100 protein-coding genes, 8 tRNA genes and 2 pseudogenes are annotated in these 111,455 nt (G+C 60.9%); 58 read left to right on the top strand and 52 right to left on the bottom strand.

The window, feature by feature from the left end; genetic code table 11:
• The first annotated feature begins 171 nt into the window (after positions 1–171).
• The 4 genes from rhtA to HX783_RS22625 all read left to right on the top strand — a co-directional run bounded on the left by rhtA (position 172) and on the right by HX783_RS22625 (position 2,982).
• Positions 172–1,059, top strand: coding sequence for a threonine/homoserine exporter RhtA (rhtA, locus tag HX783_RS22610; RefSeq protein WP_159955206.1), 888 nt, complete (start codon positions 172–174; stop codon positions 1,057–1,059).
• Between the two features lie 165 nt (positions 1,060–1,224).
• A complete protein-coding gene (locus HX783_RS22615; RefSeq protein ID WP_094953514.1) occupies positions 1,225–1,506 on the top strand; it encodes a hypothetical protein in 282 nt (93 codons plus the stop codon).
• A 114-nt stretch (positions 1,507–1,620) separates the two neighbouring features.
• A complete protein-coding gene (locus HX783_RS22620) occupies positions 1,621–2,352 on the top strand; it encodes an SDR family oxidoreductase (RefSeq protein ID WP_177018304.1) in 732 nt (243 codons plus the stop codon).
• A gap of 39 nt (positions 2,353–2,391) precedes the next feature.
• Positions 2,392–2,982 carry a 2-hydroxychromene-2-carboxylate isomerase gene (locus HX783_RS22625; protein WP_177018305.1) on the top strand — a complete coding sequence of 197 codons (591 nt, stop codon included), beginning with the start codon at positions 2,392–2,394 and terminating at the stop codon, positions 2,980–2,982.
• A gap of 98 nt (positions 2,983–3,080) precedes the next feature.
• On the opposite strand, the gene HX783_RS22630 is transcribed toward HX783_RS22625, so the two are convergent.
• The 3 genes from HX783_RS22630 to HX783_RS22640 form a co-directional block, all read right to left on the bottom strand.
• Positions 3,081–4,889 (bottom strand): aminopeptidase P family protein, encoded by a 1,809-nt coding sequence (locus HX783_RS22630; RefSeq protein WP_177018306.1) that lies wholly within the window; start codon positions 4,887–4,889, stop codon positions 3,081–3,083.
• Between the two features lie 49 nt (positions 4,890–4,938).
• A complete protein-coding gene (locus tag HX783_RS22635) occupies positions 4,939–6,099 on the bottom strand; it encodes a cysteine desulfurase family protein (protein WP_159955202.1) in 1,161 nt (386 codons plus the stop codon).
• A 233-nt stretch (positions 6,100–6,332) separates the two neighbouring features.
• The gene (locus tag HX783_RS22640; protein WP_177018307.1) at positions 6,333–6,602 is read right to left on the bottom strand and encodes a hypothetical protein; all 270 of its coding nucleotides are present in this window, start codon (positions 6,600–6,602) and stop codon (positions 6,333–6,335) included.
• 401 nt (positions 6,603–7,003) lie between these two features.
• On the opposite strand from HX783_RS22640, the gene msuE reads away from it, so the two are divergent.
• The 4 genes from msuE to HX783_RS22660 all read left to right on the top strand — a co-directional run bounded on the left by msuE (position 7,004) and on the right by HX783_RS22660 (position 11,204).
• Positions 7,004–7,567: an FMN reductase gene (msuE, locus tag HX783_RS22645; RefSeq protein WP_106580598.1), complete on the top strand. Its 564-nt coding sequence runs from the start codon at positions 7,004–7,006 to the stop codon at positions 7,565–7,567.
• Positions 7,568–7,576: 9 nt separating this feature from the next.
• Positions 7,577–8,719: an FMNH2-dependent alkanesulfonate monooxygenase gene (gene ssuD, locus HX783_RS22650; RefSeq protein WP_177018308.1), complete on the top strand. Its 1,143-nt coding sequence runs from the start codon at positions 7,577–7,579 to the stop codon at positions 8,717–8,719.
• Between the two features lie 182 nt (positions 8,720–8,901).
• Positions 8,902–10,089: an acyl-CoA dehydrogenase family protein gene (locus tag HX783_RS22655; RefSeq protein ID WP_159955199.1), complete on the top strand. Its 1,188-nt coding sequence runs from the start codon at positions 8,902–8,904 to the stop codon at positions 10,087–10,089.
• Positions 10,090–10,100: 11 nt separating this feature from the next.
• Positions 10,101–11,204 carry a sigma-54-dependent Fis family transcriptional regulator gene (locus HX783_RS22660; protein WP_106580595.1) on the top strand — a complete coding sequence of 368 codons (1,104 nt, stop codon included), beginning with the start codon at positions 10,101–10,103 and terminating at the stop codon, positions 11,202–11,204.
• Here the strand turns inward: HX783_RS22660 and HX783_RS22665 are convergent.
• Positions 11,193–11,558: an antibiotic biosynthesis monooxygenase gene (locus HX783_RS22665; RefSeq protein ID WP_177018309.1), complete on the bottom strand. Its 366-nt coding sequence runs from the start codon at positions 11,556–11,558 to the stop codon at positions 11,193–11,195. The two genes, HX783_RS22660 and HX783_RS22665, sit on opposite strands and share 12 nt — an antisense overlap.
• A gap of 99 nt (positions 11,559–11,657) precedes the next feature.
• Between HX783_RS22665 and soxR the strand changes: the two genes are divergently transcribed.
• On the top strand, positions 11,658–12,107 hold the full coding sequence (gene soxR, locus HX783_RS22670; protein WP_177018310.1) for a redox-sensitive transcriptional activator SoxR: 450 nt from the start codon (positions 11,658–11,660) through the stop codon (positions 12,105–12,107).
• A 124-nt stretch (positions 12,108–12,231) separates the two neighbouring features.
• On the opposite strand, the gene HX783_RS22675 is transcribed toward soxR, so the two are convergent.
• Genes HX783_RS22675 through HX783_RS22685 form a run of 3 tightly spaced genes read right to left on the bottom strand, consistent with a single transcriptional unit; the run spans position 12,232 to position 14,923 of the window.
• Positions 12,232–13,002, bottom strand: a complete 771-nt coding sequence (locus tag HX783_RS22675; RefSeq protein WP_177018311.1) for a MetQ/NlpA family ABC transporter substrate-binding protein — start codon at positions 13,000–13,002, stop codon at positions 12,232–12,234.
• 28 nt (positions 13,003–13,030) lie between these two features.
• Entirely contained in the window at positions 13,031–13,696 is a 666-nt protein-coding gene (locus HX783_RS22680; protein WP_159955194.1) for a methionine ABC transporter permease, read from the bottom strand.
• Positions 13,697–13,699: 3 nt separating this feature from the next.
• Positions 13,700–14,923, bottom strand: a complete 1,224-nt coding sequence (locus HX783_RS22685) for an SfnB family sulfur acquisition oxidoreductase (protein WP_177018312.1) — start codon at positions 14,921–14,923, stop codon at positions 13,700–13,702.
• Between the two features lie 225 nt (positions 14,924–15,148).
• On the opposite strand from HX783_RS22685, the gene HX783_RS22690 reads away from it, so the two are divergent.
• The 4 genes from HX783_RS22690 (at position 15,149) to HX783_RS22705 (ending at position 19,136) form a co-directional block, all read left to right on the top strand.
• The gene (locus tag HX783_RS22690; RefSeq protein ID WP_177018313.1) at positions 15,149–15,607 is read left to right on the top strand and encodes a VOC family protein; all 459 of its coding nucleotides are present in this window, start codon (positions 15,149–15,151) and stop codon (positions 15,605–15,607) included.
• Between the two features lie 254 nt (positions 15,608–15,861).
• Positions 15,862–16,737 (top strand): alpha/beta fold hydrolase, encoded by an 876-nt coding sequence (locus tag HX783_RS22695; RefSeq protein WP_177018314.1) that lies wholly within the window; start codon positions 15,862–15,864, stop codon positions 16,735–16,737.
• Between the two features lie 95 nt (positions 16,738–16,832).
• Positions 16,833–18,143: a dicarboxylate/amino acid:cation symporter gene (locus tag HX783_RS22700; protein WP_159955190.1), complete on the top strand. Its 1,311-nt coding sequence runs from the start codon at positions 16,833–16,835 to the stop codon at positions 18,141–18,143.
• Positions 18,144–18,221: 78 nt separating this feature from the next.
• Positions 18,222–19,136, top strand: coding sequence for a LysR substrate-binding domain-containing protein (locus tag HX783_RS22705; protein ID WP_218175337.1), 915 nt, complete (start codon positions 18,222–18,224; stop codon positions 19,134–19,136).
• On the opposite strand, the gene HX783_RS22710 is transcribed toward HX783_RS22705, so the two are convergent.
• From HX783_RS22710 to leuC, 3 genes are all read right to left on the bottom strand, one after another.
• Positions 19,117–20,358 carry an MFS transporter gene (locus tag HX783_RS22710; protein WP_177018316.1) on the bottom strand — a complete coding sequence of 414 codons (1,242 nt, stop codon included), beginning with the start codon at positions 20,356–20,358 and terminating at the stop codon, positions 19,117–19,119. The genes HX783_RS22705 and HX783_RS22710 overlap by 20 nt on opposite strands.
• A gap of 73 nt (positions 20,359–20,431) precedes the next feature.
• The gene (leuD, locus tag HX783_RS22715; RefSeq protein ID WP_177018317.1) at positions 20,432–21,046 is read right to left on the bottom strand and encodes a 3-isopropylmalate dehydratase small subunit; all 615 of its coding nucleotides are present in this window, start codon (positions 21,044–21,046) and stop codon (positions 20,432–20,434) included.
• The gene (leuC, locus tag HX783_RS22720; RefSeq protein ID WP_177018318.1) at positions 21,043–22,461 is read right to left on the bottom strand and encodes a 3-isopropylmalate dehydratase large subunit; all 1,419 of its coding nucleotides are present in this window, start codon (positions 22,459–22,461) and stop codon (positions 21,043–21,045) included. The genes leuD and leuC overlap by 4 nt, the downstream gene beginning before the upstream one ends.
• 287 nt (positions 22,462–22,748) lie before the next feature.
• On the opposite strand from leuC, the gene HX783_RS22725 reads away from it, so the two are divergent.
• From HX783_RS22725 to HX783_RS22760, 8 genes are read left to right on the top strand one after another with little or no spacing between them, the layout of a single operon-like run.
• Positions 22,749–23,948: a PepSY domain-containing protein gene (locus tag HX783_RS22725; protein ID WP_177018319.1), complete on the top strand. Its 1,200-nt coding sequence runs from the start codon at positions 22,749–22,751 to the stop codon at positions 23,946–23,948.
• Positions 23,948–24,487: a thiamine pyrophosphate-binding protein gene (locus HX783_RS22730; protein ID WP_177018320.1), complete on the top strand. Its 540-nt coding sequence runs from the start codon at positions 23,948–23,950 to the stop codon at positions 24,485–24,487. Before HX783_RS22725 ends, HX783_RS22730 begins: the two co-directional genes overlap by 1 nt.
• A complete protein-coding gene (locus HX783_RS22735; protein WP_159955183.1) occupies positions 24,484–24,813 on the top strand; it encodes a hypothetical protein in 330 nt (109 codons plus the stop codon). Before HX783_RS22730 ends, HX783_RS22735 begins: the two co-directional genes overlap by 4 nt.
• Entirely contained in the window at positions 24,810–25,370 is a 561-nt protein-coding gene (locus HX783_RS22740) for a DUF6162 family protein (protein ID WP_177018321.1), read from the top strand. The genes HX783_RS22735 and HX783_RS22740 overlap by 4 nt, the downstream gene beginning before the upstream one ends.
• 19 nt (positions 25,371–25,389) lie before the next feature.
• Positions 25,390–26,310 carry a metal ABC transporter substrate-binding protein gene (locus HX783_RS22745; RefSeq protein ID WP_177018322.1) on the top strand — a complete coding sequence of 307 codons (921 nt, stop codon included), beginning with the start codon at positions 25,390–25,392 and terminating at the stop codon, positions 26,308–26,310.
• Positions 26,307–27,053, top strand: coding sequence for a metal ABC transporter ATP-binding protein (locus tag HX783_RS22750; protein WP_177018323.1), 747 nt, complete (start codon positions 26,307–26,309; stop codon positions 27,051–27,053). Before HX783_RS22745 ends, HX783_RS22750 begins: the two co-directional genes overlap by 4 nt.
• Positions 27,050–27,949 (top strand): metal ABC transporter permease, encoded by a 900-nt coding sequence (locus HX783_RS22755; protein ID WP_106580574.1) that lies wholly within the window; start codon positions 27,050–27,052, stop codon positions 27,947–27,949. Before HX783_RS22750 ends, HX783_RS22755 begins: the two co-directional genes overlap by 4 nt.
• The gene (locus tag HX783_RS22760) at positions 27,949–28,902 is read left to right on the top strand and encodes a metal ABC transporter solute-binding protein, Zn/Mn family (protein WP_177018324.1); all 954 of its coding nucleotides are present in this window, start codon (positions 27,949–27,951) and stop codon (positions 28,900–28,902) included. The genes HX783_RS22755 and HX783_RS22760 overlap by 1 nt, the downstream gene beginning before the upstream one ends.
• A gap of 166 nt (positions 28,903–29,068) precedes the next feature.
• Here HX783_RS22760 and HX783_RS22765 read toward each other — a convergent pair whose 3' ends face one another.
• Positions 29,069–29,782, bottom strand: coding sequence for a UTRA domain-containing protein (locus HX783_RS22765; RefSeq protein ID WP_010211607.1), 714 nt, complete (start codon positions 29,780–29,782; stop codon positions 29,069–29,071).
• Between the two features lie 350 nt (positions 29,783–30,132).
• Between HX783_RS22765 and HX783_RS22770 the strand changes: the two genes are divergently transcribed.
• From HX783_RS22770 to HX783_RS22795, 6 genes are all read left to right on the top strand, one after another.
• The gene (locus HX783_RS22770) at positions 30,133–31,200 is read left to right on the top strand and encodes an ABC transporter substrate-binding protein (protein ID WP_159955178.1); all 1,068 of its coding nucleotides are present in this window, start codon (positions 30,133–30,135) and stop codon (positions 31,198–31,200) included.
• 205 nt (positions 31,201–31,405) lie between these two features.
• Complete coding sequence (locus HX783_RS22775) at positions 31,406–32,212, top strand: alkaline phosphatase family protein (RefSeq protein ID WP_177018325.1); 807 nt, start codon at positions 31,406–31,408, stop codon at positions 32,210–32,212.
• Entirely contained in the window at positions 32,191–33,054 is an 864-nt protein-coding gene (locus HX783_RS22780; RefSeq protein WP_174245613.1) for an ABC transporter permease subunit, read from the top strand. Before HX783_RS22775 ends, HX783_RS22780 begins: the two co-directional genes overlap by 22 nt.
• Positions 33,041–33,841 carry an ABC transporter permease gene (locus HX783_RS22785; RefSeq protein ID WP_106580568.1) on the top strand — a complete coding sequence of 267 codons (801 nt, stop codon included), beginning with the start codon at positions 33,041–33,043 and terminating at the stop codon, positions 33,839–33,841. Before HX783_RS22780 ends, HX783_RS22785 begins: the two co-directional genes overlap by 14 nt.
• Positions 33,838–34,827 carry an ABC transporter ATP-binding protein gene (locus HX783_RS22790; protein WP_010565203.1) on the top strand — a complete coding sequence of 330 codons (990 nt, stop codon included), beginning with the start codon at positions 33,838–33,840 and terminating at the stop codon, positions 34,825–34,827. Before HX783_RS22785 ends, HX783_RS22790 begins: the two co-directional genes overlap by 4 nt.
• Before the next feature lie 29 nt (positions 34,828–34,856).
• A complete protein-coding gene (locus HX783_RS22795; protein WP_177018326.1) occupies positions 34,857–35,510 on the top strand; it encodes an HAD family phosphatase in 654 nt (217 codons plus the stop codon).
• 151 nt (positions 35,511–35,661) lie between these two features.
• Here the strand turns inward: HX783_RS22795 and HX783_RS22800 are convergent, their stop codons facing one another.
• Positions 35,662–36,624 (bottom strand): zinc-binding dehydrogenase, encoded by a 963-nt coding sequence (locus HX783_RS22800; protein WP_177018327.1) that lies wholly within the window; start codon positions 36,622–36,624, stop codon positions 35,662–35,664.
• A gap of 138 nt (positions 36,625–36,762) precedes the next feature.
• On the opposite strand from HX783_RS22800, the gene HX783_RS22805 reads away from it, so the two are divergent.
• Together HX783_RS22805 and HX783_RS22810 are read left to right on the top strand one after the other, a co-directional pair.
• Complete coding sequence (locus HX783_RS22805; RefSeq protein WP_232109272.1) at positions 36,763–38,841, top strand: carboxy terminal-processing peptidase; 2,079 nt, start codon at positions 36,763–36,765, stop codon at positions 38,839–38,841.
• A 118-nt stretch (positions 38,842–38,959) separates the two neighbouring features.
• Positions 38,960–40,726: a bifunctional diguanylate cyclase/phosphodiesterase gene (locus HX783_RS22810; protein ID WP_159955171.1), complete on the top strand. Its 1,767-nt coding sequence runs from the start codon at positions 38,960–38,962 to the stop codon at positions 40,724–40,726.
• Here the strand turns inward: HX783_RS22810 and HX783_RS22815 are convergent.
• The 4 genes from HX783_RS22815 to HX783_RS22830 all read right to left on the bottom strand — a co-directional run bounded on the left by HX783_RS22815 (position 40,723) and on the right by HX783_RS22830 (position 43,162).
• Positions 40,723–41,094, bottom strand: a complete 372-nt coding sequence (locus tag HX783_RS22815) for a hypothetical protein (RefSeq protein ID WP_005786715.1) — start codon at positions 41,092–41,094, stop codon at positions 40,723–40,725. The two genes, HX783_RS22810 and HX783_RS22815, sit on opposite strands and share 4 nt — an antisense overlap.
• A complete protein-coding gene (locus tag HX783_RS22820; RefSeq protein WP_177018329.1) occupies positions 41,091–41,429 on the bottom strand; it encodes a helix-turn-helix transcriptional regulator in 339 nt (112 codons plus the stop codon). The genes HX783_RS22815 and HX783_RS22820 overlap by 4 nt, the downstream gene beginning before the upstream one ends.
• A gap of 96 nt (positions 41,430–41,525) precedes the next feature.
• Complete coding sequence (locus tag HX783_RS22825; protein WP_177018330.1) at positions 41,526–41,981, bottom strand: YkvA family protein; 456 nt, start codon at positions 41,979–41,981, stop codon at positions 41,526–41,528.
• A 449-nt stretch (positions 41,982–42,430) separates the two neighbouring features.
• Entirely contained in the window at positions 42,431–43,162 is a 732-nt protein-coding gene (locus tag HX783_RS22830; RefSeq protein ID WP_177018331.1) for an FKBP-type peptidyl-prolyl cis-trans isomerase, read from the bottom strand.
• Positions 43,163–43,409: 247 nt separating this feature from the next.
• On the opposite strand from HX783_RS22830, the gene HX783_RS22835 reads away from it, so the two are divergent.
• A complete protein-coding gene (locus tag HX783_RS22835) occupies positions 43,410–45,221 on the top strand; it encodes a di-heme-cytochrome C peroxidase (RefSeq protein ID WP_177018332.1) in 1,812 nt (603 codons plus the stop codon).
• A complete protein-coding gene (locus tag HX783_RS22840) occupies positions 45,218–46,381 on the top strand; it encodes a catalase family protein (RefSeq protein WP_177018333.1) in 1,164 nt (387 codons plus the stop codon). Before HX783_RS22835 ends, HX783_RS22840 begins: the two co-directional genes overlap by 4 nt.
• 135 nt (positions 46,382–46,516) lie before the next feature.
• Here the strand turns inward: HX783_RS22840 and HX783_RS22845 are convergent, their stop codons facing one another.
• Positions 46,517–47,773: a M10 family metallopeptidase C-terminal domain-containing protein gene (locus HX783_RS22845; protein WP_177018334.1), complete on the bottom strand. Its 1,257-nt coding sequence runs from the start codon at positions 47,771–47,773 to the stop codon at positions 46,517–46,519.
• A 721-nt stretch (positions 47,774–48,494) separates the two neighbouring features.
• Between HX783_RS22845 and kdpF the strand changes: the two genes are divergently transcribed.
• The 6 genes from kdpF (at position 48,495) to HX783_RS22875 (ending at position 56,564) form a co-directional block, all read left to right on the top strand.
• Positions 48,495–48,593 (top strand): K(+)-transporting ATPase subunit F, encoded by a 99-nt coding sequence (gene kdpF, locus HX783_RS22850; protein WP_026013637.1) that lies wholly within the window; start codon positions 48,495–48,497, stop codon positions 48,591–48,593.
• Positions 48,594–48,700: 107 nt separating this feature from the next.
• Positions 48,701–50,407: a potassium-transporting ATPase subunit KdpA gene (gene kdpA, locus HX783_RS22855; RefSeq protein WP_177018335.1), complete on the top strand. Its 1,707-nt coding sequence runs from the start codon at positions 48,701–48,703 to the stop codon at positions 50,405–50,407.
• Positions 50,408–50,417: 10 nt separating this feature from the next.
• A complete protein-coding gene (kdpC, locus tag HX783_RS22860) occupies positions 50,418–51,065 on the top strand; it encodes a K(+)-transporting ATPase subunit C (protein WP_177018336.1) in 648 nt (215 codons plus the stop codon).
• 12 nt (positions 51,066–51,077) lie between these two features.
• A complete protein-coding gene (gene kdpB / locus HX783_RS22865; protein WP_177018337.1) occupies positions 51,078–53,147 on the top strand; it encodes a potassium-transporting ATPase subunit KdpB in 2,070 nt (689 codons plus the stop codon).
• Between the two features lie 76 nt (positions 53,148–53,223).
• Positions 53,224–55,875 (top strand): sensor histidine kinase KdpD, encoded by a 2,652-nt coding sequence (locus HX783_RS22870; RefSeq protein ID WP_177018338.1) that lies wholly within the window; start codon positions 53,224–53,226, stop codon positions 55,873–55,875.
• Positions 55,872–56,564, top strand: a complete 693-nt coding sequence (locus HX783_RS22875) for a response regulator (protein ID WP_177018339.1) — start codon at positions 55,872–55,874, stop codon at positions 56,562–56,564. Before HX783_RS22870 ends, HX783_RS22875 begins: the two co-directional genes overlap by 4 nt.
• A 157-nt stretch (positions 56,565–56,721) precedes the next feature.
• On the opposite strand, the gene HX783_RS22880 is transcribed toward HX783_RS22875, so the two are convergent.
• Together HX783_RS22880 and HX783_RS22885 are read right to left on the bottom strand one after the other, a co-directional pair.
• Positions 56,722–57,987, bottom strand: a complete 1,266-nt coding sequence (locus HX783_RS22880) for a M10 family metallopeptidase C-terminal domain-containing protein (protein ID WP_177018340.1) — start codon at positions 57,985–57,987, stop codon at positions 56,722–56,724.
• Positions 57,988–58,283: 296 nt separating this feature from the next.
• On the bottom strand, positions 58,284–59,180 hold the full coding sequence (locus tag HX783_RS22885; protein ID WP_177018341.1) for a LysR family transcriptional regulator: 897 nt from the start codon (positions 59,178–59,180) through the stop codon (positions 58,284–58,286).
• A 104-nt stretch (positions 59,181–59,284) separates the two neighbouring features.
• Here HX783_RS22885 and HX783_RS22890 point away from each other — a divergent pair, with 104 nt between their 5' ends.
• Complete coding sequence (locus HX783_RS22890; protein WP_177018342.1) at positions 59,285–60,799, top strand: MFS transporter; 1,515 nt, start codon at positions 59,285–59,287, stop codon at positions 60,797–60,799.
• A 79-nt stretch (positions 60,800–60,878) separates the two neighbouring features.
• On the opposite strand, the gene HX783_RS22895 is transcribed toward HX783_RS22890, so the two are convergent.
• The 4 genes from HX783_RS22895 to HX783_RS22910 form a co-directional block, all read right to left on the bottom strand.
• Positions 60,879–60,955: transfer RNA gene (locus tag HX783_RS22895), tRNA-Asp, on the bottom strand.
• 19 nt (positions 60,956–60,974) lie between these two features.
• Positions 60,975–61,050: transfer RNA gene (locus HX783_RS22900), tRNA-Val, on the bottom strand.
• 176 nt (positions 61,051–61,226) lie between these two features.
• Positions 61,227–61,303 (bottom strand) — tRNA-Asp (locus tag HX783_RS22905).
• Between the two features lie 19 nt (positions 61,304–61,322).
• Positions 61,323–61,398: transfer RNA gene (locus tag HX783_RS22910), tRNA-Val, on the bottom strand.
• A 159-nt stretch (positions 61,399–61,557) separates the two neighbouring features.
• Between HX783_RS22910 and rdgC the strand changes: the two genes are divergently transcribed.
• From rdgC to sugE, 3 genes are all read left to right on the top strand, one after another.
• Positions 61,558–62,478 (top strand): recombination-associated protein RdgC, encoded by a 921-nt coding sequence (rdgC, locus tag HX783_RS22915; RefSeq protein ID WP_177018343.1) that lies wholly within the window; start codon positions 61,558–61,560, stop codon positions 62,476–62,478.
• A gap of 173 nt (positions 62,479–62,651) precedes the next feature.
• On the top strand, positions 62,652–63,617 hold the full coding sequence (locus tag HX783_RS22920) for a bile acid:sodium symporter family protein (protein WP_159955155.1): 966 nt from the start codon (positions 62,652–62,654) through the stop codon (positions 63,615–63,617).
• A 106-nt stretch (positions 63,618–63,723) separates the two neighbouring features.
• Positions 63,724–64,038, top strand: a complete 315-nt coding sequence (gene sugE, locus HX783_RS22925; RefSeq protein ID WP_010166396.1) for a quaternary ammonium compound efflux SMR transporter SugE — start codon at positions 63,724–63,726, stop codon at positions 64,036–64,038.
• 121 nt (positions 64,039–64,159) lie between these two features.
• On the opposite strand, the gene HX783_RS22930 is transcribed toward sugE, so the two are convergent.
• The 3 genes from HX783_RS22930 to HX783_RS22940 all read right to left on the bottom strand — a co-directional run bounded on the left by HX783_RS22930 (position 64,160) and on the right by HX783_RS22940 (position 68,552).
• The gene (locus HX783_RS22930; RefSeq protein WP_177018344.1) at positions 64,160–66,034 is read right to left on the bottom strand and encodes an MFS transporter; all 1,875 of its coding nucleotides are present in this window, start codon (positions 66,032–66,034) and stop codon (positions 64,160–64,162) included.
• Between the two features lie 67 nt (positions 66,035–66,101).
• Entirely contained in the window at positions 66,102–67,250 is a 1,149-nt protein-coding gene (locus HX783_RS22935) for a TDT family transporter (RefSeq protein ID WP_177018345.1), read from the bottom strand.
• Positions 67,251–67,361: 111 nt separating this feature from the next.
• Positions 67,362–68,552 (bottom strand): MFS transporter, encoded by a 1,191-nt coding sequence (locus HX783_RS22940; protein WP_177018346.1) that lies wholly within the window; start codon positions 68,550–68,552, stop codon positions 67,362–67,364.
• 91 nt (positions 68,553–68,643) lie between these two features.
• On the opposite strand from HX783_RS22940, the gene HX783_RS22945 reads away from it, so the two are divergent.
• Positions 68,644–69,189 (top strand): TetR/AcrR family transcriptional regulator, encoded by a 546-nt coding sequence (locus HX783_RS22945; protein ID WP_159955151.1) that lies wholly within the window; start codon positions 68,644–68,646, stop codon positions 69,187–69,189.
• 149 nt (positions 69,190–69,338) lie between these two features.
• Here HX783_RS22945 and HX783_RS22950 read toward each other — a convergent pair whose 3' ends face one another.
• The 4 genes from HX783_RS22950 to HX783_RS22965 all read right to left on the bottom strand — a co-directional run bounded on the left by HX783_RS22950 (position 69,339) and on the right by HX783_RS22965 (position 72,515).
• Positions 69,339–70,118 carry an ABC transporter permease gene (locus HX783_RS22950; protein ID WP_053255281.1) on the bottom strand — a complete coding sequence of 260 codons (780 nt, stop codon included), beginning with the start codon at positions 70,116–70,118 and terminating at the stop codon, positions 69,339–69,341.
• A complete protein-coding gene (locus tag HX783_RS22955) occupies positions 70,115–71,047 on the bottom strand; it encodes an ABC transporter ATP-binding protein (protein WP_159955150.1) in 933 nt (310 codons plus the stop codon). The genes HX783_RS22950 and HX783_RS22955 overlap by 4 nt, the downstream gene beginning before the upstream one ends.
• Before the next feature lie 134 nt (positions 71,048–71,181).
• Positions 71,182–71,799 (bottom strand): glutathione S-transferase family protein, encoded by a 618-nt coding sequence (locus HX783_RS22960; protein WP_177018347.1) that lies wholly within the window; start codon positions 71,797–71,799, stop codon positions 71,182–71,184.
• 56 nt (positions 71,800–71,855) lie between these two features.
• Positions 71,856–72,515, bottom strand: a complete 660-nt coding sequence (locus HX783_RS22965) for a transglutaminase family protein (RefSeq protein WP_177018348.1) — start codon at positions 72,513–72,515, stop codon at positions 71,856–71,858.
• Between the two features lie 191 nt (positions 72,516–72,706).
• On the opposite strand from HX783_RS22965, the gene HX783_RS22970 reads away from it, so the two are divergent.
• Both HX783_RS22970 and HX783_RS22975 read left to right on the top strand, forming a co-directional pair.
• On the top strand, positions 72,707–75,154 hold the full coding sequence (locus HX783_RS22970) for an acyl-CoA dehydrogenase (RefSeq protein ID WP_177018349.1): 2,448 nt from the start codon (positions 72,707–72,709) through the stop codon (positions 75,152–75,154).
• 88 nt (positions 75,155–75,242) lie between these two features.
• The gene (locus tag HX783_RS22975; RefSeq protein ID WP_010567536.1) at positions 75,243–75,650 is read left to right on the top strand and encodes a PA2817 family protein; all 408 of its coding nucleotides are present in this window, start codon (positions 75,243–75,245) and stop codon (positions 75,648–75,650) included.
• A gap of 129 nt (positions 75,651–75,779) precedes the next feature.
• Here HX783_RS22975 and HX783_RS22980 read toward each other — a convergent pair whose 3' ends face one another.
• Positions 75,780–76,712 carry a LysR family transcriptional regulator gene (locus HX783_RS22980; RefSeq protein WP_177018350.1) on the bottom strand — a complete coding sequence of 311 codons (933 nt, stop codon included), beginning with the start codon at positions 76,710–76,712 and terminating at the stop codon, positions 75,780–75,782.
• Between the two features lie 89 nt (positions 76,713–76,801).
• Here HX783_RS22980 and HX783_RS22985 point away from each other — a divergent pair, with 89 nt between their 5' ends.
• On the top strand, positions 76,802–77,428 hold the full coding sequence (locus HX783_RS22985; protein WP_177018351.1) for an alanyl-tRNA editing protein: 627 nt from the start codon (positions 76,802–76,804) through the stop codon (positions 77,426–77,428).
• 94 nt (positions 77,429–77,522) lie between these two features.
• Here HX783_RS22985 and HX783_RS22990 read toward each other — a convergent pair whose 3' ends face one another.
• A complete protein-coding gene (locus HX783_RS22990) occupies positions 77,523–79,097 on the bottom strand; it encodes an alkaline phosphatase D family protein (RefSeq protein WP_177018352.1) in 1,575 nt (524 codons plus the stop codon).
• 20 nt (positions 79,098–79,117) lie between these two features.
• Positions 79,118–79,381, bottom strand: a pseudogene (locus HX783_RS22995) (GNAT family N-acetyltransferase); the annotation flags it as partial.
• Between the two features lie 190 nt (positions 79,382–79,571).
• Here HX783_RS22995 and HX783_RS23000 point away from each other — a divergent pair.
• From HX783_RS23000 to HX783_RS23025, 6 genes are all read left to right on the top strand, one after another.
• On the top strand, positions 79,572–79,979 hold the full coding sequence (locus HX783_RS23000; RefSeq protein WP_177018353.1) for a biopolymer transporter ExbD: 408 nt from the start codon (positions 79,572–79,574) through the stop codon (positions 79,977–79,979).
• A 2-nt stretch (positions 79,980–79,981) separates the two neighbouring features.
• Positions 79,982–80,716 (top strand): energy transducer TonB, encoded by a 735-nt coding sequence (locus tag HX783_RS23005; protein ID WP_159955141.1) that lies wholly within the window; start codon positions 79,982–79,984, stop codon positions 80,714–80,716.
• A gap of 24 nt (positions 80,717–80,740) precedes the next feature.
• Positions 80,741–83,023 carry a TonB-dependent receptor gene (locus HX783_RS23010; protein WP_177018354.1) on the top strand — a complete coding sequence of 761 codons (2,283 nt, stop codon included), beginning with the start codon at positions 80,741–80,743 and terminating at the stop codon, positions 83,021–83,023.
• 17 nt (positions 83,024–83,040) lie between these two features.
• A complete protein-coding gene (locus tag HX783_RS23015; protein WP_177018355.1) occupies positions 83,041–83,688 on the top strand; it encodes a MotA/TolQ/ExbB proton channel family protein in 648 nt (215 codons plus the stop codon).
• Positions 83,689–83,742: 54 nt separating this feature from the next.
• The gene (locus HX783_RS23020) at positions 83,743–84,960 is read left to right on the top strand and encodes a phospholipase D-like domain-containing protein (RefSeq protein ID WP_177018391.1); all 1,218 of its coding nucleotides are present in this window, start codon (positions 83,743–83,745) and stop codon (positions 84,958–84,960) included.
• 272 nt (positions 84,961–85,232) lie between these two features.
• Positions 85,233–86,972, top strand: a complete 1,740-nt coding sequence (locus HX783_RS23025) for a dipeptidase (protein ID WP_177018356.1) — start codon at positions 85,233–85,235, stop codon at positions 86,970–86,972.
• A gap of 29 nt (positions 86,973–87,001) precedes the next feature.
• Here HX783_RS23025 and HX783_RS23030 read toward each other — a convergent pair whose 3' ends face one another.
• Positions 87,002–88,657, bottom strand: a complete 1,656-nt coding sequence (locus HX783_RS23030) for a M24 family metallopeptidase (RefSeq protein WP_177018357.1) — start codon at positions 88,655–88,657, stop codon at positions 87,002–87,004.
• 78 nt (positions 88,658–88,735) lie between these two features.
• Here HX783_RS23030 and HX783_RS23035 point away from each other — a divergent pair, with 78 nt between their 5' ends.
• A complete protein-coding gene (locus HX783_RS23035) occupies positions 88,736–90,217 on the top strand; it encodes a PLP-dependent aminotransferase family protein (protein ID WP_177018358.1) in 1,482 nt (493 codons plus the stop codon).
• 58 nt (positions 90,218–90,275) lie between these two features.
• On the opposite strand, the gene HX783_RS23040 is transcribed toward HX783_RS23035, so the two are convergent.
• Positions 90,276–90,527 carry a hypothetical protein gene (locus HX783_RS23040; RefSeq protein ID WP_177018359.1) on the bottom strand — a complete coding sequence of 84 codons (252 nt, stop codon included), beginning with the start codon at positions 90,525–90,527 and terminating at the stop codon, positions 90,276–90,278.
• A 35-nt stretch (positions 90,528–90,562) separates the two neighbouring features.
• Positions 90,563–91,666: a polyamine ABC transporter substrate-binding protein gene (locus tag HX783_RS23045; protein ID WP_177018360.1), complete on the bottom strand. Its 1,104-nt coding sequence runs from the start codon at positions 91,664–91,666 to the stop codon at positions 90,563–90,565.
• Between the two features lie 139 nt (positions 91,667–91,805).
• Here HX783_RS23045 and HX783_RS23050 point away from each other — a divergent pair, with 139 nt between their 5' ends.
• Entirely contained in the window at positions 91,806–92,597 is a 792-nt protein-coding gene (locus HX783_RS23050; RefSeq protein WP_177018361.1) for a response regulator transcription factor, read from the top strand.
• 12 nt (positions 92,598–92,609) lie between these two features.
• Here the strand turns inward: HX783_RS23050 and gltS are convergent, their stop codons facing one another.
• The 5 genes from gltS to HX783_RS23075 all read right to left on the bottom strand — a co-directional run bounded on the left by gltS (position 92,610) and on the right by HX783_RS23075 (position 94,438).
• On the bottom strand, positions 92,610–93,821 hold the full coding sequence (gltS, locus tag HX783_RS23055; RefSeq protein ID WP_177018362.1) for a sodium/glutamate symporter: 1,212 nt from the start codon (positions 93,819–93,821) through the stop codon (positions 92,610–92,612).
• Between the two features lie 202 nt (positions 93,822–94,023).
• A tRNA-Gly gene (locus HX783_RS23060) sits at positions 94,024–94,099 on the bottom strand.
• 3 nt (positions 94,100–94,102) lie between these two features.
• Positions 94,103–94,178, bottom strand: a tRNA-Glu gene (locus tag HX783_RS23065).
• Between the two features lie 104 nt (positions 94,179–94,282).
• Positions 94,283–94,358, bottom strand: a tRNA-Gly gene (locus HX783_RS23070).
• A 4-nt stretch (positions 94,359–94,362) separates the two neighbouring features.
• Positions 94,363–94,438: transfer RNA gene (locus HX783_RS23075), tRNA-Glu, on the bottom strand.
• A 358-nt stretch (positions 94,439–94,796) separates the two neighbouring features.
• Here HX783_RS23075 and HX783_RS23080 point away from each other — a divergent pair.
• Both HX783_RS23080 and HX783_RS23085 read left to right on the top strand, forming a co-directional pair.
• Positions 94,797–95,567 carry a hypothetical protein gene (locus HX783_RS23080; protein WP_177018363.1) on the top strand — a complete coding sequence of 257 codons (771 nt, stop codon included), beginning with the start codon at positions 94,797–94,799 and terminating at the stop codon, positions 95,565–95,567.
• Positions 95,568–95,921: 354 nt separating this feature from the next.
• Positions 95,922–96,734: an alpha/beta fold hydrolase gene (locus HX783_RS23085; RefSeq protein WP_177018364.1), complete on the top strand. Its 813-nt coding sequence runs from the start codon at positions 95,922–95,924 to the stop codon at positions 96,732–96,734.
• A gap of 39 nt (positions 96,735–96,773) precedes the next feature.
• Here the strand turns inward: HX783_RS23085 and HX783_RS30350 are convergent, their stop codons facing one another.
• The 4 genes and pseudogenes from HX783_RS30350 to HX783_RS23100 form a co-directional block, all read right to left on the bottom strand.
• On the bottom strand, positions 96,774–97,655 hold the full coding sequence (locus HX783_RS30350) for a methyl-accepting chemotaxis protein (RefSeq protein WP_371317705.1): 882 nt from the start codon (positions 97,653–97,655) through the stop codon (positions 96,774–96,776).
• Positions 97,635–98,774: pseudogene (locus HX783_RS30355) on the bottom strand (HAMP domain-containing protein); the annotation flags it as partial. The pseudogene HX783_RS30355 and the gene HX783_RS30350, both read right to left, overlap by 21 nt.
• A gap of 80 nt (positions 98,775–98,854) precedes the next feature.
• Positions 98,855–100,267 (bottom strand): PLP-dependent aminotransferase family protein, encoded by a 1,413-nt coding sequence (locus tag HX783_RS23095; protein ID WP_177018366.1) that lies wholly within the window; start codon positions 100,265–100,267, stop codon positions 98,855–98,857.
• Positions 100,268–100,470: 203 nt separating this feature from the next.
• The gene (locus HX783_RS23100) at positions 100,471–101,232 is read right to left on the bottom strand and encodes an SDR family oxidoreductase (protein WP_159955129.1); all 762 of its coding nucleotides are present in this window, start codon (positions 101,230–101,232) and stop codon (positions 100,471–100,473) included.
• A gap of 228 nt (positions 101,233–101,460) precedes the next feature.
• Between HX783_RS23100 and HX783_RS23105 the strand changes: the two genes are divergently transcribed.
• Positions 101,461–102,468: an NADP-dependent oxidoreductase gene (locus HX783_RS23105; protein WP_159955128.1), complete on the top strand. Its 1,008-nt coding sequence runs from the start codon at positions 101,461–101,463 to the stop codon at positions 102,466–102,468.
• A gap of 115 nt (positions 102,469–102,583) precedes the next feature.
• On the opposite strand, the gene pyrF is transcribed toward HX783_RS23105, so the two are convergent.
• Positions 102,584–103,282, bottom strand: coding sequence for an orotidine-5'-phosphate decarboxylase (pyrF, locus tag HX783_RS23110; protein ID WP_159955126.1), 699 nt, complete (start codon positions 103,280–103,282; stop codon positions 102,584–102,586).
• A gap of 260 nt (positions 103,283–103,542) precedes the next feature.
• Between pyrF and HX783_RS23115 the strand changes: the two genes are divergently transcribed.
• Both HX783_RS23115 and HX783_RS23120 read left to right on the top strand, forming a co-directional pair.
• Positions 103,543–104,307 carry a response regulator gene (locus tag HX783_RS23115; RefSeq protein WP_177018367.1) on the top strand — a complete coding sequence of 255 codons (765 nt, stop codon included), beginning with the start codon at positions 103,543–103,545 and terminating at the stop codon, positions 104,305–104,307.
• Entirely contained in the window at positions 104,307–105,341 is a 1,035-nt protein-coding gene (locus HX783_RS23120; RefSeq protein ID WP_177018368.1) for a HAMP domain-containing sensor histidine kinase, read from the top strand. Before HX783_RS23115 ends, HX783_RS23120 begins: the two co-directional genes overlap by 1 nt.
• Here HX783_RS23120 and HX783_RS23125 read toward each other — a convergent pair.
• The 6 genes from HX783_RS23125 to HX783_RS23150 all read right to left on the bottom strand — a co-directional run bounded on the left by HX783_RS23125 (position 105,338) and on the right by HX783_RS23150 (position 111,268).
• The gene (locus tag HX783_RS23125; protein ID WP_145164944.1) at positions 105,338–106,399 is read right to left on the bottom strand and encodes an AI-2E family transporter; all 1,062 of its coding nucleotides are present in this window, start codon (positions 106,397–106,399) and stop codon (positions 105,338–105,340) included. The genes HX783_RS23120 and HX783_RS23125 overlap by 4 nt on opposite strands.
• Before the next feature lie 72 nt (positions 106,400–106,471).
• A complete protein-coding gene (locus HX783_RS23130; RefSeq protein WP_177018369.1) occupies positions 106,472–107,290 on the bottom strand; it encodes a DUF4892 domain-containing protein in 819 nt (272 codons plus the stop codon).
• A gap of 102 nt (positions 107,291–107,392) precedes the next feature.
• Positions 107,393–108,247 (bottom strand): alpha/beta fold hydrolase, encoded by an 855-nt coding sequence (locus HX783_RS23135; RefSeq protein ID WP_177018370.1) that lies wholly within the window; start codon positions 108,245–108,247, stop codon positions 107,393–107,395.
• Complete coding sequence (locus HX783_RS23140) at positions 108,244–109,047, bottom strand: alpha/beta fold hydrolase (protein ID WP_159955121.1); 804 nt, start codon at positions 109,045–109,047, stop codon at positions 108,244–108,246. Before HX783_RS23140 ends, HX783_RS23135 begins: the two co-directional genes overlap by 4 nt.
• Positions 109,048–109,144: 97 nt before the next feature.
• A complete protein-coding gene (locus tag HX783_RS23145; protein ID WP_177018371.1) occupies positions 109,145–109,588 on the bottom strand; it encodes a hotdog fold thioesterase in 444 nt (147 codons plus the stop codon).
• Between the two features lie 30 nt (positions 109,589–109,618).
• A complete protein-coding gene (locus tag HX783_RS23150; RefSeq protein WP_177018372.1) occupies positions 109,619–111,268 on the bottom strand; it encodes an AMP-binding protein in 1,650 nt (549 codons plus the stop codon).
• Between the last annotated feature and the right edge of the window lie 187 nt (positions 111,269–111,455).

The following is a 111,455-nucleotide window of genomic DNA, read 5'->3' on the forward strand; positions in this document are numbered from 1 at the left end:
TCTGCCGTCAACCCTTAATTTGGCTTTTCTATCAAACAAGCGAAAAACCTACAATTCCCTTCTATATAGAGAGCCAAACAGATCCAAGTGAGCAATATATTGCTCAAAGGCAAACTGTTAAGCATCATATGCCTTCTGCTTCTCTACTATGACTTCGGACGAACACCCTCAATGACCACCCCACCCCGCAGCCTGGCCTCGGCATTGTTTCCCGTCGGCCTGCTGTTAATAGCCATGGCTTCCATCCAGTCCGGCGCGTCGCTGGCCAAGAGCATGTTCCCGATTGTCGGCGCTCAGGGCACAACCACCCTGCGCCTGATATTCGCCAGTGTGATCATGCTGCTTCTCTTACGCCCCTGGCGCGCCAAGCTGACCGCCAAGTCCCTGCGCACAGTCGTCATCTATGGCATGGCACTGGGCGGCATGAACTTCCTCTTCTATATGTCCTTGCGCACAGTGCCCCTGGGCATCGCAGTAGCGTTGGAATTTACCGGCCCACTCGCCGTTGCCATCTACGCTTCGCGCCGAGCGGTGGACTTTCTCTGGATCGGCCTCGCCATCGCCGGCCTTCTATTGTTGATCCCGATGGGAGAAGCCAGCAGCGGTATCGACCTGACCGGTGCCGCCTACGCCCTGGGCGCCGGCGTCTGCTGGGCGCTCTACATTCTGTTTGGACAGAAGGCCGGCAATGACAATGGCGTCCAGACTGCCGCCCTCGGCGTGATGATCGCCGCACTGTTTGTTGCACCAATCGGCATCGTCCACGCCGGCACCGCACTGCTTACGCCTGCGTTGATCCCCGTGGCCATTGGTGTTGCGATTCTCTCCACAGCCTTGCCCTACACCTTGGAAATGGTCGCGCTCACCCGCCTTCCTGCCCGCACCTTCGGCACGCTGATGAGCATCGAACCTGCTTTCGGTGCACTCTCCGGCCTGTTCTTCCTGCAGGAGCATCTGTCCTTGGCGCAATGGCTGGCCATCACCTGCATCATTCTGGCTTCCGTAGGCGCCACACTCACGATGCGCAACGAATCCAAACCGTTGGTGCCAGCGGACTGATCATCTTTAAAGGTAGGTCTGGTATTTACCGTTCATTTAGGCCATGTTTAAGCCGTAAACGAAGGTCATTCATGGAGAATTTCGACAAGGACAGCTGAACGCTACAATCGAGAGCGAGTAGAGCCTGCTTCGAGCCTTTTTACGCAGCGGCTATTAAGGATAGGAATGAAACGAATTTTGATACTGTTACTGGTCGTGGGCATTGCGGGCTGTGCTGCGACCACCAAGACAGAAGTGAAACGGGGCAAAAAAGGGCTGCATATCAACTGTTCCGGCCTGTCCTCCTCCTGGGACCAGTGCTACACCAGCGCAACCAACTCATGTGGTGCCAAGGGCTACCGGGTTATCGCCAAATCCGGTGACAATTCCGAAGAGCCGGGCGACTACCCATTCGGCCTCAACCCTGCCGGCTATACCAGCCGCAGTATGATCGTCATCTGTAAATGACCGCCCGAGCAGTCCACGTCCGACTGCTCCCCCTTCTTGAATTCCTGACATCGACCCGGCCATTCGCGACGGGGCGGCTACACTCCTGCTCGACAATCGAGCAACGGAGTTCCCATGACGCACAACAAGAAAATCGTATTGGTAGTGGGGGCCGGTGATGCCACCGGCGGCGCCATTGCCAAACGCTTCGCCCGCGAGGGTTACGTGGCCTGTGTCACCCGGCGCAGCGCCGACAAGTTGCAGCCCCTGGTCGACAGCATCCAGTCAGCAGGTGGCGAAGCCCATGGCTTTGCCTGCGATGCGCGCAAAGAGGACGACGTCATCGCCCTGATCGAACAGATCGAAACCGAGCTGGGGCCCATTGAGGCGTTCGTCTTCAACATCGGCGCCAACGTGCCGTGCAGCATCCTCGAAGAAACCGCACGCAAGTACTTCAAGATTTGGGAGATGGCGTGTTTCTCCGGTTTCCTGAATGCGCGCGAGGTGGCCAAGCGCATGGTCACCCGCAACCGCGGCACCATCCTCTTCACCGGTGCGACTGCAGGTTTGCGTGGCGGCGCGGGGTTCGCGGCGTTCGCCGGGGCCAAGCATGGCATCCGCGCACTCGCGCAAAGCATGGCGCGAGAATTGGGGCCCAGGAACATTCACGTCGCCCATGTGGTGGTCGATGGCGCCATCGACACCGACTTCATTCGCGACAACTTCCCGCAAAAATACGCCCAGAAAGACCAGGACGGCATCCTCAACCCCGAGCACATCGCCGACAACTATTGGTACTTGCACAGCCAGCCACGCGACGCCTGGACCTTCGAACTGGACCTGCGCCCCTGGAATGAACCCTGGTAACCCCAGCCAAAAAACAACAATAAGCAGCGAGCATCGACCATGAGTAAAACCCTGGAATTCTTCTTCGACCTCGGCAGCCCCGCCACTTACCTGGCCTACACCCAACTCCCCGCCTTGTGCGCCGAAACCGGCACGCAACTGGTGTATCAACCCATGCTGCTCGGCGGTGTGTTCAAGGCCACCGGCAACGCCTCGCCGATCACCGTCCCCGCCAAGGGCCGCTACATGTTTAATGACTTGGCGCGCTACGCCCAGCGCTACAACGTGACGCTCAGGTTCAACCCGCACTTCCCCATCAACACCCTGGTGCTGATGCGCGCAGTCACCGGCATGCAAATACACCAGCCCGAACGCTTCCAAGCCTTCATCGACTGCCTGTTCCGTGCCCTCTGGGTCGAAGGCCGCCACTTGGGCGACCCCGCTGTCGTAGCCACGGTGTTGACCGAAGCCGGTTTTAACCCCGAGGACGTGCTGGCCCTGGCCAATGACGAAAGCGTGAAAGCCGCCCTCAAAGCCAAAACCGAGCAGGCCGTTCAGCGCGGCGTGTTCGGTGCGCCCAGTATGTTTGTAGGAGACCAGCTGTTCTTCGGTCAGGACCGTCTGGAATTTGTGCGCGAAGCCCTCAGCTAGAGATCGATCGCCAACCGCCCGCCGCCAGTCGGCCCGGGTCAAGGCGTTTGTCGACTATATGGCCGACGCCCTGGCCCAGGCCCCCGAACTGCAGCCGATCAAATAGCCGCTGTGCGCACCTGCAACCATTCCAGCGCCGCCCCGCTGAGCAACGGGCTGAGGCGCTCGCGCACTTCGGCGTGATAGGCGTTGAACCACTCGCGCTCATCCGCCGTCAGCAACGACGGCTCCAGGCAACGGGTATCGATCGGGCACAAGGTCAGGGTTTCGAACTTGAGGAACTCGCCAAACTCGGTCTTGCCCGCTTCACGGTTCAACACCAGGTTTTCAATGCGCACGCCCCAACGGCCTGGGCGGTAAGTGCCCGGCTCAATCGAAGTGATCATGCCTGGCTGCATCGCCGTTTGCGGTGCAGTGGCAGCCTGATAGGCAATCACCTGCGGGCCTTCATGCACATTCAGGAAATAGCCTACGCCGTGACCTGTGCCGTGGCCGTAGTCCACGCCTTCGGCCCAGATCGGCGCGCGTGCAATCGAATCCAGCAGCGGCGACAGAATGCCCTTGGGGAAATGCGCACGCGACAAGGCAATCACGCCCTTGAGCACGCGTGTGCAGTCGCGCTTCTGCTCTTCACTCGGCGTACCGATCGGCACCATCCGCGTGATGTCCGTGGTGCCGCCCAGGTACTGGCCGCCCGAGTCGATCAGCAGCAAACCGTCGCCTTCGATCAGCGCGTGCTCTTCCTCGGTGGCGTGGTAATGCGGCATCGCGCCGTTGGCGTTAAAGGCGGCGATGGTGTTGAAACTCAGCGACACATAACCGGGGCGACGGGTACGGGCGGCTGTCAGGTGTTCATCGATGGTCAGCTCGGTGATGCGTTCACGCCCCAGTGCACTGTCCAGCCAGGCGAAGAATTCGCACAGCGCCGCGCCGTCCTGCTCCATGGCTTGGCGGATATGCTCGGCGTCCGCCAGGCTCTTGCGCGATTTGGCCAGCGTGGTCGGGTTCAGCCCTTCGATGAGCTTGACGCCGGCATCGAGGTTTTCCAGCAGGCCGGCGGTCACCCGCGCCGGGTCGACTTGCAGGCTCGCGCCGGACGGCACCGCACGCAGCGCATTCGCCACTTCGCTGTAGTCGCGCAGGGTAACGCCATCCTGCTCCAGCACCGCACGCAGCTCGGCATCGACTTTACTCAACGCCACAAACAACGTGGCTTGCTGCTGATTGATCAAGGCAAACGACACAAACACCGGGTTGAACGACACGTCACCGCCACGCAGGTTAAACAACCAGGCGATGTCATCCAGAGTGGCGATGAAGTGCCAGTCGGCGCCCTTCTCTTTCAAGCTGGCGCGCAAGGCGGAGAGTTTTTCGCCACGGCTGACGGTGGCCTGGGGTGGCAGGTGTTGATAGATCGGCTGGTTCGGCAAGGTCGGGCGGTCTTGCCAGACTTCATTGAGCAGGTCGATATCCGTACGCAAACGCGCGCCGCGCTCCGCCAGCTTGCCGTCCAAGGTACGCGCCGAAGCCACGGCCATGACCGCGCCGTCCACCGCCACCACCGCGCCTTCCGGGGTTTGCTCGGCCAGCCATTCCAACGGGCCGGGTTGGCCGGGCTGCAACTTCACCAGCTCAATGCCGCTGCCCTTGAGTTCCTTGGTCGCCTGTTCCCAGTAACGGCTGTCCGCCCACACACCGGCGAAATCCGCGGTGACAATCAGCGTGCCCACCGAGCCATGAAACCCCGACAGCCATTGCCGCCCCTGCCAGTAACCCGGCAAGTACTCGGACAAGTGCGGGTCGGCCGACGGCACCAGCAGGGCGTGAATGCCCTCGCGGCTCATCAGTTCACGGGTATGCGCCAGGCGCTGGGGAACCGTTCCATGGGTCAAAGGCTGCGTACTCATTGTGTCTCCTGCTAACCACTAATAATTGTTATGTGCTGCGAATGAAAAATCAGACGGCCCAGAACGCCGGTGCACTGGCGAGTGCGGCCTTGATCAATTGCACAGCCTGGTCGATGTCCTGTTCGGTGGTAAACCGGCCCAGGCTCAAACGAATGGTGCGACCGGCGCTGCGCGCGTCATGGCCCAAGGCCAAAAGTACGTGGGACGGCGCATTGCTCGCCGAATTGCACGCCGAGGTCGCCGAAAACGCCATGCCTGCGCTGAGCGCGGCGGCATTGAACTCACCTTCGCTGAAGGTCAGGCTGAGGGTATGCGGAATACGCTGGGTGGCGCTGCCATTCAGACGCACACCCGGCACTGATTCCAACTGATCAAGCAGGCGCTGGCGCAAGGCAATGATACTGGCCTTTTCCTCAACAAAAGACTGCGCCGCCAAGGCAAACGCGGTGCCCATGCCTGCAATTTGATGCGTCGCCAGGGTGCCGGAGCGCAGGCCGCCTTCGTGGCCGCCGCCGTGAATCTGCGCCAAGACTTTCTGCTGCGCCCGCGGGCCGACATACAGCGCGCCGATGCCCTTGGGGCCATACAGCTTGTGCGCGGAAAACGACATTAGATCCACCGGCCATTCAGCCAGGTCGATTGCCACTTTGCCCGCACCTTGCGCCGCGTCCACATGCAGCAGCGCGCCGTGCTCACGCACCCGCGCGCCGATGGCGGGGATGTCGTTCACAGTGCCCAGCTCGTTATTCACCAGCATCAGCGAGACCAGAAACGTGTCTTCACGCAAGGCTTCACTGACCGCCGTGGCGCTGATCAACCCGTCGGCGTCCGGCACCAGATAGGTCACGGCCACGCCGGCTTCCTGCAACTGCCGCGCGGTGTCCAGCGTGGCCTTGTGTTCGATCTGGCTGGTGATGATGTGCCCGCCCGCCACGCCGCGCGCCTGGGCGACGCCCTTGATCGCAAGATTGTTGGATTCAGTCGCACCGGAGGTCCAGACGATTTGCTCAGGGCTGGCACCGACCAAGTCGGCGACCTGGCGCCGCGCCTGCTCAACCGTTTGCCGGGCCGCCTGGCCGAACGCATGGGAACTGGACGCAGGGTTACCGAAATTGGCATTGAAGCCCAGACACTCGACCATCACTTGGATGACCCGCTCATCCACCGGCGTGGTGGCGGCGTAGTCGAAATACAACGGACGTTTATTCATGACGTTTAAGACTCGCAGAGCGTATTCCCGAGAACAGCGTCTCAGGGGCATCAACCGGAACCGAGGTCGTCAGGTTTAACCGATCGAATGCCATTAAAAAAGGACCACTTTAGGCAATTGTGCGTAGGAACGCTCCTGAAACTCAGCTTAACAGGCTGAAGTCGCCCAATGGCAAACAAAAAGCCCGAGGTTCCTTAAGGGAATCCTCGGGCTTTTTGCCACTGAGCACCGGCTCAACTGGGACGACCGTGCAGCACCACACTGCGTTCGGCGTTCATTTCGCCCTGGTGATCGAAACCAAAAGGCTTCTGTGGCTGGCCGGTCAGTGCGGCACGCTGCTGTTGGTATTCATCAAACGACAGGCCGCGACGACTCAGGGCCTCCAGGGCCAACTGTTTGGTTTCTTCGGCGGTGTAGGGGCGCGATTCAGGCGATGGATGGGTCGCACAACCGGAGAGGACGGCGCTGACAACGATCAAGGAAACGGCGAGAAAGTGGTTCATGGTGAAGGCCCTGCAAAGGAGGTTTCGAGTCAATGAACACAGGCTACTCCCGCCCTTGCGCGGTGAAAAATCACCGCCCGTGATAGTCGCTATCAACCATTCAGTCACTTGCGATAGCGAGCCGAACATATTCTTTTAAGATCTATAAATATGGAAATACGTTCATTTACGGAATAAACCTAACCCTCTATAAATAGCCTCACACAGAAATCAACACTGTTCGCCACGCAACTGTTGCCCAGGCAACAGTCATTCAACAAAACCCCAGGCAGCCAACAGCTTCACTTTTCAGCAGTGAGCCTGCAGCCCACGCCAATCAAGGCTTCCAGCCGTTGGTACAGCTCTTGCTCAACACATTTCACTTCACTCGCTATGTACCTCTGTTGAAAAAGGAACTGTTCATGACCCGTCCCCTGAATGTCGTAGCCCTGTCCGGCGGCACCTGGCGTCCATCGCGCACCCTCGTGCTGACCCAAGCCGTGCTGGCCGAGCTGGCCACCTTGCTGCCGATCCAGACCACACTGATCGAACTGGGCGACATCGCCCGGCCGTTGGGCGGTGCGCTGTCGCGTGACGAGCTGCCGGCCGAAGTCGAATCGCAACTGTTGGCCATCGAACAGGCCGACTTGCTGATCGTCGCCGCGCCGGTGTATCGCGGCTCTTACCCTGGGCTGCTCAAGCACCTGTTCGACTTGGTCGGCCTCAATTCGCTGATCAACACACCGGTATTACTCGCCGCCACCGGCGGCAGCGAACGTCACGCGCTGGTGCTCGATCACCAGTTGCGCCCGCTGTTCAGCTTCTTCCAGGCCTTGACCCTGCCAATCGGCGTGTACGCCACCGAGGCTGACTTCACCGACTACCAAATAACCAGCGAGCCCTTGAAGGGCCGCATACGCCTTGCCGCAGAACGTGCAGCGCCTTTGTTTGCCGCGCACTCCCCTTCTCTGCTGAAAATCGCTTAAGGATTTGTCATGGATGTTTTCTGGTTTCTGCCCACGCATGGCGACGGCCATTACCTCGGCACCACCCAAGGTGCACGCCCGGTCACCCTTAATTACCTCAAGCAAGTTGCGCAAGCGGCTGACAGCCTGGGTTACTACGGCGTGCTGATTCCTACCGGGCGTTCGTGCGAAGACTCCTGGGTCATCGCCTCGGCGCTGGTGCCATTGACCGAACGCCTGCGTTACCTGGTGGCGATTCGCCCGGGCATCATTTCGCCCACCGTCTCCGCACGCATGGCGGCCACCTTGGATCGCTTGTCCAATGGCCGCTTGCTGATCAACGTGGTGACCGGCGGCGACCCCGACGAAAACCGTGGCGACGGCAGCTTCCTCGATCACAGCGAACGCTACGAAGTCTCCGACGAATTCCTACAGATCTGGCGACGCGTACTGCAGGGCGAATCGGTGGATTTCGAAGGCAAACACCTGCGCGTACAGAACGCCAAGGCCCTTTACCCGCCAGTGCAAAAGCCGTATCCGCCGCTGTACTTCGGCGGTTCTTCCGACGCCGCCCACGACCTGGCCGCCGAACAGGTCGACGTGTACCTGACCTGGGGCGAGCCGCCCGCCGCCGTCGCGGAAAAACTCGCGGATGTGCGTGAGCGCGCCGCCCGCCACGGCCGCAGTGTGAAGTTCGGCATTCGCCTGCACGTGATCGTGCGTGAAACCGAAGAAGAGGCGTGGAAAGCCGCCGACAAACTGATCGAACACATCAGCGACGAAACCATTGCTGCCGCGCAAAAATCCTTTTCGCGCTTTGACTCCGAAGGCCAGCGGCGCATGGCCGCCTTGCACGACGGGCGCCGCGACAACCTGGAAATCGCCCCCAACCTGTGGGCCGGCGTCGGCCTGGTACGTGGCGGCGCCGGCACGGCATTGGTCGGCAACCCGCAACAAGTGGCCGAGCGCATCAAGGAATACGCTGACCTTGGCATCGAGAGCTTCATCTTCTCCGGCTACCCGCACCTGGAAGAGGCGTATCGCTTTGCCGAGCTGGTGTTCCCGTTATTGCCGGAACCTTACGCCAGCCTCGCCGGGCGTGGCGTCACCAACCTCACCGGCCCGTTTGGCGAAATGATTGCCAATGATGTGCTGCCTAAAACCAAGGCCTGAGTGCTGTCAGCTCGGCTTATGTGAGAGCGGTTTTTTGTGGCGAGGGAGCTTGCTCCCGTTCGACTGCGCAGCAGTCGCCAGCTTTGGGGGCGCTGCGCACCCCAGCGGGAGCAAGCTCCCTCGCCACAAAAGCCAGCTCCCACATTTTGGCTTCATTGCCAAACAGACATTGAGGAAACCCCGTGACAGCCAAACCTCACAGCGTCCTGCCCTCGCCGCTGCAAACCGCCAAACTGCTGGCCGCCGAGTTCGCCCTCACCGCCGTCGAACGCGACGAGCGTGGTGGCACACCGAAAACCGAACGTGACGCCCTGCGCCACAGCGGCTTGCTGGCCCTGAGCATTCCCACTCAATACGGCGGCCTCGGCGCGCGCTGGAGTGAAACCCTGGGCATCGTGCGTGAATTCGCCAAGGTTGACAGCTCCATCGCCCACGTCTTCGGCTTCCACCACCTGATGCTCGCCACCGTGCGCCTGTTTGCGCGCCCGGACCAATGGCAACCCTGGTTCGAACAGACCGCGCGCAAAAACTGGTTCTGGGGCAACGCCCTCAACCCGCTGGACACGCGCACGGTGGTCAAGGATTTCGGCGGCTGGCGTGAGTTCTCCGGCAAAAAAAGCTTCTGCTCCGGCGCCAGCGACTCGGAAATGCTCATCGCCTCGGCGGTGGATGAAAGCGCCGGCGGCAAACTGCTGATCGCCGCGATCCCCAGCGGGCGCAGTGGCATCACCTTGCACAATGACTGGAACAACATCGGCCAGCGCCAGACCGACAGCGGCAGCGCCAGCTTCGAGCGGGTGCGCGTCGAAGAATCGGAATTGCTCCTCGACCCAGGCCCGCTGAGCACGCCTTTCGCCTGCCTGCGCCCGCTGATCGCGCAGTTGACGTTCACACATATGTTTCTCGGGATTGCCGAAGGCGCCTTCGAAGAAGCGCGCAATTACACCCTGACCGAAACCCGTTCGTGGCACAAATCCTCAGCCGACGACGTGCGCCAGGACCCTTACGTGCTGCACCACTACGGCGAATTCTGGGTCGCGCTGGAAGGCGTGCGCCTGCTGGTCGAACGTGCCGCCGACTTGCTCGACCAGGCCTGGGCCAAAGGCCCCAACCTCAGCGAACACGAACGCGGTCAATTGGCGATTGCCATCGCCACCGCCAAAGTCGCCGCCACCCGCCAAGGCCTGGACCTGTGCAGCCGCCTGTTTGAAGTCACCGGCGCACGTTCCACCCACGCCTCGCTGCGCCTGGACCGCCACTGGCGCAACCTGCGCACACAAACCTTGCACGACCCGGTGGACTACAAACTCCACGAACTGGGGGACTGGGCCTTGAACCAATCCCTGCCGATTCCCACGTTCTATTCCTAAGAGAGGTGCCCATGCAGCTTTTAACCTTACCGCCCTCGCCCGCCCTCGCGACGTCGATCCGCGCCACGGCCCAGGTCTTTGAAGACCCCAAATCACAGGCGCTGCTCGACCACATCCAGCAAGTGGCGCCCAGCGAAGCCAGCGTGCTGATCATCGGCGAGACCGGCACCGGTAAAGAGTTGGTGGCGCGCCATATTCATAACCTCAGCGCGCGGCGCAACCGGCCGTTTGTGGCGGTGAACTGCGGGGCGTTCTCTGAATCGCTGGTGGAAGCCGAATTGTTCGGGCATGAAAAAGGCGCGTTTACCGGCGCCCTCAGCGCCAAGGCCGGCTGGTTCGAAGAGGCCGACGGCGGCACCTTGTTCCTCGATGAGATTGGCGACTTGCCGATGGCGATCCAGGTCAAGCTGCTGCGCGTATTACAGGAGCGTGAAGTGGTGCGCCTGGGTTCGCGCAAGAGCATTCCGATTGATGTGCGGGTACTGGCGGCCACCAACGTGCAGTTGGAAAAAGCCATCAACGCCGGGCATTTTCGCGAAGACCTCTACTACCGCCTCGACGTGGTCAGCCTGGAACTCAGCCCATTGCGCGAGCGCCCCGGCGATATCCTGCCGCTGACCCGGCATTTCATCGAAGCCTACAGCCAGCGCCTCGGCTACGGCCCGATCACCATCAGCCGCGAGGCCGAGCACAAACTCAAAAGCTACAGCTGGCCGGGCAATATTCGCGAGCTGGAAAACGTGATTCACCACACCCTGTTGATCTGCCGTAACGGCGTGATCGAACGCGATGATTTGCGCCTGTCGAACATGCGCATCGAGCGTCAGGACGACAGCCAGCACGGCACCGACAACAGCGCCGAAGCGTTACTGGCGCGGGCCTTTCAAAAGCTCTTCGAGGAACAGGCCGGCGCCCTGCATGAAAAGGTCGAGGACGCGTTGTTGCGTGCTGCCTACCGCTTTAGCCATTACAACCAGGTGCACACCGCCAACCTGCTGGGCCTGAGCCGCAACGTCACGCGCACCCGGCTGATCAAGATCGGCGAGTTGGCGGTGAACAAGCGCCGGCCCGGCGAAAACGTACAAGGCGAGCGCATGTTGCACCTATCCATTTAGGCGGCAGTGCAACGCGTTGTCATGGCTGCGCTCAAAACTGCGCAGCACCTGGAACGAACCGAAGGTCACCGCCTTGGCCTGGTGGGCGCGGATCAGCGTCCAGAAATCTTCCTCGCCGTGCTCAAAGCATTTAAACGCGGCCTCGCCCTCCTCGCGCGTGCGCCACTGCAGGTAATTGAGCACCCGCCGGCCGTCATCGCTGACTTGCACACTCGCATTGATAAAGCCGCCATGGCCCTGGGCCAGGCGTTCGCTCTGGGTGGACAAGGCCGCCGCCAGCGCGAGTTGCTGCCGGGGCTCGACCTGAAACTCGATCAGTTGAGTGAAGCTGCGATTCTTCTCTGATACCTGCATGAACACTCCCCTCTCTCTGTAGGCAGAATCTTGCGATTCGATGCCACGCAGGGTAAAACCTCTAGTTAAGTCAAGGTCAAGCGTTTATCTGGAGTTTTTATGCTTACCAAGCAACTCACCGTCGGCCAACTCGCCGCTCGCAGCGGTGTCGCGGTCACGGCCCTGCATTTTTACGAAGCCAAGGGGCTGATCAAGAGCAACCGCAATGCCGGTAACCAGCGTCGCTATCCACGGGATGTGTTGCGGCGGGTGGTGGTGATCAAGATCGCCCAGCGCTTGGGCATTCCACTGGCGACGATTGGCGAGGCGTTGCAGACCTTGCCGGATGGGCGCACACCGACGACTGAAGACTGGGAACGCCTGTCGGCGCTGTGGCGAGAAGATTTGGATGATCGCATCAACAAATTGTTGCTGCTGCGTGACAAGTTGAGTGGCTGTATTGGTTGCGGGTGTTTGTCGTTGGAGGCCTGCCCGTTGCGCAATCAGGATGACCAACTCGGTGAACGCGGGCCGGGCGCCCATTTGCTGGAGCCCACCACCGCCTCCTGACTTGGGAATGCGATCAATGTGGGAGCGGGCTTGCTCGCGAATGCGGTGTATCAGTAACAAAATTGTTGGCTGACACTCCGCATTCGCGAGCAAGCCCGCTCCCACATTTAGTTATTTGTCAGGCTCAGAACCCAGGCGCGATCTGGCCCTTGTAACGCGTCAAAATAAACTGGCGCACTTCATCGGAGTTCAACGCCTTGGCCAGCTTCTGAATACGCGGGTCGTTGATGTTGTCCGGCCGCGCCACAAGGTACTCGACGTACAGCGATTTGCCCTTCTCCACAATCAACGCACTGTTGGTATCAATCCCCGCTTCCAGCGCGTAATTGGCAAACACAAAGGCCAAATCCACTTGGCTCACCGAACGGGCCAGCAAAGCGCCTTCCAGCTCACGGATTTTCAGGTGCTTGGGGTTCTCGGCGATATCGCGTGGGGTGCTGAGGGTGTTGCTCGGGTCCTTGAGCTTGATCAGCCCGGCTTCATCCAGCAGCACCAGCGCGCGGCCGGTATTCACCGGGTCGTTGGGGATCGACACGGTGGCGCCGTCCTTCAACTCGGCGATATTTTTGATCCGCGTCGAATAAGCGCCAAACGGCTCGATGTGCACGCCCACCACTGGCACCAGGTCGGTGTGACGAGTCTTGTTGTAATCGTCCAGAAACGGCCGGTACTGGTAGTAGTTGGCGTCGATGTTCTTCAGCGCCAGCTGCTGGTTGGGCTGGATAAAGTCGGTGAAGACTTTGATCTGCAAATCCACGCCCTCCTTGGCCAGCACCGGTTTGACGAACTCGAGGATTTCCGCGTGGGGCACGGGGGTCGCGCCCACCACCAATGTCTCGTTGGCGAACGCATTGAACGACAGGACAGCAGCCAAAATGGCCAGGGACTTTTTCATGAATGCTCCAAAGACAGCTTTATAAGAATTAACGGCGGCTGTAACGCGCCACCAAACGGTCACCGGTCATCTGCAGGGCCTGTACCAGCACCAGCAAAAGCACCACCGTGACCACCATCACGTCGGTCTGGAACCGCTGGTAGCCGTAGCGAATCGCCAGGTCACCCAGGCCACCGCCGCCGATCACCCCGGCCATGGCGGTGTAGTCCACCAGCACAATCGCGGTGACGGTCACCGCTGCCAGCAACCCGCCGCGGGCCTCCGGCAGCAGCGTGTGGCGGATCACCTGCCAGGTACTCGCGCCCATGGCTTGGGTCGCCTCGACCACACCGCGGTCGACTTCGCGCAACGCGGTTTCCACCAGCCGCGCAAAAAACGGCGTGCAGCCCACCACCAGCGGCGGGATGGTGCCTGGCACGCCTAGGGAGGTGCCGACCAGCAAGGTGGTCAGCGGGATCAGCACAATCAGCAAGATGATGAACGGCAGCGAGCGCAGCACGTTGACCACCACCGACAGCAGCCGATACACCACCAGCGCTTCGTGCAGCTGGCGCTTGCCGGTCAGAAACAGCAGCACGCCCAGCGGCAGCCCCAGCAGCACGGTAAAACCCAGCGCGGCGCCGAGCATGCTCAGGGTTTCGAGGCAGGCTTGGCCGATGTCGGCCCAGTAGATGTGTTTAAACCACTCGGCCATGGCTTATGACCAATCGTGACGTGGCGGCTTGGTGCCATTGAGCAACCAGTTGCCCACCACGTGGTATTTCCAGCGCACCGGGTCGTGCAGCGTGTGCACCCGCGCGTTGCGCCAGTGGCGGTCGAAATTGTGTTTCTTCAAGGTCGAGCGCGTGCCGCCGAGTTCGAACAGCTTGTTGCTGGCTTCGATGGCGATTTCAGTGGTCAGCACCTTGGCCCGCGCCACGGCCAGGGAGGCGTGGGCGACATTGTCTTCATTCGGCGCCGGGCGTGCCGCGTCCAGGGCCAAACCGGCACGCTCCAACAACGCTTCAGCGGCTTCGAGGCGAATATCCAGGGCGCCAACCTGGATGATGGTCAGCGGGTCTTCACTGGCTTTTTCCACCCCGGCGTCGATCCATGGCCGGGCAAATTGCTGCACGAACTGTACGGTGTCACGCAAGGCGGCGCGGGCAATCCCGGCGTCGATGGCGGCAGTGGTCAGCTGTGCGAAAGGGCCGGCCAGGGTCGGTGAATCATAGGATTTATGCGTAGGAAACACATTGAAGGCCGGCACCCGCAGGTTCTGCGCGAGCACCGTGCCACTTGAGGTGGTGCGCTGGCCCATGCTGTCCCAGTCATCCACCACCACCAGGCCTTCGGTGCCACGCGGCACAAAAGCCAACTGCGCATTTTGCTGCTCATCCAGCGCCAGCACCGCCAGCCAGTGGGCGTACAGCGAACCAGTGCAATAGCCTTTGCGGCCGTTGATCACATAGCCGTCGCCAACGCGTCGGACGCTGGCCTGAATGTCCTGCACGTTCTTGCCGCCGGTTTCCGACAGCGCATTGGCAAACCGATGGCCTTGCAGCGCCAGGCCGAAGAAATGCGCCTGCTGCTCGGGCGTGCCTTGCAGGCGAATATCCTCCAGCAGGCAGTAATGGTTCTGCGGGATTTGCCCCAGCGACGGGTCAGCCGCCGAGATAATCGCAATCACCTGGGCCAGCACCGCGTAGGACACCTGCGCGCCACCAAATTCGCGCGGCACACTGATGCCCCACAGGCCGCTGTTGGAATACAGGTCGACCACCTCGGCGGGCACCTGGCGGCTGCGGTCACGTTCGGCGTCCTGCTCGAGCAGCACGGCGGCGACTTGATGGGCCACGGCAATCGCCTGGGCTTCATCGCGGATCAGGTCAGCGTGGGGGGTGTGAATGGGGTAATCGGCAGATACAGGCAGTACAGACATACAACGCTCTCGGGCGAATGGTTTGTCTGGTGCATTGCAGCTTCTGTGCCGAGCCCGCAAACCGCTGGGTTGGCGGAAAAATCGCGATCCAAAAGCGCCTTTGACGCAGCAATCTGCCTGTTCACTGTTGCTTGGCCAACACCTCGTCGGCTACCCGCAGGCCGCATGATACGTGGCCTATAGTGAAAAGGCCTGCCTGCCCAACCACCACCTGTGGAGAACGATATGAGCGTTAAACCTATCCCCGAGGGTTATCACAGCGTCACGCCTTATATGGGCATCGACAACGCGAGCGATGCCATTGAGTTCTACAAGAAAGCCTTTGGCGCCACCCAGGTCATGCGCCTGGACATGCCCGACGGCAAGGTCGGCCACGCCGAACTGCGCATTGGCGACTCGGCGCTCATGCTCGGCTCGCCCTGCGCTGACATGGCCTTACGCAACCCGGCCGAACACACCAGTGTCGGCCTGCACCTGTACGTGAACGACGTGGATGCACAATTCAAACAAGCCGTTGCGGCCGGTGCCAGCGTGGTGTCCGAGCCCAAGGATCAGTTTTATGGCGACCGCTCGGCAAGCGTGAAGGATCCGTTTGGGCACCTCTGGTTTTTGGCTACGCGCAAGGAAGACCTGACCGAAGCGCAGATCCGGGAGCGAGCGATGGCGATGTTCAAGCAAGGCTGAGATCTCAACAGCAATACACATCCCATGTGGGAGCTGGCTTGTGTGGGAGCTGGCTTGCCTGCGATGCAGTCACCTCGGTACACCAGCACGACCTCGGCGATGCCATCGCAGGCAAGCCAGCTCTCACAGGAGTCCGCATCGATTGAGAGATCGAGGCTCCTACACACTTCATGAACAACCCCTCCACGCTTTCCCCCTTGCCCCGAACGCCGCGTGATTCCACGATGCAGGCAATCATCACAAGGAGTCATTCCATGTTCGCCGGATTCCAAAAAGACCAGTGCCACGTCAATGGCGTGGACATCAGCTACCGCAAAGGCGGTACAGGTCCCGGTCTGCTCCTGCTGCACGGGCACCCGCAAACCCACGTCATCTGGCACAAGGTCGCCGAACAACTGGCCGAACATTTTACCGTGGTGGCGGCCGACCTGCGCGGTTATGGCGACAGCAGCAAGCCGCTGGCCGACGACCACCATGCCAACTACTCGAAACGCGAAATGGCCCGCGACGGCGTCGAACTGATGCAAGCCCTGGGCTTCGAGCAGTTCTCGGTGCTGGCCCACGACCGTGGCGCGCGTGTTGCCCATCGCCTGGCGCTGGACCACCCAAACGCGTTGCAACGCATGGTGCTGCTGGATATCGCGCCGACCCTGTCGATGTATGCCCAGACCGACGAAGCCTTCGCCCGCGCCTACTGGCACTGGTTCTTCCTGATCCGCCCGGCGCCGTTGCCCGAAGCGCTGATCGAGAGTAACCCCGAGCTGTACCTGCGCAGCGTGATGGGCAGCCGCAGTGCCGGGCTCAAGCCATTTACCGATGAGGCCTTCGCCGAATACCTGCGCTGCCTGCAGCTGCCCGGCACCGCGCGCGGTATCTGCGAGGACTACCGTGCTGCCGCCGGTATCGACCTTGAACACGACCAGGCGGACATCGACGCCGGCAACCACCTGAACCTGCCGTTGCTGGTGATGTGGGGCGCCGAAGGCACCGTCGGCCGCTGTTTCGAGCCGCTCAAGGAATGGCAGAAAGTCGCCACCGACATACGTGGCAAGGCCCTGCCGGCCGGCCATTACATTGCCGAAGAAGTCCCTGAACTGTTGCTGGGCGAGGTCCTGACCTTCCTGCGCTGAATGCTGTAACCCCGTGACCTGAAAGACCCGCCTCGCAGGCTGCTGATGGCCTGCGACGGGTTCTGCTTGCCCAAAAAACGATTGAGATAATAACAATGACACTCAAAAAACTGCTGGGAACCCTGTACGTACAGGTGCTCATCGCCATCGCGCTGGGTGTGTTGATCGGCCACGTCTGGCCGCAAGTCGGCATCGACCTCAAGCCCTTGGGCGACGGGTTTATCAAGCTGATCAAGATGATCATCGGCCCGATCATCTTCTGCACGGTGGTCTCCGGCATCACCAGCATGCACGATGTGAAACAGGTGGGCCGGGTCGGCGGCAAGGCGCTGCTGTACTTCGAAATCGTCTCGACCATCGCCCTGCTGATCGGCATTCTCTCCGCGCACCTGCTGCACCCCGGCGTGGGCTTCAATATCGATGTGAAGACCCTGGACAGTTCGGCCATCGCCGGCTTCGTCGGCCAGGCGCAGCACAGTGAAGGCGTGACCGGCTTTCTGCTGAACGTTATCCCCGGCACCTTTTTCGATGCCTTCGCCAAGGGCGAAATCCTGCCGGTGCTGTTTATTTCCGTACTGTTCGGCCTGGGCCTGGTGATGGTCGGCGAAAAGGCTCGGCCACTGGTGGGTGTGATCAACCAGGCCAGCGAGGTGTTTTTCCGCATCGTCGGCATGATCAGCCGCGTCGCGCCAATCGGTGCCTTCGGCGCCATTGCCTTCACCATCGGCAAGTACGGCGTGGGTTCGTTGCTGCCGCTGCTGAAGCTGGTCGGCACCTTTTATGTCACCGCGTTTTTCTTTGTCGCGGTGGTGTTGGGCAGCATCGCGCGCTACGCCGGTTTCAGCATTTTCAAATTGATGGGCTATATCAAATCGGAACTGTTGATTGTGCTGGGCACCAGTTCGTCGGAATCGGCGCTGCCGCAGTTGATCCAGAAACTCGAAAGCCTCGGCGCGTCCAAAGGCGTGGTAGGCATCGTGGTGCCGACCGGCTACACCTTCAACCTCGACGGCACCAACATCTATATGACCCTGGCCGTGCTGTTCCTGGCCCAGGCGACCAACACGCACCTGCCGCTGGAACAGCAACTGACCTTGCTGGCGGTGGCCATGCTCACATCAAAAGGCGCCGGTGCGGTGGTGGGTGCTGGTTTTGTCGCACTGGCCGCCAGCCTGGCGGTGGTGCCCACCGTGCCGGTGGCGGCGATGGTGCTGATTTTGGGCGTCGACCGTTTCATGGCTGAATGCCGCTCGCTGACCAATATCATCGGCAACGCCGTCGCAGCCTTGGTGGTGGCCGCGTGGGAAGGCGAGCTGGACCGCGAAAAAATGGCGCCTATCGCCCTCAAGCGCGGCCGCCATGCGCGGGCTGCTCAGGCGGCACAGGCGAAGATCGCTGCCGAGTAAGCAATAACGGCCAGGCGCGCCGGAAGGCGCGCCGATCCAGTGCTATTCTGGCGGCTCATGCCGCCACGCTTGTTTCTGATGACCCATAAGAAAGATACCGTGCCCCTACCTGAAGACCTGCGGGTGTTCCTCACCGTGATCCGCAAGGCTGGTTTCGCCGCCGCCGCCGACGAGCTGGGGTTGTCGCCTGCGTATGTCAGCAAGCGCATCCAGATCCTCGAAACCACCCTGGCCACCCGCCTGCTGCACCGCACCAGCCGGCGTATCGCCCTGACCGAAGACGGTGAACGGGTGCAGCGCTGGGCCGTGCGCATCCTCGAAGATTTCCAGCAACTCTCCGATGAACTCTCCGACGCCCATGACAGCCCGCGTGGCCATTTGCATTTGTGCAGCAGCTTCGGCTTTGGCCGCAACCACGTGGCGCCGGCCCTGTCGTTGCTGGCGGAACAGTACCCGGAGCTGGAAATCCGCCTGGACCTGTTCGACCGCGTGGTGGATATCGTCAGCGAAGGCTTCGACCTGGAGATTCGCGTGGGCGACGACATCCCCGGCCAGCACATCGGCCGACGCCTGGTGAGCAATCGCCGGGTGCTGTGCGCCGCGCCGTCTTATCTGAAGCGACGCGGCACGCCACAGCACTTGGGTGAGCTGGAACAGCACGACTGCCTGGTGCTCAAGGAGCGCGACAACGCCTTCGGCATCTGGAACCTGGAGCGCGATGGCGCCCCCGAAAGCGTGCGTGTACGCGGGCCGCTGTCCTCCAACAATGGTGAGATCGTGTTGCAGTGGGCGCTGGACGGGCGCGGCGTATTGCTGCGCTCGATGTGGGATGTGAAGCCGCTGCTGGAACAAGGCAAGCTGGTGCAGGTGCTGCACGCCTACACCCAGAGCGCCAACGTGTGGGCGGTATACCCGACACGCTTGGCTTACTCCGGGAAATTAAGAGCCTGCGTGGAGTTTTTGCAGGAGCACTTCAAGGGCTTGTCGATTTGATGCCCCGGTTGGCGCAGTACCCCAGCCATGCAGTCATGACCAGCAAGGCCGTCAGCGGCAACCCATGAAACAAGACAATCACCTGGGCCGGTGTCCACGTCAGGTAAAACGGCCCGACCACCAACATGCCCACGCCGAAGCCGGCCATCTGGATCAGGGTCAATAAGCTGAACAGCGGCAGGCGCAGGCTATCCGGCTCGCTTTGCGCGCGGGACACCAACGCCACCTCGGACACACCATCACCCAGCCCCGCCCACACCACCAGCAGCAATGCCAGCCACAGTTCGGTTTGCTGGAAGGTCAGGATAAAGCCGCTGGACATCAGCGCCACGCCCAGCATGAACAAGCGCTCCATGGCTTGGGTGCCACGGCCTTTGAGCAGCGCACTGGCGATTCGCGCGCCAACGAACTTGCCACACGCCCACACCGCCAGCAAATAGCCCATGACGGTCTTGGCCGTGTCCGGCGAAATGTACTGCGACAGCACCGGCCAGCCGACGTTATGCGCCGCACTGCCAAGGGTGTCGAGCATGCTGATCAACAACATCGCCGCCAGCACCGGCGCCCCACGCAGCCCTTGGGTCAGCTCGCGCCACTGCGCCGAAAGCCCGCGATGCGCGGCGACGGCCACTGTGTACAACGCACGCAATGGCAAGATCAGGCAGGCCGCCAGCACATAGGTGCCGATATTCACGGCAAACACCGCCTCGAAGCCGCCCGTGGCAATCAGCAACCCCGACAGCAAACTGCCGAAAACCGCGCCGGTCGCCGCCGCCGACGTGATCCACGCATTGGTGCTCACCCGCTGCTCAAGCGCCACCCATGTCGGTAACTGGCTGTTCAGGCCAATGGCGAACAACGAATTGCACAGGCCAATGCCAAACGCAATAAAGGGCAGCACGCTGAGCTGATGCGCCGGTATCAGCACCAGCAGCGGCAATAGCAACAGCGCCCGGGCCAGGTCCAGCCCCGCCAGGGTGCTGCGCCCTGGAAAGCGCCGAAAAAACGGAATGCCGATCAGGCTGGCGACAATCCCGCCGGTGACGCGGCACGCCAGAAACACACTGACAAATACCACGCTTTGGCTAAGCCAAAAGACGTAGGTGGACAGCGCCACCATGTTAAGGAACGCACCAAAGTCCGAGACGCCACGGGCGAAGATGATCAAGCGGGCGTTGCGGGTCGACAGCGTTGATTCGGGATCAACGTTGAGCACATCCATGTCAGGCGCTTCCTTTTCTTATCATGAGCCGACTTCCTTGTCGGTCCCACTTAAGGCCAAGGCGCCGGGCGTGTCAACCAAGCCAAGGGTTGGCCGCCAGATGCTCGCGCTCAAATGCCTTGATCTGCTCGCGGCGTTGCAAGGTGCTGCCAATCGCATCCAGGCCCAATAGCAGCGCGGTCTTGCGCAGGGTGTCGATCTGGAACGGGATGACTTGACCATCGGCCAAGCGAATTTCCTGGTTTTCCAGGTCCACACTGATCTGCGCCTGGTCCGCCTGGCTCACGGTTTGCCCGAGTGTGTGCAACACCGCTTCGTCCAGGGTAATCAGCAACACCCCATTGCGCTGGCAGTTGTCATAGAAAATCCCGGCAAAGCTGCTGCCGATCAGCGCGCGGATGCCCATTTGCTTCAAGCCCCACACCGCGTGTTCACGGCTGGAACCACAGCCGAAGTTCGGCCCCACCACCATAAAGCTCGCGCCCTGCCAGGCCGGCTGGTTCAGCACGAAGTCCGGGTCAGGCTCGCCGGACGCCAGGAAGCGCAGGTCGAAGAACAGCCCGCGATCCAGGCCGCTGCGGTCGATACCTTTGAGAAACTGCTTGGGCATGATCACGTCAGTGTCGATATTCGCCGCCAACATCGGCGCGGCTTTGCCGGTGACCAGGGTGAAAGGTTGCAGGCTCATGCGCGGTCTCCAAAGTGGCGAATATCAGTGAGGCGGCCGGTGATGGCAGCCGCGGCGACCATTGCCGGGCTCATCAGGTGGGTGCGCGCGCCTGCGCCCTGGCGGCCTTCGAAATTACGGTTGGTGCTGGAGGCGCAGCGGTCGCCGGGGGCCAGCACGTCGTCGTTCATCGCCAGGCACATCGAGCAGCCGGACTGGCGCCATTCGAAACCGGCATCGATAAAGATCGCCGCCAGCCCTTCGGCCTCGGCCTGGTCGCGCACTTCGGTAGAACCGGGCACGATCATCGCCCGTACGTGGTCGGCCACGTGTTTGCCGCGCACCACGCTGGCGGCGTCGCGCAGGTCTTCGATACGTGCATTGGTGCAGGAGCCGATAAACGCGTGGCTGATGAAGATATCGCTCAGCGGCATGCCGGCTTCCAGGCCCATGTAGTTGAGGGCGCGGCGCATGTCCTGGCGCAGGATCAGGTCGCTGACGTCCTGCGGGTCGGGCACACGGGCGCCAATCGGCGCGGCCTGGTCGGGGCTGGTGCCCCAGGTGACCATCGGTTCAAGGGTGTTGGCGTCGAGGTGCACTTCCTGGTCGAACACCGCGTCGGCGTCCGAATGCAGTTGGCGCCAGCCCATCAGCGCCTGGTCCCACAACGCGCCTTTGGGCGCGCGGGGCTTGCCCTTGAGGTAGGCGAAGACTTTTTCATCCGGCGCCATGAACGCACCCCGCGCACCGGCTTCCACCGCCATGTTGCAAATGGTCATGCGCGCCTCGACGCTCAGCGCGTCGATGGTGGAGCCGCGAAACTCGATGGCATAGCCGGTGGCGCCCGATGCGCCGATCTTGCCGATCAACGCCATGATCACGTCTTTGGACGTGAGGCCTGGCGCCAACTCGCCTTCAACCGTGACACGCATGCTTTTCAGGCGCTTGTAGACTAGGGTCTGCGAGGCCAGCAGGTGCTCGATTTCCGAGGTGCCGATGCCAAAACCAAACGCGCCGAGGGCGCCGTAGGTGGTGGTGTGGCTGTCACCGGCGGCGATCACCATGCCCGGCAGGATAAAGCCCTGCTCCGGAGCAATCACGTGTTCGATGCCTTGGCGTTTGTCGAGGATGTCCAGCAGTTCGATGCCGAAGTCCCGGCAGTTCTCCGCCAGGTACGACACTTGCCGCGCGCCGCCCGCGTCGGGCATTGCCGCAATGCGCTTGGGCGTGGTGGGGTTCACATGGTCGACCACCGCCAGTGCCGTGCCGGGGCGCCAGACCTCACGCCCGGCCTCGCGCAGGCCGCTGAAGGCCTGGGGGCTGGTGTATTCGTTGATCACCTGGCGGTCTATATAAAGCAGCACATGGCCCTGGTCATCCAGGGGGCACACCGTGTGGGAATCGATGTGTTTGTCGTAGAGGGTTCTGGCAGTCATTTTTCTTCGGCTCACGTGTCTTGAGGCTGGCTCAACGGCTTACCCCATCCTACGCAGCCGCCCCGCTCCATCAATGGCGCCTGGGTGATGGCTTGGAACATGTTTCGTGTTCGATCAGCAGCTGAACGCGTTGTGAATGTGAACCAGAAACATTTTCTTTCATTTCCGCCTTAGGGATTTCTGTTTCTCATCCGTCTTAACTTAGATACAGCCCGTCGCGTCAGCAAAAGCTACGACCGGCCTTTTCCGGGCCTCTTTCGCCCCCTCCGATCAAGACCCTCATTCACATGTCGAAGAAGTCACGCTCAAAACTCTGGTTTCTCGTACACAGCTGGTTGGCATTGCCCATCTGGTTCTTTGTACTGATCGTCTGCGTTACCGGCACCCTGGCGGTGGTCAGCCAGGAAATCGTCTGGCTGGCCAACCCGGATATCCGCGCGAGCAAACCGTCGGATAACGCCGAGATGCTGAGCTTCGATCAGGTGATCGCGGCCATCAAGCGCGACGAGCCCAAGGCAATCGTGCAGTCGATCATCCGCCCGGACGAAACGCACTTTGCGCTGAGTGTCGACCTCAGCTACCCGGACGGGCGCTCCGTGGAGGTCTACGTCAACCCGTACACCGGCGCAATCCAGGGCATCAGCCCGTCGTTTGATTTCAAGCAATTTACCCGCGCCCTGCATGGCTGGTGGCTGGTGCCGTTCACCAACGGCTTCAGCTGGGGCTGGTACCTGGTCTCGGCGCTCGGCCTGCCGTTGCTGGCGTCGCTGGTGACCGGGCTGGTGGTCTACAAACGCTTCTGGAAAGGGTTTCTGCGCCCCACCCTGCGCATCCGCCACGGCGCGCGGATCTTCTGGGGTGACTTCCACCGCTTGAGCGGTATCTGGTCGATCTGGTTTATCGCAGTGATTTCCATCACCGGCACCTGGTTCCTGATCCAGGCGATTTTGGGCGATAACCAGATTTCCATTTCCAGCGAACCGATCGTCCCGGTGATTGCCCGCGAGAAAGTGCCGATGTCCGCGCCCGGCGTGCCGGCGCCGATGATCGCGCTGGACGAAGCCATCGACATTGCCACCCAACGCATTCCCGGGCTGGACGCCACGTTCGTGTTCCTGCCGCTCAATGCCTACAGCCACCTGCAAATCGGCGGCCGAGGCTGGTATCCGCTGATGTTCCAGACCGCTCAGCTCAACCCCTACAGCGGCGAAATTGCGGTGTCGCATTTGCTCTCCGACCGCTCGACGCTGGAGTTCGTCACCGAATCCATGCGCCCGCTGCACACCGGTGACTTTGGCGGGCTGTGGATCAAGCTGATCTGGGCGTTCTTCGGCCTGGTGCTGAGCATGATGGTGTTGAGCGGCCTGCTGATCTGGACCAAGCGCACCGCGCTGGCCACCCTCAACGCCCTCAAGCGCGAAGCCAAGGCGCAGCGCGCGCCTGCCGCCGCCCCCGCCCTGCAGGCTGAAACTTCGGAGGCCAAATAATGAGCAAGGTCACTGCTGCAACACCGCCTTCGCCGCTGCGCGCCTTTTGGCTGAAATGGCGGTTCCATATCAACATTCTGCTGGTGCTGGTGCCGCTGGGGTTCATGCCCAAGTACTTTGCCGATGCCGCGCTGTTTCGCGGCGACACCGGCATTGGCGAGCGGATCGTCGGTGATGTGCAGGTCGGGCCCTGGAGCCTGAAACTCGCGGAATTTCGCAATGAAGGCCCGCGCCCGGACCCGGCCGGCCCGATGAAATTCTTCAACGCCGCCCTGTGCGACACCTGCGCCGAGCAGGTCAAGGCCACCTACCTGCGTATCGGCAAGCCGCGCAGCCTGCGCGCCGCCGGGGTGATCTTCTTCGGCACGCCGTACCGCATGGGCGCCGCCCTGCCAGTGCCGGAGCGCACGCCGGCCGACGCCGAACTGTGGGTCACCATGGAAGGCTGGGACGGCACCATGCACCAGGGTTCCATCCCGCTGAGCCAGGCCTCGCCTGCCACCATTGCCTGGCTGAACAAGCAAGGAGTTAAACCATGACGTTAACGCGCCTGACCCGCGCCGGTGCTGCGCTATTGCTCTGCGCCGGTTTCAGTACCACCGCCCTTGCCCACAACCCGATGTGCGAATGCAAAGCGATCGACGGCGAGCAGATCCAGTGCACCGGCGGTTTCTCCGACGGCAGCGGCGCCCCCGGTGTAACCCTGGACGTGATCGGCTACGACGAAACCATCCTGCTGCCCGGCAAGCTGGGCCAGGACTCGACCCTGACCTTCAAGAAACCCTCGGCCGAGTTCTATGTGCTGTTTGATGCAGGCCCCGGCCACGTGGTGGAAATCGACCAAGCGGATATCCAGCCCCAATGAGCACCACACAGGTTGTACGCCCCGCCGGTGCCGGCCACGAAACCCTCTACGTGTTGTTGCTGTGCCTGATCATCCTGGCGGTGGCCGGTTCGGTGATCGCCCTGCACGGTGACACCCAGGAAGTCGCGGCACTGCCCAGCCACCAGTTGGATGCGCGCCGCGACCTGAGTGCCGCCGAGCAAGGCATCTACGCCGACCTGCGGGTGACCCTGGATGAAATCCAGTTGCTGCAACAGGAGCAAAGCGCCCTGCCGACGCCTGAGCAATTGGCCGAAGAAGGCTTCGCACCGTTTGCCCAGGACGCCAGTTCGGTCAGCCGTGGCGACCATCGCTGGCAGCTGTTGGAACCTTCGGCTTATGTGGGCTTGAGCCAGGCGCCGAGTGCCAGCGGCTCGTTACTGATGCGCGTGCACGGCGCCGAGCCGGATATCTGGCTCAATCGCCAAGCCAACCTCGCCGCCCCTTCCGACCTCACTGACCAGGCGCTGATCGCAGCCGGCTGGCAGCAGGTGGTCGCGCAATTCGATGCTGGCGTCACGCGCCAGCACCGTCACTGACCGAGAAGACCGAGTGCCCATGTCTATTTCATCTCCCCTGTTACGCCTGTTGCTGGTCAGCCTGTTCAGCCTGCTGCTGGCGCCGTTGGCAAATGCCGAGGCGGCTAAACGCCTGCGCATCGGCATTACGCTGCACCCTTATTACAGCTACGTCACCAACATCGTCGGCGACAAGGCCGAGGTGGTGCCGTTGATCCCGGCCGGTTTCAACCCCCACGCCTACGAGCCGCGCGCCGAAGACATCAAGCGCATCGGCACGCTGGACGTGATCGTGCTCAACGGCGTCGGTCATGACGATTTCGCCGACCGCATGATCGCCACCAGCGAGCGCCCGGACATCCCGGTGATCGAGGCCAACGCCAACGTGCCGCTGCTGGCCGCCACCGGCAATGCCGCGCGCGGCGCGGGCAAGGTGGTCAACCCGCACACCTTCCTGTCGATCAGCGCCTCGATTGCCCAGGTCAACAACATCGCCCGCGAACTGGGCAAACTCGACCCGGACAACGCCAAAACCTACACCCAGAACGCCCGTGCCTACGGCAAGCGCCTGCGCCAGATGCGCGCCGACGCCCTGGCCAAGCTGACCAGCGCGCCCAACCCCGATCTGCGCGTGGCCACGGTGCACGCGGCCTACGACTACCTGCTGCGCGAGTTCGGCCTGGAAGTCACCGCCGTGGTCGAGCCGGCCCACGGCATCGAACCCAGCCCCAGCCAGCTGAAAAAGACCATCGATGAACTGCGCGCCCTGGATGTGAAGGTGATCTTCTCGGAGATGGATTTCCCGTCCACCTACGTCGAGACCATCCAGCGTGAGTCCGGGGTCAAGCTGTACCCGCTGTCACATATTTCCTACGGCGAATACACGCCGGAGAAGTACGAAGTGGAAATGACCGGCAACCTCAACACCGTGGTGCGGGCGATTCAGGAGTCGGGGGCATGACAGCGGCGCAGCAGCTGAAAGTCGCCAGCATGGGGCCGACCCTCGACTTCGACAACGTGTCGCTGACCTTGGGCCGCACGGTGATCCTCGACGGCGTGAGCTTCCAGGTCCAGCCGGGCAGCATCCATGCGCTGGTCGGCCCGAACGGCGGCGGCAAGAGTTCGCTGATCAAGACCCTGCTGGGGCAAACGCCGCACCAGGGCCAATTGCGCCTGCACTGGCCGACCACGCCCGGCACCATCGGTTATGTGCCCCAGGCGCTGGAGTTCGACCGCGGCTTGCCGATGACCGTCGACGACTTCATGGCCGCCATGTGTCAGCGCCGGCCGGCGTTTCTGGGCCTGTCCAGGCACTACGCCGGGGCGATTGGCGAGGCGCTGGAGCGCGTCGGCATGCAGGACAAACGTAAACGCCGCATGGGCGCGTTGTCCGGGGGTGAGCGTCAGCGTGTGTTGCTGGCTCAGGGCCTGATTCCCGCGCCGCAGTTGCTGGTGTTGGATGAACCGATGTCGGCCCTCGATGAAGCTGGCATCCAGGTCTTCGAACGCCTGCTGAATGACTGGCGCCTGGCCGGAATTACCGTGCTGTGGATCGAGCACGACCTGGAAGCCGTGGGCCGCCTGGCCGACCGTGTCACCGGCCTCAACCGCCGCGTGCTGTTCGACGCCACACCGAAAGAAGCGCTGACCCCAGACCGCCTGCTGACCCTGTTCTCCACTCACCCTCGGAGCCCGGCGCAATGAGTTATGAAGCGTTTCGTTTGATGGTCCAGGGCTGGGCCTCTTCCGGGTATCTGCCGGAAGCGCTGGCCTATGGGTTTGTGGTCAATGCCTTGCTTGCCGGTTTGCTGATCGGCCCGGTACTCGGCGGCCTGGGCACGCTGGTGGTGGTCAAGCGCTTTGCGTTTTTCTCCGAAGCGGTCGGGCATGCCGCACTGACGGGCGTGGCCGTGGGCATTCTTTTAGGGGAACCCTACACCGGGCCGTATGGCGCGCTGTTCGGCTACTGCCTGCTGTTCGGCATCCTGCTCAATTACCTGCGCAACCGCACCGGTCTGGCGCCGGACACCTTGATCGGCGTGTTCCTGTCGGTGTCCCTGGCGTTGGGCGCGAGCCTGCTGCTGATTCTGGCGGGCAAGATCAACGTGCACATCCTCGAGAACGTATTGTTTGGTTCGGTGCTGACGGTCAATGGCAACGACTTGCTGGTGTTGGCCGTGGTCGGCTCGCTGGTGATGGCGCTGGCGTTGCCGTTGTACAACCGCATCATGCTCGCCAGTTTCAACCCGCAACTGGCGGCGGTACGCGGTGTGGCGGTGAAGACCCTGGATTATTTGTTCGTGATTCTGGTGACACTGATCACCGTAGCGGCGGTCAAGGTGATCGGCGCCATTCTGGTCGGCGCCCTGCTGGTGATTCCGGCGGCGGCGGCGCGCCTGCTGAGCCAATCGCTCAAGGGGTTCTTCTGGGTTTCGGTGGTGATCGCCACGGTGAGCACGCTGTGCGGCATTCTGCTGCCGATCATCTTCGACCTGCCTATCCCGTCCGGCGCCGCCATCATTCTGGTTGCCGGTATCGCCTTCGCCTTCGCCGCCATCGCGCGCGGCACAGTGCCCAGCCTCAAAGGGAATCTTGGATAATGCGCCCTGTCTTTCGCCCACTGGCCCTGGCCATCGCCTGCCTGCTCAGCACCTCGGCGCTGGCCATCGACGGTCTTGACCCCAAGGAATTCAAAATCAACCAAGGCCTCGGCCATGCCGCCCTGACCAAGGCCAAGAAGCCGGTCAAGGTGCTGGCCTCGCTGCCTATTACTTACGGCTTGGCCGAGGTATTGCTCAAGGGCACCGACGTGAAACTTGAACGCGCCGCCCCGGCCAACCTGCCCGGCTCGCGGCAGGTGTCCTACTTCACCGGGCGTGGTGCCCAGGCGTTGAATAGCCTGGCTATGGACGCCGACGCGACCATCGGCCTGCGTTCGTTGTGGGCCGATGACCCGCTCTACCCGGTAGCGCGGCGCAGCAATATCCGCATCGTCGAAGTGGATGCCGCACGCCCGGTGGACGGCGGTTTGCCGGGCATCGCCGTGCAGCCGGGCAGCACTGACGGCTTGAACAGCCAGCCGTGGCAGTCGAGCAACAACATGGGGCGCATGGCCGATGTGATGGCCGCCGACCTGAGCCGGCTGGCACCGAAGGCCAAGCCAAGGATCGACGCCAACCTCGCCGCCCTCAAGCAACGCCTGCTCAAGCTCAGCGCCGACAGCGAAGCGCGCATGGCCCAGGCAGACAACCTGAGCGTGGTCAGCCTGAGCGATCACTTTGCGTATCTGGTCAGCAGCTTGAACCTGGAAGTGGTCAGCACCGATGCACGGCCGGATGCCGAGTGGACGCCTGAGGCGCTGCAGCAGTTAACCGCCAGCTTGAAGGACAGCGACGTGGCCGTGGTGCTGCATCACCGTCAGCCGAGTGAGGCAGTGAAAGCCGCGGTGACGGAGGGCGGCGCACAGCTGTTGGTGTTGAACGTCGACGGCGCGGACCCGGTGGCGGAGTTGGAAGGCAATGTGGATCAGGTGCTCAAGGCGCTGATGCCCTAGTCTTTATATGAAATGCAGTTCAAAGGTGGGAGCGGGCTTGCTCGCGAAAGCGGTGTGTCAGGCGACAAATCAGTTAGCTGAACTGGCGCATTCGCGAGCAAGCCCGCTCCCACATTTGGCTCGCAGTGCAGCAGTTGAATATCGAGCATAGCCATTCAAGGTGCAGTCACACCACATCAACGCCCACATGAATCGCATCATGCCGCCAGAACTCCAGGTCACAGTCGATCAACCGCTGGTGCTGGTCATAATTGACCCGGGCAATGCGCAGGCCCGGGCTGCCTACCGACACGCGCAATGCGGCGGCAGCTTCCACCGGCAGTGATGTCGGCACTATTTCGAAACGCACGCGGCCGTAATGCAGGTCGTACTTGCGCGCGTAAAGCTCAGTCATCGACTGATTCAAATCACACGCCAGAATCCCCGGAAAATACTGCGGGTTCAGGTAGTGCTCCACATACAGCACCAGCCGCCCATCAATTCGTCGGCCCCGGCAAATCTGGATCACGCTGGACAGCGCCGGTAACTGCAACCACGCACACACCGCCGCCGACGCCGGTTGCAGCCGCGCCGAAATCACCTCAGTCGACGCCACCCGCCCCTGGTCGCTGACCATTGCGTGAAAGTGGCTGCGCTGCATCAGGTTATAGGCCAGCCGGGGCGGCGAAACGAACCAGCCCCGGCGCTCCTCGCGATAAATCTGCCCTTGGGCTTCCAGCTGTAACAACGCTTCCCGCACGGTAATACGCGTGGTTCCAAACAACTCACTGAGCTTGCGCTCGGCGGGCAACTTACTGGCAGGCGGCAACAGGCCGTGGTCGATCTGCTCTTGCAGCGCCAGGCCGATGGATGTCACCGCCTTGATTGCCTCATCACGCATCAACGTTACCTATCTGGACTAGACCAGCACCGTTCAGGTGCACAAACCGCTCCGTAAATGGGCTTTTGCTACTGCTTGCCAGCCTAGGCACTACAGATGACCGACAGATGACAGCCCCTGTCGCGGTCCTGCACCACACCCTGCAATACATCGGCCAAGTCCAGGGCCTGCGGGTACTTGGGCATGGTCTACGCTGAGTCTGCACTGAGCGACAAAAGTGATTTAAAAACGACATCGACATGAAACTGTCATCCATCGAGCCTAGATTGGCTCAGGTATTGCTCTGACCTAGACCAACACCACCCGTCGAAAAAAAAACGCCGCGTTGAAAACGCCCAAAGGAGCTTCGGATGAAAAAGCTTTTCCTGGCATCACTGTTAGGCTCGACCATTGCCATGTGCACCGCCGCCATGGCTGCTGATACCGATCTAAAGACTCTGGAAGCCGCCGCGAAAGCGGAAGGCGCCGTTAACAGCGTCGGCATGCCCGATGACTGGGCCAACTGGAAAGGCACCTGGGAAGACCTGGCCAAGACCTACGGCCTCAAGCACATCGACACCGACATGAGCTCGGCCCAGGAAATCGCCAAGTTCGCCGCCGAAAAAGACAACGCCAGCGCCGATATCGGTGACGTCGGCGCCGCCTTTGGCCCGATTGCGGTGAAACAGGGCGTGGCCCAACCGTACAAGCCGACCACCTGGGCACAAGTGCCGGACTGGGCGAAAGATAAAGACGGCAACTGGGCGCTGGCCTACACCGGCACCATCGCCTTTATCGTCAACAAAAAGCTGCTGCACGGTTCCGAAGCGCCAAAAAGCTGGGCTGACCTGAAAACCGGCAAATACAAAGTCTCCATCGGTGACGTGAGCACCGCCGCCCAAGCCGCCAACGGCGTGCTCGCGGCTGCCCTGGCCAACGGTGGCGACGAGAAGAACATCCAGCCTGCGCTGCTGATGTTTGCCGAGATCGCCAAGCAAGGTCGCCTGTCGCTGGCCAACCCGACCATCGCCACCATGGAAAAAGGCGAAGTGGAAGTGGGTGTGGTCTGGGACTTCAACGGCCTGAGCTACAAAGCCAAGATGGCCAACCCGGATGACTACGTGGTGCTGATCCCATCGGACGGCTCGGTGATTTCCGGCTACACCACCATCATCAACAAATACGCCAAGCACCCGAACGCCGCCAAGCTGACCCGTGAATACATCTTCAGCGACGCCGGCCAGACCAACCTGGCACGCGGCAACGCGCGTCCGATTCGTGCCGAGCACCTGACCCTGCCGGCCGACGTGCAGGCCAAGCTGCTGCCGAACGAGCAGTACAAGAAAGTCACGCCAATCAAGGATGCCGAGGCGTGGGAGAAGACGTCCAAGGCGCTGCCGCAGAAGTGGCAGGAAGAAGTCATTATCAATATGCAGTAAGGCTTCAACCCACCAGGGGTCTCCAGTGGAGATCCCATGTGGGAGCGGGCTTGTGTGGGAGCGGGCTTGCTCGCGAAAGCGGTGGTTCAGTGAACGAAGTGCTGCCTGACACACTGCTTTCGCGAGCAAGCCCGCTCCCACATTTTTACCCAGTTCCTCCAAGAAAACCGAGCCAAGATTAATCCGTTGCGGAGCCACAGCCCCTATGAAGCACAACGTCATCCTTGTGGTGCTCGACGGCCTGAACTACGAGGTTGCCCGACATGCCATGGGGCATCTCCAGGCCTATATCGGCGCAGGACGCGCAGCGCTTTACAAACTGGACTGTGAACTGCCGGCCCTGTCGCGGCCACTGTACGAATGCATCCTCACCGGCGTGCCACCGATTGACAGCGGCATCGTCCACAACAATGTCTCGCGCCTGTCCAACCAGCGCAGCATTTTCCATTACGCCACCGACGCCGGTCTCACCACAGCGGCGGCGGCTTATCACTGGGTCAGCGAGTTGTATAACCGCACGCCCTTTATTGCCGCGCGTGATCGTCATACCGACGACAAGGCGCTGGCAATCCAGCACGGGCATTTCTACTGGAATGACCACTACCCGGATTCGCACCTGTTCGCCGACGCCGAAAGCCTGCGCCGCAGACACGCGCCGAATTTCCTTGTGGTGCACCCGATGAACATTGATGACGCCGGCCACAAGCATGGCCTGGATACCGCGCAATACCGCAACAGCGCACGCTCGGCCGACATCATCCTCGCCGACTACCTGCAAGGCTGGCTCGACGCCGGCTACCAGGTGCTGGTGACCGCCGACCACGGCATGAACAACGATCGCTCGCACAACGGCCTGCTGCCGGAAGAACGCGAAGTGCCGCTGTTCGTGCTGGGTTCGGCCTTCAGCTTCGACCCTGCCGCTACCCCCAAGCAAACCGAACTGTGCGGCACCGTCTGCGAACTGCTCGGGGTGCCCCACGACAAACCTGTATGCCGGGAGCTGTTGAAGTGAACTCCATAACCCGTGGCAAATGGCTGGCGATCCTGTGCCTGGTGCCGTTTGCGCTGTTCTTTATCGTGTTCGAAATCGCCCCGTTGGTGTGGGTGCTGATCAACAGCCTGCAATCGGAAGAGTTCGGCTGGGGCCTGGCCAACTTCACCAAGATCTTCAGCTCGAAGTTCTACCTGCAGGCCATCCAGTACAGCCTGGAGATCAGCTTCTACTCCAGCGTGTTCGGCATCATCATCTCGGTGCTCGGCAGCTATTCGCTGCGCCGTGTGGACGGGCCGCTGCGCAATTTCGTGACCGCCTTCGCCAACATGACCAGCAACTTTGCCGGCGTGCCCCTGGCCTTCGCGTTCATCATCCTGCTGGGCTTCAACGGCAGCATCACCATCATGCTCAAGCAGGCCGGGATCATTCAGGACTTCAACCTGTACTCCAAGACCGGCCTGATCATTCTGTACACCTACTTCCAGATTCCGCTGGGCGTGCTGCTGCTCTACCCGGCCTTCGATGCGTTGCGTGAAGACTGGCGCGAATCGGCCTCACTGCTCGGCGCCAGTGGCTGGCAGTTCTGGCGCCACATCGGCTTGCCGGTGCTCACCCCGGCGCTGCTCGGTACTTTCGTCATTCTGCTGGCCAACGCCCTCGGCGCCTACGCCACGGTGTACGCGCTGACCACCGGCAACTTCAACGTGCTGCCGATTCGTATCGCGGCAATGGTCTCCGGCGACATTTCCCTGGACCCGAACATGGCCAGTGCCCTGGCCGTGGTGCTGGTGGCGCTGATGACCGTGGTCACCGTGGTCCATCAACTGCTGCTCAAGAGGAGCTACCATGTCTCGCGCTGAAGCCGGCTCGGCCTCCCTCTACCATCGGGTAGTGGTGTACCTGTTATTTGCGATTCTGGTGTTGCCGCTGGTGGGCACCTTTGTCTACTCCATTGCCAGCAGCTGGTCCGCGACTATTTTGCCGGCCGGCTTCACGGTGAAATGGTACGTGCAACTGTGGAGTGACCCGCGTTTTCTCGCCGCGTTTGGCCAGTCGCTGCTGGTGTGCGTGGGTGCACTGATACTGTCGGTGGTGCTGATTCTGCCGCTGCTGTTTGTGGTGCATTACCACTTCCCCCGGCTCGACGCGCTGATGAACATCCTTATCCTGCTGCCCTTCGCGGTGCCGCCGGTGGTGTCGTCGGTGGGCCTGCTGCAACTCTACGGTTCCGGGCCGCTGGCGATGGTGGGCACGCCGTGGATCCTGATCGGCTGCTACTTCACCGTGGCCCTGCCGTTCATGTACCGCGCGATCACCAACAACCTGCAAGCGATCAACCTGCGCGACCTGATGGACGCCTCGCAGCTGCTCGGCGCCAGCACCTGGCAGGCGGCGATCCTGGTGGTGCTGCCGAACCTGCGCAAAGGCCTGATGGTGGCGCTGCTGCTGTCGTTCTCGTTCCTGTTCGGTGAGTTCGTGTTCGCCAACATTCTGGTCGGCACCCGCTACGAAACCCTGCAGGTGTACCTCAACAACATGCGCAACAGCAGCGGCCACTTCACCAGTGCCGTCGTCATTTCCTATTTCTTCTTTGTGCTGGTGCTGACCTGGGCCGCCAATATCTTGAACAAGGACAAAAGCCAATGAGCTTCGTCAGCGTCCAACACCTGCAAAAAGGCTATGCCGGCACCCCGGTGTTCAGTGACATCAACTGCGAAATCGCCAAGGGCGAATTCGTCACCCTGCTCGGCCCGTCCGGTTGCGGCAAGTCGACCTTGCTGCGCTGCATCGCCGGCCTGACCTCGGTGGACAGTGGCAAAATCCTGCTGGATGGCCAGGACATCGTGCCGCTGAGCCCACAGAAACGACATATCGGCATGGTGTTCCAGAGCTATGCGCTGTTCCCCAACATGACCGTGGAGCAGAACGTCGCCTTTGGCCTGCGCATGCAAAAGGTCAACGCTGACGACAGTCACAAGCGCGTGCAGGAAGTGTTGCAACTGGTGGAACTCAAGGAGCTGGCGGGCCGCTACCCGCACCAGATGTCCGGTGGCCAGTGCCAGCGCGTGGCCCTCGCCCGCTCGCTGGTGACCCGACCGCGTCTGTTGTTGCTGGATGAGCCGCTGTCGGCGCTGGATGCGCGGATTCGCAAACACCTGCGCGAACAGATCCGCCAGATCCAGCGTGAACTGGGCCTGACCACGATTTTCGTGACCCATGACCAGGAAGAAGCGCTGACCATGTCAGACCGCATCTTCCTGATGAACCAGGGCAAGATCGTACAGAGCGGCGACGCCGAGACCCTCTACACCGCGCCGGTGGATGTGTTCGCCGCCGGTTTTATCGGCAACTACAACCTGCTCGACGCCGACAAGGCCAGCCAGTTACTGCAGCGGCCGATCAGCGGGCGCATCGCGATTCGCCCGGAAGCCATCGAACTGAGCCGCAGCGGCGAGCTGGACGCACTGGTGCGCAGCCACAGCCTGCTCGGCAACGTGATTCGCTACCGCATCGAGGCGCGTGGCGTGGAGTTGGTGGTGGATGTGCTCAACCGCTCCGCCGACGACCTGCACCCGGATGGCCAGCGTTTGGCACTTTCCATCGACCCGAGCGCCTTGTGTGAAGTAGCCTGACGCCACGATTTATTGAGAGAGCGAAACGGATGGCATTGGTAATTTTTGATCTGGACGACACCTTGATCCACGGCGACTGCGCCACCCTGTGGAGCGAGCAGATGGGCCGCCTGGGCTGGGTCGACCCTGAGTCGTTCATGCGCAAGAACAACGAGCTGATGGACGCCTACAGCCAAGGCAAGTTGCGCATGGAAGACTTCATGGCCTTCAGCCTGGAGCCGATGATTGGCCGCACACCGGAAGAGATCGAGCACCTGGTCGAGCCGTGGGTCGAGGACGTCATCGAGCCACTGATCTACAGCGAAGCCACCAAGACCATCGCCAATCACCGCAAGAGGGGTGACCGAATCCTGGTGATTTCCGCCTCGGGCACGCATTTGGTCAAGCCGATTGCGGCGCGCATTGGTATCGACGAAGTGTTGGGCATTGACCTGGACGTCAGCCACGGCCTGTACAGCGGCCATACCGTGGGTGTACTGACCTATCGTGAAGGCAAGATCACGCGGTTGCTGGCGTGGTTGGAGCAGGAAGGTGAAAGCCTGGAGGGCGCGTATTTTTACTCGGACTCGCGCAATGATTTGCCGTTGCTGCTGAAGGTGGACCATCCGCAGGTGGTGAACCCGGACCCGGTGTTGCGTGAACATGCGCAGAAGGCTGGGTGGCCGATCCATCACTGGGTGTGACACTGCGCTCCTTGAATTGAAACCCAATCCACTGTGGGAGCGGGCTTGCTCGCGAAAGCGGTTTGTCAGTGAAGAATGTTTCATCTGACACTCCGCATTCGCGAGCAAGCCCGCTCCCACATTTTGATCTCATTGCAGTTTGAGACAGGTGTCAGACCAAACTGTCGTCAATCACCAACACCAACTTCCCGGAAATCTGATTGCTCGCCAACTCGGCAAACGCCGCCTCGGCGTCCTTGATCGGGAAGGTCTTGGCCAGTTGCGGGCTCAAGCGGCCCTCTGCAAACAACGGCCACACATGCTGGCTTAGATCACTGAACAGGTCCGCCTTGAACTGATCGCTGCGGCTGCGCAGGGTCGAGCCGAGCAATTGAATGCGTTTGCCCAGCACTTGCGCCAGGTCGAGCTGCGCGTCACGCCCGCCCATCAAGCCGATCAACACCCAGCGTCCGTCCAGGGCCAGCAGCTTGAGGTCCATCGCCGCATAGTTGCCGCCGACCGGGTCGAGGATCACATCAAACGGCCCGAAATCGCGCAGCCCTTCAATGCCGTCGGTGCGTACTACGCCGCCCTGCGCGCCGAGTTCTTCGCAGTAGGCCAGGCGCTGCGCCGAGCCGACGCTGACCCAACACGGGCTGCCAAACGCCTTGCACAGCTGGATCGCCGCCGAGCCCACGCCACTGGCGCCGGCATGCAGCAGTACTTTTTCACCGGGCTTGAGGCCCGCCAACTGGAACAGATTCAGCCACGCCGTGCTGTACACCTCCGGCAGCGCCGCCGCTTCGGTCAGCGACAGGCCTTCCGGCACCGGCAACACGTGGCGCGCATCTACCACCACTTCTTCAGCCATGCCGCCACCGGCCAGCAGTGCGCAGACGCGGTCGCCGACCTGCCAGGACGACCCCGGGCCGACTTCGCTGATCACCCCGGAACACTCAAGACCCAGCACTTGGCTGGCGCCCGGCGGGGGCGGATAGAGCCCCGCGCGCTGTAATAAATCGGCGCGATTAAGGCCCGCAGCCGCTACACGAATGCGAACTTGGCCTACATCGCAGGTAGGACTGGGTTCTGTCAGCCACTCCACATGACCTTCAACGCCTTGCAATGCTTTCACAGTGCCTCCATAGTGAGTCTGGACTGAGCCCGTTGCTGTAGCGCCGGGCTTTTTGCATTATGCGACCGGATCATATGGAACCGGCTCCCTCAAAGACGGCCTAATATGCGTTATCAATTGCCCCCGCGTCGAATCAGCATGAAGCATCTGTTCCCCAGCACCGCCCTCGCTTTTTTCATTGGTCTCGGCTTCGCGTCGATGTCGACCAATACGTTCGCAGCCAACAGCTGGGACAACCTTCAGCCTGATCGCGATGAGGTGATTGCAAGCCTTAACGTCGTCGAGTTGCTCAAGCGTCATCACTACAGCAAGCCGCCGCTGGACGACGCTCGCTCGGTGATCATCTACGACAGCTACCTCAAGCTCCTGGATCCGTCGCGCAGCTACTTCCTGGCCAGCGATATCGCTGAGTTCGACAAGTGGAAGACCCAGTTCGACGACTTCCTCAAGAGCGGCGACCTGCAGCCCGGCTTCACCATCTACAAGCGTTACCTGGACCGCGTCAAAGCGCGTCTGGACTTCGCCTTGGGTGAGTTGGACAAGGGCGTCGACAAGCTCGACTTCACTCAGAAGGAAACCCTTCTGGTGGACCGCAAGGACGCGCCCTGGCTGACCAGCACCGCCGCGCTTGACGACCTGTGGCGCAAACGCGTCAAGGACGAAGTGCTGCGCTTGAAGATCGCCGGCAAAGAGCCGAAGGCCATTCAAGAGCTGTTGACCAAGCGCTACAAGAATCAGCTGGCACGTCTGGACCAGACCCGTGCCGAAGATATCTTCCAGGCCTACATCAACACCTTCGCGATGTCCTACGACCCGCACACCAATTATCTGTCGCCAGATAACGCGGAAAACTTTGATATCAACATGAGTCTGTCGCTGGAAGGCATCGGTGCCGTCCTGCAAAGCGACAACGACCAGGTCAAGATCGTGCGTCTGGTGCCGGCAGGTCCTGCCGACAAAACCAAGCAGGTCGCCCCGGCCGACAAGATCATCGGCGTGGCCCAGGCCGACAAAGAGATGGTCGACGTGGTCGGCTGGCGCCTCGACGAAGTGGTCAAGCTGATCCGTGGGCCGAAAGGCAGCGTGGTGCGCCTGGAAGTGATTCCGCACACCAACGCACCGAACGACCAGACCAGCAAAATCGTTTCGATTACTCGCGAAGCGGTGAAGCTCGAAGACCAGGCCGTGCAGAAGAAAGTCCTCAACCTCAAGCAGGATGGCAAGGACTACAAGCTGGGCGTGATTGAAATCCCGGCCTTCTACCTCGACTTCAAAGCCTTCCGCGCTGGCGATCCGGACTACAAGTCCACCACCCGCGACGTGAAGAAAATCCTGACTGAGCTGCAGAAGGAAAAAGTCGACGGCGTGGTCATCGACCTGCGCAACAATGGCGGTGGTTCCCTGCAGGAAGCCACCGAGTTGACCAGCCTGTTTATCGACAAAGGCCCGACCGTGCTGGTACGCAACGCTGACGGCCGTGTCGATGTGCTCGAAGACGAAAACCCAGGTGCCTTCTACAAAGGGCCGATGGCGTTGCTGGTCAACCGTCTCTCGGCATCGGCCTCGGAGATTTTCGCCGGCGCCATGCAGGACTACCACCGTGCGTTGATCATCGGCGGCCAGACCTTCGGCAAAGGCACCGTGCAGACCATCCAGCCGCTGAACCATGGCGAGCTGAAACTGACACTGGCCAAGTTCTACCGGGTTTCCGGGCAGAGCACCCAGCATCAGGGCGTACTGCCGGATATCGACTTCCCGTCGATCATCGACACCAAGGAAATCGGCGAGAGTGCCCTGCCTGAAGCCATGCCGTGGGACACCATCCGTCCTGCGATCAAGCCGGCGTCGGACCCGTTCAAACCGTTCCTGACGCAGCTGAAGGCTGACCATGACGCTCGCTCCGCCAAGGATGCCGAGTTCGTCTTCATCCGCGACAAACTGGCCCTGGCCAAGAAGTTGATGGAAGAAAAAACCGTCAGCCTCAACGAAGCGGATCGCCGTGCGCAGCACACCAGCATCGAGAATCAGCAGCTTGTGCTGGAGAACGCCCGCCGCAAGGCCAAAGGCGAAGACCCGCTCAAAGAGCTGAAGAAAGAAGATGAAGATGCGCTGCCGGAGCCGGAAAAAACCAAGCCGGAAGACGACGCCTACCTGTCTGAGACCGGTCGGATCCTGCTGGACTACCTGAAAATCAGCAAGCAGGTGGCCAAGCAGTAAATGATGGCAATTTAATGTGAACGCTCCTCGGAGTGTCATCATATAGACATCATTCTGTCGTGAAATGAAGGACCGCAGGCGTTGAGCCTGCGGTCCTTTTTTTTCGATCGAGATCGCCATGACCATGACCGAACAGCTGAATGCATTGGGCTCTATCCTGGCTCAAGGCAGTTTGCACAGCCTGTTCCAACCGATCATTTGCCTCTCTGAACGTCGCATTCTTGGCTACGAAGCCCTCAGCCGCGGCCCGTCCAACAGCCCGCTGCACTCCCCCGTCGCCCTGTTCGCGGTCGCCAGCCAGGCCGGGCGCCTCAGCGAATTGGAAATGGCCTGCCGCGAAAGCGCCTGTCGGCGTTTCAGTGAACAGAAACTGCCGGGCAAGCTGTTCCTGAATATTTCGCCGGAATCCCTGATGGAGACCGCGCATCAACCGGGGCGCACCCTGCAACTGCTGCGCGACTTCGGCATCCCGCCCAGCCAGGTGGTGATCGAACTCACCGAGCAGACCCCCACCGACGATTTCGACCTGCTGCAAACCGCCTTGCATCATTACCGCGACATGGGCTTCGCCATCGCCCTCGACGACTTGGGCGCCGGCTATTCCAGCCTGCGCCTGTGGTCGGAACTGCGCCCGGACTACGTGAAGATCGACCGACACTTTATCGACGGCATCCATCAAGATGCGCTCAAGCGCGAATTCGTCGGCTCCATCCTGCAAATCGCCAAGGCATCACGCGCCCAGGTGATTGCCGAGGGCATTGAGCTGGCGGAAGAACTGGCGGTGTTGACGGAGATGGGTGTCGACCTGGTCCAGGGCTATCTGCTTTGCCGTCCGCAGGAACAACCGCCCCAGGAAGCACGGCTGATGCTGCCCAAGCCGGACAACGCCAACCTCGCCCTCAGCGAAGAAGGCAGCGACCTCAGCGCGCTGCTCAACGAACAACCGGCGGTGCACCAGGACACCGCCACCGCCCAGGTGCTGGAGTCGTTCCGCCGCCAGGCCAACCTCAATTCGTTGGCGGTGCTCGACGGGCGTGGCCACCCGGTTGGCATCGTGCACCGGCATTCGTTATCGGACGCGCTGCTCAAGCCGTTCGCCACCGACCTGTTCGCGCGCAAGCCGATCAGCCGCTTGATGAGTGATGACTTTTTGGCCGTGGAGCTGAGTCAGTCCCTGCAGCAAGTCAGCCGCCTGCTGACCAGCCGTGCGCGGCAACGCATTGAGGAAGACTTCATCATCACGCTCAACGGCGACTACCTGGGCCTGGGCCGGGTGATCGACGTGCTCAAGCTGATCACCGAGCTGAAAATCCAGCAGGCGCGTTACGCCAACCCGCTGACGTTGCTGCCGGGCAACGTGCCGATCCAGCAATGCCTGACGCGGCTGTTGCAGCAACAAAGAGAATCAGTGATTTGCTACGTGGATATCGACAGCTTCAAGCCGTTCAATGACATCTACGGCTACGGGCGCGGGGATGAGGTGTTGCTGTGCCTGGCGCAGTGCCTGAACGACCGGGTCGACCCGAGCCGCGACTTTGTCGGGCATATCGGCGGCGATGATTTTTTGCTGGTGCTGGGCCCGCAGGATTGGCGCAAGCGGCTCAACCAGCTGCTGGATGATTTCCACACCCAATGTCGACGCTTCTACCGCGCTGAACACCTCGACGCTGGTTGTTTCGTGGCGCTGAACCGCCAGGGTGTGCGCCAAGAGTTTGCCTTGCTGTCACTGTCGATCGGCGTGGTGCATTTATATCCACAGGCCTGTGCACAACTGGATGCCAGCCAGTTGGCGGAGCTGGCCTCGCAGGCCAAGCACCACGCCAAGGACGTGGCCGGCTACAGCATTCATGTGATCGACAGCCTGGAACTGCTGGCCCAGGCTTAGGCCTCGGCAGACTCCGGGTACTCGTATTCGAATACCCGCACCACTTCCGATGCATGCCAGGACGCGGCGGCGACGCCATCGGAAGGCCCGCTGAACCGCCCCAGGCGCTCCACGCATTCAAAGAAACCGGTACGCGGCAGGCGACTTGCGCCCTGGCTGATCACCAGCGAACTGCGCAATGGCTGCTCGGCTTTGGCGTCGAGTGCGGCCAGGTGCTCAAGGGCGGCGGCCAGGGTTTGCATGGCCGGCGTGGGGAATTGCAGGCGCTCCAGCAGCGCGCGATACGTCAGCAGATGGCGCTGGCGGCGCGCCTGGTCCAGTTCGTTGAGTAGCCCATCCCAGTGTTGACGGCTGATACGTAGGCTCAAGATTCATCCCTCCAACCTGCAACGCCCAATTCCCAGGCCAGGCTGCGGCGAATGGCGGCATCCGGCTGGCGTTCACCACTTTCTATCAATCCGAGATACGAGGGGCTGATGCCCACTGTGCGGGCCAGAGTTTCTATGGCCAGGCCCTTGGCTTCACGCAGGCCACTGAGGTCCGCGAGCGGGCGCAATGCCTGATCGGGAGTGACCTGAGCAGTAGAAGATGGCATTGGCGCTGGTTGTTGCTGACCGGCTGCTTTTAGTAGCGCCTGGTACTGGTCCCATGGCAACACCGCGTACTCGGGTTCGCCATCGCGTGAAATTATCTGAATATCCATGACTGCCCCGTAGGATAACAACACTCACTAAGTAAGCTCTTTCCTTAGGAGTGTAATCCTAACAGCCACAAAGGTCGCAGGGGGATATAAGCGTCGTCAGTTTTTTTGCGGGTTTTCCCGGGCCAGCAGCGCAGGCGTCGCAGGCAAGCGCTCAACCACCGCGAGCTTCTCCGGGCGCTGCGCGTCGCGCCAGGCGCGAAAGGCGCTCAGTTCGCCATCTAGGGTCTTCATGACCCATGCCAGCACGGCAATGTCGTCGAGCATGCCGAATACCGGAATAAAGTCCGGGATCGCGTCAATTGGGCTCAGGAAGTACATCAGCCCTGCCACCACCGAAATCAGCGCCTTGGGGCTGATTGCCCGGTACTCACCGCGCCAGTAGGCCAGGCACAGGGCCTGGAGCAGTTTGAGGTCATCCTTGAGTTTGCCCAGGCGGTTGCCCTGGCTTGAGCCTTTGGCGGCGACGGCAAACAGCAGGGTCGGCAGACGCCCACGACCGAGCAAGCGCGCGGCCATCGGCAGGAATCGGGTGAAATTGAAGGGTGGTTTCATGGGTCACTCCAGTTCCAGGCGACATAAAAGGTTATCCACACAAATTGTGGATAACCTTGTGAACAGAGCCTGTTTTATCGGCTGAAAGCCACGGACTACAAGGCCTACACTCAGATCGGGCGTTTTTTGCGCACATAAAAAAAACCCAAGATTTCATTGACTTGGCGCTGATGTGCGGCTACCCGTGCTCGAGTCTTATATCAGACTGTTTCAGGTTGCAGGGGTTCGTTTGGATTTTCAGCGGGCTTTACGATCGTTCCCACGCTCTGCGTGGGAATGCCGCCCGGGACGCTCCGCGTCCTGATCGCCGCACGCGGCTTGAAGCGAGGGGTACGTGACGCGGAGCGACACAAGAGGTGTTACCACGCAGAGCGTGGGAACAATCATTTACCTGGCGCCAGATACGACAACGCCCCGTCTAAACGGGGCGTTGTCTGTTCAGTTGCCGATTACTTCTTGGCAGCTGGAGCAGCAGGTGCGTCAGCCTTGGCTGGGTCCTTGATGGCCAGCAGTTCCAGGTCGAATACCAGCACGGAGTTGGCTGGAATCGCCGGGCTCGGGCTCTGAGCGCCGTAGGCCAGATCGGACGGGATGTACAACTCGACCTTCTCGCCAACGTGCATCAGTTGCAGGCCTTCGACCCAACCCGGGATCACGCCGCTGACCGGCAGGTCAATCGGGCTACCGCGATCCACGGAGCTGTCAAAGGTAGTGCCGTTAGTGAGCTTGCCGGTGTAGTGAACAGTCACCACGTCGGTCGGCTTAGGCTGGGCGCCGTCGGCCTTCTTCACGATCTTGTATTGCAGACCGGAAGCAGTCGTCACTACGCCGTCTTTCTTGGCGTTTTCTTCGAGGAATTTCTTGCCGGCGGCTGCCGACTCTTCACTCATTTTGGTCATGCGTTCTTCTGCACGCTTCTGCAGTGCGGCAAACGCTTCAACCAGTTCGTCGTCTTTCAGCTTCTGTTCTTTCTTGCCGACGGCATCTTCGATGCCTTGGGCTACCGCTTTGGAGTCCAGGTCATCCATGCCTTCCTGGGCAAGACTTTTGCCCATGTTCAGGCCGATACCGTAGGAAGCTTTCTGCGCCGGGGTTTTCAGCTCTACGCTGGTCTGCGAATCACAACCCGCAAGTACCAGGCTAACCAGGGCCACCGCCGCCGCCAACCGATGCTGTTTCATGCTATTTCCTTGTTCGTGCGCCAAAAGGGCATTCGAGTAAAGTCGCGAGCTTATCAGGCGGCCACGACCAATGGCTACCGGCATGTGAGCAGGAAACTTCTGATAAGTTCACGTGTTTAAAAGCATTTTCATTCATGATGGAGGCCCGCGAAGGATCGCGGGACCCGCTGCAACCAGACTGCTGGCCACTTGCCGCACCTATGGCGTAGTGGCATAACAACGCGACAACTCGACAAGGATAGTTATCTTGCGCATTTTTTCCCGTGTTTTGCTTCTGATATTGCTCGCACTCGGCCTGCTTCTGGCCGTGGTGCTCTACTACACCGTCAACCCCAAGCTGCCGGACTACGTGCCCGTGGAGCAGGTCCACTATCAGGACCAATGGAGTGCCGCCGACCGCCAGACCTTCTACTTCACCCCCCAGGGCACCCAGGTCAAAGGCCTGCATTACGACTGGTTCACCGCTCTGGAACTGCCGTTTTCAGACCAGCGTTTCGCCACGCCCGAGTACTTGGCGCGCTTTGGCTTTCTGGTCGATCCCAAGCAAGTCCCTACCGCGCAAAACCCTGGCAACCTGCCCGTAGGTTTCGCCCGGCACCAGAACGCCGGCAGCCAGGTTGAATACCTGGACATCACCTGCGCCGCCTGCCACACCGGCGAGCTGCACTTCAAAGGCCAGGCCCTGCGCATCGACGGCGGTTCGGCCCAGCACGTACTGCCCTCCAGCGTGCCCACATTGCGCGGCGGCAGTTTCGGCCAGGCGCTGGTGGCCAGCCTTGCCGCCACCTATTACACCCCGTGGAAGTTCGACCGCTTCGCCCGCAAGGTGCTCGGCCACGACTATGACGATCACAACAAGCAGCAACTGCGTCAGGACTTCAAACAGTCCCTGAACCAGTTCCTCAAGGTCGCCTGGAACGACACCCATCGCGGCCTCTACCCCACCGAAGAAGGCCCGGGCCGCACCGACGCGTTCGGCCGTATCGCCAACGCCAGCTTTGGCGACGCCATTTCGCCGGACAACTACCGTGTCGCTAATGCGCCGGTGGACTACCCGCAGCTGTGGGATATCTGGACCTTCGACTGGGTGCAATGGAACGGTTCGGCCCAGCAACCCATGGCGCGCAATATCGGCGAAGCCCTCGGTGTCGGCGCGACGCTGGATTTCTTCGACAGTGCCGGCCAGCCACTTCAAGGCGCTGCCCGCTATCCCTCCAGCGTGCGCGTGCGCGACCTCAACCTGATCGAAGAAACCCTGCAACGCCTCAAGCCGCCCACCTGGCCGCAAGACCTGTTCGGCGCCGTCGACAAACCCCTCGCCGCCCAAGGCCGCGCGCTGTTTGCCGAGAACTGCGCCGGCTGCCATGTGCCCGCCGTCAGCCAGGTCAATGGCCGCCCGGTGCAACAACTGAAAATGCTGCCTGTGGAGTACATCGGCACCGACCCCGGCACCGCCAGCAACATCGCCGACCAGCGCTACGACCTCGGCGCCCTGCAATGGGACCCGGCAGAACTGGCCAAGCTCAACGTCGAGCTGCACCCCACGCCGACCGCAGCGCTGGACCTGCACAAAATGTCCGTGGCCCAAGGCCTGGCCTACGTCACCGCCTTTGTCGAAGACCACGCCTATCGCGCCGCTGGCGTGACTCCAGCCGAGCGGCCGAGCCTGGACGGGTTCGGCCTGCCCATCGGCGTGCGCGAGCTGCGTGCCTACAAGGCGCGCCCCCTGGCCGGCGTATGGGCCACGCCACCGTTCCTGCATAACGGCTCGGTGCCGACGATCTACCAACTGCTCTCGCCCCAGGATGAGCGCAGCACTACCTTCTATAAAGGCACGTTCGCCTACGACCCGCGCCACCTGGGCTTTGAGACCGGCGCATTCAAGAACGCCTTCCTGTTCGACACCTCAATCACCGGCAACCACAACAGCGGCCATGAATTCCGTGACGGCAAGCGTGGCAATGGCGTGATCGGCCGTGGCCTGCTGCCGCAGGAACGCTGGGCGCTGCTGGAATACCTCAAAGTGCTGGGCGGCCCGCTGGAGCAACAATTGCCATGATTATCCGATCGCAATACAACGACCGTTCCATGCTCGCTCGTCTGTGGCTGCGTCTCGGCGCGTTTCTGGGTAAGACCCTGTTGTGGCTGGTGGGCCTGGGGCTGCTGGGCTGGCTGATCGCTACCGCCTGGTTCGCCTGGCAACACAGCGGCCCAGTGTCACCGAACGAGCAAATCCCGCCCGGTGAAGCGGCCATGAGCCAGGGCATCATCCAGACGGCGGTGCGCATCGTCGACCAGCACCGCGAAGGCACGCGCTACCTGCGTGATGCCCATGCCAAGGCCCACGGCTGCGTGAAGGCCGAAGTCAGCGTAATGGCGGACCTCGACCCGGCATTGCGCCAAGGCGTATTCGCCGAGCCGGGCAAGACCTGGCAAGCGCTGGTGCGTCTGTCCAACGGCAACGCTTACCCGCAATTCGACAGCATCCGCGATGCGCGAGGCATGGCCCTCAAACTGCTGGACGTACCGGGCAAACAGCTGATGGCGGACCAGCAGGCACGCACGGAACAGGATTTCGTGATGTTCAGCCATCCGAACTTCTTTGTCAGCGATGTAGCGGAATATGCGCAGAACATCGGTGCCCAGGCCGATGGCAAGAAAGTCCTGGCGTTCTTCCCCAAGGCAGACCCGCGCAGTTGGCAGGTGCGGCACTTGTTTATCGCCCTGGCGACCCTGGCCCCCGCCCCGGCCAGCCCGACGCAGGCTACATACTTTTCGGTTTCGCCTTACAAGTTCGGCGCGGCGAATGCCAAGTTCCGTGTGGCGCCCGACCCGCAAAGCTGCCCGGAATATGTGTTGCCCAAGCAGAACCAGGACCTGCCGAATTTTCTGCGCAGCGCGTTGAACCAGCAACTGTCGACTGATCGCGTGCCGGCGTGTTTTGTGTTGCAGATTCAGCGGCAGAATCCGCAGAAGTTCATGCCGATTGAAGACACCAGCATTGAATGGAAGGAAAGTGATGCACCGTATGAAACCGTGGCCAAGGTGCGGATCCCTGCGCAGGATTTTGATACACCGGCGTTGAATCTGGCCTGTGATAACCAGTCGTTTAACCCCTGGTTCGGGTTGGAGGCGCATCGGCCGATTGGGGGGATTAATCGGTTGCGCAAGGCGGTGTATGAGGCGGTGAGCGACTATCGGCATAGTCGAAACTTATAATCGGGATGAAGCAGTTTAGGGTCCGACGTGGAAGAGCCCACCTTTCTACAGAAGGGTAGGCCGTTCGCTCACTCAAAAAACATTGCAATACCCTGATCGGGTCAAGGTCAGGGTATTGCAGGATTCATATACACCTTAAATACCTATGGCATTTAAGATGAGATCGCTCCTTTGGGCGCCATCAGCACGTAGCAAAAAGTCTGGGGCTTTATCAGGAACCGGCCCATTTCTATCAGCGCCATCAGCGCCCGACCACCCCTTCACCCAAGTGGACCCGTCTGCGTTTGTTTCGACTTCAAAGCGCATGTAAGGTGGGTAAGTCCAAAGATTACTCACATCCAGCTTATCCATCCCTGTTTTAAACCCAATTATTTTATCCTGGCGTGCTGGACTGCCATCCGACTCTTGCTCATAAACGACGGTATTTGCGCCTGTACCCAAGGTGATAGTATTCGCCCCAGCGTTAGGATAGATCCTGTTTGTACCCGATCCTGTTTTAACATCTTCAACCACCGTCCCGGAAGTAATAGACACATTACCTGTATAGCCCCTTACACTGGAATGTGCTCCCGGTTTCAGATTGATATTTTGATCATGAGTATCTTCACTCGCATCGATGGTCTCATGGCCATTGACTCCACTCGAAATAGAAAACGTCGGGCCATACCCATCAGTACCTAAATGATGCAACTCAAAATTCTGCTCTTTAATATTCGTGTTTGTATAGAGACTCTCCAACTTTTCCTTGTCTTTTACTTGCGCTCTGGTGACAGCGTGATCCTTAAAATCCTGGCCCGTTTCGGTTTCTGGCCGAGGACTGAGTGCACTGTAACCCTGGGAGTCATGCGTACCGCCCTCTTCCACTGGCGTGGGAGGGGTTACACCCATGGCGTATAGCACCGTTCGAGTCAGCGTGTTACCGCCTTTATTAAAGTCGTCGGGAGCTGATATCGTTGGGTCCTGCGCTTCGTTCCCGTTAAAGTAAACCTCGACAGGCTTACTTGAATCCGTTGGCATGTAGCTCACCACATCACTATTTTGTGTTGTGTTTTGCTGAAAAGATCCGATTTTGATTTTTCCATCAGGGCTGTCTATTGCACCCTGCCTGTGAAACTTCACATTTACATCATTAGTCATGAGGCCCATCTGAATCCACAGCCCTCTCTGCTGCGCCTCATTAGGCGCGTTGAAGCCTGTCAGACCTGAACCGGAAAAATGCTCACCTTCTTCGTCACCGAAATCGACTTCAATATCAATTTTCCCATTGCCGTCTTTATCCTGCCAGCGCGCAGAGCTCTGGGCGGAAAGAACATCGTTACTCTGCGACGTGACCGGATTTGAAGCAGGAATGGAACTAGCAATAACGTTATTAGAGGACGCATTAACATTCATATCAATCACCTTCAGCCATTGACCACAACCGATAAGATAACAACACACCCAGACTATGCACCCCAAATCAGAAACACAAGACAGCCAACTTTTAGCAGATATTTCTCACTCTCTATCAAATAGAAAACCACAACAAAAACAGCCAGCAGCCAATATCAAATAGGCAAAATCCTATATCACCCAGTTCGGGCCTTTATTTGATCGTCGCGTTTGAACCCCCGGTCCTGGCCAACAACCCCATTGCCTGCCAGGTGACACCGCTCAATCACGCGAAACCTTCATCGCGGAGCCCCTTATCCGTAAAGAATCCGTATAAATCCGGGGTTCCCCATAACGATTACGTCGCCCCTATTGAGCCACTCCCCCTACACACTTTACCGTCACTTCCTACCCCCAACACCCGTAGGAATTCATCGTGGAAAGTTCAACTTTAGGCATGGTCGTCCTGTCAATGATTGCGCTCTTCGGCACCGCCGCGTTTTGCTTCGAGCACCTTGCCACCCGCGGCGAAAAGAAAAAGAAAGCCAAATAAGCTGGTCACTGAAATCAGCAGAACCCCAGTTTTTCAAGGGATACCCCGGCAGCGGGCTGTCCCTTGTTTTCGTTCGCCCAGCAAAATCTCATCTATATACCGTCTTAATACCGCGCCCCGTAATCAGTGCCCAAGCTTGATACCCGAACACATAACCTCCCCGGCTTATTCCAAAAGGGGAGTTACACCGTGCTCACACTGACCTTCATCTATGTTGCCAGCGGCGTATGTGCCGTGGGGCTGTTCGCTTACTTGGGCTATGCCCTCATTCGCGCCGAAAAGTTCTAGGGAGTTCGCCATGTACGACGTGATGTTTATGGGCCTCTCCCTGGTGTTTTTCAGTGCGACTGCCATGGCCATTGTCGCCATGGGCAAGATTTGAACGGAGCCACGACATGTTAAGCACTCTGCTGGAATTCGCGCTGGTCCTGGGGTTGATGACCGCGCTCGCCGTGCTGCTGGGCAAGTGGCTGACCCGGGTCTTTACCGGGAACCGCCACGCCCTGCCGGAACGCTGCACGTATCGCCTGCTGGGCATCGACCCGCTGGAGACCATGGGCTGGGCCCGCTACGGTTCGGCCTTGTTGCTGTCGAACGCGGCGATGATGCTGCTCGGCTATATCGTCCTGCGCCTGCAGGCGGTGATGCCGATCAACCCGCTGGGGCTGGCCGCACAAACCCCTGACCTGGCGTTCAACACCGCCGCGTCCTTTATTACCAACACCAACTGGCAGGCGTACTCGGGTGAAACCAGCCTGTCGAACTTCAGCCAGATGGCGGTGATTACCTTTCTGATGTTTGTCGGCGCCACCTCCGGCGTAGTCGCGGCGGCGGGTTTCATTCGCGGTTTGAGCCGCTCAAGCGCGGCGGATATCGGCAACTTCTGGGTCGACTTCACCCGCACCCTTTACCGGGTGATGCTGCCCCTCTGCGTGGGCATGGCGTTGGTGTATGTGTGGCAAGGCATGCCGCAAACCTTCGCTTCCCAAGCCTTGGCGACGACGCTTGAAGGCGCTCAGCAACAGTTGATCGTCGGCGCAGTCGCCAGCTTTGAGTCGATCAAGCATATCGGCACCAACGGCGGCGGCTTTTTCAGCATGAACGCCGCCCACCCGTTCGAAAACCCGACGCCGCTGACCAACATCCTGCACATCCTCAGCATGTTGCTGATCCCGTCGGCGCTGACCTACACCTTCGGCAGCATGCTGCTGCAACGCCGCCAAGGCTGGGTGTTCTTCGGCACGTTTCTGGTGATGTTCATCGGCTTCCTCGCGCTGGTGTATGGCGCCGAGCAAACCGGCAACCCGCTGCTGACCCAGGCCGGCGCCAACCAGACGCTGTCGATTGAGCAAAGCGGCGGCAATATGGAAGGCAAGGAACTGCGCTTCGGCATCGCCGACAGCAGCTTGTTTATCGCCACCACCACCGCTGCCACTACCGGCTCGGTGAATGCCATGCACGACTCGCTGACGCCCATGGGCGGCTTTGTGCCCCTGGCGCAGATGATGCTCAACTGCGTGTTCGGCGGTGACGGCGTGGGCTTTATCAACCTGATCCAGTACGCGCTGCTCACGGTGTTTCTGGTGGGCATGATGATCGGCCGCAGCCCGGAATTCCTCGGCAAGAAGATCGAAGCCCGGGAGATGAAACTGGTGATGCTCTCGGTGCTCGCCCACCCGATCAGCATCCTCGGTTTCACCGCCCTCGCCGCCCTCTGGCCGGGCACCCTGGCGAGCCTCAACAACCTCGGCCCCCATGGTTTCAGCGAGGTGCTGTACGCGTATACCTCGGGCACCGCCAACAACGGTTCGGCGTTTGCCGGGCTGAATGCCAACACGCCGTTTTTCAACACCACCATCGGCCTGGCGATGTTGATCGGGCGCTTCTTCACCATGCTGCCGATGCTGGCCGTGGCCGGTTCCCTGGCGATGAAAAAAACCGTGCCCGCCGGTGCCGGCACCATCCCCACCGCGACCCCGCTGTTCATGCTGCTGGTGGTGTTCGTGGTGCTGGTGCTCGGTGGCTTGACCTTCCTGCCGGCGCTCGCGCTCGGCCCGCTGGTGGAGCAACTGCAGTTGCTGTCCGGCCAGACGTACAACTAAGGACCTGTTGATGACGACTCAATCGATATTCAAAGGGCTGCTGCGCCCAGTGCTGGTGTCGGCGGTGTTTTTCATGCTGCTGACCGGGCTGGCGTACCCCGCGTTCACCACCGTGGCCGCGCAATTGCTGTTCCCGTTTCAGGCCCAGGGCTCTTTGATTGAGCGCGATGGTCTGGTGATCGGCTCGGCGTTGATCGGCCAGAACTTCGCCAAGCCCGAGTACTTCCAGGGCCGCCCAAGCATGACCCTCGGCGCCGACCCGCAAGACCCGAGCAAGAGCATTGCGCAGCCGTACAACGCCGGTTCCAGCGGCGCCAGCAACCTCGGCCCGACCAGCCAGAAACTGCTGGACCAGGTCGCCGCACGTGCCAAGGCCTATCGCCAGGACAACGGCCTGGCCGCAGACGCCCCGGTGCCGGTCGACGCGGTCACCGCCTCCGCCTCGGGTCTGGACCCACACATCTCGGTGGCCAACGCCCGCCTGCAATTGGCGCGGGTCGCACGCTTGCGCCACATCCCTGAAACCGACCTGCTGCAACTGCTCAACGACCACACCGCCGCGCGCACCCTCAGCCTGCTCGGCGAGCCACGGGTGAATGTGCTGCAACTCAACTTGGCGCTGGATGCGCGTCAGCCCTCTATTGCGGTCAGTGAGTAAGAGATTGCCCCCATGAAGAATGCTCGTTTACCCCTGTTTGACCAACGCATCGTGCTGACTGCCGGCATCGACGCGCTGAAGAAACTGCTGCCCCAGGCCCAATGGAAAAACCCGGTGATGTTCGTGGTGTACCTGGGCAGCATCCTCACCACGCTGCTGTGGTTCCAATCCCTGGGCGGCAAAGGTGAAGCGCCCAGTGGTTTTATCCTCAGCATCACCTTATGGCTGTGGTTCACCGTGCTGTTCGCCAACTTCGCCGAAGCTCTGGCCGAAGGTCGCAGCCGCGCCCAGGCCGCGAGCCTGCGCGGGATGAAACGCCAGACCCTGGCCAAGTTGCTGCAGCAGCCGCGCCACGGCGCGGCCTGGCTGCCATTGGAAGCCAGCCTGCTGCGCAAAGACAGCGTGGTGTTGATCGAAGCCGGTGACCTGGTGCCGCTGGACGGCGTGGTGATTGAAGGCGTGGCCTCGGTGGATGAAAGCGCGATCACCGGTGAGTCGGCCCCGGTGATTCGCGAGGCCGGTGGCGACTTTTCCTCGGTCACCGGCGGCACGCGGGTGTTGTCGGATTGGCTGGTGGTGCGCATCAGCGTCAACCCTGGCGAATCGTTTCTGGACCGCATGATCTCGATGGTCGAATCGGCCAAGCGCCAGAAAACGCCCAACGAAGTCGCCCTGACGATTCTGCTGGTGGGCCTGACCCTGTTGTTCCTGCTGGTGATCGCCACGCTGAGCCCCTACTCAATCTTCGCCGTGGCCATGAGCGGCAGCGGCAGCGTGATCAGCGCCACGGTGCTGGTGGCGTTGCTGGTGTGCCTGATCCCCACCACCATCGGCGGCCTGCTCTCGGCCATCGGCGTGGCGGGCATGAGCCGGATGATGTCGGCGAATGTCATCGCCACCTCGGGCCGTGCGGTCGAGGCGGCGGGTGATGTCGATGTGTTGCTGCTGGACAAGACCGGCACCATCACCCTGGGCAACCGCCAGGCCAGCAGCTTTTTACCGGCACCCGGCGTGAAGGAAGCCGAGTTGGCCGACGCCGCGCAACTCGCGTCCCTGGCCGACGAAACCCCGGAAGGCCGCAGCATCGTGGTACTGGCCAAGCAGAAATTCGACATCCGCGCACGGGACATCAACGCCCTGGGCGCCAGCTTTGTGCACTTCACCGCGCAAACCCGCATGAGCGGCGTCGATTTGCCCGAAGGCCGGACGATTCGCAAGGGCGCGGCGGATGCGATTCGCAACCACATCGAAGCCTTGGGTGGGAGTTTTCCGGCAGCGTTACAGGCCAAAGTCGATGAAGTGTCGCGGCGCGGCAGCACGCCACTGGTGGTCAGCGACGGCGCCAAGGCGCTGGGCGTGGTCGAACTCAAGGACGTGGTCAAGGGCGGTATCAAGGAGCGCTTCGCCGAACTGCGGCGCATGGGCATCAAGACCGTGATGATCACCGGCGACAACCGCCTCACCGCCGCCGCGATTGCGGTGGAAGCCGGCGTGGATGACTTCCTCGCCGAGGCCCGCCCGGAAGACAAGCTGCAACTGATCCGCGACTACCAGGCCCAGGGCAAGCTGGTGGCGATGACCGGCGACGGCACCAACGACGCACCGGCGCTGGCCCAGGCCGACGTGGCGGTGGCGATGAACAGCGGCACCCAGGCGGCGAAAGAGGCCGGCAACATGGTCGACCTCGACAGCAACCCGACCAAGCTGATCGAAGTGGTCGAGGTCGGCAAACAGATGCTGATGACCCGTGGCGCTCTCACCACCTTCAGCGTGGCGAATGACGTGGCGAAGTACTTCGCAATCATCCCGGCGGCGTTTGTCGCCACCTACCCGCAGCTCGGCGCGTTGAACGTGATGCACCTGAGCAGCCCCAACTCAGCGATTCTCAGCGCGGTGATTTTTAACGCGCTGATCATTGTCGCGTTGATTCCACTGGCGTTGCGCGGCGTGACGTACCGCGCCATCGGCGCGGCGGCGTTGCTCAATCGCAACCTGTTGATCTATGGCCTGGGCGGTGTGTTGGTGCCGTTTGCCGGGATCAAGCTGATCGACATGCTGCTGAGTGGGTTGGGGCTGGTGTAAGCCACACCATCACTCAAATGTGGGAGCTGGCTTGCCTGCTCCCACAATTAACTGTGTTGTATTCAACAGGAATGACATGCCCGCATTAAACGATGAGCGCCCCAACCCCGACGCCCTGCTGGCCCGGGTACAGCTGGAAGAACAGGCCGCCTTGCGCGGCAAATTGCGTATCTACTTCGGCTCCAACGCGGGCGTCGGCAAAACCTGCGCCATGCTCGCGGCGGCGCAACGCGAAGTCGCCCTTGGCCGTGACCTGCTCGCCGGGGTGATAGAAACCCACGGCCGTGCCGAGACCGCCGAGTTGCTCCAAGGCCTGGAACAACTGCCCCGCGCCACCTTGCTGCACCGCGAGTTCGCCCTCAGCGAATTCGACCTCGACGCCGCCCTGCGCCGCCACCCCGCCTTGGTGCTGGTGGACGAGCTGGCCCATAGCAACGTGCCCGGCTCGCGCCACCCCAAACGTTGGCAAGACATCGAAGAACTGCTCAGCGCGGGCATTGACGTGTGGACCACGCTCAACGTTCAGCACCTGGAAAGCCTGAATGATCTGGTCAGCGGCATCATCGGCATTCGCGTACGCGAAACGGTGCCGGATCATGTGTTCGATAACGCTCACGACGTGGTGGTGATCGACCTGCCGCCCGACGATCTTTTGCAACGTCTCAAGGACGGCAAGGTGTACCTGGGCCCTGCGGCGGCGCGCGCCTCGCAGCACTTTTTCCGCAAGGGCAACCTGCTGGCGTTACGCGAGCTGGCGTTGCGGCGCACGGCGGATCGGGTCGACACGCAAATGCGCGTGTACCGCCGCGAACAGTCGATCAAAACCCTCTGGCCGGCTCGCGAGCGGCTGCTGGTGGGCATCGCCGGAGATACCGGTGATGAACGCCTGGTGCGTGAAGCCGCGCGGCTGGCACAAAAACTCGAAGCCGACTGGATCGTCGTGCATGTGGCCACCCACCAAGGGCGCGGCGCCAGGCGTTACCTGACGGCGATGAAGACCCTGGCGCTGGCGACTGAATTCGGCGCCGACACCGCGACGCTGCCGGGCATGGACGTGGCCGAAGCCCTGGCCGCCTGCGCCCGCGAACAAAATGCCAATCGCCTGGTGCTCGGCCACCACCCGCGCCGGGCCTGGCGGTTCTGGCACCCGTCGGTGAGCGACCGGATCAGCCGGCACCATCCGCAAATCGATCAGATCGTGATCGCCCACGGCGTATTGCCTGGGCCAACGCCTGCGATCAAACAGTCGACGCCTGCACCGGGCCGAGCCCTGGCCTACCTGTGGGCTACCCTCGCCTGCTTCGCCGCCAGCGCCATCGCGGCTTTGCTGCTGCAAGTGTTCGACCTGGCCAACGTGGTCATGCTGTTTTTGCTCACGGTGGTGCTGGTAGCCCTGCGTTTTGGCCGTGGCCCCGGCGTGTGGGCGGCGATGCTTGCGGTGTTGTGTTTCGACTTCTTTTTTGTGCAGCCGCGCTACTCGTTCACCGTCAATGACACCCAGTATTTTTTCACCTTTGCGTTGATGCTTGGCATCGCCCTGATCACCGGGCAACTCACCGCGCGCCTGCGCCACGAAGCGCGCACCGCCGCCGCCCGCGAACGCCGCGCGACCTCGTTGGCGCGGCTGGCCCGCGACCTGTCGGCGGCGTTGACCGTGGAGCACATCAGCGAGGTGGCCCTGCGCACTTTCAGCGGCGTGTTCGAAGCACGGGTCGGCCTGGCACTGCCGGACGCGGCCGATGGCGTGCACAGCGTCAGTGCCAGCGGGCTGCCGATTGACGACAGCATCGCGCAATGGACCTACGACCACGGCCAAGCCGCCGGCCAAGGCACCGACACGTTGTCGGCGGCCAAAGGTTGCTATTTGCCGCTCAAAGCGCCGATGCGCGTGCGCGGCGTGCTGGTGCTGGAGCTGGCGCAAAGCGAGCGCCTGAATGACCCACAGGAACGTCGCTTGCTGGAAGCCTGCATGAGCCAGCTGGCAATTGCGCTGGAGCGCGTGCACTTCGTCGAAGTGGCGCAAAGCACGCTGGTGCAGATGGAAGGCGAGAAGATGCGCAACACCCTGCTCGCCGCGATTTCCCACGACTTGCGCACACCGTTGACTACCCTGATCGGCGCCGCCGACACCGCCCTGCCCCACGCGCCACCGGGGCCGTTGACCGAATTGCTCAATGGCATTCACGAACAGGCCACGTCGATGCAGCGCCTGATCGAAAACCTGCTGGACATGGCGCGCATGCAGGAACGCGGCGTGCGCCTGAACCGGCAATGGCATTCGCTGGAAGAAATCGTCGGCAGTGCGTTGCGCCAGTTGCGTGAGCCGCTGGCGAGACACCGCGTGCACACCCTGCTGGACCCGACATTACCCCTGGTGGACATCGACGCGCTGTTGATCGAACGGGTGCTGGTCAACCTGCTGGACAACGCCGCCAAGTACACCCCGCCGGGCACCGCCATTACTGTCGCCGCACGCGCAGTGGCAGACAGCATCGTGCTGGAGGTGAGCGACACCGGCCCGGGTAAAGCGCCGGCGAACCTGTTCGAACCCTTCGCGCGCGGCCAGCAGGAGTCGTCCGTCGCCGGTATCGGCCTGGGCCTGGCGCTGGCCAAACGCATTGTCGAGGCCCATGGCGGGCGCATCCACGCCAACCCCGGCGATGCCTGCGGCATGCATTTCATCATCACGTTACCGGCGGGCACTCCGCCGCCCATGGAAGCCCTATGAGCACTGCACGCATTTTGATTGTTGAAGACGAAACCAATATTCGCCGCTTTGTCGGGATAGCCCTGCAAGATGAGGGTTTTCAGGTATTCGAAGCCGACAGCGTCAAGCGCGCGCTGATCCATGCTGCCAGCCGCCAGCCGGACCTGGTGATCGTCGACCTCGGCCTGCCGGACGGCGATGGCAAACAACTGATCAGCGAGTTGCGCGGCTGGCTGGCGGTACCGATCCTGGTGCTGTCGGCGCGTGATCGCGAAGAAGAAAAAGTCGCCGCGCTCGACGCCGGCGCGGATGATTACCTGACCAAGCCATTCGGCGTGCCCGAGCTGCTCGCGCGCATCCGCGCGCAATTGCGCCGGCATGGGCAGACCGGCGCCGTGGCGGCCACCAGCAAAGTGGCGTTTGGCGAGATTGAAGTCGACCTGTCGACCCACGAGGTGTGGCGCCAGGGCCAGCCGGTGCACCTCACGCCCATCGAATACCGCCTGCTCTGCGCGATGATTCGCGGCCAGAGCCGAGTGCTGACGCATCGGCAATTATTGCTGGACGTGTGGGGGCTGGATTACGTCGACCGCGCCCACTATTTGCGCGTGCACATGGCGCATTTGCGGCAAAAGCTGGAAGCGGACCCGGCGCAGCCAAAGCACTTTATTACCGAGTTGCAGGTGGGGTATCGGTTGATGGGGTTATAGGAAAATACTCGCTCACCTGGCTCTGGGTCGATACGGCACACCAGGGCCATCAGATGTTGCCTGGGCGGTTATAGCCTGAATTGGCGGCGCCCTCCGATCAGACAGGAGAGCATCCGCCGCTGAGCCATTAACAACAGGCTCCCGCCATTAAAGGCAATTATGTAATGATATCGCGCTGTTGGACGCCGTCCGCCCGCACTTTAAAATCGGGTGCTTGACTGTCACGAGTAACAAATTCCTTCCAGTACAACACATACGTCTCGCCCGCCGCACCTGATTGAATTTCCAGGTGAGAGCCATTAGGCACAGCATATTGCGTACTGCCTTGAGAAGTAGCAAAAGCACTGATATCTATTTTGTCCACGCCGGTTTTAAACCCGACGACAGTATCAAACTTGTCCGGGGTGGAGTCCGACAGATGTTGAAAGGCAACCGTGTTACTGCCTGCCCCTAAAGTAATCGTGTTAGGCACGGCATTCGGAACCACCCTATTAGTCCCCGACCCCGTCTTAACATCCTCAATGACCGCGTGGGACGCAATCACTACGTTCCCCTTAAATCCGCCTACACTAGAGCGCGCCCCGGAATGCATATCGATAACTTGATCATGCGTATCACCTGTTGCATCGAGGGAATCATGACCGAACCCGTTCACTATGACCATCGTCGCAGGATTATTATCACGCCCCAGGTTACCAATCAGATATTCAGCCCCGGAAATGTCTGTATTTAATTTGTAAGCGGAGATCAACCGCTCGTAATCTTTTTCTTGCGGACGCGAGACAGCCTTATCTTTAAAGTCTTGACCTGTAGTCATTTCCGAATTTCGACTGTGAACGCTGTAACCTCTGGAGTCAGGTTCACCCTCCGCAGGTGTACGAGCAGGTACGCCCAATGAATACAACAACGCGCGAGCAAGCAAATTCCCCCCTCTGTTATTCCCGGTAGGCGCCAGGAAAGCCTGATCTTTGGGGTTATCAGGGTTGCTTCGAATATAAACCTCGGTCGGTTTGGTTGGGTCAGTTGATGGATAACCAACCACCAGGTTGGAGCGTGTTTCATTCTGCTTGAAAGTCCCAAACTTTACCTTCCCATCGGGGGTGGCGTAAGTACCCTTTCGGTGAAACCTTACTTGTAAATCGACGCCCAAGTCACTCATCTGAGCGTATAACTCGCGCCTCTGCGCAGCATTAAGCGGTTGATACCCGCGATTACCAAGATTTTCAAAGTGTGTGCCAGGCCCACTATCATAATCCACTTCGATATCTACCCACCCATTACCATCCCTATCCTTAAAGGACGTAGCGGTGTCCACGTTATTCCGAGAGGCTGGTAGGGTATCGTTTGCTTGTCCCGGCGCTGGCGAATGAGTAACCGGGGTGAAAGACGGAGAGGGAGTCGATGTGGAGGAGCCAATACTCATAAAAACCACCTGCGCAAATTAATAAAGGAAAATTTACATCACGCACACCTTACACACCCCATAAATAAAAAATAAACAGGGATAATTTGAGCAGATATTTCACATCTAAAACCGGGCAAACTTCCGCAACAAACCAGCCAAAAAGCCAACTCCTCTCAACAGAATATCCCTACATCAATATATTAGTTCCGAACATTTAGAACACTCACTAAAAACTCTGTGACATCTTAAGTACTAACATTAATATGTTCCGCGCAGCCCCTGCCCTTCATTACCAGTGCGGGCGGATAGCCGATTCAAAGAGGTGTAAACAAGCGCTCGGCAGCAAAGTCCACAAACACGCGGATTTTTGGCGAGAGGTGCCGGCTGGAAGGCCACAGCGCCCAGAATTGGCCCTGGTCGTCGGAGTGCGCGTCCAATACGGTTTCCAGCTGTGCGTGAGCCAACGCCTCGCGGGCGAGGAAGTCCGGCACGTAGGCGATTCCATGGCCATCAATCGCAGCCCTGAGCATGGCTTCCATATTGTTCAACGTCAGCGCTGTGGGCAGGCGCAATTGAGTGATCGCCGGGTTGGCGGATAAGGTCCAGTCCATGATCTTTCCGGTGCTGGCAAAGCGATAACGCAGGCACTGGTGGTGTTCAAGGTCACTGAGGGTTGTCGGCCGACCGTGAGTGCGCAGGTACTCTGGGGCCGCACACAACACAAATCGGAACGGCCCGAGTTTGCGCGCCATCAATGTCGAGTCGGCCAGCCCGCCGCTGCGGATCACCACGTCGAAGCCTTCCTCGATCACGTCCACCAAGTGGTCGTTGAAATCCAGCTCCAACTCAATCTCCGGGTAGGCTTGCCGGAACGCGAGCATGTGCGCAAAGAGAAAGCGATAACCGATGGTGGGCATGCTGACACGCAGTTTACCACGTGGCGCCTGCATCACATGGGAGAGCATGGCGCGGGCGTCTTGCAGGTCATCAAGAATTTTGCGACTGCGCTCGTAGAACAATTGGCCTTCTGCGGTGAGGCTGACTTTGCGGGTACTGCGGTGCAGCAGCCGTACATTCAGCTCAGCCTCCAGCTTGGCGACATTTTTGCCCACCGCCGACGCGGAAATACCCATCGCCCGCGCCGCGCCGATAAAGCTGAGGGCTTCAGCCGTTTTGACGAATGCGATTACACCGCTGAGATTGTCCGTCACGCCATTACATCCTTTTTGTCCGTTATGATCGGAATGTAGGCCTGTTTATCGCCAATTGCATCCCGCCTAGAGTCTTTATCTTTCCAGACCTGCGGGAATCCCCCATGAACACTGCAACCCACTCCCCCCATGGCCGCTATGCCATCCTGGCCGCAGTCTGCCTGGCGGCCCTGGTATTACCCATGAGTTTTACCGGGGGCGCAGTGGCTACGCCCTTTATCGGTGAGGCTTTCGCCGCCCGCCCCACACAGTTGGCGTGGATAACCAACGCGTTCATGTTGAGTTTCGGCAGCTTGTTGATGGCTGCCGGTACGCTCGCCGACCTCTATGGGCGCAAGCGTCTGTTCTTGTGGGGCATGGCGCTGTTTAGCGCAGTCTCCCTGCTGTTGGCCATGGCACCGGGCATTCTCTGGCTGGACCTGTTGCGCGGGATGCAAGGTGTGGCGGCGGCCATTGCGTTGTCCAGTGGCTGTGCGGCGCTGGCGCAGGAGTTCGATGGCCATGCCAGGACACGTGCTTTCAGCCTGCTGGGCACGACCTTTGGCGCGGGTCTGGCGTTTGGCCCGTTGCTGTCGGGACTGCTGATTGAACAATGGGGCTGGCGCGCGATTTTCCTCGCAACGGCCTTGCTCGCGGGGCTTTCACTGCTGTTCGCGGCACCCACAATGCGCGAAAGCCGCGACCCGAACGCACTGCGCCTGGACCTGGCGGGGATGTTGACGTTTTCGGCCACGCTGGTGGCCTTGACCACCGCGGTAATTCTGGCACCGGAACGGGGTTGGGCCACTGCGACCACCTATTACCTGCTGGGCGCAGCAGCGCTGTTTTTACTGGTGTTTATAGTCGTTGAACATCGCACCAGCCAACCGATGCTGGACTTGCGCCTGTTTCGCTTCCCCCGCTTCATCGGCGTGCAGTTGCTGCCAATAGGCACCTGTTACTGCTATATCGTCCTGATCGTGCTGCTGCCACTGCGGTTTATCGGCGTTGAAGGCGCCAGCGCATTTGAAGCCGGGTTGATGATGCTGGCGCTGTCGGCCCCCATGCTGGTGGTGCCGATCCTCGCCGCGACACTGACGCGCTGGCTGTCGCCGGGCGTGCTGTGCGCCATTGGCCTGCTGATCGCGGCCGTGGGTTTGTATGGACTGAGCCTGGCCGACGTCGGCCAACCCCTGCAGACCGTGGCGGCGATGCTGATCATCGGGATCGGTACCGGGTTGCCGTGGGGCTTGATGGATGGCCTGGCAATCAGTGTTGTGCCAAAGGAACGTGCAGGGATGGCGGCGGGGATTTTCAATACAACTCGGGTCGCCAGTGAAGGTGTCGCGCTGGCAATTACCGTGGCAGTGTTGAGCGCACTGGTCGCGCATCATCTGCCGGCCAGTGCTGTGCAGCAGGGTTCAACCGTCGCCCAGCAGTTGGTCATGGGAGATACCCGGCACGCCAGCGCCAACATTCCATTGGAATTGCTGCGCACTGCCTACATCGCCGGGTTCAATACATTGCTGCAAGGGCTGGCGGGGCTTACGGTGCTCACGGCGGCGGTGGTCTTTACGTTTCTTGGCCGACGCGATGCAGCACCGATGCACACGTCACCCGCCGTCGAGCGATTAAGCTGAATCGCAGGCAAAAAAAAGCCCGCTCAATGAGCGGGCTTCTTGTGGTGACCTGGCGTTCAGCGTTCCAGGTGACCGAATATGGCGCAGCGGACGGGACTCGAACCCGCGACCCCCGGCGTGACAGGCCGGTATTCTAACCGACTGAACTACCGCTGCGCGTAACACTTGAAGCGAATGGTGGGTGATGACGGGATCGAACCGCCGACCCTCTGCTTGTAAGGCAGATGCTCTCCCAGCTGAGCTAATCACCCTTCGTTTCGGTGTGGGCGCATCATACAACAAAAAATCGTAATGTGTTGATTTAAATGCAATTTATTTAAAAAAACTTCATCGGGCGATTTTTCGCCATATTTCGGACAAAAAAAACCCGCTCAATGAGCGGGCTTTCTGTGGTGACCTGGCGTTCAGCGTTCCAGGTGACCGAATATGGCGCAGCGGACGGGACTCGAACCCGCGACCCCCGGCGTGACAGGCCGGTATTCTAACCGACTGAACTACCGCTGCGCGTAACACATGAAGCGAATGGTGGGTGATGACGGGATCGAACCGCCGACCCTCTGCTTGTAAGGCAGATGCTCTCCCAGCTGAGCTAATCACCCTTCGTTTCGGTGTGGCGCGCATTCTACGGAGCGACCCTGGGTCTGGCAAGCACTTTCTTAAATCTTTTTTTTCAGCCCTTCCAATGGCTTAGGCAGGGTTGGCCTCAGGCGATATCAAGAGAATAATGCCCCCCTTTGTATAAAGGAGAGACTCACCCCATGTGGTTCAAGAACCTGCTTATCTATCGCCTGACCCAAGATCTGCCTGTTGATGCCGAGGCGTTGGAAGCGGCCATGGCCACCAAACTGGCACGCCCGTGCGCAAGCCAGGAGTTGACCACTTACGGTTTCGTCGCGCCTTTTGGTAAAGGCGAAGACGCTCCCCTGGTTCACGTCAGCGGCGACTTCCTGCTGATCGCTGCGCGCAAGGAAGAACGTATCCTGCCGGGTAGCGTGGTGCGTGACGCGGTAAAGGAGAAAGTCGAAGAGATCGAGGCCGAGCAAATGCGCAAGGTCTATAAAAAGGAACGCGACCAGATCAAGGATGAAATCATCCAGGCCTTCCTGCCGCGCGCCTTTATTCGTCGCTCGTCGACCTTCGCCGCCATCGCGCCGAAACAGGGCCTGATCCTGGTCAACTCGGCCAGCCCCAAGCGCGCCGAAGACCTGCTGTCGACCCTGCGTGAAGTGATCGGCACCCTGCCGGTTCGCCCACTCACGGTCAAAACTGCGCCAACTGCAATCATGACCGGCTGGGTCACCACCCAGAAACCGGCCGATGACTTCTTCGTCCTCGACGAATGCGAACTGCGCGACACCCACGAAGACGGCGGCATTGTGCGTTGCAAGCGCCAGGACCTGACCGGCGAAGAAATCCAGCTGCACCTGACCACCGGCAAAGTCGTGACCCAACTGTCGCTGGCCTGGCAGGACAAATTGTCCTTCCTGCTCGACGACAAGATGACCGTCAAGCGCCTGAAGTTCGAAGACCTGCTGCAAGACCAGGCGGAACAGGACGGCGGCGACGAAGCCCTGGGCCAACTGGATGCCAGCTTTACCCTGATGATGCTGACGTTCGGCGAGTTCCTGCCGGCGCTGGTTGAAGCGTTGGGCGGTGAAGAAACCCCACAGGGCATTTAAGCCATGTGAAGATCAAAATGTGGGAGCGGGCTTGCTCGCGAATGCGTCGTGTCAGTCACTGAATAGTGTTGACTGATCCACCGCATTCGCGAGCAAGCCCGCTCCCACATTTGATTGGGTTTCCAAGCAGACATCCGCGTTACCGAACTTAACTAATAACAAGGACATCCCCCATGCGCGCACTCGCTGCCTTGAGCCGCTTCGTCGGCAATACCTTCGCCTACTGGGTGTTGATTTTCGCGGTGCTCGCCTTCCTTGAGCCCGGTTGGTTCATCGGTCTCAAAGGCGCCATCGTGCCGTTGCTGGGCCTGGTGATGTTCGGCATGGGGCTGACCTTAAAACTTGAAGACTTCGCCGAGGTTGCCCGCCATCCGTGGCGCGTGGCCTTGGGCGTGGTCGCGCACTTTGTGATCATGCCGGGCGTGGCCTGGTTGCTGTGCCAGGCCTTCCACCTGCCGCCGGAAATCGCCGTCGGCGTGATCCTGGTGGGTTGCTGCCCAAGTGGCACCTCGTCCAACGTGATGACCTGGCTGGCCCGGGGTGATCTGGCGCTGTCGGTGGCGATTGCCGCCGTCACCACCCTCCTCGCCCCGCTGCTCACGCCGGCGCTGATCTGGCTGCTGGCGTCGGCGTGGCTGCCGGTGTCGTTCATGGAGTTGTTCTGGTCGATCCTGCAAGTGGTGCTGCTGCCGATCGTGCTCGGCGTGATCGCGCAGCGCGTGCTCGGCGAGCGCGTGCGCCATGCAGTGGAAGTATTACCGCTGGTGTCGGTGGTGAGCATCGTGATCATCGTCGCGGCGGTCGTTGCGGCGAGCCAGGCGAAAATCGCCGAATCGGGCCTGTTGATCATGGCCGTGGTGATGTTGCACAACAGCTTCGGCTATTTGCTGGGCTACTTCACCGGGCGGCTGTTCAAGCTGCCGTTGGCGCAGCGCAAGTCGCTGGCACTGGAAGTGGGCATGCAGAACTCCGGGCTGGGCGCCGCCTTGGCCAGTGCGCATTTTTCGCCGTTGGCGGCGGTGCCGAGCGCATTGTTCAGCGTCTGGCACAATATTTCCGGGGCGCTGCTGTCGACGTACTTCCGCCGCATGAGCGAAAAGGAAGACCGTCGCGCGCTGGCAAATACACCCGAAACTTGATCGCCTGATCAATTTTCGGCACTCTACCGAGCTTCGCGGGGACGACCTCGCGACGCTGTCGAGCGCTTATTCAGGGGACGACCCCACTTTTAAAAGAGAGGTCATCATGTCCTGGATCATTCTGTTTTTTGCCGGGTTGTTTGAAGTCGGCTGGGCGGTCGGCTTGAAGTACACCGACGGCTTCAGCAAGCCACTGCCGACGGCCCTGACAATCGCCGCCATGGCCATCAGCCTCGGCCTGTTGGGCCTTGCGATGAAAGAACTGCCGCTGGGCACCGCCTATGCCATCTGGACCGGCGTGGGTGCGGTGGGCACGGTGATTGCCGGGATTATCCTGTTTGGGGAATCCATGGCGTTGTTTCGATTGGCGAGTGTGGCGTTGATTATTTGTGGGCTTATTGGCCTCAAAATCAGCGCCTAGATAACAGATTGTTCCCACGCTCCGCGTGGGAACGCATCCTGTGACGCTCCGCGTCGCGCCCCTAAAAGCGGACGCAGAGCGTCCATGGCGGCATTCCCACGCAGAGCGTGGGAACGATCATCTACCTGAGACTCCCCCGCAACGCCCCCACTCGCTCCTGCAACTGCGCAGGCGTCGCCGCCTCCACCGTCACCGGCTCACCCGCCACCAGCACCACCCGCGACCAGATCCGGTGAAAGAAGCCCTTGTTCGGATCGCGGCTGAAAAAGCTGCCCCACAAGCCCTGCAACGCCATCGGGATCACCGGCACCGGCGTCTCCTCCAGAATCCGCGTCACGCCACCGCGAAACTCGTTCATCTCACCGTCCGCGGTCAGCTTGCCTTCCGGGAAAATGCACACCAACTCGCCGTCCTTCAGGTACTGCGCAATCCGCGTAAAGGCCTTTTCGTAGATCTGGATATCTTCGTTGCGCCCGGCAATCGGAATCGCCCCGGCGGTACGGAAGATAAAGTTGAGCACCGGCAAACGGTAGATTTTGTAGTACATCACAAAGCGAATCGGCCGACGCACCGCGCCGCCGATCAACAGCGCATCCACAAACGACACGTGGTTGCACACCAGCAAGGCCGCGCCTTCATCTGGAATCAACTCCAGGTTGCGGTGCTCCACGCGGTACATGGAATGGCTGAGCAGCCAGATCATGAAGCGCATGGTGAACTCGGGGACGATCTTGAAGATGTAGGTGTTGACCGCGATGTTGAGCAGCGACACCACCAGGAACAACTCGGGGATCGACAGCTTGGCCACGCTCAGCAGCAGGATCGAGACGATGGCCGAGACCACCATGAACAGCGCGTTGAGAATGTTGTTGGCGGCGATGACCCGCGCGCGCTCGTTCTCGGCGGTGCGCGACTGGATCAGCGCATAGAGCGGCACGATATAGAAGCCACCGAACACACCCAAACCGAGGATATCGAACAACACCCACCACGCCTGACCGTAGCCGAGCACCGCCAGCCAGTCGTTGGCCTGCACATTCTGCGGGAAGCCGCCGGAGTGCCACCACAGCAGCAGGCCGAACACCGTCAGGCCGAACGAGCCGAACGGCACCAGGCCGATTTCGACCTTACGCCCGGAGAGTTTTTCGCAGAGCATCGAGCCCAGGGCGATGCCCACCGAGAATACGGTGAGGATCAACGTCACCACGGTTTCGTCGCCGTACAACCATTCCTTGGCGTAGGCCGGGATCTGCGTGAGGTAGATCGCGCCGACAAACCAGAACCACGAGTTGCCGACAATCGAGCGCGACACCGCCGGCGTCTGCCCCAGGCCCAGGCGCAAGGTGGCCCAGGACTCGCTGAAGATGTTCCAGTTCAGCCGCAATTGCGGCGTAGACGCCGCCGCGCGCGGAATGCTGCGGCTGGCCAGGTAACCGAGTACCGCCACGCCGACAATCGCCGTCGCCACGATTGGCGCGTAATGGGTGGACGACATCATGATCCCGGCGCCAATGGTGCCTGCCAGGATCGCCAGAAACGTGCCCATTTCTACCAGGCCGTTGCCGCCCACCAGCTCATCGTCGTGCAGGGCCTGGGGCATGATCGAGTATTTCACCGGGCCGAACAGCGCCGAGTGCGTGCCCATGGCAAACAGCGCCAGCAGCATCAGTTCCAGGTGGTTGAACAAAAAGCCGGTGGCGCCCACGGCCATGATCACGATCTCGCCAATCTTGATCGCGCGGATCAATGCGTCCTTGTTGAACTTCTCGCCGAATTGCCCGGCCAGCGCCGAGAACAGGAAGAACGGCAGGATAAACAGCAAGGCGCACAGGTTGACCCAGATCGAGCGATCACCGTCGATGGTCAGCTTGTAGAGAATCGCCAGGATCAGCGATTGCTTGAAGATGTTGTCGTTAAAGGCGCCCAGCAACTGGGTGATGAAAAACGGCAGAAAACGCCGTGTGCGCAGCAAGGTGAATTGTGAGGGGTGGCTCATCGTCCGTGTTCCTGCGTGGCCTGTAGGCTATTGTTGATCTTCAGGCCACGACTTTACCTAATCCCGCTTACTTATTCGCTAGCCCCGCAATGCAAGGTGAAACAAAAAGCTCGCCTTTATACGCGCCCTGCACCGTGCGCGAGGCCACGATCAGCCACATCAACGCCAACGCCGCCACCAGCACACTGCCGAATACGCTGAAGAAACCCAGGTGCAGCAGGCTGGCGAGCTTCAATGTCGCCAAGGCGTAGACGCCCAGTGGGAAGGTAAAACCCCACCAACCCAAGTTGAATGGAATGCCGGCACGCAGGTAACGCAGGGTGATCAACACGGCGATCAGCATCCACCACAAGCCGAAGCCCCACAGGGTGATGCCGGCCACCAAGCCGAGGCCGTTGGCCATTTCGCCGACGCCCGGCAAACCATTGGCGGCGAAGATCGCGGGGGCGTCGCCGCCCAGCAACAGCATGCCCAGCGCACCGGTGCCGATAGGCCCGAGGGCCAGCCAGCTCGACGCGGCCATGTTGGCGTGGGGCAGCTTATGCAGGGCCATGCGCAGCATCAGGATGGTCAGGATGCTGAACGCCACCGGCAGGGAAAACGCCCACAGCACGTAGCTGGTCACCAGCATCACCAGTTGCGAATGCGCGTCGGCCAGGTGCGGCGCCAGCAGGCCACCGCTGGCGGCGGCGACTTCGGCCGCCACCACGGGCAGCAGCCACACGGCGGTCATCTGGTCGATGCTGTGCTCCTGGCGGGTGAACATCATGAACGGAATCAACACGCCGCACGCCAGCGCCATCGCCACGTCCAGCCACCACAAGGCTTCGGCCAACGGCACCACATCGGCGCCCCAGCGCGGCAGGCCGAACAGCAGCAGGCCGTTGATAATCGTCGCCAGGCCCATGGGAATGGTGCCGAAGAACATCGACACCGTGGAATGCCCGAAAATGCGCCGCGCCTCGTGGAAAAACATCAGCCAACGAGCCGCGTACAACACGCTGAACAGCACAAACAGGCCGACAGTGAACATCCACAGGCCTTCGGCAATCGCGTGCACGCCGGGCAGATTGATCGGCAATTGGGCCAGGGCAAGGGCCAACACGCCGGTGCCCATGGTCGCGGCAAACCAGTTGGGGGTGAACTGGCGAATCACTTCCCGTGGACGGGTCAAGTGACTGAACGGTTTATAGCTGATGGTGCTTGAGCAGGTCATGTCTGTAATCCTCTTCCTCGCATGAGGTTGAGACCATCATAGAACCTGATCGAATATCTATATAACGGGTAATATCTCTAACTGTTATCTACTTTACCAATATACAGACACTCACTCGATCGCAGCCTTGGCCAGCGCCGCACGCTGCAGCAGCAACCCGGCCAGCGCTCCAAGGGCCAGCACGATCAGCACGGCGCCGTAACCATCGGTGGTGGCGATCAGGCCAAACACCCGGCTCAGGTTACCCGCCAGCAGCGCCGGCACGCAGAACGCCAGGTAGCTCAGAACATAGAACGCCGACATCAAACCGGCGCGCTCATGGGGCAGCGCCAAGCCCACGATGCTGCGCACACTGCCCATGAAGCCGCCGCCAAAACCGAAGCCTGCGATGACACTGGCGACAAAAAACAGCCACAGACTGGCGCTCTGCACCGCGACCAACAGCAAGGCCACGCCCACCGCCAACAGCACCGCCGAAAGACGCATGACCTTGTCTGCCGGGTGTTCGCGCAGGCTGTAAATCATGACCGCACCGCTCAGGGTCACGACTGCCACCAAGCCGCCGCCGATCAGGTGCGAAGTCGAGCCGGTTGAAGCCCGCACCAGCGAAGGTGCCAGGGACGAAAAGAACCCGCCCAACGCCCACACCGCCACGTTCAGCGGCATCGCCAGCCACAAGGCCCGGCGTGCTCGCTCGGGCACATGCAGGGTTGGCGCCAATGACTTAAACGCCCCCGGAATGCGGCTGACGGTTTCCGGCAAGCGCCACACGTAGAGCGCTTGCAGCACCATCAAGCCCAGCAGCGTGAGGTAAATCAACTGGGTCGGGCGTGGTGCGTATTCGACGAGCAAGCCGCTGCCCAGAGCGCCACTGGCCATGCCTAAAAGCGGCGCGAGGCTGTTGAGCATCGGGCCGCGCAGGCGGTCGGTGTCCAGCAGCGTCGCCGCCAGCACCGCCGTCGCCGTGCCGGTGGCAAAACCTTGCAGCGCTCGGGCGGCAATCAGGTAGGCGGTGCTGTCAGCGTTGATAAACATCAGCATCGCCACACTATTAAGCAGCAGTGCAGCAAAAATCACCGGCCTGCGCCCCAGGTAATCCGACAATGAACCCACGGTCAGCAGCGCCGCCAGCAAGCTCACGGCATACACACCGAAGATCACCGTCAGCATCGCCGCGGAAAAATGCAGGTTGTCCTGATAAACCTGATACAACGGCGTCGGTGCGCTGGACGCAGCGAGGAAGGTCAGCATCGTGATGACCAGGAACGCCAGGCTGGAACGTTGAGAAATGACGCTAGGCATATGCACACTCCGCTAAAGCTAATATTTTGCTTTTGCAGAGTGTGCTACCGGGAAGCGCTTAAAGCAAATTCTTTGTGTTAAGGTTTTATCCATGGCGATTAAAGAAGGCCTTCGCCCGGGGGGCCGCAGTGCCCGGGTTCAAGAATCAGTGCATAACGCAGCGCGCGAATTGCTGGAAGCCCATGAGCGTTCCAGCGTAACTGTGCCAATGATTGCTGCGCGCGCGGGCGTTACGCCGTCGACCATCTACCGACGCTGGGGCGACCTTTCCGCGCTGCTCGCCGACGTGGCGCTGGAACGCCTGCGCCCCGACAGCGAGCCCGCCAACACCGGCAGCCTGCGCGGCGACTTGCGCGCGTGGGGCGAACAGTATCTGGATGAAATGAGTTCCGAGCTGGGCCGCAACATGATGCGCGACGTGCAGTGCAGCCATCCCAGGGACTATTGCAGCAACATTCTGATGGGCCAGATGCAGGTTATTCTCGACCGTTATCAGGGCGGCGCAGATGTGCTGCCGAGTCTGGACCGACTGCTGAATCTGATTGCCGCGCCGACGGTGTATCGCAGTTTGTTTTCCAGTGCGCCGTTGCCGGTTGAAGAGCTGCATGAATTGATCGAACTGGCACTGCAGGGATAAAGGCCAAACACAAAACCAAATGTGGGAGCGGCGGTGCGACGATTCGACTTGCTCGCGAATGCAGGGGATCAGTCACACGATGTATTGACTGATTCACCGCATTCGCGAGCAAGCCCGCTCCCACATTTTTTACCCTGTGTAATCGACGCTTACGTTCGCATCCCACGCCCACTCACCAGCAACCGCGCGCACCCTACATACAGCACCACGGTCGCCACCAACATAAAGGTGATCGCCACGCTGATCTTGATATCCGACACACCCAAAATGCCGTAGCGGAACGCATTGACCATGTGCAGCACCGGGTTGGCCAGCGACACGGTTTGCCAGAACGGCGGCAGCAAGGTGATGGAGTAGAACACCCCGCCCAGGTAAGTCAGTGGCGTCAGCACGAAAGTCGGGATGATCGAAATATCATCGAAATTGCGTGCAAACACGGCGTTGATAAAGCCCAGCAGCGAGAAGATCGTCGCCGTCAGCACCACCACCAGAAGGGTGACCCCAAGGTGATGCACTTGCAGGTGGGTGAAGAACAGCGACAGCAAGGTCACGATCACGCCGACCATCAAGCCGCGCAGCACACCGCCCAAGGTGTAGCCGATCAGAATCGTGTGTGGCGACACCGGCGAGACCATCAGCTCTTCAATGGAGCGCTGGAACTTGCTGCCGAAGAAGCTGGAGACCACGTTGCCGTAGGAGTTGGTGATCACCGACATCATGATCAGGCCCGGCACGATGTACTCCATGTAGGTGAAACCACCCATGTCGCCGATCTGGCGACCGATCAGGTTACCGAAAATCACGAAGTACAGGACCATGGTGATCGCCGGCGGCAGCAGGGTCTGCGGCCAGATCCGGGTAAAGCGCTTCACTTCGCGGTAGACGATGGTTTGCAGCGCGACAATGTTGGGTTGCAGTTCGGAGCTCATACCGCCACCTTCGCCAGATTTTTCTCCACCAGGGACACGAACAACTCCTCAAGGCGATTGGTTTTGTTGCGCAGGCTCAGCACTTCGATGTTCTGGGCTGCCAATTGAGTGAACAACGCGGTAATGCCCATGGCCTTGTCCACCTGGACTTCCAGGGTGTGGCCATCGACCAGCCGGCTTGGGTAGCCGAGCAATTGCGGCGCCACCGTCAGGTTGTTTTTCAGGTCGAGCAGGAAGGTTTCCACATGCAGCTGGCCCAGCAGGTTACGCATGCTGGTGTTCTCGACGATGGTGCCGTGGTCGATGATGCCGATGTTGCGGCACAGCTGCTCAGCCTCTTCCAGGTAATGGGTGGTGAGGATGATGGTGATGCCCTTCTCGTTCAGCTCGGTGAGGAAGGTCCACATCGAGCGACGCAGTTCGATGTCCACACCTGCGGTCGGCTCATCGAGGATCAGCAGACGCGGTTCGTGCACCAGGGCGCGGGCGATCATCAGGCGGCGCTTCATGCCACCGGAGAGTGAGCGCGACGGCACGTCACGCTTGTCCCACAGGCCCAATTGGGTCAGGTACTGCTCGGCGCGTTCCTTGGCGATTTTCGCCGGGATGCCGTAGTAGCCCGCCTGGGTGACGACGATGTCGAAGGTTTTTTCGAACTGGTTGAAGTTGAATTCCTGGGGCACCACGCCGATGGAGCGCTTGAGCGCCGCCGGGGATTTATCCAGGTCATGGCCAAAGATATTCACCGAACCGCTGGTCTTGTTGACCAGAGTGGAAAGGATACCGATGGTGGTGGATTTGCCGGCACCGTTGGGGCCGAGCAAGGCGAAGAAGTCACCTTCGGCAACGTCCAGATCGATACCACTCAGGGCCTGGAAACCGTTGCCGTAGGTTTTGGTTAGCTGCCGGATGGACAGAGCGGAACTCATATCGGAATACGCACCAAAGAAGGGAATAGAAAGAATAGATGAGGGCGCAGCCCAGGTAGTTCAACGGCGGCGCATGACAGGCATGGTGCTTGCCCGCGCCGCACAAGTACAGTCACCCGTATTAATAGTGGGTATTAAGTCAACGCGGTCATCACCGCTTTGCGGTACGCCGGCCGCTGTTGCAAGCGTTGATACCAGGCCTCTAGATGGGGCATCGAAGGGCGTTCGATGGGCATTTCAAACCAGGCGTAGATAAAGCTGCCCAAAGGGATATCGCCCATGCCGATTTCGTTGCCGGACAGGTAAGGTTGCTCGGCCAGGGCTTTGTCCACGGTGCTCAGTGCATCGATACAGGCTTGGCGCCCGGCGTTGATGCTGTCCCAGTTCTGTTTTTCCGCCGGGGTGCGCAGGATGCCCCAGAACACCGCCTTGAACGGTTCGGCGAGGGTTGAGGTGGTCCAATCCATCCACTTCTCGGCATTCGCCCGCGCTTGCAGGTCGCTCGGGTACCAGCTCGACGCCTGCTTGGCGCAGAGGTAGCGCACGATGGTGTTGGATTCCCACAGCACAAAGTCGCCATCTTCGATCATCGGCACCCGGCCATTGGGGTTCAACGCTCGATATTGCGGGGTGTCGACCACACCAAAAGCCCCGCCCGCATCAATTGCCTCATAGTCCAGGCCGAGTTCCTCGGCGCACCACAGTGCTTTCCTGACGTTTGATGAATTTTTACGACCCCAGATTTTCAGCATGACCGCGCCTTATTGTTGGTGAACATGGCTTGATGAACGCAGCAGCATACGCCGGTTCACGCGCGGCTTAAATCGGTCTGCCTATCGCCCAACTGTTGCGGCATATCTTCGGCGAACAGGTGCGGGTAACACTGCTGAATATGCGCGAAGAAAAACGCTTCGGGCACGTCGGAAAACTGCCCGTGGTCCAACACATACTCCATCGAACGCTGGCCCTGGCGATTAAACGTGTGAAACACGCTGTCGTGAATGCCATCGAACGCCAATGGCGGCACATCGAACACTTCGCACAGTTGGCTGTTGAACGCCGGGGTGGCCTTGACCCAACGGCCGTTCAAGTACAACTCGGTATAGCCGTGCATGGCGAACACATCGCTTTTGAGCAAGGCGATCAGGCGCGGCGTCGACAGATGATTGCGCACGTCCGCGAGGCCGATGCGCGCCGGGATCCCGCAGTGGCGGGCGCAGGCGGCGAGTAAGGTGGCCTTGGGCACGCAGTAACTCTCACCGACCGCCAAGGCGAAGCTGGCGTTCAAGGTGCCTGGGTCGCGGCTGAAGGTGTAGGGGTTGTAGCGAATCGACTCACGCACGGCGTAATAAAGACTGACTGCCTGGTCACGCAAACCCGCGCTGGGACCGCGATGTTTTTCAGCGAACTCCACCACCGCAGGGTGGTCACTATCGATGAAGCGGCTGGGATTCAGGTACGTATCCATGCGCGTTATCTCCGAAGGAAGGCTTGAGTCTAACCACAGGTCTACCCTTGCGATAACGACGATTCGGCCAAATGTCGGCGCCTGGTGATCGGCGCCCGCTGTACAACTCGTTACACCCTGATCACCGCGCTTTTTCGGATGCCGACTAAGCTCCATGGTGGTTTCGCCCCTGGTTTCACGGAGGATTGAATATGCTGTTGTTGTGGATACTGGTTCTGGTGGTCGGCATTGCCTACCTGGCACACCGCCGCACCGCGCCCCTGCCCGCCTTGGGCGTGGTCGCCGTTTACCTGCTGGCGATGGGCGCCTGGAGCCACGCACCGGGTTGGCTGCTGCTGATCTTCTGGGTGTTGATCGCGGCCGTGGCCCTGCCCTTGCTGCTGCCCGACCTGCGCCGCCAATACTTCACCAAGCCGCTGTTCAGCTGGTTCCAGAAAGTCCTGCCGCCGATGTCCGAGACCGAGCGCGACGCGATTGATGCCGGCACCGTGTGGTGGGATGGCGAACTGTTCAGCGGTCGCCCTGATTGGGACAAATTGCTGGCCTACCCCAAGGCGCAACTGACCGAAGAAGAACAGGCGTTTATCGACGGCCCCACCGAAGAACTCTGTGCGATGGTCAGCGACTGGGAAATCGGCCAGGCCATGGACCTGCCGCCCGCTGCCTGGGAACACATCAAGACTCACGGCTTCTTTGCCCTGATCATTCCGAAGGAATATGGCGGCAAGGGCTTTTCCGCCTATGCCCACTCCCAAGTCGCGATGAAACTCGCGACCCGCAGCGGCGACCTGGCTTCTACCGTGATGGTCCCCAACTCCCTCGGCCCGGCCGAGCTGCTGCTGCATTACGGCACCGACGAACAACGCAACCACTACCTGCCGCGCCTGGCGCGTGGCGATGACATTCCGTGTTTTGCCCTGACCGGCCCGCTGGCCGGCTCGGACGCGGGCGCCATGCCTGACACCGGCGTGATCTGCAAAGGTGAATGGGAAGGCAAGGAAACCCTTGGCCTGCGCCTGAACTGGGAAAAACGCTACATCACCCTCGGCCCGGTCGCGACCTTGCTCGGTTTGGCCTTCAAGGCGCATGACCCGGACCACTTGCTGGGCGATAAAGAAGACTTGGGCATCAGCCTGGCGCTGATCCCGACCGATACCCCAGGCGTGGAAATCGGTCGCCGCCACTTGCCACTGGGCGCCGCGTTCATGAACGGTCCCAACTCCGGCAAAGATGTGTTCATCCCCCTGGAGTTCCTCATCGGTGGCCAGGAAATGCTCGGCAAGGGCTGGATGATGCTGATGAATTGCCTGTCGGTAGGCCGCTCGATTTCGCTGCCTGCGGTCGGCACCGGCGCGGCCAAGTTCACCAGCCTGGTGACCGGCCAGTACGCCCAGGTGCGTGAGCAGTTCAATGTGCCGCTGTCGGCCTTCGAAGGCATTCAGGAAGCCCTGGCGCGTATCGGCGGCAACGCCTGGCTGATGGACAGCGCGCGCATGCTCACCGCCAACGCCGTGGACCTGGGGGAAAAACCCTCGGTGCTGTCGGCGATCCTCAAGTACCACCTCACCGAGCGTGGCCGCGAGTGCATCAGCCACGCCATGGACGTGCACGGTGGCAAGGGCATTATCATGGGCCCGAACAACTACCTGGGCCGTAACTGGCAGGGCGCGCCGATCTTTATCACCGTGGAAGGCGCGAACATTCTGTCGCGCAACCTGATGATCTTTGGCCAGGGCGCGATTCGCTGCCATCCGTTCGTGCTCAAGGAAATGGCCCTGGCCGGTCGTGAAGACCGTGACCAGGCGCTGAAGGAGTTCGACGGCCTGCTGATGCAACACATCGGTTTCGCCGTGAGCAACGCCGCCAGCACCCTGGTGCTGAACCTGGGCGTGGGCCACTTTGAAAAAGCCCCGGGCAACCGCCTGAGCCAAGGTTACTTCCGTGCACTGAACCGTCAGGCCGCTGCGTTCGCCCTGCTCGCTGACCTGAGCATGATGCTGCTGGGTGGCGAATTGAAACGCCGCGAACGCCTGTCGGCGCGCCTCGGTGACGTGCTGAGCCACATGTACCTGGCCTCGGCCGCACTCAAGCGTTATCACGACCTGGATTCGCCGGACCACCTGGAGCCGCTGTTCGCCTGGGCCATGGAAGAAAGCCTCGGCGAGTCCGAACGCGCGCTGGATGAGCTGCTGAGCAACTTCCCGAACAAGGTGCTCGGTTGCCTGCTGCGGGTGATCGTGTTCCCGTTCGGGCGTCGCCATACCGGGCCGTCCGACGCACTGGATGCCGAAGTGGCCGCAGTGATCGGCCGCGCCAAAGGCGACCCGACCCTCGAAGAACTGCTGGCGGGCTGCTACCGCCCGCAATCGGCGGAGGATCCGGTCGGCGCCCTGCAGCATGCCTACGACCTGCTGGGCGCCAGCCATCCGCTGCAGAAAAAACTGCATGCGGCGCTGAAAAGCGGCCAGGTCAAGCCGTCTGCCGGCGAACATGCCATCGACGCCGCACTGCACGCCGGGGTGCTGCAACCGGCCGAAGCGCAAACCTTGCGGGACGCTGAAGCGGCACGCCGCAAGGTGATCGACGTGGATGATTTCAGCAAGGAAGAGCTGACCCAGGCTGAGGGTAAAGTCCGCTAACCGCTCATACCCATACAGCGAAGGTCATATAAATACGGGCGCGTGAGCTATATACTCTCGCGCCCGTTTTGCTTTGAGGACTTATCTCGTGTCCAACGTCGTTGCCGATCATCTCGTCTTGCTCGACCACTTGCGCAGCATCCTGGTTGCCGTCGGCGAAGCCGAACAGGTGCCCGAGGAAAGCCACACCCTGTTCCTGGAGCGTTTCGACGAATTGCGCGCCCTGCTGCCCATCGACCCGATTGAAAGCCAGTACCTGGGCCAGGACCTGATGAGCCAGGTCATCCTGCGCTACCCGCAAATCGCCCACCTGGTGCCGCGCGACCTGCTGTGGTTCTTCGGCGGTGACTGCCTGCACTTCATGCCGGATGAAGAACTGGATCTGTACCAGGCCCTGGAAGAACGTCGCTTCGAAGCCGAACAGAACGACGAACCGTTCGACTGGAACCAGGAAAAACAGCTGCTGGCCATGCCGCAGGATCAGAGCAAGCACTGATCAGCAGGCCACAACAGAACTAAATGTGGGAGCGGGCTTGCTCGCGAATACGGTGGATCAGTCAACATTTTTGGCGACTGACACACCGCATTCGCGAGCAAGCCCGCTCCCACAGTTTTTACCGCGCAGCTATCGACGGCGCAGGGTAGGCTCGCGCGCCATACACTCCACCAAATAATCAATAAACACTCGCAACTTCGGCGGCAGATATCGCGTCGGTGAATGCAGCAACCATGCCTCGCCGTGGTACGACGCAATAAAGTCCCACTCGGGCAACACCTGCACCACACTCCCCGCCTCCAACGCATGCCGCGCCGTGAAATACGGCAAGCTGCCAATGCCCACATGCTGCAACACCGCATCCAAGCGCACGCCGGTGTGGTTCGCCGCATAGCGCCCGCGCACGCCAACCGTTACGGCCTTGCCGCCCTGGCGGAATTTCCAGCGCGAATCGCCTGGGGTTTCACCGAGATAGATGCAGCTGTGCGCCAGCAAATCATGTGGATGGCCAGGCGTGCCATGCTCGGCCAGGTACTGCGGCGTCGCACAGAGCAAGTGTTCAATGGGCAGCAATTGTCGCCCCACCAGCCCCGGTGGCGGGCTGTCGGTGATGCGAATACTCAGGTCGACATTGTCATCGATCAGGTCCACATGCCGGTCTTCAAGGATCAACTGCACATCCACCTTGGGGTAACGCCGCAGAAATTCCGGCATATGCGGGTGCACCACAAATCGCCCTACGGCCTTGGGCACGCTGACCCGCACCAGGCCTTCGGCTTCGTGAGTGAACTGGCCACTGATTTCCATCACCGAACGCGCCGCATTGACCATCTCCTGGCAACGCTTGAACACCTCTTCACCGCCTTCGCTGAGGCGCAATTTTCGCGTGGTGCGTTGCAGCAACCGCGTGGCCAGGGCCTTTTCGAGGCGCGAGATGCTGCGGCTCACCGCCGAAGGCGAAACGCTGAGTTGTCGCGCCGCTTCAGAGAAACTGCCGGTTTCCACCACTTTGACGAAGATCGCCATCTCGCCCAGCAGCGGCAAGGGAAGATTGATGCTCATGACGCACAGGTCCATTGATAATTGAGCGGATTATCACCCATTCGCGCACTATTTATACTGCCCGTAGAACCCTGATGCGGATGTAGATGATGACCGAACGCCTGTTTTTTACCCACGACCACCTGACCGCCGAGCTTGAAGTGCTGAGCTGTACGCCGCACGAGGAGCAGTTTGCCGTCACGCTGCAGTCGACGATTTTTCATCCGCAGGGCGGCGGGCAACCCTTCGACACCGGCTGGCTGGGCGACAGCCAGGTGCTGCGCGTCATTCAGGAAGCCGACCGCGTGGTGCACTATGTCGACCGGCCCGTAGAGCCCGGCCCGATCATTGCGCGGGTCGATGAACAGCGCCGCGCCTTGTACACGCGCCTGCATTCGGCCGGGCATCTGATTGGCAATGCCGGGGAAAGCCTGGGCTGGATGCCGATCAAGGCCCACCACTGGCCGGGCGAATGCAAAATCACCTTTACCCGTGGGCACGCGGCGCAAGCCATTGATGCCGAGGCAATTCAAACGCGGATCAACCAATGGATCGCCGAGGACCATGCGCGCCATATGACCCTGGAAGATGGCACGCGCAAAGTCGGCTTCGGCGAATTGCCCGCCTACGCGTGTGGCGGCACCCATGTGCAAGCCTTGAGCGAACTGGGCCACGTGACGATTCTGGCCCTGTCGGAGAAAAAGGGTGCGCTCTCGGTGCGTTACAGCCTCGACTGACAGCACAGCGGGCTCGCTGGTGATGCCACACAAGGGATCTTCGCTGCGGCTAGCCCGCCTGCCACATCAAACCTGCACACTCCCCAGCAGTGCATCAAACCGCAATCGCCCCCGCCCTCCCCGATTCCACCACAAACGACTTGAGCGTCGACACCGTCGCCGCCGGGTCACGTGGATCCGTAATCACCCGAAAGTTCGTCAGCATCTTCGACGCCTCAAGCTGCACCGACACATACCCCCGCTGACGACTGTCGAAGAACTTCACATGCGGGTTGAGCGGCAAGATCTGGCTGAACGCCTCAAACGGCGGACCATCGGAGGTCACCGAGCTGCCGACAAATTCGGTGGCGACGATGGGCGAGTCCGGGTTGTTGCCATCGGCGTGCAGGTCGGTGGTCCAGAACGAATGGATATCGCCGCCCCAGAACACCGGATTCTTGAGCCTGTGGCGCTCGATGGACGCCAGCATTCGACCACGATTGGCCATGTAGCCGTCCCAGCCATCGGTCCAATGCCCGACCTTGTGGTTGGTCAGGTCACGCTGGATCAGCGGCGCCACCAGCAAGTCCTGAGCGATTACATTCCACTGCGCCTGCGACTGGGCAAAACCCTGGTCGAGCCAGGCTTCCTGTTGCCAGCCAAGCATCGTGCGGCCAGGGTCGCGCAAGTCCTTGCAGGTGTTTGCCGCAATATGCCCCTGGTGACTGCCGTTGGCCTGGATACACGGTTGCTCGGAGCGGTACTGGCGGCCATCCAGCACATGAAAACGCGCCAGCCGGCCATAATCCAGGCGCCGGTAAATGCGCATGTCCGGGCCTTTCGGCACACTGCTGGCGCGCAGTGGCATATGTTCGTAAAACGCCTGGTACGCCGCCGCCCGTTGCCTTAAAAACTGTTCAACCGCAATCTTCGGGTCCTGGGACCAGCGGTTGGCGTAGTCATTCTGCACTTCATGGTCATCCCAGGTGGCCACGCTGGGTGCTGCCGCATGCAAGGCTTGCAGGTCCGGGTCGGTTTTATACAGCGCGTAGCGGTTGCGGTAGTCACTCAGGCTCACCGCGTTGCCGCTGCCGTGCGGGCGGATGATCTTGCCCGAGTCAGGCGCGTAGGAACTGTCGTAGATGTAGTCACCGAGGAAAAACACCAGGTCGGGTTGCTCCGCCGCCAGGTGGCGATACGCGCTGAAATAACCGCGTTCCCAATGCGAGCAGGAGACAAACCCCACGCTGGCCGCAGCCATGGCGTGCAGCGGCGGCGCGGTACGTGCCTGGCCCACCGGGCTTTGTGCGCCGAGGCCGTCGAACTGATACCAATACGGCCTGCCCGCCTGCAACCCCACAACCTCGACATGCACCGAATGGGCAAACCGCTCAGTCGCCATGACCTCGCCCTGCTGGACGATACGCGTCATCGCCGCATCACTGGCCACGCGCCAACGCACCGGCACGGCGCGGCTCAACCCGCCGCGCCCGTCCGCGGCATTGAACAGCGGCGCCAGGCGCGTCCAAATCACAAAGCCGTCCGGCAACGGGTCGCCGGAGGCCACGCCGAGGGTGAACGGGTAGTCCACACCGGCGCTGCGCGCAAACGGGCTGAGGATCGAAAACGCGGTGGCAACCGCCAGCCCGGCGAGTACGCGGCGCCGATCAGGGTCCACTGCGCCACTCACAACGCACGCTCCCAGTCGCCCAGACGCGAGCTGACCATGCCGATCAGCTCGCCGGTTGCTCGCACATGCATCCCGAGGTTCAGCACCTCACCGGCAGCGTATTTTTCGGCGATCCCGGCAATAAAGTCCTGGGCGGTCTGCAAGGTATAGGGCGACGGAATATTGGCCGTGTTGTCAGCAATTTTCGGCCCGTTGACGAGCAAATAAAGCGCCTCGGCCTGTTCCATTTGCAGCGCGCGCAATAGGAGTCGCGAAGTGGATAAATGCGGCAATGCAGTGGGCATACGAGCAGGCTCTCGAGATAAATTCTTCAAGAATGTAGGGCCATCATGTCAATTGCATTACGTCATAAAACTGCAAGGCGAATTCACTGTAAGACGCGTCCTAGAGCCTTTAAAACGTAAATTAAAGTTAACCATTCGGTCATTTTTGGTTGTTAGCGTGTCGCCCCTAATTCAATAACGGGGTAACAGAATGAGAACCTGGGATGAACCCAAGAAACGCAAGGCGCACATCGAGTTGATCCCGATGATCGACGTGATGATGTTCCTCCTGGTGTTTTTCGTACTGGTGAGTCTGAACGTGATTCCGGCACTCGGCATGAAGACCCAATTGCCCAGCGCCAGCAGTTCGCAGCAACTCAAACCGCAGAATAAATTCATCCTGACGCTGGGCCTTGAAGGTCAGCTGCAGCTCGATGGCAAGGACCTCACGGTCGACGCGTTGGTGCCGACGCTGAAGGCCGCCGAAAAGCCCGATACCAAGTCCACCATCATCGTCAACAGTGACAAAGGCGTGGAAGTTTCGCGCCTGGTGGAGGTCATGGACACCCTGCGCCTGGGTGGCTTTACCTCCGTGTCCATCGCTACGCGTAAGTCCTGATCATGTATGCCTTGTTTCGTGCGCGTCAGCTGCTGGGCAGTGTCCCGGCCCTGATCGCCCTGGTGCTGATTGCAATGGGCATCCAGTCACAGACATTGAAGGTCGAGCCGGTGTACGACGAATCGGCGGTCGAGTTGGCACTGGTCGAGCCTGAGCCTGAAGTGATTCCTGAGCCGGTGGTGGAGCAGGAACCGCCGCCACCGGTAATCGAGGACGAAGAGGCCGAACCGGCCCCACCGCCGCCGCCACCAAAGCCACTGCCAAAACCTGAACCCAAGCCCAAGCCGGTGCCCAAACCCAAGCCCGTCGTGGCCGCCAAGCCGACACCGACGCCCACGCCAGCCCCTGCGGTGGCCGCCAAGCCGGTACAGGCCGCCGTCGTTGCGCCACCTGCGCCGCCCGCCCCACCTGCGCCGCCCAAGGTCGACGGCCAGGCGCTGGAAGGCGGTTACCTCAAAGGCCTGCGCAACGAGCTGGACACCTACAAGCAATACCCCACCGGGCGCCAGGCGTCCCTCGAACGCCCGAGTGGCGAGGTGGTGGTCTGGTTGATGGTGGACCGCCAAGGCCGCGTCCTCGATTCCGGGATCCAGACCCCGGCGCCGAGCATGCTGCTCAATCGGGCCGCTACCAATAGCCTGCGCCGCATCAAGCAGGTCAAGCCGTTCCCCGAACAAGCCTTCGGTGGACGTAACGAGCAACGCTTCACCGCCACCTTCAACTACAGCGTGCAATAAGCACCCGACACCAGGACGACAGTGATGAGGTTCACCCGTATTCATCTGGCACTCGTTGCCGCGACGAGCATGACCCATGGAGTGGTCATGGCAGATTCCAGCGACAGTGACGTCGGCACGATCGGTGTACAGGGCAAGGCAACCGCGGGGGGCGGTTACATGGTCCAGGAAGAGAGCGCCAAGGGCCGCTCGACCATCACCAAGGAAGCGTTGGACAAACAGACCGCCACCGGCAACGCCATCGACAAGCTCAAGTACACGCCGGGCTTGAACATCTCCAGCGAGGACAACACCGGCCTCTCGGGTTTCCGCTTCACCATGCGCGGGATGAACTCCGACCAGGTCGGTATGTCGGTCGACGGCATGCCGATCAACGACTCCGGCAACTACGCGCTGTATTCGAACCTGCTGGGCGACCCGGAAAACATCGACCAGATCTTCGTCACCCAGGGTTCTTCTGAAGCGGACGGCCCGCACATCGGTTCCAGCGGCGGCAACATCGGCATCGTGACGATTCGCCCGACCAAGGAAACCGGTGCCTTCGTCAAACAAGTGGTCGGCAGCAATGCCACCCGCAAGACCTTTGCCCGCCTCAACACCGGTGAAGTCAACGGCCTGAGCAACTGGCTGTCGGCGTCCCACACCGAAGGCCAGATGTGGCGTGGCTCGGGTGCCGTGCGGGCGGACAAGGTGGAGTGGAACAGCTTCTTCGATGCCGGCAACGGCAACACCGCCAACCTGATCCTCAAGTACCACGAGCAGGACAACAACAGTTACAGCCAACTGACCAAGGCCCAGTTCCAGCAGTACGGGCGCAAGTACGACCCGTACCCGGCGAAACCGGCGCTGGGCGCCAACGGCAAAGTCAGCAGCTACTACGACCTGGCGCAGAACCCGTTCCAGACCTTCACCGCCGTGCTCAACACCCAGTACAAGCTGCGCGATAACCTGTCCCTCTCGGTGATCCCGTATTACTACTACGGCAACGGCAGCGGCGTGGGCTCCTCGGCCTATGCGCTGAACAGTGGCTCGAACAAGGGCGGCGTGTTCGACCTCGGCAACCTGCCGACGCAGGCCCAATACAACGCCGACGGTTCTGCCACCACCGGCGTTTATTACCGCCCTTCGCGCACCCAGACCTGGCGCCCGGGCATCACCACCAAGCTGAACTGGGACCTGGGCGACCACAGCCTGCAATTCGGCTACTGGTACGAACGCGCCCGCCAAAGCCAGACCCAGCCGTTCATTGCCCTCAAGAACAGCGGCAAGCCAAGCGACACCTGGCCGGACGGCAGCTCCGTGGTCGACGCCAACGGCAACACCGTACAAGGTCGCGACCGCTACACCGTAACCCCGGCGCAAAAAGTCTGGACCCAGGACACCTGGTACATCAACTCGGACTGGACGCTGATCGCCGGCCTTGCCTACATGAATGTCGAGCGTGAAGGCACCAACCACGGCAGCCTCACCGAGCAACCGGGCAAAGCCAACCAGACCTACAACAAGTTGCTGCCCAACGCCGGCCTGAAGTACCAGATCGACGAGCGTGACCAGTTGTTCTACAGCCTGTCGCGCAACATGCGTATTCCACAGAACTACGTGCTGTACGACAAAGGCGTCGGCTCGCTCGACTCCAAGCCTGAACTCAGCTGGAACCAGGAACTGGGCTGGCGCTACACCGGCGAAGACACCACCCTCGCCGCCACCCTGTTCTACATGCAGTTCAAGAATCGCCAGCTCACCTCGCTGGACAGCAACGGTGATTCGGCCGACATCAACGCCGGCACTGTCATCAACAAAGGTTTGGAACTGGAGTGGAGCGGCCAACTGCCCCACCACTTCAACTACTACACCTCCTACACCTACACCAGCTCCAAGCAACAGGACGACTTGACCGTCTTCAGCGCGGGCAAGCCCATCGTATTGCCCACCAGCGGCAAGCAGTTCGCCAACGTGCCCACCAACATGCTGGCGGCCAACATCGGTTACGACGACGGGCGTTTCTACGGCACCTTCGGCGGCAAGTTCACCAGCAAGCTCTACGGCGACCTGACCAACGATGAAGCGATTTCCGCGCGCACGATTTTCAACCTCGGCGCCGGTATCTACCTGCCCGTGGACAAAAAAGTCGTCAAGGACGCAACCCTGCGCCTGAACGTCGACAACCTGTTCGACAAGAAGTACCTGGACGGCGTGTACACCACCAAGACCAACTCGGCGAGCTACAGCGGTTTCCGCGATGGCGACCCGGCTTACATCGTGGGCCTGGACCGTACCGTTACGGTTTCCCTGGAAGCGAATTTCTAACTGCGAGGCTATAGATCATGGACATGAACCTGCTTCACGACATCACCTTTTATGTCATGTACGCCGCCATGGCGATTGCGATTTTCATCACCATCGAGCGGGGCATTTACTTTGCCTACGTGCGCCGCCAGGCCCGCGCGTTGACCGAGGTGCTGGGCGCCAACGTGCACAGCGAGCGCGATTTGCCCGAGAGCCTGACCCGCCGTGACAGCCTGCCGCTGAACATGGTGCTGCCGATCCTGTCGCAAAAGGCTTCCCACGGTTCGCGCAAGGACCTGGACGATGAAATCGAAACCCAATACCTGAAGACTCGCGCGCCACTGTCGCGCAGCCTGTGGATCATCGAAACCATCACCACCGCCGCGCCGCTCCTGGGTTTGCTCGGCACCATCCTCGGCATCATCGACACCTTCAAGGCCCTGGCCAGTGCCGGCGTGTCCGACCCAGGGCAGATTTCCGGTGGTATCGGGACGGCCTTGTTTGCAACCGGCCTGGGGATCGCCATCGCGCTGTTCTGCGTGGTGTTCCACAACTTCTTCCAGGACAGCCTGGAGCGCATCAACGATCAGCTGAAAATCCTGCTGATTCGTGCCGCCACCGGCGCACGGGTTCAAGGTGAAGTGCCGCACCTGGTGCCGACCCCGCTGCACACCCGCACTGCATGACCTGCGGGCGGGTGCGTGATGCGCCCGCCCTACTTTTTGCCCGGTGAGACGTTTATGTCCCTCTCGATGAAATTGCGTATCGCAGGCCTTGCAGGCTTGTTCCTCAGTCCGCTGGCCCAGGCGGACTTTTCAATTCCAGGCTTTGAACTGGTGCACACCGTGCCGGTGGACACCACCTTGGGCACGGCTGATTTGCGCCAGCCGGGGCCGGTGTGGATCGAGCTGTTTGACGGTGCAAAAAGCCGCATCGATATCGGCCAGTTCTACGCGGCCGACCATCCCGGCTCGGTGATGGACACGGTCATTGAACACCTGGAAGCGGCCGGTAAACGCGGTGTGAAGATTCGCTTTCTGCTGGAAGAAAAAGGCATCAAGTTGTCGCAAGCCTCCACCTTGGAGCGCCTGCGCGCCATTCCCAACCTGACTTTGCGCGTGCTCTCGTACGGGCAACTGAGCGGCGGCATCATCCACGCCAAATACCTGCTGGTGGACGGCCAACAGGCGTTTATCGGCAGCCAGAATTTCGACTGGCGCTCACTGGAACATATCCACGAGACCGGGCTGCGGATCACGGACAAGGCGGTGGTCGGCCAGGTCCAGGCGATCTTCGAGCAAGACTGGCAAGCCCAGGCGGCGCTGGCGGAACACACACCGGTGCCATTGCCGGCGACAGGCCCCGAGCCTGCACGCACCGGCAATTACCTGGTGGCCAGCCCGCAACGCTACAACCCGCCGGGGGTGGGCGATTCGCAGTTGGAATTGCCACGTTTGCTGAGCGAGGCCAAGAAAGAAGTCCGCGTGCAACTGCTGGACTATGCACCGCTGTCCTACGGGCCGGACCGCACCCGGCCGTACTACGCGGTGATCGACAACGCCGTGCGCGCCGCCGCCGCGCGCGGGGTGTCGGTCAAGCTGATGGTGTCCAACTGGAACACTGACGCGCTCGAACTGCCCTACCTCAAGAGCCTGGCCGTGCTGCCCAACGTAGAGGTCAGGATCGTCACGTTGCCCGAGGCCAAGCAAGGGTTTATCCCTTACGCGCGGGTGATTCACAGCAAGACGATGGAAATCGACGGGCAAGTGGCGTGGGTCGGCACCAGCAACTGGCTGGGCGGGTATCTGGATAATTCGCGTAACCTGGAGGTGGTGATGCGCAGCGAGGCGATGGCCAAGCGTGTAGGAGAACTGCATGAGCAGTTGTGGGATGGGCCCTATGCCAAGGCGCTGGATGTAACGACGCAGTACCCGGAGCCGCATCCGGGTAAGCCGTGATAACCCGCTTCAAAGATCACCTTATTTACCCTGTGGGAGCGGGCTTGCTCGCGAAGGCGGTGTGTCAGTCAGCTCCTACTTCGACTGACACACCGCCTTCGCGAGCAAGCCCGCTCCCACATTTGAATCTCTACAGTTCGGAAATTTAAGTCGGACATTTCCTTCATCCAGCTCTCCCCTACCGCTCCTTGGTGATGGTAGTGTGTGAAATTGTTTCTGACATTTCGATCAGAAATTCCCCACTCCCATTTTGCAAAGGAATGCCTCTAGCAATGCACTTTCCACTCAAAAAACTGGTGACTGCCAGCCTGTTCGCCGCCGGCCTCTCGACCCTCGCCACGCCAGCCTTCGCCAACATCAGCGCCGAACAAAGCACAGCGATTATCAAGCGCTTCAGCGATACGTCGGTCACCGATTTCCGTGGTTTCCTCGGCACCGTGGCCAAGGGCGACCTGGGCAAAACCGCTGACGTCGGCCCGGCCATCGACGCCTTTCTCGCCAACAAAACCCTGACCGCCGACCAGCAGAACGAAATCAATCGCCTGCTGGGTATTTACACCCGCGTTAAATACGGCAAGGCCGCCCTCGAAACCCTGCGCGAGCTGGTCGAGATCCCGACCTTCAATGTCGACGGCCTGCCGCAGTACAAGAACCCGGAATTCCTCAAGATCGCCGACAAGATCCAGAGCCTGGCAGAGGCCTTTAACCTGAACTTCCGCAACGTCGACAACCGCGTCTACGAGATTTCCCTGGAAGGCAGCGGCGATGAAGTGGTCGGTATCCACGCCCACGCCGACGTCGTGCCGGTGACGCCGGAAAACTGGGTGCTCAAGGACGGCACCAAGCTCGACCCGTTCAAGGTCACGCTGATCGGCGACCGCATGTACGGCCGTGGCACCGAGGATGACAAAAACGGCATCGTGGTGGCGATGTATGCCATGAAGGTGATCAAGGAAGAAAAGCTGCCGCTGGCGCGCAATTTCAAGCTGCTGGTGGACACCACCGAAGAAACCTCCGGCGACGCGATTCCTTACTACTTCGAACACAACCCGACGCCGCAATACAACCTGGCGCTGGACGGCGGCTACCCGGTGGTGATTGCCGAGAAAGGCTACGGCACCGTCATGGCCACCTTCCCGGTGCGCAAAGGTGAAGGAAAAGGCGCAGAAATCATCTCGATGACCGGTGGCGCGGCGACCAACCAGATTCCTTCGGTGTCGGTGGCCACCCTGGTCAGCGACAAGCCCGCGGAACTGGCCGCCAGCCTGCAGAAAGCCGGTGCAGATTACGTCAAGGCCAATGGCGGCGACTTTGCTGTCGATGCCAAGGTCGTCGGCAAAGAGGTCAAGCTGACCGTCACCGGCGTGTCCGCGCACTCGTCCGCGCCGCAATCCGGTGTCAACCCGGTGGCACGCATGCTGGAGCTGATCCACGGCGTCGACGGCAAAATCGCCCTCAAGCACAACCACATCACCGACGCCGCGCGTTATGCAGCCGATAACTGGGGCCTGGATTACCTGGGCGGCAAACTGGGCGTGGGCTTCGCCGACGACTTCATGGGGCCGCTGACCACCTCGCTGACCTTTGTCGGCCAGGATGCCAAAGCCTTCAAGCTGGCAGTGAACCTGCGTGTGCCGAAAGGCAAGTCGCCGGAGACACTCAAGGGGCAAATCGCCGACAAGCTCAGCGCCTGGGACAAGAAATCCAAGGTCAACGTGAGCTTCACTTACTCGGTGGCCGCGCCGATGTACCGCAACCCGGAAGGCGAATGGGTGAAGGCTCTGCTGGCCGTGGCCACTGAAAACCTGGGCATGGAACACAAGTTCGGTACTTCCGCCGGCGCCACGTCCGTGCATGAACTGCCCAATGGCGTGCAATTTGGCCTGGCGCGCCCGGAAGAGAAGTACACCGGGCACACCGACGGTGAGTTCAAGACCGTCGACCAGTTCCTGCTGGACCTGCAGATCGTGACTGAAATGATCGGCCGTGTCGGGCAACTACCGAAGCTCTGACGCCCTCTGAGCCCGCCGCAATGGCGGGCTCATCGCATCAGGATGTCTTCGAAGAACCCGCCGATGGGCAACGTCGGATGACAGATCTGGATCTCCAGCACCCACACCATTTCGCTGGGGGCGATCGCCAAGTCAGCCAGCTCCTTGTCCCCGAACAACGCATGGGGGAAATCCGCAATGCGGTGACCGGCCAGATTACGTGACAGCCGCCAGCCTTTGGCCATGGCACGGGCTTCGGCGAAGTCATAGAGTTCACAACCGGTCATGCCGCGCAGCCAGGCTTCGCGTGTCTCATCGAAGACTTCATGCAACACCTTCCTGCACTCGAGGTGCAACGGCGCCTCGCCGAAGATGAAGGTGTCGCCGTAGTCACCCTCGTAGCCGTCCCACACCGGCCCCAGGTCCACCACCACAATGTCGCTCGGGCGCAGTGTGCGCAGCGGGTCAATCCCTTCGCGGGACGGGCGCACCGTGTCGTCGCCAAAGCGGATGTAAGTCGGGTGCCAGGTGTGCGAGGCGCCCATGGCCTGCAATTGCTGGCTGGCCATTTCCAGGGCGGCGCCGGTGGTCATGCCGACCTTCAACTGGCTGGCGATGGCGGCCAGTGCTCGCACGGTTTTGTCCCGCGCGGCGAGCATGCCGTCCAGCGAATAGCGGGGGCCGACTTTTTCCCAGGTTTCATCCAGCGAACCGAGCAACGTATCGACGCTCGACTGGCCGCTGGGCACGAAGGCTTCGGCGACAAAACGATGGCTCGGCAGGCCCGCTTCCAGGCAATTCGCACGTGCCTGGCTGATCATCGCGCCGTTGCCGCAGGCATACACCTGCGCCGCTTCCCAGGCGTGCCCATGGCTCAGCGCCACTTCCTGCACACGGCCTTCTGTGGCCAATACCGAATGCCAGCGAAAATGCGGATGGTCGATGACCGCCTGGTCCAGAAATGCGCGGTCGTAAAAATCGGTCGCCTGCGCGCCGCCCCAGTAAAACGTCACCTCGACGTCACGTTTCAAGGCGGTCAGCAGGATCGGCTTGATACCCGCGTAGCCAGTGCCCGTGGCGAACAGGACCACGGGCGCAGCGTCATCGTCCTGCCAGGTGCAGGCACCAAACGGCCCTTCCAGTTGCAGCAGATCGCCGGCCTCAAGGTCGCCCAGCAGGGTCTCGGAGAACAGCCCGCCGCTCACCCGGCGAATCTGAAACACCAGGCGGCCATCGCCCTCGGCCGGCAGGTTGGCGATCGAAAAGCAGCGTGAGTCGCCGTCGACCAGGCGGAACTTGAGGTATTGGCCGGCCCGCACGGCCAGCGGCCTATCCGGCATCACCACCAATTCGATGATGTCGGGGCTCAGTGCGCGCTTGCTCAGCACCGTCGCCTCGACGACCAGTGCAGGCGTGTCCAGCGACCAGCCGGGAATCTCCAGGCGCATGTCGGCGCAGGCGTGGCTTTGGCACAACAGCAGTTCATTCGCCGCCAGCGGGTAACAGGGCGCGGGTGCGCCGGGCGTCAGCTGCTTGGCCCGGTACTGCCCTTGCGTGACCACCACCTTGCAGGAGCCACAGGCACCGCGTCGGCACGAGAACGGCACCGACAGGCCGCTGGCGAGCATGGCGTCGAGCAACAGTTCGTCACCGGCTTCAAAGGTTTTCCCCGAGGGAGACAGTTCGATTAAATGGCGTGTGTGCATAAAAACCTCAGGGGTGAGTGAGGCTTGATTGTTGCGCTAGACTAGGCCCATTAGAACCTCCAGTTTTGGATACTTCAGATGGTCCAGATGCGTAAATGGCGCCCGTTGCTCAAGCTGGACGCGAGTGCACGCCAGGCGTCCTACCGGCAAATTGCCGAAGGCCTGGTCGCGGCGATCCTTGAGGGAAGGTTGCCGCCCGGCACACTGCTGCCCGGCACGCGAGAGATGGCGACCTTGCTCGCCGTCAACCGCAAGACCGTGATCCTGGCCTACGAAGAAGCCTTGACCAAAGGCTGGCTGGTCAGCGAGCCGCGGCGCGGTACGTTCGTCAATGCGCAACTGGCCCCCACGCCACTGCCCAGTGGTGTGCAACCGTCGTTTGCACCGCCGCTTCTGGCGCAAGCTGTGGTCCCGTATTTCACCCAGAATGCTCAGGTCATCGCCCTCGAACACCGGCATGACGCGCTGTTTTTCGATAACGGTGCCTGCGATCACCGCTTGCTGCCCCAGGCGGTGTTGCATCGTTACTACCGCAACGCCCTGCGCAGCAGTTTTGCCTCCAACAGCGTGCGCTACGGCAGTGAAGGCACCGGCCATGAGTTGCGTTGCGCGCTGGCAGAGATGCTGCGCAACACGCGCGGGCTGAGGGTGAGCGCCGAGAATATCTGCCTGACGCCCGGCACCCAGGTGTCGCTGTACCTGACCGCCAGCCTGTTGATCAAGCCCGGCGATGTGGTGCTGGTGGAGCGCCTGAGCTACCCGCCGGCCTGGGAGATTTTCCGCAAGCTGGGCGCGCGGTTGATCACCGTGGACATGGACGATGAAGGCTGCCGCACCGACCACATCGAGCAGTTATGCCAGGCGCATGACGTGCGAATGATCTACCTCACACCGCATCATCAGTTCCCCACCACCGTCAGCCTGCATGCGGCGCGGCGCCAACACTTGCTGGCCCTGGCGGCCTTGCATGACTTCTGCATCATTGAAGAAGACTACGACCACGAATATCACTTCAACGGGCGGCCCTACCTGCCACTGGCCAGTGATCACGCGCAACGCCATGTGATCTATATCGGTTCGTTATCCAAGGCGCTGGGGTCGACGTTCCGCTGCAGTTATGTGGTCGCCCCCGCCAGTGTGATTGAGGTGCTGCAGCGCAGCGCCGCTTTGGTGGTGGGCGACACCGACGCGGTGGCGCAGAAGATGCTCGCAGACCTGATCAATCAGGGCGAGTTGAAGAAACACCTGCGCCGGGTTTCGAAAGAATACGCGGCGCGTCGGGAGGTGCTGCAGGGCTGCCTGCACGCGGCATTCGGCGAACGCATTCAGGTGCGCGAACCGGAAGGCGGCCTGGCACTGTGGGTGCGTTTCGAGGAAGAAATCGACGTCGATCAGTTGGTAGAAAATGCCCTGGGCCACGGCGTTGTGGTGCGCAGCGCACGGCAGTTTTCGCCGATGAACCTGCCGGAAAACGCACTGCGCCTGGGTTTCGCCTCGCTGGATCGAGACGAGATTCGTGAAGCCACGCTGCGCCTGGCGCGGGCCATGAGCGCCCGTTGAAACACGCCCACAAAAAAACGCCGATCAGGCGTGATCGGCGTTTGGGGGGTTACAGCGTTCAGAGAGGGAGCATTAAACGAGAGTTCTCTTCCTGCCGGGCAAGTTCGGGAAATTCCAGCAGCAGTGCCCGGTTGCCCCTGCCGATGTGCTCCATGACCGCTCGCGTCACGTGTTCACGCACCATCCCGGTCGAGACGTAATACATGGCCCAGGCTTGTTCCGGCGTACAGTGACCGATCTGCTCTTCGATTTCCTTGTACGCCTGGTAGTCGTCCGATTTCACGTCGCACTGGTAATCACGTTGGCCCATGCTTTATCTCCCTCTCTGGGACTTTACTCACCCGATCACGTACCACTCTTCACTTTGGTCCACACACGCGTGCGGATGCGCTCCAACTTCAACGGCAACGGCTCCAGCGGGACCAGCGTGGCAATGGTCTCCTTGGACGGATAAACCCACGGGTTGTCGCGCAGCTTCTGCTCTACAAATACCGTGGCATCCTTGTTGGCGTTGGGGTAAAGCGTGTGATTGGAGCTTTTGGCAATTACGTCGGGCTCAAGCATGTAGTTGATAAATGCCAAGCCTTCTTTTGCGTGAGGTGCGTCTTTGAGCAGCACAAAATTCTCCGACCATACCAACCCGCCCTCGCGCGGCAGGCTGTAGGCGACCTTGCGGCCGGTGTGGTTTTTTTCGTTGATGGCCTGTGCCGCCAGCGCCCCATTCGCCCACCCCACGACCACACAAATATTGCCATCGGCAAAGTCGGCGTCGGTTCTGGAGGAATCGAAGTAGAGGACGTAGGGGCGAATTTTCAACAACAGCGCCTGAGCCTTCTGGTAGTCCTCAGGGTTCTGGCTGTTGCTCGGCAGCCCGAGGTAATTCAACGCGATCGAAATGATTTCACTCGGCGAGTCGAGCATTGCCACGCCACAGGACTTGAGCTTGCTGATGTTTTCTTCTTTGAAGATCAAATCCCAACTGTTTACCGGGGCGTTATCACCCAGTGCGGCTTTGACTTTATCCACGTCATAACCGATGCCGGTGGTGCCCCACAGGTAGGGAATGGCGTAGCGATTGCCTGGGTCGTTAGCCGAAAGCAGGGCCAGCATCTCGGGGTCGATATGGGCATAGTTGCTCAGTTGGCTGCGGTCCAGCGGCGCGAGCACGCCTGCCTGGATCAGGCTTGGCAGGACATTCGAGGTGGCGACGACGACGTCATACCCGGTGCGCCCGGCCATGACTTTGCTCTGCATGAGTTCGGCGCTGTCGAAGGCGTCCACATGCATCTTGGTGCCGGTTTTTTGCTCAAATTCCTTTGGGGTCTCTGGCGCGATCAACCCAAACCAGTTGTACAGATTGACCCGTGACTCTGCGGCCGCTGCCGGCGCGCTGATACCGACGCAGACCAGCGAGGCAAAAAAAAGGGCTCGCAAATGTGATTGACTCATATAACTTTCCTTGTCAAAAACGACAGGCCATCATGGCCATGACTCACAGGCTGGTGAATATACCCGGCGTCGCCGATTAGTAAATACCTACAAGTACTTAGCTCGGCCCCATGAATCCCTAACCCTAAAGGGGTAGAACATGTCACTCGACCTGCATAACCTGGCCTGGCACCGATCGGCTGGCAAGCTGATCATGGAGCTGAACCGCCCAGCCTTCTGGAGCTCGCTGGTGCGCGTGTTAAGGGAGTATGTGCAGATCGATAACTGGGTGGTGCTGGTGTTCAGCAATGAACAGGTCAACGTTGTGTGCGTGACCGAGGTTGCCGACGCGGAAGAAGTGGACGCCCTGACGGAACGTTATGTGAAAGGGCTGTACCTGCTGGATCCGTTCTACATCGCCAACCGTGAAAACCCGCAGAGCGGCTTTTTCCATTTGTCGGACATCGCGCCGGAGCACTTCCTGACTACTGAGTATTACCACCAGTATTTCGCCCAGTACGTGTCCGTGGACGAGGTGCAGTACAACGTCCAGCTCGATGCGGACAGAACGCTGTGCATATCATTTGGCAGTAACGTGCGCTTCAGCCCGGAGCAGATCGCCACACTGGATATCATCAAGCCGTGGGTGATGGCGCTGATGCACCAGCGCATGTGCTTTGAGCTTGATGTGGAAAAAAACCTCACTGAACCACCGCTCTGGTCGGAAGCGATTATTCAGCTGGGCACCCAGATCACCACGCGGGAAAAGGACGTACTTAAATTGTTGCTCAGCGGTTTCTCTAACAAAGAGATCGCCGGCAAGCTGTTCCTGTCGACGGAAACCGTCAAGGTGCACCGGCGCAACATTTACAACAAGTTGAACATCAAGTCGCAGTCGGAACTGTTCGCGCGTTTCTTCATGCCAAAGCAGGATCCTCACGCGCTGAATTGAATGCGCCGGGCCTCAGCCCGACGCCCCCAGAAACGGCAGCGCCAGGAACAACTTGATCACCACCGCATTGGTGATATCGATAAAAAACGCCCCCACCATCGGCACCACCAGAAACGCAATCTGCGAGGGGCCGAAGCGTTGTGTTACCGCCTGCATATTGGCAATCGCGGTAGGCGTGGCGCCCAAGCCAAAACCGCAGTGCCCTGCCGCCAGCACTGCCGCGTCGTAGTTGCTGCCCATGACCCGGAACGTCACGAAAATCGCGAACAGCGCCATCAATAACGCCTGCGCGGCCAACAGGATGACAATCGGCAACGCCAGCGCCGCCAGGTCCCAGAGCTTGAGCGACATCAGCGCAATCGCCAGGAACAGCGACAGGCTGACATTGCCCAGCAACGACACCTCACGCTCAAACACTTGATGCCAGCCGAGTACCGACAAGCCGTTGCGCAGCACTACACCGACAAACAACACGCACACAAAGGTCGGCAGCTCGAAGGCCGTGCCTTGGATAAAACCACTCAGGAACGTGCCGACCTGCAGGCTGATCGCCAGCAACGCCAACGTCTCAATAAACGAAAACGAGGTGATCATGCGTTCCTGATTGGGCTGTTCAAAGCCTTTGGCCGGGCGCGGTTGCGCGTGTTCAAGGCCAGGCACCTGCACGCGCTTGATCAACAAGCGTGCCACCGGCCCACCAATCAAGCCGCCCAGCACCAGGCCAAAGGTCGCCGAAGCAATCGCCAGTTCAGAGGCGGAGGCCACGCCGTACTTCTGACTGAACACCGCACCCCAGGCGGCGCCTGTGCCATGCCCACCCGACAGGGTGATAGAGCCGGCCAGCAAGCCCATCAATGGGTCGAGCCCCAACGCCTTGGCCAAAGCGATGCCCATGGCATTTTGCACCACCAATAAAGCCGTCACGACCAGCAGGAAAATCCCCACAACCCGCCCGCCGCGTTTCAAGCTGGCGAAATCCGCGTTCAGGCCAATGGTGGCAAAAAACGCCAACATTAATGGGGTTTGCAAAGACGCATCGAATCGAACCTCGATGCCCGCCAGTGCGCGCAACGCCAGGAGTAGCGCGGCAACCAATAAACCACCGGCGACGGGTTCCGGAATGCTGTAGGTGCGTAAAAAACCGATGCGAGTCACCAGCCAACGCCCCAGCAACAACACCAGGGAAGCGGCGACCAAGGTTGAATAGAAATCGAGTTGCAGCATCTGGGCAGTTCTCTGAGATGAACAGTGAGAATAATCTGGCCAGAGTAGAGACAGCGGGACAGGTACACAGCCGGCAGATGCTAATTACAGACCATTCCTACGAGATTCACCACCAAGCCTACGGGGCTGGTGAGTCTTGCCCGATAAAAAATCGACACGAACAAAAACGCCGATCATTACTGATCGGCGTTTTCGTTAAATATGGAGCGGGAAACGAGACTCGAACTCGCGACCCCGACCTTGGCAAGGTCGTGCTCTACCAACTGAGCTATTCCCGCAAATGGCGTCCCCTAGGGGACTCGAACCCCTGTTACCGCCGTGAAAGGGCGGTGTCCTAGGCCACTAGACGAAGGGGACACGCTACTGAAACACATGGTGTGTATTTCAGTGCCCAGAGATTAAATCCGAAGATTACGCCCTGGTTTCACTCAGTGTCGCCCGAAAGCAACACTGCTTAAATTTGGAGCGGGAAACGAGACTCGAACTCGCGACCCCGACCTTGGCAAGGTCGTGCTCTACCAACTGAGCTATTCCCGCATATTGGCGTCCCCTAGGGGACTCGAACCCCTGTTACCGCCGTGAAAGGGCGGTGTCCTAGGCCACTAGACGAAGGGGACACACGTACAACATTCACTCCCTACCGCGTTTCGCTGTGTGCTTTACGCTGTAAGTGGCGCGCATTCTATGGATGGATTGAAAGGTCGTCAACCCCCAAGGATAAATTTATTTAAATCAATGACTTCCCCCTGCTTTCCAGGGCTTTGCGGGGATTGTGCCCGTCCAGGCTTTGGCGCCTATATTCTGGCGTCCGACAAGGCGCTATAGTTCGCCTCAGCAAATGATGGCAATGTGCATCCATGCAGGGAAAGCGTACCTATATAGAAGAAACTACCTGGGCAACTGGTCGAACAATCCTATCCGTCGGATGGCCCAGTCACTACACTCCACAGCAAACCCTATAAAGAGGTCACACCGGTGACACCACTCATGATCACCCTGCTGGTAATAGCCGGGATCGTAATACTGATCGCCATTGGCTACATGAACCACGTGGTGGAAAACAACAAACTGGAAAAGAAGCGCACCGAGATTGAGCTTAACGATCGGCTGCGTCGCTGCGGTGAAATCACCGAGACGTTCCCCGGCCAGCTGATGACCCCGAAGCTGAAACTGCTGTTGACCCGCCTGGAGCTCAACGTCAACCAGCGCCTGTTGAACCTCAACAAATCGAGCGCGCCGCTCAAGGCCCGTATCGCTGAGTTGAATGCACTGATCGGCCAGGGCGAATCGATTCCGGTGACCAACCCACCGGCGCCGATCCAGACCGAAGCCAAGGCCAAGGACGTGCGCTTCCTGCTCGAAGCCCTGCACGGCCAAGTCACCCGTGCGGCCCAGGACGGTTTCCTGCCGACCAACGAAGCCAAGCACTGGATCAAGGAAATTCGCCATATCCTGGTGTTGCTGCACATCGAGTTCTTCAACAACCTCGGCCAGCATGCCCTGCAACAAGGCCAGCCTGGTCAGGCACGCCTGGCGTTCGAGCGCGGCGTACAGTACTTGCGCAAACAGCCGGAGCCGGTGCTCTACAGCGCGCAACTGCAGTTGCTGGAGTCGCAACTGGCGCGCGCCAACTCCACCGTGCTGACCAACAGCAAGCCTGCCGAAGATGAAGTCAACGAACTGACTGAAGGCCTGAAAGTCGTCGACGCCGACGCCGAATGGAAAAAGAAAGTCATCTACGACTGATCCACGCAGCCCATGGCAAACCGGGCTGTCGTGGTGAATGGGCTCGTTGTGGCGAGCGGGCTTGTTGTGGCGAGCGGGCTTGCCCCGCGTTGGAGTGCGAAGCGCTCCCACTTCAACCGCCGCGGTGTACCTGATAAACCGCATCGTCAGGTTTTGGGGCTGCTTCGCAGCCCAACGCGGGGCAAGCCCGCTCGCCACTACCAGCCTGCTCCCCACTACACGCCTGCCTGCCACAATAAGCCTGCTCACCACCGACAAACGCCTCGCTACAACTTGCCATCACTTTGCACCTATCCCCCCGCCTCCGACTAGCGTAAAAAAGTGCCCCTCACTCCGTGAAGTTAGAGGCCTGCTATGCCTGTTGCCGTGATTGATGGACAACCGCTGCACTACGTCGACCAGGGCACCGGCCCGGTCGTCCTGCTGGGTTCGAGTTATCTGTGGGGCCGCGAGATGTGGGCGCCGCAAATTGAAGCTTTGTCGCAACAGTACCGGGTGATCGTCCCCGAACTGTGGGGCCACGGCGAATCCGGCCCGCTGCCGGCGCACACCCACTCCCTGGACGACCTCGCACGCCAGACCCTGGCGCTGCTGGATCAGCTGGATATCGCCCACATCAATCTGGTCGGCCTGTCGGTTGGCGGCATGTGGGGCGCGCGCCTTGCACTGCTGGCACCTGAGCGCATCAACAGCCTGGTGCTGATGGACACCTACCTCGGCGCCGAGCCCGAGGCCACCCGCCAATACTACTTCTCGCTGTTCAAGATGATCGAAGACGCCGGCGCCATCCCCGAGCCGTTGCTGGATGTGGTTGCACCGATATTCTTCCGCCCGACGATTGATCGTGAATCAGCGCTGTATCAGGATTTCCGCAGCGCGTTGCAGGCGTTTCCCAAGGAACGCCTGCAGCAAAGCATCGTGCCGCTGGGTCGCCTGATCTTCAGCCGCGCCGACATCCTCGACCAACTGCCGCGCCTGGACACCGACACCACGCTGGTCATGTGTGGCGAACAGGACAAGCCTCGGCCGCCCGCCGAATCCAAGGAAATGGCCGATCTGATCGGGTGCAGCCTGACGCTGGTTCCAGAAGCGGGGCATATCTCTTCTCGAGAAAACCCGGACGTCGTCAATGAAGCGCTGCTGACCTTCCTCGCCAACCACGCCTGATCGCCGCCCTGCCCTTTGATCGCAGCTCAACTGCTGCGATCAAAGCCGGAAGTGCCCGACCATGCCCTTGAGCTCCGCCCCCAACTGCGCCAGTTGAATGCTCGACGCGGCATTGCCTTGCATGCTCAACGCCGACTGATCGGCACTGGCACGAATGCTGGTGACGCTGCGATTGATCTCTTCGGCCACCGAACTTTGTTCCTCGGCCGCCGCGGCAATCTGTTGGTTCATCTGCTGAATCAGCGACACCGCTGCCGCGATGCTGCCCAGCGCACTCTCGGTTTCCAGCGCGTCGCTGACCGCCAGCTTCACCAACTCGCCACTTTGCTGGATCTGCTGCACCGACGACTGCGCCGCGCTGCGCAACGTACTGACCAGGCGCTCGATTTCCTCGGTCGATTGCTGTGTGCGCTTGGCCAGCGCCCGGACTTCATCGGCCACCACCGCGAAACCTCGGCCTTGCTCACCGGCGCGGGCCGCTTCGATAGCGGCGTTCAGGGCGAGCAAATTGGTTTGTTCGGCCACGCTTTTGATCACGCCCAGCACGGTGCCAATATTCTGGATTTCCGCGCTCAGGCTTTCGATACTCGCGCTGGCACTGGTGCTGGAGGTGGCGAGCAATTCAATACGTTGCAGGCTTTGACGCACCACCTGCTGGCCGCTATCGACTTTGTCATCGGCGGTCTGCGCGGCTTGCGCGGCCTCTTCGGCGTTGCGCGCCACGTCGTGCACCGTGGCGGTCATCTGGTTCATCGCCGTGGCAACCTGCTCGGTTTCTTCTTTCTGGCTGCTGACCTCGACATTGGTCTGTTCGGTGACACTGGACAGTGATTGCGCCGAACTGGCCAATTGCTCGATGCCGGCCTGCAGCCCGCTGACCATCTGGCTCAAGCCGCTGCCCATCTGTTGCATCGCCTGCATCAACTGACCGATTTCATCACGGCGGCCGACCTCCATCCGCCCACTCAAATCACCCGCAGCAATCTGCTGGGCCACGGCGATCACACGGCGCAACGGCGCCACGATCAACCGAGTAATCACCCACGCGGCAATCAAGCCCACCAGCAGTGCCAGCGCTGACGAAACGACGATCAGCAGCGCGCTTTTTTTCAGCTGCGCCTGCATGGATTGATCTTCAGCGTCATACGCCTGGTTGACCCGGCTGACAACTTGATCGGCGCGGTCATGCAATTGCTTGTAGACGACTTTTTCCTGGGCCAGCAGCCCGGTGTACTCGCCGAGTTTCTCGCTGAACGCGGCGATGTGCCCGGACACTTCGTTGAGCACAGTCTGGTAACCCGCGTCCTTGACCGAGGTTTTCAACTGCTCGACCTGCGCCAGGGCTTGGTCGGCCTGCTCGATCTTGCCTTGCTCGGCGTTGTCCGCATCGACCTTGCGGCTCTGATCCAGGCGCAGTCGCGCTTCGTTCATGGCTTGCAACATCAACCGCGACACCTGGCTGACCTGCCCGGCCTGTTCGATAAACTCGGCGCCGTCCTTGCCCTGGCTTTCCTTGAGGCCATAGGCACCATCGTCGGCCAGGCCTGCCTGCAACACGTCGAGGTTATTGGCCACACTGGAGACCGACCAACTGGCCATTTCCAGGGCGAGGTCCTTGGTCTGGGTCAACTCGACAAACTCGTCGAACGCCTTGCGATACGCAGCAAGCGCCTGTTCAACCTCGCTCATCACCGGCACATTCGCGGCGGACCGGGCCTTTAGGCTGGCGGCTTGGGCGGCCAAGGCGTCGACGCTTTCGTGCAGGGCGTCGACGGCCTTGGGGTCGGCGTGCAACGCGTAATCCTGCTCGATCAGGCGCACCTTGAGCAGGCCGCTGTTGAGCGAAGACATTGCCTTGAGGCCCTCAAAACGTTGACCCACGGTTTGCAGTGACCACACGCCAATGGCCGCCACCAGCGCCGTCAGCAGCAGCACCAGGGTGAAGCCCACGCCCAGTTTTTTCGCCATACCGAGGTTGGCGAAACGTCGTTGCACGGCCGAAATCATTGCACTTGATCCTCTTGCAATGGCAGATGCCATCAAGCCTGGTTTCCATGCTGCGAGATTCGCAACGACGCGCTACCGGCACAAGACGTTGGCGCCACAATAATGGCAAAAAGCTACACGCTCGTCGTTTTCAGAATGGTCGAGGTCGATCTGGCAGGCCCCATCGCACGGAACAGCGCCAACGCCCGCTGATCAGCAGCATAGGCCACATTGATGCGCAGCCAGTCACTGTGTTCGCCTTTGGGACTGAACAGCGCCCCCGGCGACAGCAATACACACAAGCGCCGGGCGCACGCCTGCAACCGCGAACGGTCACCGACGCCAGGCCGCGCCCACACAAACATGCCCCCGGCGGGCACGGCAAACACCTCCCACTCTTCGTCCTCCAGCACCTGCAAGGTCGCCGCCATTTGCGTGTTCAAACGCTTGCGCAGGCGCTGCACCCATTTGCGGTAAGTGCCATTAGCCAATAGCGTGGCCACCACGGCTTCGGCAAACCGCGAGGTGCCGATGCCCGTCAACGTCTTGAGCGTGGCCATCTGCGTGACAAGCGCCGCACTGGCGCTCAGATACCCCACCCGCAGGGCACTGCTGAGGGTTTTGGAGAAACTCGACATATAGATCACCCGCCCTTCATGGGGCAGCGCCGACAGCCGTGTGCAGCTGGCGTGCTGCAAGTCGCCGTAGACGTCTTCTTCGACGATCAGGAAATCTTCGCTGTGCGCCAGTTGCAACAGACGCTCCGCCACCCCGCGGCACAGGCTGGTGCCGGTGGGGTTGTGATACAGGCAATTGATGAACAGGCACTTGGGGCGATGGCTTTGCAGCAGCGTCTCCAGCACCGGGATGTCCGGGCCACCCACGATGCGCGGCACCTCCAGCAGCTTGACGCCGTGGCGTTCCAACTGCCTGTAGAGGTTGGCATAACCGGGCGTCTCGACCACCACCGTATCGCCGGCCTTGAGCAATGTGCGTATCAACAGGTCCTGTGCATGGCTGGCGCCGTGGGTGGTGAGGATGCAATCGAGGTGGGTGACCACCTTCATCTGGGTCAACCGCTTGAGCAATTGTTCGCGTAACACCGGCAACCCCAGCGGCGTGCTGTAGTTAAACAGGGCGACGGTGTCGGTGCGGCTGATCTCGCGGATGGCGTAACAGATGTCATCGCTTTCTCGCCAAGCGTCCGGCAACCAGCCGCAGCCCAGCTTCAATTCGCCCAAAGGCCCCTCGACATAGGCGCCCCAGCCCAGCTCCGCACCTTCATACCATTGGCTTTCCAGGGAAACCGGCGGTTGAGCCACAACAAATCCCGCGCCCTGTTTTGCCTCCAATAACCCTTGGGCCACCATACGTTCGAAGGCTTCGAGCACGCTGGATTGACTGAGCAGGTTATCAAGGGCCAATTGCCGGATGGACGGCAAGCGCGTGCCGGGGCTCGCGCCGCTGTTGCGAATCCATTGCGCCACCGCACTGACGATTTGCTGCACCACCGGTACAAGGGCTTGTCGATCGATGCCTAAATCCATGAGCCACTCACTTCAACTGTCTGTTAATCAACCCTAAACAGTTAAGCACAGAAGCCCGGTTCAACTGGTCGCAAAAAATTATTAAATCATTGATTTTATTGAGTTATTTACCTACTGATACACAATCTGACGAGGCCTTGTGCCAGCCATGGAAACGCCCCACAGCGCGCCTGGCCTTTTCGAATAGGCAGCGACATGGAGTCCTAGATAGCCGTCGCACCACCGTCCACCGCCAGCGCCTGCCCCGTGGTGAACGCTGCACCGTCGCTGCACAGGTACAGCACGGCACTGGCGATTTCCTCCACCTTGCCAATGCGCCCGACCGGGTGCATGGCCGCCGCAAATTCGGCTTTGCGCGGGTCGGCTTCATAGGCTCGGCGGAACATGTCGGTGTCGATCACGGCAGGGCATACCGCATTCACGCGAATTTTCTTCTTCGCGTACTCAATGGCTGCCGACTTGGTCAGGCCGATGACCGCGTGTTTGGACGCAGCATAAATGCTCATCTTCGGCGCCGCCCCCAACCCTGCCACCGACGCCGTGTTGACGATCGCCCCGCCGCCCTGGGCCAGCAGCAGCGGCAACTGGTACTTCATGCACAGCCACACGCCTTTGACGTTAACGCCCATGATCGCGTCGAACTCATCCAGGCTGCCGTCGGCCAGCTTGCCCTTTTCAATCTCGATGCCGGCGTTGTTGAAGGCATAGTCGAGGCGCCCATAGGCGGCGACGGTCTGTGCCATCAATTGCTGCACATCAGCCTCCAGCGTGACGTTGCAGCGCACAAAAATCGCCTCGCCACCGGCCTGCTGAATCAGCGCAACCGTGCCCTCACCGCCCGCCACATCCAGGTCGGCAACCACTACTTTCAAGCCTTCTGCGGCGAATGCCAGCGCGGTGGCGCGACCGATACCCGCGGCGGCGCCAGTCACCAGGGCGACCTGGCCGGAAAACGTCATGCTCATGGAGGATGTCCTATGCAAGAAATAGCTGTGGCACGAGTCTAGCCAACGCCAGGACGGGCGCGTCAGCACTATCAGAAGCCCCGTTGGCGCTGTATGAATCGCAGTGATAAGGCGCAGGGTGCAACTATTAGCCCTGCCTATCGGCGGGCATTCGCGCTGCTCGGTAGACCTTGCCCCGGGCGCCTTGAGGGTCTATCACTCATGGTTCATTTCTAAAGAGTCCTTGCCATGACTGCCCAGACCAATCGCCAGTTCCTGCTCGCCAAACGCCCGGTCGGCGCGGCCACGCGGGACACTTTCACCTACCAGGAAGTGCCGGTGGGCACGCCGGCAGAGGGGCAAGTGCTGGTGCGCAATGAATATCTGTCGCTGGACCCGGCGATGCGCGGCTGGATGAACGAAGGCAAATCCTACATTCCGCCCGTCGGCATTGGCGAAGTGATGCGCGCGCTGGGTGTAGGCAAGGTGATTGCCTCCAACACCCCGAAATTCGCGGTCGGCGACTACGTGAACGGTGCGCTGGGCGTGCAGGATTATTTCCTCGGCGAGCCGCGTGGCTTCTATAAGGTCGACCCCAAGCTCGCGCCCTTGCCGCGCTACCTGTCGGCCCTCGGCATGACCGGCATGACTGCCTACTTCGCCCTGCTCGACACCGGCGCACCCAAGGCGGGCGAAACCGTGGTGATCTCCGGCGCTGCCGGTGCGGTCGGCAGCATTGCCGGGCAGATCGCCAAGCTCAAGGGTTGCCGCGTGGTGGGCATTGCCGGCGGCGCCGACAAATGCAAGTTCCTGGTAGACGAATTGGGCTTTGACGCAGCCATCGACTACAAAAGCGAAGACGTGCCCGCCGCCCTCAAGCGCGAATGCCCCAAAGGCGTGGATGTGTATTTCGATAACGTCGGCGGCGACATTCTCGACGCCGTGCTCAGCCGCCTGGCATTGAAGGCGCGGGTGGTGATTTGCGGTGCCATTAGCCAGTACAACAATAAAGAAGCGGTGAAAGGCCCAGCCAACTACTTGTCGTTGCTGGTCAATCGCGCGCGCATGGAAGGCTTTGTGGTGATGGACCATGCGGCGAATTTTGCCGCGGCCGGGCAAGAAATGGCCGGCTGGATGGCGCAGGGCAAGCTCAAGAGCAAGGAAGATATTGTCGAGGGGCTGGAAACGTTCCCGGAGACGCTGATGAAGCTGTTCAACGGTGAGAACTTTGGGAAGCTGATTCTAAAAGTGAGCTGACAGATGAGATCGTTCCCACGCTCTGCGTGGGAATGCTGCCCAGGACGCTCTGCGTCCCAAAGCGTGACGCGGAGCGTCACAAGAGGCATTCCCACGCGGAGCGTGGGAACGATCGTCAGGCGATTTCGGCGACGACAGCTGCCAACGCTTTCGCCGGATCGGCCGCCTGGCTGATCGGGCGACCGATCACCAGGTAATCCGAACCTGCGTCCAAAGCCTGACGCGGGGTCAGGATGCGGCGCTGGTCATCCTGCGCGCTGCCCGCCGGGCGAATCCCTGGAGTCACCAGCTGCAGCGACGGGTGCGCAGTCTTCAGCGCCTGGGCTTCCAGTGCCGAGCAGACCAGGCCATCAAGGCCAGCTTTCTGCGCCAACGCGGCCAAACGCAAAACCTGCTCCTGAGGCTCGATATCCAGGCCGATGCCGGCCAGGTCTTCGCGCTCCATGCTGGTCAGCACGGTCACCCCAATCAGCAGCGGTTTGGGGCCGTTGCGCTGCTCCAGCACTTCGCGGCAGGCGCTCATCATGCGCAGGCCACCGGAGCAATGCACGTTGACCATCCACACGCCCATTTCCGCAGCGGCTTTAACCGCCATCGCAGTGGTGTTGGGGATGTCGTGGAATTTCAGGTCGAGAAATACTTCGAAGCCTTTGTCACGCAAGGTGCCGACGATTTCGGCGGCGCAACTGGTGAACAGTTCCTTGCCGACTTTGACCCGGCAAAGCGCGGGGTCCAACTGGTCAGCCAGCTTCAGTGCGGCGTCACGAGTGGGGTAATCCAGGGCGACGATGATAGGCGTCTGGCAAACGGACATTGGAATGGGCTCTCAGGCAAGTCGAAATCGGCGCGGATTGTAGCGCAAGCGGCGCCGTTGCGGGATCCGATGATCGGTAAATACTGATTAAGCGCCGCCAAACCCGGCATTTCACGCAATTGTGTCAGGGCTGATACATTCCCGACATGCCCTCAACACGCCCCGCGTCTAGCCTCGCGCACATGACCGCCCGTCCAGCACTTCCAGCCATGGAGCTGGGCGCCTATGCTGACAGCAACAACCAGGCAGATGATCGCACTATGCATACCCCTACCGTCTCTGTAAACGAAGAGCAAAAAGGCGCGGTGATCGCCGAAGACAAGCGCTGGAACACCCGCGCGTTGATCGTCGATGACGACCTGCCGATCCGTGAACTGCTGATCGACTACCTGGCCCGCTTCAATATTCTCGCCATCGGCGTCACCGACGGCACGGCCATGCGCACGGCCATGCAAGCCGAAACCTTTGATGTGGTAGTGCTCGACCTGATGCTGCCGGGCGAAGACGGCCTGTCGCTGTGCCGCTGGCTGCGCACCGAGTCGGACATCCCGATCCTGATGCTCACCGCGCGCTGCGAACCCACCGACCGCATCATCGGCCTGGAGCTGGGCGCCGATGACTACATGTCCAAACCCTTCGAACCGCGCGAGTTGGTGGCACGTATCCAGACCATCCTGCGCCGGGTGCGCGATGACCGTACCGAGCAGCGCGCCAACATCCGTTTCGACAACTGGCGCCTCAACAGCGTACTGCGCCAGCTGGTAGCGGACGATGGCCTGGTGGTGCCGCTGTCGAATGCCGAGTTTCGATTGCTGTGGGTGTTTATCGAACGCCCGCGCCGCGTGCTGAGCCGCGAGCAATTGCTGGATGCCGCCCGCGGCCGCTCCATCGAAGCGTTTGATCGCAGCATCGACTTGCTGGTGTCGCGCCTGCGCCAGAAACTGGGCGATGACCCGAAAGCACCGCAGCTGATCAAAACCGTGCGCGGCGAAGGCTACCTGTTCGACGCCCGGGATATCGGCTGATGCGCAACGCCTTCAATACGCTGTTCGGCAGGCTGTTCGGCGTATTGCTGGTGGCTATCGTGCTGGCCCATGTGCTGGCGTTCTTCTGGTTTCACCATTACGGCCCACCGCCTCCGCCACCGCAGGAGACCTTCGTCGAGCAGCCGGACGGCACGATGAAGCCCCTGCCCCGGCATCATCGTTCCTGGTTTGGCGGCCCGGTGGTGCCGCTGACCTTTCAGTTTATTTCGCTGATCATCGCCGCCTGGTACGGCGCCAAGCTGCTGAGCCGGCCGATCCAGCGCCTGAGCGCGGCCGCCGAACGCCTGAGCCTCGACCTCGACAGCCCGCCCCTGAATGAGTCCGGGCCACGGGAGGCGCGCCAGGCAGCGTCAACGTTCAACCTGATGCAAAAGCGCATCCGCGAACAAGTCAGCCAGCGCGCGCGCATGCTTGGCGCGGTGTCCCATGACCTGCGCACGCCGCTGTCGCGCCTCAAGCTGCGCCTTGAACAGATCGAAGACACCAAGCTGCAAGGCCAGATGCGCCAGGACCTGGACGACATGATCGGCATGCTCGACGCCACCCTCAGCTACCTGCATGAACAGCGCACCAGCGAAACGCGGCATTGGCTCGACGTGCAGGCGCTGGTCGAATCCCTGAGCGAAAACGCCCAGGACCAAGGCTCTGATGTGCAGTTCTCCGGCACCTGCGCGCCGTTGCAGGTGCAACCGATGGCGCTGCGTTCCTGCCTGAACAACCTGATCGACAACGCCCTGCGTTATGCCGGAACCGCGCGTGTTGAGTTGGCTGACAGCCGTGGGGCGCTGGTTATTCGGGTGATCGACCATGGCCCCGGCATTGCGCCGGATAAGCGTGAGGCGGTGTTCGAACCCTTCTTTCGCCTGGAAGGCTCGCGTAACCGCAACTCCGGCGGCGTCGGCCTCGGCATGACGATTTCCAAGGAGGCCGTGGAGCGTCTCGGCGGGCACCTGAGCCTGGAAGAAACCCCAGGCGGCGGTTTGACCGCCGTGATGTGGTTGCCGAGGGCTTAAAGGGGTTTATCTTCGCGCCGAACTTGAGCCTGGGTTGCACTCCAATCCGTCAACAGGCTGTAGGCCACCGCCAACAAGGTCGGGCCGATAAACAGTCCGATGAAACCGAAGGCGATCAAGCCGCCAAACACGCCCAACAGCACAATCACCAGCGGCAAGTTGCCGCCCCGGCTGATCAGGTATGGCTTGAGCACGTTGTCGACGCCGCTGATGATGAATGTGCCCCACACACCAAGGAACACCGCGTAGGTGTAATCGCCCTTCCAGGCCAGCCAGGCCGTGGCCGGGATCCACACCAGCGGCGGGCCCATCGGGATCAGGCTGAGCAGGAAGGTGACAATACCCAGCACCAGCGCGCCCGGCACGCCGGCGATCAGGAAACCGATCAACGCCAGCAGCGCCTGGGCCGCCGCCGTACCAATCACACCGTTAACCACCCGTTGCACGGTGCCGGCCACCAGTTCGATGTAGTAACCGGCGCGGTCGCCGATCAAGCGCTCCAACAGGCGATGCACAAAGGTCGCCAGACGCGGGCCGTCGCGGTAGAAGAAGAACACGAACACCAGGCTCAGGGTCAGTTCCAGGATACCGCCGCCGATCTGCGCACTGCGCGCCAGCAGCCAGTTGCCGACCTGGCCCAGGTACGGCTTGATGCTGACCATCAACGCCGCGCCCTGTTGGTCGATGCTGTCCCACGTTGCCACCAGACGCTCGCCAACCAGCGGAATCGAGCCCAGCCAGGTCGGCGCAGCCGGCAGGCCGTCGACCTGGATATCCTTGATCAGGCCCACGGCGTCCCGCACATGGTCGGCCAGGTTGAACCCCAGCCACACCAGCGGCACCGCCACCAGCAACATCCAGCCCAAGGTCAGGATGCCCGCCGCCAGGGATTCGCGGCCACCCAGCCAGCGGGTCAGCAAGCGCATCAGCGGCCAGCTGGCAAACGCCAGCACTGCGCCCCAGAACAGCGCCGACCAGAATGGCGCCATGACCCAGAAGCTGGCACCAAACAGCACCAGCAGCAGGATTTGCACCAGTAGGCGATCGTTATTGAGCATCGGGTATCTCGAAAAGAAGGCTGTAGGAAGAGAGCTTAGGCGAACGGCGCGGGTCCGTTCGCCTTGTAACGGTCAGCGTATCAGATGCAGGTGCAAACCCTTAGCGTCGCCGGTGCCGGTTTCCAGGCGTGCGGCGCGTACACCGCTGTCGATCAGGCCCTGGCGCCAGGCTTCGGCGCTCGGCCCGGTCAAGCTGACGCGCAAGGTGGCGTCGAGGTTCAGACCACGGGAAATCAAGGTCAGCCAGGTGGCGTCGGGTTCGGCGCCGAGTGCCGGGAAATCCAGCTCGCCGGTGCTTTTCAACTCGCGCAGCAAAGTGGCCGACGTGGGCAACAAGTCGCCCAGCGGCGCACTGGCGTCGAGTTGTTCCACATGCAGATAGGCGCGACGGTTGCCGCGAGTGATGCCGTACAGCGCCACCAGGGAGTTGTCTTGCGGCGCGGCCAGGCGCAACAGCAGGTATTCCTGCTGACCGTCGGCGCCGACCAGCTTGGCGTTGCCGAACACTTCATTGGCCCACAGGCTGCTTTCACCGCAATCGCGGGCCTGGCACCAGAACAACAGCTGCGCGCCCTTGGCCTGCAACGCTTCACGCGTCGCGGTAAACGCGGCGCTGGAGGTGTGTTCGGCGGGTAATTCATAGGTAATCGCGGTGGTTTGGCCACGCGCGGTGGCTTGGCCTTCGTAACGCAGTTGGCCGCTGATCTTGCGGATCGCGCCCATGGGGTAGATGCGTTCCTTTTCCTCAGCGGGGCGGTAATCGACGATTTGCGCATCGACCTGGCGGGACACGGCAGGTAAATCCTGGCTGCCCGGCACGTCGGCGGCGAACACCAAGGGGCTGAAGCAGCACAGCCCGAGGGCACGGATACATCCTTTACGCAGGCTCATCGGATCGAAGAGCCCTGGCCATCGGAGGTCGCAGCGGTGTTGAGATCGTACATGGTTGACTCCCTTTCAATCCGCCCAGCCTCGGCAGTTGCCCGCGCCAAGTCAAGGCGCGTGGAAGAACCGATTGAAACAGTCTGCAACAAGGACCGCGCCGGGCTCATCATTAAGGTGTAAATGATGGCCGCCCGGCAGCGTGTTCACCGTAAAAGGTAGCTGAGAAAGCAATTCGGAATGTTTCGCCAGCATGCCGTCAGCCGCGACGACCAACTGTGTAGGGCAACTCACACGCCGCACGAAAGCCATCGCCTGTTCATCGGTCAGGCGCATCGGCGAGGCGAGCGTCAGGCGGCTGTCCGTACGCCAGGTGTAACCGCCCGGCACCGGCATCAACCCGCGCTGGGCCAGTAGTTCAGCGGCTTCGCGGCTGACCGCGACCACGCCTTTCATGCGCGCTTCAACCGCCCGATCCAGGGTGCTGTAGACCGGCTTGCGCTTGTCTTGCAGGTTCAATTGCGCCTGCAACGCCATGCCCAGTCGCTCGGCGGCGTTCTCTCCAGCGGCGGTCGGCGGGATCACACCGTCGATCAAACCCAGGTGCGTCACGCGTTCCGGCATGGCGCCGGCCAGCACCAATGAAACGATCGCGCCGAGGGAATGGCCAAGTAATGCAAAACGTTTCCAGCCCAGTTGCTCGGCGACTTGCAGCACATCAAACACGTAATCCCACAAGGCATACCCGGCGCCCGCAGGCCGATGCGCCGAATGCCCATGGCCGGCCATGTCCAACGCAACGATACGCAAACCGTGCAGCTTCGGCGCCAGCCGCGCAAAGCTGTTGGCGTTGTCCAGCCAGCCATGCAGGGCGATCACCGGCAGGCCGTCTTCGGGGCCAAACAGGTGTGCCGCCAACTCGATGTGCGGCAGGCTCAGGCGCACTTCTTCGACCGGCGTGCTCATGCGCAACTGCGCTCGCGGGCTTGCCAGCGGGCGAACAGGTTCTTGATCAAGGTTGCCGTGTCCTGCGGGCGTTCAAGCGGGAACATATGGCCACCGGGCATGGTGAGCATTTCGCCCATGGGCAGGCGGCCGACGCCACTGGCATGGTGGCGCATCACCACCCGGCTCTGGCGCCCACGCACTACGGCCAGCGGCACTTTCAACTGGCGCACCTGGCCGGGGCTGGTGTGCGGCACGCCGCGGTAGATGCTGATTTCGGTCGCCGGGTCGAAGCGCAGACGCAGGCGGTCGCCCACCTGTTGCAGGCCGTGTTGCAGGTACGCGTCAAAGCATTCCGGGTCGAACCCACGAAACAGGGTCTTGCCGGCGAAGTAACTGCGCGCGGCGTCCAGGTCAGTGAATTCTTCACGGCGGCCCAAGGTGCGCCCGGCCGGGGTCAGGCGGTCGATAAAACCGAAGCGTTTGGCGGCGCGAATCACCCAGCGGTCGGCGCGGGTCAGCACCGGCGAATCCAGCATGACTACGCCACGGTACAACTGCGGGCAGCGCATGGCCGCGTGCAAATGCAACACGCCACCCAGGGAATGGCCCACGCCCCACACCGGTTCCGGCTGCTGCTCTAAATGGTGGATCAGTTCGTCCACCAGGTTCTGCCAGTTGTCATCCACCGGGAACCTGGGGTCGTGGCCGTGCTGCGGCAGATGAGCCACTGCGTATTCCGGGGCCAGGGCGGCAAACAACTTGCCGTAGGTGGCCGAGGGGAAGCCATTGGCGTGGGCAAAAAACACGTGCTGCGACATACTGGACTCATCTACAAAAACAGAAGTGGATTGTCACCACGCCTGGGCCGTACAGCAATGACTGTAACTGCCAGGAATGATGACACTCACGCCACGCCTATCGCGCCGGCGGGTTCTCGCCCAGCGGCACCACGGCCATGGTCAGGCGCGACACGCAGCTGGCCTTGCCGTCATTGCAGGTCAAGCGGATGTCCCACACTTGGGTCGTGCGACCTATATGGATCGCCCGCGCCACCGCCGTCACCCGCCCGCTGCGCACACCGCGCAGGTGGTTGGCGTTGACCTCCAGGCCCACGCAATAAAACTTGCTGGCGTCGATACACAGGTAAGCCGCCATGGAGCCGACGCTTTCGGCCAGCACCACCGACGCACCGCCGTGCAGCAGGCCGTAAGGCTGATGAGTACGATGGTCGACCACCATGCTGGCGGTCAGGGATTCGTCATCGAAACTTTCAAAGCGGATATCCAGCAACTCACCGATGGTGTTTTTCTGGATGGCGTTGAGCTGCTCGATATTCGGTTGGGTGCGCCACAAGCTCATGAAGTTATCCTTATTGGTTTTATTACGACCCTAATCCTGCCACACAATGGATTCGCTGCGCGCGCTCCACGCCTGGAAATGATTGCCGTAGGTCGACTCGATGACGTTGCGTTTGATCTTCAAGGTCGGCGTCAGAAAGCCGTTTTCCACCGCCCAACTGTCTTTCACCACCACCAGCTGGCGCAAGCGCTCATGTTTGTCCAAGGCGGCATTGACCTGCGCCAGCCAGCGTTCAAGGCTGGTGCTCAGCGCCTGTCGGTCCTGATTACCCGCCGACAACACACACAAGCCCATCGGCGCCGTAAGGCCATCACCGACCACGCACACCTGTTCGATGCGTGCATGTTCGGCCAGGCGGTTTTCAATCGGCGCCGGGGCCACGTATTTGCCCTTGCTGGTCTTGAAGATTTCCTTGAGCCGGCCGGTCAGGCGCAGGCGGCCGTCGGCGTCCTGTTCGCCTTTGTCGCCGGTACGCAGGAAGCCGTCGTCGGTCAGGGTCTCGGCGGTTTTCTGCGGGTCCTTGAAATAGCCGAGCATGGTCGCGCCGCTGCGCACCTGCACTTCGCCCGAGGCGTCGATGCGCACTTCAACGCCAGGGCACGGCAGGCCGATCCAGCCGAGCGTCTGCTGGCCGGGGCGACACACGTGGGAATAGCCACAGCTTTCGGTCATGCCGTACACCTCCAGCACATCCAGGCCCAGGCGCTTATACCAATGCAACAAGGCTTCGGGCACCGGCGCGGCACCGGACAATGCAATGCGCAGCGCATCCAGGCCCAGCCCCGCAAGGACTTTATGGCCGAAGCGCCTGCCGATAAATGGCAGGCGCAACAGGCGGTCGAGGCGCTTTTGCGGGATCTTGCTGTAGACGCCCATCTGGAACTTGGTCCAGATCCTCGGCACGCCAAACAGCGCGGTCGGCCTGGCGCGGCGCAAGTCTTCAAGAAACGTGTCGAGGCTCTCGGCGAAAAATACGGTTTGCCCGGTGTAGATCGAGGCCAGCTCCACAAACATGCGCTCCGCCACATGGCACAGCGGCAAGTAGGACAGCAGCCGGTCGCCCTCCCCCAGGCCGAACAACTCAGTGCCACGGGTGGCGGCGAAACCCAAGGCGCCGAAGGTTTGCATCACGCCTTTGGGCAAGCCAGTGGTGCCGGAGGTGTAGACAATGGTGGCCAGGCTCGAGGCGGCGGGTTCGGGGTTGTCCTGGATCGGCGCACAGCTTTGCAGGTCGGCCCAGCGGTAATCGAAGTCGCCCGCCGGGCACAGCGGCAGGCTGATGGTCGGCAAACCCGCCGGAATACCCGGCGCCATCGCCGGCCAGTCGTCCAGCTTGCCGATCAGCACCAGCGCCGCCTCGGAATGGGTCAGCACATGGGCGACAGAGTCGGCGGTGAGGTTGGGGTACAGCGGCACCGAGACATGCCCGGCCATCCAGATCGCCAGGTCGGCGATGATCCAGTGCGCGCAGTTTTTAGAGATCAGGGCAATGTGCGAGCCTTGGGGCAGCTCACGGGCACGCAGCCAGTGCGCGGCGCAGCGGGCCTGGTGGCCGACGTCACCCCAGGTGAGCGTCTGCACCTCGCCGCCGCCAACCGGCTGTACCAGAAAGGGTTTGCGCGGATGCCGCGCTTCACGTTCGTAGAAGACCTGCAACGGCAAACGAAAAGCGACAGGCATGGGACGCGCTCCTTTGTGATCCGATGATAGCCAACCAAGCACTTGCTTGGTTGACTATATAGCACACACGGAGTGGCGATCGATCCTATGGGTATAGTTGAGTGCTGTGGCTGTCGCGGTTGGAGGGGCGCTGGGTACATATCCGTTGCTGCGGTAACGACTTCGTAGGGTTCCGCCCTTACGGCGG

The sequence above is a fragment of the Pseudomonas sp. D2002 genome, from assembly GCF_013385735.1.
Classification (GTDB): Bacteria; Pseudomonadota; Gammaproteobacteria; order Pseudomonadales; family Pseudomonadaceae; genus Aquipseudomonas.

Bases quoted from the DNA above. Each gene is read 5' to 3' on its own strand.
- rhtA (WP_159955206.1), top strand. From the start codon at position 172: ATGACCACCCCACCCCGCAGCCTGGCCTCGGCATTGTTTCCCGTCGGC.
- HX783_RS22615 (WP_094953514.1), top strand. From the start codon at position 1,225: ATGAAACGAATTTTGATACTGTTACTGGTCGTGGGCATTGCGGGCTGT.
- HX783_RS22620 (WP_177018304.1), top strand. From the start codon at position 1,621: ATGACGCACAACAAGAAAATCGTATTGGTAGTGGGGGCCGGTGATGCC.
- HX783_RS22625 (WP_177018305.1), top strand. From the start codon at position 2,392: ATGAGTAAAACCCTGGAATTCTTCTTCGACCTCGGCAGCCCCGCCACT.
- HX783_RS22630 (WP_177018306.1), bottom strand. From the start codon at position 4,889: ATGAGTACGCAGCCTTTGACCCATGGAACGGTTCCCCAGCGCCTGGCG.
- HX783_RS22635 (WP_159955202.1), bottom strand. From the start codon at position 6,099: ATGAATAAACGTCCGTTGTATTTCGACTACGCCGCCACCACGCCGGTG.
- HX783_RS22640 (WP_177018307.1), bottom strand. From the start codon at position 6,602: ATGAACCACTTTCTCGCCGTTTCCTTGATCGTTGTCAGCGCCGTCCTC.
- msuE (WP_106580598.1), top strand. From the start codon at position 7,004: ATGACCCGTCCCCTGAATGTCGTAGCCCTGTCCGGCGGCACCTGGCGT.
- ssuD (WP_177018308.1), top strand. From the start codon at position 7,577: ATGGATGTTTTCTGGTTTCTGCCCACGCATGGCGACGGCCATTACCTC.
- HX783_RS22660 (WP_106580595.1), top strand. From the start codon at position 10,101: ATGCAGCTTTTAACCTTACCGCCCTCGCCCGCCCTCGCGACGTCGATC.
- HX783_RS22665 (WP_177018309.1), bottom strand. From the start codon at position 11,558: ATGCAGGTATCAGAGAAGAATCGCAGCTTCACTCAACTGATCGAGTTT.
- soxR (WP_177018310.1), top strand. From the start codon at position 11,658: ATGCTTACCAAGCAACTCACCGTCGGCCAACTCGCCGCTCGCAGCGGT.
- HX783_RS22675 (WP_177018311.1), bottom strand. From the start codon at position 13,002: ATGAAAAAGTCCCTGGCCATTTTGGCTGCTGTCCTGTCGTTCAATGCG.
- HX783_RS22680 (WP_159955194.1), bottom strand. From the start codon at position 13,696: ATGGCCGAGTGGTTTAAACACATCTACTGGGCCGACATCGGCCAAGCC.
- HX783_RS22685 (WP_177018312.1), bottom strand. From the start codon at position 14,923: ATGTCTGTACTGCCTGTATCTGCCGATTACCCCATTCACACCCCCCAC.
- HX783_RS22690 (WP_177018313.1), top strand. From the start codon at position 15,149: ATGAGCGTTAAACCTATCCCCGAGGGTTATCACAGCGTCACGCCTTAT.
- HX783_RS22695 (WP_177018314.1), top strand. From the start codon at position 15,862: ATGTTCGCCGGATTCCAAAAAGACCAGTGCCACGTCAATGGCGTGGAC.
- HX783_RS22700 (WP_159955190.1), top strand. From the start codon at position 16,833: ATGACACTCAAAAAACTGCTGGGAACCCTGTACGTACAGGTGCTCATC.
- HX783_RS22705 (WP_218175337.1), top strand. From the start codon at position 18,222: ATGACCCATAAGAAAGATACCGTGCCCCTACCTGAAGACCTGCGGGTG.
- HX783_RS22710 (WP_177018316.1), bottom strand. From the start codon at position 20,358: ATGGATGTGCTCAACGTTGATCCCGAATCAACGCTGTCGACCCGCAAC.
- leuD (WP_177018317.1), bottom strand. From the start codon at position 21,046: ATGAGCCTGCAACCTTTCACCCTGGTCACCGGCAAAGCCGCGCCGATG.
- leuC (WP_177018318.1), bottom strand. From the start codon at position 22,461: ATGACTGCCAGAACCCTCTACGACAAACACATCGATTCCCACACGGTG.
- HX783_RS22725 (WP_177018319.1), top strand. From the start codon at position 22,749: ATGTCGAAGAAGTCACGCTCAAAACTCTGGTTTCTCGTACACAGCTGG.
- HX783_RS22730 (WP_177018320.1), top strand. From the start codon at position 23,948: ATGAGCAAGGTCACTGCTGCAACACCGCCTTCGCCGCTGCGCGCCTTT.
- HX783_RS22735 (WP_159955183.1), top strand. From the start codon at position 24,484: ATGACGTTAACGCGCCTGACCCGCGCCGGTGCTGCGCTATTGCTCTGC.
- HX783_RS22740 (WP_177018321.1), top strand. From the start codon at position 24,810: ATGAGCACCACACAGGTTGTACGCCCCGCCGGTGCCGGCCACGAAACC.
- HX783_RS22745 (WP_177018322.1), top strand. From the start codon at position 25,390: ATGTCTATTTCATCTCCCCTGTTACGCCTGTTGCTGGTCAGCCTGTTC.
- HX783_RS22750 (WP_177018323.1), top strand. From the start codon at position 26,307: ATGACAGCGGCGCAGCAGCTGAAAGTCGCCAGCATGGGGCCGACCCTC.
- HX783_RS22755 (WP_106580574.1), top strand. From the start codon at position 27,050: ATGAGTTATGAAGCGTTTCGTTTGATGGTCCAGGGCTGGGCCTCTTCC.
- HX783_RS22760 (WP_177018324.1), top strand. From the start codon at position 27,949: ATGCGCCCTGTCTTTCGCCCACTGGCCCTGGCCATCGCCTGCCTGCTC.
- HX783_RS22765 (WP_010211607.1), bottom strand. From the start codon at position 29,782: ATGCGTGATGAGGCAATCAAGGCGGTGACATCCATCGGCCTGGCGCTG.
- HX783_RS22770 (WP_159955178.1), top strand. From the start codon at position 30,133: ATGAAAAAGCTTTTCCTGGCATCACTGTTAGGCTCGACCATTGCCATG.
- HX783_RS22775 (WP_177018325.1), top strand. From the start codon at position 31,406: ATGAAGCACAACGTCATCCTTGTGGTGCTCGACGGCCTGAACTACGAG.
- HX783_RS22780 (WP_174245613.1), top strand. From the start codon at position 32,191: ATGCCGGGAGCTGTTGAAGTGAACTCCATAACCCGTGGCAAATGGCTG.
- HX783_RS22785 (WP_106580568.1), top strand. From the start codon at position 33,041: ATGTCTCGCGCTGAAGCCGGCTCGGCCTCCCTCTACCATCGGGTAGTG.
- HX783_RS22790 (WP_010565203.1), top strand. From the start codon at position 33,838: ATGAGCTTCGTCAGCGTCCAACACCTGCAAAAAGGCTATGCCGGCACC.
- HX783_RS22795 (WP_177018326.1), top strand. From the start codon at position 34,857: ATGGCATTGGTAATTTTTGATCTGGACGACACCTTGATCCACGGCGAC.
- HX783_RS22805 (WP_232109272.1), top strand. From the start codon at position 36,763: ATGAAGCATCTGTTCCCCAGCACCGCCCTCGCTTTTTTCATTGGTCTC.
- HX783_RS22810 (WP_159955171.1), top strand. From the start codon at position 38,960: ATGACCATGACCGAACAGCTGAATGCATTGGGCTCTATCCTGGCTCAA.
- HX783_RS22820 (WP_177018329.1), bottom strand. From the start codon at position 41,429: ATGGATATTCAGATAATTTCACGCGATGGCGAACCCGAGTACGCGGTG.
- HX783_RS22825 (WP_177018330.1), bottom strand. From the start codon at position 41,981: ATGAAACCACCCTTCAATTTCACCCGATTCCTGCCGATGGCCGCGCGC.
- HX783_RS22830 (WP_177018331.1), bottom strand. From the start codon at position 43,162: ATGAAACAGCATCGGTTGGCGGCGGCGGTGGCCCTGGTTAGCCTGGTA.
- HX783_RS22840 (WP_177018333.1), top strand. From the start codon at position 45,218: ATGATTATCCGATCGCAATACAACGACCGTTCCATGCTCGCTCGTCTG.
- HX783_RS22845 (WP_177018334.1), bottom strand. From the start codon at position 47,773: ATGAATGTTAATGCGTCCTCTAATAACGTTATTGCTAGTTCCATTCCT.
- kdpA (WP_177018335.1), top strand. From the start codon at position 48,701: ATGTTAAGCACTCTGCTGGAATTCGCGCTGGTCCTGGGGTTGATGACC.
- kdpC (WP_177018336.1), top strand. From the start codon at position 50,418: ATGACGACTCAATCGATATTCAAAGGGCTGCTGCGCCCAGTGCTGGTG.
- kdpB (WP_177018337.1), top strand. From the start codon at position 51,078: ATGAAGAATGCTCGTTTACCCCTGTTTGACCAACGCATCGTGCTGACT.
- HX783_RS22870 (WP_177018338.1), top strand. From the start codon at position 53,224: ATGCCCGCATTAAACGATGAGCGCCCCAACCCCGACGCCCTGCTGGCC.
- HX783_RS22875 (WP_177018339.1), top strand. From the start codon at position 55,872: ATGAGCACTGCACGCATTTTGATTGTTGAAGACGAAACCAATATTCGC.
- HX783_RS22880 (WP_177018340.1), bottom strand. From the start codon at position 57,987: ATGAGTATTGGCTCCTCCACATCGACTCCCTCTCCGTCTTTCACCCCG.
- HX783_RS22890 (WP_177018342.1), top strand. From the start codon at position 59,285: ATGAACACTGCAACCCACTCCCCCCATGGCCGCTATGCCATCCTGGCC.
- rdgC (WP_177018343.1), top strand. From the start codon at position 61,558: ATGTGGTTCAAGAACCTGCTTATCTATCGCCTGACCCAAGATCTGCCT.
- HX783_RS22920 (WP_159955155.1), top strand. From the start codon at position 62,652: ATGCGCGCACTCGCTGCCTTGAGCCGCTTCGTCGGCAATACCTTCGCC.
- sugE (WP_010166396.1), top strand. From the start codon at position 63,724: ATGTCCTGGATCATTCTGTTTTTTGCCGGGTTGTTTGAAGTCGGCTGG.
- HX783_RS22930 (WP_177018344.1), bottom strand. From the start codon at position 66,034: ATGAGCCACCCCTCACAATTCACCTTGCTGCGCACACGGCGTTTTCTG.
- HX783_RS22935 (WP_177018345.1), bottom strand. From the start codon at position 67,250: ATGACCTGCTCAAGCACCATCAGCTATAAACCGTTCAGTCACTTGACC.
- HX783_RS22940 (WP_177018346.1), bottom strand. From the start codon at position 68,552: ATGCCTAGCGTCATTTCTCAACGTTCCAGCCTGGCGTTCCTGGTCATC.
- HX783_RS22945 (WP_159955151.1), top strand. From the start codon at position 68,644: ATGGCGATTAAAGAAGGCCTTCGCCCGGGGGGCCGCAGTGCCCGGGTT.
- HX783_RS22950 (WP_053255281.1), bottom strand. From the start codon at position 70,118: ATGAGCTCCGAACTGCAACCCAACATTGTCGCGCTGCAAACCATCGTC.
- HX783_RS22955 (WP_159955150.1), bottom strand. From the start codon at position 71,047: ATGAGTTCCGCTCTGTCCATCCGGCAGCTAACCAAAACCTACGGCAAC.
- HX783_RS22960 (WP_177018347.1), bottom strand. From the start codon at position 71,799: ATGCTGAAAATCTGGGGTCGTAAAAATTCATCAAACGTCAGGAAAGCA.
- HX783_RS22965 (WP_177018348.1), bottom strand. From the start codon at position 72,515: ATGGATACGTACCTGAATCCCAGCCGCTTCATCGATAGTGACCACCCT.
- HX783_RS22970 (WP_177018349.1), top strand. From the start codon at position 72,707: ATGCTGTTGTTGTGGATACTGGTTCTGGTGGTCGGCATTGCCTACCTG.
- HX783_RS22980 (WP_177018350.1), bottom strand. From the start codon at position 76,712: ATGAGCATCAATCTTCCCTTGCCGCTGCTGGGCGAGATGGCGATCTTC.
- HX783_RS22985 (WP_177018351.1), top strand. From the start codon at position 76,802: ATGACCGAACGCCTGTTTTTTACCCACGACCACCTGACCGCCGAGCTT.
- HX783_RS23000 (WP_177018353.1), top strand. From the start codon at position 79,572: ATGAGAACCTGGGATGAACCCAAGAAACGCAAGGCGCACATCGAGTTG.
- HX783_RS23005 (WP_159955141.1), top strand. From the start codon at position 79,982: ATGTATGCCTTGTTTCGTGCGCGTCAGCTGCTGGGCAGTGTCCCGGCC.
- HX783_RS23010 (WP_177018354.1), top strand. From the start codon at position 80,741: ATGAGGTTCACCCGTATTCATCTGGCACTCGTTGCCGCGACGAGCATG.
- HX783_RS23015 (WP_177018355.1), top strand. From the start codon at position 83,041: ATGGACATGAACCTGCTTCACGACATCACCTTTTATGTCATGTACGCC.
- HX783_RS23020 (WP_177018391.1), top strand. From the start codon at position 83,743: ATGTCCCTCTCGATGAAATTGCGTATCGCAGGCCTTGCAGGCTTGTTC.
- HX783_RS23025 (WP_177018356.1), top strand. From the start codon at position 85,233: ATGCACTTTCCACTCAAAAAACTGGTGACTGCCAGCCTGTTCGCCGCC.
- HX783_RS23030 (WP_177018357.1), bottom strand. From the start codon at position 88,657: ATGCACACACGCCATTTAATCGAACTGTCTCCCTCGGGGAAAACCTTT.
- HX783_RS23035 (WP_177018358.1), top strand. From the start codon at position 88,736: ATGGTCCAGATGCGTAAATGGCGCCCGTTGCTCAAGCTGGACGCGAGT.
- HX783_RS23040 (WP_177018359.1), bottom strand. From the start codon at position 90,527: ATGGGCCAACGTGATTACCAGTGCGACGTGAAATCGGACGACTACCAG.
- HX783_RS23045 (WP_177018360.1), bottom strand. From the start codon at position 91,666: ATGAGTCAATCACATTTGCGAGCCCTTTTTTTTGCCTCGCTGGTCTGC.
- HX783_RS23050 (WP_177018361.1), top strand. From the start codon at position 91,806: ATGTCACTCGACCTGCATAACCTGGCCTGGCACCGATCGGCTGGCAAG.
- gltS (WP_177018362.1), bottom strand. From the start codon at position 93,821: ATGCTGCAACTCGATTTCTATTCAACCTTGGTCGCCGCTTCCCTGGTG.
- HX783_RS23085 (WP_177018364.1), top strand. From the start codon at position 95,922: ATGCCTGTTGCCGTGATTGATGGACAACCGCTGCACTACGTCGACCAG.
- HX783_RS30350 (WP_371317705.1), bottom strand. From the start codon at position 97,655: ATGCAGGCGATGCAACAGATGGGCAGCGGCTTGAGCCAGATGGTCAGC.
- HX783_RS23095 (WP_177018366.1), bottom strand. From the start codon at position 100,267: ATGGATTTAGGCATCGATCGACAAGCCCTTGTACCGGTGGTGCAGCAA.
- HX783_RS23100 (WP_159955129.1), bottom strand. From the start codon at position 101,232: ATGAGCATGACGTTTTCCGGCCAGGTCGCCCTGGTGACTGGCGCCGCC.
- HX783_RS23105 (WP_159955128.1), top strand. From the start codon at position 101,461: ATGACTGCCCAGACCAATCGCCAGTTCCTGCTCGCCAAACGCCCGGTC.
- pyrF (WP_159955126.1), bottom strand. From the start codon at position 103,282: ATGTCCGTTTGCCAGACGCCTATCATCGTCGCCCTGGATTACCCCACT.
- HX783_RS23115 (WP_177018367.1), top strand. From the start codon at position 103,543: ATGCATACCCCTACCGTCTCTGTAAACGAAGAGCAAAAAGGCGCGGTG.
- HX783_RS23120 (WP_177018368.1), top strand. From the start codon at position 104,307: ATGCGCAACGCCTTCAATACGCTGTTCGGCAGGCTGTTCGGCGTATTG.
- HX783_RS23125 (WP_145164944.1), bottom strand. From the start codon at position 106,399: ATGCTCAATAACGATCGCCTACTGGTGCAAATCCTGCTGCTGGTGCTG.
- HX783_RS23130 (WP_177018369.1), bottom strand. From the start codon at position 107,290: ATGAGCCTGCGTAAAGGATGTATCCGTGCCCTCGGGCTGTGCTGCTTC.
- HX783_RS23135 (WP_177018370.1), bottom strand. From the start codon at position 108,247: ATGAGCACGCCGGTCGAAGAAGTGCGCCTGAGCCTGCCGCACATCGAG.
- HX783_RS23140 (WP_159955121.1), bottom strand. From the start codon at position 109,047: ATGTCGCAGCACGTGTTTTTTGCCCACGCCAATGGCTTCCCCTCGGCC.
- HX783_RS23145 (WP_177018371.1), bottom strand. From the start codon at position 109,588: ATGAGCTTGTGGCGCACCCAACCGAATATCGAGCAGCTCAACGCCATC.
- HX783_RS23150 (WP_177018372.1), bottom strand. From the start codon at position 111,268: ATGCCTGTCGCTTTTCGTTTGCCGTTGCAGGTCTTCTACGAACGTGAA.